This window comes from Pseudoprevotella muciniphila (assembly GCF_003265305.2).
Lineage (GTDB): Bacteria > Bacteroidota > Bacteroidia > Bacteroidales > Bacteroidaceae > Alloprevotella > Alloprevotella muciniphila.
The window spans coordinates 1,499,460-1,614,802 of the sequence record NZ_CP033459.1; the positions used below are offsets into that span (position 1 = coordinate 1,499,460).

Annotated in this window: 93 protein-coding genes, 1 tRNA gene, 1 pseudogene and 2 riboswitches (1 of these 97 only partly in view); of the genes and pseudogenes, 33 read left to right on the plus strand and 62 right to left on the minus strand. The window is 46.7% G+C overall.

Annotated features, from left to right (window positions below):
- The 6 genes from C7Y71_RS06070 to tyrS form a co-directional block, all read right to left on the minus strand.
- Positions 1 to 495: the beginning of a DNA/RNA helicase domain-containing protein gene (locus tag C7Y71_RS06070; protein WP_111899164.1), read on the minus strand. It extends 1,626 nt beyond the left edge of the window; 495 of the gene's 2,121 nt are visible here — the first part of the coding sequence; its start codon is at positions 493 to 495; the stop codon falls past the left edge of the window.
- Between the two features lie 25 nt (positions 496 to 520).
- On the minus strand, positions 521 to 1,504 hold the full coding sequence (locus tag C7Y71_RS06075; RefSeq protein WP_111899163.1) for a DUF362 domain-containing protein: 984 nt from the start codon (positions 1,502 to 1,504) through the stop codon (positions 521 to 523).
- A 474-nt stretch (positions 1,505 to 1,978) separates the two neighbouring features.
- Positions 1,979 to 2,052: transfer RNA gene (locus C7Y71_RS06080), tRNA-Ile, on the minus strand.
- 49 nt (positions 2,053 to 2,101) lie between these two features.
- A complete protein-coding gene (locus C7Y71_RS06085) occupies positions 2,102 to 2,500 on the minus strand; it encodes an HIT family protein (protein WP_111899162.1) in 399 nt (132 codons plus the stop codon).
- Positions 2,501 to 2,516: 16 nt separating this feature from the next.
- On the minus strand, positions 2,517 to 2,981 hold the full coding sequence (gene greA / locus C7Y71_RS06090) for a transcription elongation factor GreA (protein WP_111899161.1): 465 nt from the start codon (positions 2,979 to 2,981) through the stop codon (positions 2,517 to 2,519).
- Positions 2,982 to 3,136: 155 nt separating this feature from the next.
- The gene (gene tyrS / locus C7Y71_RS06095; protein WP_111899160.1) at positions 3,137 to 4,432 is read right to left on the minus strand and encodes a tyrosine--tRNA ligase; all 1,296 of its coding nucleotides are present in this window, start codon (positions 4,430 to 4,432) and stop codon (positions 3,137 to 3,139) included.
- Positions 4,433 to 4,814: 382 nt separating this feature from the next.
- Between tyrS and C7Y71_RS06100 the strand changes: the two genes are divergently transcribed.
- Positions 4,815 to 6,257 (plus strand): amidophosphoribosyltransferase, encoded by a 1,443-nt coding sequence (locus tag C7Y71_RS06100; protein ID WP_111899159.1) that lies wholly within the window; start codon positions 4,815 to 4,817, stop codon positions 6,255 to 6,257.
- 80 nt (positions 6,258 to 6,337) lie between these two features.
- Here the strand turns inward: C7Y71_RS06100 and C7Y71_RS06105 are convergent, their stop codons facing one another.
- The 9 genes from C7Y71_RS06105 to dut form a co-directional block, all read right to left on the minus strand.
- Positions 6,338 to 6,961, minus strand: coding sequence for an O-methyltransferase (locus tag C7Y71_RS06105; RefSeq protein ID WP_111899199.1), 624 nt, complete (start codon positions 6,959 to 6,961; stop codon positions 6,338 to 6,340).
- Between the two features lie 29 nt (positions 6,962 to 6,990).
- Entirely contained in the window at positions 6,991 to 7,425 is a 435-nt protein-coding gene (aroQ, locus tag C7Y71_RS06110; RefSeq protein WP_111899158.1) for a type II 3-dehydroquinate dehydratase, read from the minus strand.
- 75 nt (positions 7,426 to 7,500) lie between these two features.
- Positions 7,501 to 7,968 carry a radical SAM family protein gene (locus C7Y71_RS06115; RefSeq protein WP_111899157.1) on the minus strand — a complete coding sequence of 156 codons (468 nt, stop codon included), beginning with the start codon at positions 7,966 to 7,968 and terminating at the stop codon, positions 7,501 to 7,503.
- Positions 7,969 to 8,102: 134 nt separating this feature from the next.
- A complete protein-coding gene (nrdD, locus tag C7Y71_RS06120; RefSeq protein ID WP_111899156.1) occupies positions 8,103 to 10,256 on the minus strand; it encodes an anaerobic ribonucleoside-triphosphate reductase in 2,154 nt (717 codons plus the stop codon).
- A gap of 383 nt (positions 10,257 to 10,639) precedes the next feature.
- Positions 10,640 to 10,828: riboswitch (cobalamin riboswitch) on the minus strand.
- A gap of 178 nt (positions 10,829 to 11,006) precedes the next feature.
- Positions 11,007 to 11,561 (minus strand): murein hydrolase activator EnvC family protein, encoded by a 555-nt coding sequence (locus C7Y71_RS12165; protein WP_317162432.1) that lies wholly within the window; start codon positions 11,559 to 11,561, stop codon positions 11,007 to 11,009.
- Positions 11,464 to 12,561: a hypothetical protein gene (locus C7Y71_RS12015; protein ID WP_226943404.1), complete on the minus strand. Its 1,098-nt coding sequence runs from the start codon at positions 12,559 to 12,561 to the stop codon at positions 11,464 to 11,466. Before C7Y71_RS12015 ends, C7Y71_RS12165 begins: the two co-directional genes overlap by 98 nt.
- 122 nt (positions 12,562 to 12,683) lie before the next feature.
- Positions 12,684 to 13,532 carry a DUF4292 domain-containing protein gene (locus C7Y71_RS06130; RefSeq protein WP_111899154.1) on the minus strand — a complete coding sequence of 283 codons (849 nt, stop codon included), beginning with the start codon at positions 13,530 to 13,532 and terminating at the stop codon, positions 12,684 to 12,686.
- 15 nt (positions 13,533 to 13,547) lie between these two features.
- On the minus strand, positions 13,548 to 15,473 hold the full coding sequence (locus C7Y71_RS06135; RefSeq protein ID WP_111899153.1) for a tetratricopeptide repeat protein: 1,926 nt from the start codon (positions 15,471 to 15,473) through the stop codon (positions 13,548 to 13,550).
- Between the two features lie 211 nt (positions 15,474 to 15,684).
- Positions 15,685 to 16,119 (minus strand): dUTP diphosphatase, encoded by a 435-nt coding sequence (dut, locus tag C7Y71_RS06140; RefSeq protein ID WP_111899152.1) that lies wholly within the window; start codon positions 16,117 to 16,119, stop codon positions 15,685 to 15,687.
- A gap of 1,092 nt (positions 16,120 to 17,211) precedes the next feature.
- On the opposite strand from dut, the gene C7Y71_RS06145 reads away from it, so the two are divergent.
- Complete coding sequence (locus C7Y71_RS06145) at positions 17,212 to 18,462, plus strand: DNA cytosine methyltransferase (RefSeq protein ID WP_111899151.1); 1,251 nt, start codon at positions 17,212 to 17,214, stop codon at positions 18,460 to 18,462.
- A 21-nt stretch (positions 18,463 to 18,483) separates the two neighbouring features.
- Here C7Y71_RS06145 and C7Y71_RS06150 read toward each other — a convergent pair whose 3' ends face one another.
- Positions 18,484 to 19,431, minus strand: coding sequence for an IS30 family transposase (locus tag C7Y71_RS06150; protein ID WP_151908877.1), 948 nt, complete (start codon positions 19,429 to 19,431; stop codon positions 18,484 to 18,486).
- Between the two features lie 254 nt (positions 19,432 to 19,685).
- On the opposite strand from C7Y71_RS06150, the gene C7Y71_RS06155 reads away from it, so the two are divergent.
- The 5 genes from C7Y71_RS06155 to C7Y71_RS06175 all read left to right on the plus strand — a co-directional run bounded on the left by C7Y71_RS06155 (position 19,686) and on the right by C7Y71_RS06175 (position 26,773).
- Positions 19,686 to 21,464 (plus strand): McrB family protein, encoded by a 1,779-nt coding sequence (locus C7Y71_RS06155; RefSeq protein WP_111899051.1) that lies wholly within the window; start codon positions 19,686 to 19,688, stop codon positions 21,462 to 21,464.
- Complete coding sequence (locus tag C7Y71_RS06160) at positions 21,457 to 23,304, plus strand: McrC family protein (RefSeq protein WP_111899050.1); 1,848 nt, start codon at positions 21,457 to 21,459, stop codon at positions 23,302 to 23,304. Before C7Y71_RS06155 ends, C7Y71_RS06160 begins: the two co-directional genes overlap by 8 nt.
- 379 nt (positions 23,305 to 23,683) lie before the next feature.
- On the plus strand, positions 23,684 to 25,033 hold the full coding sequence (gene dgt / locus C7Y71_RS06165; protein ID WP_111899049.1) for a dGTP triphosphohydrolase: 1,350 nt from the start codon (positions 23,684 to 23,686) through the stop codon (positions 25,031 to 25,033).
- Positions 25,034 to 25,052: 19 nt separating this feature from the next.
- Positions 25,053 to 26,042, plus strand: coding sequence for a glycosyltransferase family 2 protein (locus C7Y71_RS06170; RefSeq protein ID WP_111899048.1), 990 nt, complete (start codon positions 25,053 to 25,055; stop codon positions 26,040 to 26,042).
- A complete protein-coding gene (locus C7Y71_RS06175; protein ID WP_111899047.1) occupies positions 26,039 to 26,773 on the plus strand; it encodes an SDR family NAD(P)-dependent oxidoreductase in 735 nt (244 codons plus the stop codon). The genes C7Y71_RS06170 and C7Y71_RS06175 overlap by 4 nt, the downstream gene beginning before the upstream one ends.
- A gap of 90 nt (positions 26,774 to 26,863) precedes the next feature.
- On the opposite strand, the gene C7Y71_RS06180 is transcribed toward C7Y71_RS06175, so the two are convergent.
- The 8 genes from C7Y71_RS06180 to upp form a co-directional block, all read right to left on the minus strand.
- Positions 26,864 to 27,628: a M48 family metalloprotease gene (locus tag C7Y71_RS06180; protein WP_111899046.1), complete on the minus strand. Its 765-nt coding sequence runs from the start codon at positions 27,626 to 27,628 to the stop codon at positions 26,864 to 26,866.
- 41 nt (positions 27,629 to 27,669) lie between these two features.
- Positions 27,670 to 29,997 (minus strand): type IX secretion system anionic LPS delivery protein PorZ, encoded by a 2,328-nt coding sequence (porZ, locus tag C7Y71_RS06185; RefSeq protein ID WP_111899045.1) that lies wholly within the window; start codon positions 29,995 to 29,997, stop codon positions 27,670 to 27,672.
- Positions 29,998 to 30,049: 52 nt separating this feature from the next.
- Positions 30,050 to 30,649, minus strand: a complete 600-nt coding sequence (locus C7Y71_RS06190; protein ID WP_111899044.1) for a non-canonical purine NTP diphosphatase — start codon at positions 30,647 to 30,649, stop codon at positions 30,050 to 30,052.
- 46 nt (positions 30,650 to 30,695) lie between these two features.
- Positions 30,696 to 31,544 carry an O-fucosyltransferase family protein gene (locus tag C7Y71_RS06195; RefSeq protein ID WP_111899043.1) on the minus strand — a complete coding sequence of 283 codons (849 nt, stop codon included), beginning with the start codon at positions 31,542 to 31,544 and terminating at the stop codon, positions 30,696 to 30,698.
- Between the two features lie 11 nt (positions 31,545 to 31,555).
- The gene (locus C7Y71_RS06200) at positions 31,556 to 32,545 is read right to left on the minus strand and encodes a YitT family protein (RefSeq protein WP_111899042.1); all 990 of its coding nucleotides are present in this window, start codon (positions 32,543 to 32,545) and stop codon (positions 31,556 to 31,558) included.
- A 35-nt stretch (positions 32,546 to 32,580) separates the two neighbouring features.
- Positions 32,581 to 35,421 (minus strand): leucine--tRNA ligase, encoded by a 2,841-nt coding sequence (leuS, locus tag C7Y71_RS06205; protein WP_111899041.1) that lies wholly within the window; start codon positions 35,419 to 35,421, stop codon positions 32,581 to 32,583.
- A gap of 194 nt (positions 35,422 to 35,615) precedes the next feature.
- On the minus strand, positions 35,616 to 36,104 hold the full coding sequence (locus C7Y71_RS06210) for an SH3 domain-containing protein (protein WP_111899040.1): 489 nt from the start codon (positions 36,102 to 36,104) through the stop codon (positions 35,616 to 35,618).
- Positions 36,105 to 36,149: 45 nt separating this feature from the next.
- On the minus strand, positions 36,150 to 36,803 hold the full coding sequence (upp, locus tag C7Y71_RS06215) for a uracil phosphoribosyltransferase (protein WP_111899039.1): 654 nt from the start codon (positions 36,801 to 36,803) through the stop codon (positions 36,150 to 36,152).
- A 236-nt stretch (positions 36,804 to 37,039) separates the two neighbouring features.
- Between upp and C7Y71_RS06220 the strand changes: the two genes are divergently transcribed.
- From C7Y71_RS06220 to metG, 4 genes are all read left to right on the plus strand, one after another.
- Positions 37,040 to 37,771: a tRNA threonylcarbamoyladenosine dehydratase gene (locus C7Y71_RS06220; RefSeq protein WP_111899038.1), complete on the plus strand. Its 732-nt coding sequence runs from the start codon at positions 37,040 to 37,042 to the stop codon at positions 37,769 to 37,771.
- Positions 37,772 to 38,435: 664 nt separating this feature from the next.
- The gene (locus tag C7Y71_RS06225) at positions 38,436 to 41,903 is read left to right on the plus strand and encodes a hypothetical protein (protein WP_111899036.1); all 3,468 of its coding nucleotides are present in this window, start codon (positions 38,436 to 38,438) and stop codon (positions 41,901 to 41,903) included.
- A 108-nt stretch (positions 41,904 to 42,011) separates the two neighbouring features.
- Positions 42,012 to 42,182 carry a hypothetical protein gene (locus C7Y71_RS11820; RefSeq protein ID WP_193215856.1) on the plus strand — a complete coding sequence of 57 codons (171 nt, stop codon included), beginning with the start codon at positions 42,012 to 42,014 and terminating at the stop codon, positions 42,180 to 42,182.
- A 207-nt stretch (positions 42,183 to 42,389) separates the two neighbouring features.
- Complete coding sequence (gene metG, locus C7Y71_RS06230; protein ID WP_111899035.1) at positions 42,390 to 44,429, plus strand: methionine--tRNA ligase; 2,040 nt, start codon at positions 42,390 to 42,392, stop codon at positions 44,427 to 44,429.
- A 431-nt stretch (positions 44,430 to 44,860) separates the two neighbouring features.
- Here metG and C7Y71_RS06235 read toward each other — a convergent pair whose 3' ends face one another.
- The 7 genes and pseudogenes from C7Y71_RS06235 to metK all read right to left on the minus strand — a co-directional run bounded on the left by C7Y71_RS06235 (position 44,861) and on the right by metK (position 49,906).
- On the minus strand, positions 44,861 to 45,451 hold the full coding sequence (locus tag C7Y71_RS06235; RefSeq protein WP_111899034.1) for a TatD family hydrolase: 591 nt from the start codon (positions 45,449 to 45,451) through the stop codon (positions 44,861 to 44,863).
- A complete protein-coding gene (yidD, locus tag C7Y71_RS06240) occupies positions 45,448 to 45,687 on the minus strand; it encodes a membrane protein insertion efficiency factor YidD (protein ID WP_111899033.1) in 240 nt (79 codons plus the stop codon). The genes C7Y71_RS06235 and yidD overlap by 4 nt, the downstream gene beginning before the upstream one ends.
- The gene (locus C7Y71_RS06245) at positions 45,665 to 46,093 is read right to left on the minus strand and encodes a ribonuclease P protein component (protein ID WP_111899032.1); all 429 of its coding nucleotides are present in this window, start codon (positions 46,091 to 46,093) and stop codon (positions 45,665 to 45,667) included. The genes yidD and C7Y71_RS06245 overlap by 23 nt, the downstream gene beginning before the upstream one ends.
- A 296-nt stretch (positions 46,094 to 46,389) precedes the next feature.
- A pseudogene (locus C7Y71_RS06250) lies at positions 46,390 to 47,112 on the minus strand (uroporphyrinogen-III synthase); the annotation flags it as partial.
- A gap of 35 nt (positions 47,113 to 47,147) precedes the next feature.
- Positions 47,148 to 48,020: a DUF4271 domain-containing protein gene (locus C7Y71_RS06255; RefSeq protein WP_111899030.1), complete on the minus strand. Its 873-nt coding sequence runs from the start codon at positions 48,018 to 48,020 to the stop codon at positions 47,148 to 47,150.
- Positions 48,021 to 48,031: 11 nt separating this feature from the next.
- Positions 48,032 to 48,607, minus strand: a complete 576-nt coding sequence (locus tag C7Y71_RS06260) for an LOG family protein (protein WP_111899029.1) — start codon at positions 48,605 to 48,607, stop codon at positions 48,032 to 48,034.
- A 12-nt stretch (positions 48,608 to 48,619) separates the two neighbouring features.
- Entirely contained in the window at positions 48,620 to 49,906 is a 1,287-nt protein-coding gene (metK, locus tag C7Y71_RS06265) for a methionine adenosyltransferase (protein ID WP_111899028.1), read from the minus strand.
- 381 nt (positions 49,907 to 50,287) lie between these two features.
- On the opposite strand from metK, the gene C7Y71_RS06270 reads away from it, so the two are divergent.
- Positions 50,288 to 50,806 (plus strand): SH3 domain-containing protein, encoded by a 519-nt coding sequence (locus C7Y71_RS06270; RefSeq protein ID WP_111899026.1) that lies wholly within the window; start codon positions 50,288 to 50,290, stop codon positions 50,804 to 50,806.
- A gap of 123 nt (positions 50,807 to 50,929) precedes the next feature.
- On the opposite strand, the gene C7Y71_RS06275 is transcribed toward C7Y71_RS06270, so the two are convergent.
- From C7Y71_RS06275 to C7Y71_RS06320, 10 genes are all read right to left on the minus strand, one after another.
- On the minus strand, positions 50,930 to 51,697 hold the full coding sequence (locus tag C7Y71_RS06275) for a hypothetical protein (RefSeq protein WP_146739470.1): 768 nt from the start codon (positions 51,695 to 51,697) through the stop codon (positions 50,930 to 50,932).
- A 175-nt stretch (positions 51,698 to 51,872) separates the two neighbouring features.
- The gene (locus C7Y71_RS06280) at positions 51,873 to 52,946 is read right to left on the minus strand and encodes a hypothetical protein (RefSeq protein WP_111899024.1); all 1,074 of its coding nucleotides are present in this window, start codon (positions 52,944 to 52,946) and stop codon (positions 51,873 to 51,875) included.
- A gap of 130 nt (positions 52,947 to 53,076) precedes the next feature.
- A riboswitch (cobalamin riboswitch) is annotated at positions 53,077 to 53,264 on the minus strand.
- A gap of 30 nt (positions 53,265 to 53,294) precedes the next feature.
- Positions 53,295 to 53,765 (minus strand): regulatory protein RecX, encoded by a 471-nt coding sequence (locus C7Y71_RS06285; protein WP_111899023.1) that lies wholly within the window; start codon positions 53,763 to 53,765, stop codon positions 53,295 to 53,297.
- A gap of 13 nt (positions 53,766 to 53,778) precedes the next feature.
- Complete coding sequence (locus tag C7Y71_RS06290; protein WP_111899022.1) at positions 53,779 to 54,597, minus strand: glycosyltransferase family 2 protein; 819 nt, start codon at positions 54,595 to 54,597, stop codon at positions 53,779 to 53,781.
- A 42-nt stretch (positions 54,598 to 54,639) separates the two neighbouring features.
- Positions 54,640 to 55,899, minus strand: coding sequence for a glycosyltransferase family 4 protein (locus tag C7Y71_RS06295; RefSeq protein ID WP_111899021.1), 1,260 nt, complete (start codon positions 55,897 to 55,899; stop codon positions 54,640 to 54,642).
- Between the two features lie 22 nt (positions 55,900 to 55,921).
- Positions 55,922 to 57,751: a ribonuclease III gene (rnc, locus tag C7Y71_RS12020; protein ID WP_226943406.1), complete on the minus strand. Its 1,830-nt coding sequence runs from the start codon at positions 57,749 to 57,751 to the stop codon at positions 55,922 to 55,924.
- A gap of 240 nt (positions 57,752 to 57,991) precedes the next feature.
- Positions 57,992 to 59,254 (minus strand): beta-ketoacyl-ACP synthase II, encoded by a 1,263-nt coding sequence (gene fabF, locus C7Y71_RS06305; RefSeq protein ID WP_111899020.1) that lies wholly within the window; start codon positions 59,252 to 59,254, stop codon positions 57,992 to 57,994.
- A gap of 168 nt (positions 59,255 to 59,422) precedes the next feature.
- Positions 59,423 to 59,659 carry an acyl carrier protein gene (locus C7Y71_RS06310; RefSeq protein ID WP_111899054.1) on the minus strand — a complete coding sequence of 79 codons (237 nt, stop codon included), beginning with the start codon at positions 59,657 to 59,659 and terminating at the stop codon, positions 59,423 to 59,425.
- Between the two features lie 328 nt (positions 59,660 to 59,987).
- A complete protein-coding gene (gene hisS / locus C7Y71_RS06315) occupies positions 59,988 to 61,355 on the minus strand; it encodes a histidine--tRNA ligase (protein WP_111899019.1) in 1,368 nt (455 codons plus the stop codon).
- Positions 61,356 to 61,401: 46 nt separating this feature from the next.
- A complete protein-coding gene (locus C7Y71_RS06320) occupies positions 61,402 to 62,517 on the minus strand; it encodes an endonuclease/exonuclease/phosphatase family protein (RefSeq protein WP_111899018.1) in 1,116 nt (371 codons plus the stop codon).
- 253 nt (positions 62,518 to 62,770) lie between these two features.
- Here C7Y71_RS06320 and C7Y71_RS06325 point away from each other — a divergent pair, with 253 nt between their 5' ends.
- From C7Y71_RS06325 to C7Y71_RS06345, 5 genes are all read left to right on the plus strand, one after another.
- Entirely contained in the window at positions 62,771 to 65,446 is a 2,676-nt protein-coding gene (locus tag C7Y71_RS06325) for a TonB-dependent receptor (RefSeq protein ID WP_111899017.1), read from the plus strand.
- Between the two features lie 16 nt (positions 65,447 to 65,462).
- Positions 65,463 to 66,461 (plus strand): DUF5689 domain-containing protein, encoded by a 999-nt coding sequence (locus C7Y71_RS06330; RefSeq protein ID WP_146739468.1) that lies wholly within the window; start codon positions 65,463 to 65,465, stop codon positions 66,459 to 66,461.
- A 69-nt stretch (positions 66,462 to 66,530) separates the two neighbouring features.
- A complete protein-coding gene (locus tag C7Y71_RS06335) occupies positions 66,531 to 68,213 on the plus strand; it encodes a choice-of-anchor J domain-containing protein (protein WP_111899015.1) in 1,683 nt (560 codons plus the stop codon).
- A gap of 78 nt (positions 68,214 to 68,291) precedes the next feature.
- Complete coding sequence (locus C7Y71_RS06340; RefSeq protein WP_111899014.1) at positions 68,292 to 69,161, plus strand: DNA/RNA non-specific endonuclease; 870 nt, start codon at positions 68,292 to 68,294, stop codon at positions 69,159 to 69,161.
- Positions 69,162 to 69,249: 88 nt separating this feature from the next.
- On the plus strand, positions 69,250 to 69,834 hold the full coding sequence (locus tag C7Y71_RS06345; protein ID WP_111899013.1) for a hypothetical protein: 585 nt from the start codon (positions 69,250 to 69,252) through the stop codon (positions 69,832 to 69,834).
- 108 nt (positions 69,835 to 69,942) lie between these two features.
- On the opposite strand, the gene queG is transcribed toward C7Y71_RS06345, so the two are convergent.
- The 5 genes from queG to C7Y71_RS06370 all read right to left on the minus strand — a co-directional run bounded on the left by queG (position 69,943) and on the right by C7Y71_RS06370 (position 76,409).
- On the minus strand, positions 69,943 to 70,905 hold the full coding sequence (queG, locus tag C7Y71_RS06350; RefSeq protein ID WP_111899012.1) for a tRNA epoxyqueuosine(34) reductase QueG: 963 nt from the start codon (positions 70,903 to 70,905) through the stop codon (positions 69,943 to 69,945).
- Positions 70,906 to 70,930: 25 nt separating this feature from the next.
- Positions 70,931 to 71,542 carry a polysaccharide deacetylase family protein gene (locus C7Y71_RS06355; RefSeq protein ID WP_111899011.1) on the minus strand — a complete coding sequence of 204 codons (612 nt, stop codon included), beginning with the start codon at positions 71,540 to 71,542 and terminating at the stop codon, positions 70,931 to 70,933.
- 115 nt (positions 71,543 to 71,657) lie between these two features.
- The gene (locus C7Y71_RS06360) at positions 71,658 to 75,059 is read right to left on the minus strand and encodes a DUF2723 domain-containing protein (protein WP_111899010.1); all 3,402 of its coding nucleotides are present in this window, start codon (positions 75,057 to 75,059) and stop codon (positions 71,658 to 71,660) included.
- A 36-nt stretch (positions 75,060 to 75,095) separates the two neighbouring features.
- Positions 75,096 to 75,686 (minus strand): hypothetical protein, encoded by a 591-nt coding sequence (locus tag C7Y71_RS06365; protein WP_146739467.1) that lies wholly within the window; start codon positions 75,684 to 75,686, stop codon positions 75,096 to 75,098.
- Between the two features lie 18 nt (positions 75,687 to 75,704).
- Entirely contained in the window at positions 75,705 to 76,409 is a 705-nt protein-coding gene (locus C7Y71_RS06370) for an SIR2 family NAD-dependent protein deacylase (protein WP_111899008.1), read from the minus strand.
- 121 nt (positions 76,410 to 76,530) lie between these two features.
- Here C7Y71_RS06370 and C7Y71_RS06375 point away from each other — a divergent pair, with 121 nt between their 5' ends.
- The 6 genes from C7Y71_RS06375 to C7Y71_RS06400 all read left to right on the plus strand — a co-directional run bounded on the left by C7Y71_RS06375 (position 76,531) and on the right by C7Y71_RS06400 (position 81,183).
- On the plus strand, positions 76,531 to 77,124 hold the full coding sequence (locus tag C7Y71_RS06375) for an FKBP-type peptidyl-prolyl cis-trans isomerase (RefSeq protein WP_111899007.1): 594 nt from the start codon (positions 76,531 to 76,533) through the stop codon (positions 77,122 to 77,124).
- A gap of 47 nt (positions 77,125 to 77,171) precedes the next feature.
- Positions 77,172 to 78,149: an FKBP-type peptidyl-prolyl cis-trans isomerase gene (locus C7Y71_RS06380; protein WP_111899006.1), complete on the plus strand. Its 978-nt coding sequence runs from the start codon at positions 77,172 to 77,174 to the stop codon at positions 78,147 to 78,149.
- A gap of 85 nt (positions 78,150 to 78,234) precedes the next feature.
- Entirely contained in the window at positions 78,235 to 79,110 is an 876-nt protein-coding gene (locus C7Y71_RS06385; protein ID WP_193215857.1) for an FKBP-type peptidyl-prolyl cis-trans isomerase, read from the plus strand.
- A gap of 20 nt (positions 79,111 to 79,130) precedes the next feature.
- A complete protein-coding gene (locus tag C7Y71_RS06390) occupies positions 79,131 to 80,033 on the plus strand; it encodes an FKBP-type peptidyl-prolyl cis-trans isomerase (protein ID WP_111899004.1) in 903 nt (300 codons plus the stop codon).
- 178 nt (positions 80,034 to 80,211) lie between these two features.
- Entirely contained in the window at positions 80,212 to 80,661 is a 450-nt protein-coding gene (locus C7Y71_RS06395; protein WP_111899003.1) for a PepSY-like domain-containing protein, read from the plus strand.
- Positions 80,662 to 80,739: 78 nt separating this feature from the next.
- Complete coding sequence (locus C7Y71_RS06400; protein ID WP_111899002.1) at positions 80,740 to 81,183, plus strand: PepSY-like domain-containing protein; 444 nt, start codon at positions 80,740 to 80,742, stop codon at positions 81,181 to 81,183.
- Positions 81,184 to 81,303: 120 nt separating this feature from the next.
- Here the strand turns inward: C7Y71_RS06400 and C7Y71_RS06405 are convergent, their stop codons facing one another.
- The 7 genes from C7Y71_RS06405 to rpsO form a co-directional block, all read right to left on the minus strand.
- A complete protein-coding gene (locus tag C7Y71_RS06405) occupies positions 81,304 to 82,266 on the minus strand; it encodes a sensor histidine kinase (RefSeq protein ID WP_193215858.1) in 963 nt (320 codons plus the stop codon).
- A 2-nt stretch (positions 82,267 to 82,268) separates the two neighbouring features.
- Positions 82,269 to 82,994 (minus strand): response regulator, encoded by a 726-nt coding sequence (locus C7Y71_RS06410; RefSeq protein ID WP_111899000.1) that lies wholly within the window; start codon positions 82,992 to 82,994, stop codon positions 82,269 to 82,271.
- Positions 82,995 to 83,048: 54 nt separating this feature from the next.
- Positions 83,049 to 84,779, minus strand: coding sequence for a Na/Pi cotransporter family protein (locus tag C7Y71_RS06415; RefSeq protein WP_111898999.1), 1,731 nt, complete (start codon positions 84,777 to 84,779; stop codon positions 83,049 to 83,051).
- A gap of 226 nt (positions 84,780 to 85,005) precedes the next feature.
- The gene (locus C7Y71_RS06420; protein WP_111898998.1) at positions 85,006 to 85,764 is read right to left on the minus strand and encodes a succinate dehydrogenase/fumarate reductase iron-sulfur subunit; all 759 of its coding nucleotides are present in this window, start codon (positions 85,762 to 85,764) and stop codon (positions 85,006 to 85,008) included.
- Between the two features lie 6 nt (positions 85,765 to 85,770).
- Complete coding sequence (locus C7Y71_RS06425; RefSeq protein ID WP_111898997.1) at positions 85,771 to 87,711, minus strand: fumarate reductase/succinate dehydrogenase flavoprotein subunit; 1,941 nt, start codon at positions 87,709 to 87,711, stop codon at positions 85,771 to 85,773.
- An 86-nt stretch (positions 87,712 to 87,797) separates the two neighbouring features.
- A complete protein-coding gene (locus C7Y71_RS06430; protein ID WP_111898996.1) occupies positions 87,798 to 88,496 on the minus strand; it encodes a succinate dehydrogenase cytochrome b subunit in 699 nt (232 codons plus the stop codon).
- A gap of 257 nt (positions 88,497 to 88,753) precedes the next feature.
- Positions 88,754 to 89,023 carry a 30S ribosomal protein S15 gene (rpsO, locus tag C7Y71_RS06435; RefSeq protein WP_111898995.1) on the minus strand — a complete coding sequence of 90 codons (270 nt, stop codon included), beginning with the start codon at positions 89,021 to 89,023 and terminating at the stop codon, positions 88,754 to 88,756.
- Positions 89,024 to 89,227: 204 nt separating this feature from the next.
- Between rpsO and C7Y71_RS06440 the strand changes: the two genes are divergently transcribed.
- The gene (locus tag C7Y71_RS06440) at positions 89,228 to 89,716 is read left to right on the plus strand and encodes a hypothetical protein (protein WP_111898994.1); all 489 of its coding nucleotides are present in this window, start codon (positions 89,228 to 89,230) and stop codon (positions 89,714 to 89,716) included.
- A gap of 96 nt (positions 89,717 to 89,812) precedes the next feature.
- Here the strand turns inward: C7Y71_RS06440 and C7Y71_RS06445 are convergent, their stop codons facing one another.
- The 3 genes from C7Y71_RS06445 to C7Y71_RS06455 all read right to left on the minus strand — a co-directional run bounded on the left by C7Y71_RS06445 (position 89,813) and on the right by C7Y71_RS06455 (position 92,517).
- Positions 89,813 to 90,697, minus strand: coding sequence for a lysophospholipid acyltransferase family protein (locus C7Y71_RS06445; RefSeq protein WP_111898993.1), 885 nt, complete (start codon positions 90,695 to 90,697; stop codon positions 89,813 to 89,815).
- A 10-nt stretch (positions 90,698 to 90,707) separates the two neighbouring features.
- Positions 90,708 to 92,135 (minus strand): leucine-rich repeat domain-containing protein, encoded by a 1,428-nt coding sequence (locus C7Y71_RS06450; protein WP_111898992.1) that lies wholly within the window; start codon positions 92,133 to 92,135, stop codon positions 90,708 to 90,710.
- Between the two features lie 109 nt (positions 92,136 to 92,244).
- Positions 92,245 to 92,517, minus strand: coding sequence for an HU family DNA-binding protein (locus C7Y71_RS06455; protein WP_111898991.1), 273 nt, complete (start codon positions 92,515 to 92,517; stop codon positions 92,245 to 92,247).
- Positions 92,518 to 92,950: 433 nt separating this feature from the next.
- Between C7Y71_RS06455 and C7Y71_RS06460 the strand changes: the two genes are divergently transcribed.
- The 3 genes from C7Y71_RS06460 (at position 92,951) to C7Y71_RS06470 (ending at position 98,448) form a co-directional block, all read left to right on the plus strand.
- Positions 92,951 to 95,752 carry a M16 family metallopeptidase gene (locus tag C7Y71_RS06460; protein ID WP_111898990.1) on the plus strand — a complete coding sequence of 934 codons (2,802 nt, stop codon included), beginning with the start codon at positions 92,951 to 92,953 and terminating at the stop codon, positions 95,750 to 95,752.
- A 464-nt stretch (positions 95,753 to 96,216) separates the two neighbouring features.
- Positions 96,217 to 97,314 (plus strand): SPFH domain-containing protein, encoded by a 1,098-nt coding sequence (locus C7Y71_RS06465; protein WP_111898989.1) that lies wholly within the window; start codon positions 96,217 to 96,219, stop codon positions 97,312 to 97,314.
- A 24-nt stretch (positions 97,315 to 97,338) separates the two neighbouring features.
- Positions 97,339 to 98,448: a TFIIB-type zinc finger domain-containing protein gene (locus C7Y71_RS06470; protein ID WP_146739466.1), complete on the plus strand. Its 1,110-nt coding sequence runs from the start codon at positions 97,339 to 97,341 to the stop codon at positions 98,446 to 98,448.
- A gap of 80 nt (positions 98,449 to 98,528) precedes the next feature.
- Here C7Y71_RS06470 and C7Y71_RS06475 read toward each other — a convergent pair whose 3' ends face one another.
- The 4 genes from C7Y71_RS06475 to rpoN all read right to left on the minus strand — a co-directional run bounded on the left by C7Y71_RS06475 (position 98,529) and on the right by rpoN (position 103,347).
- Positions 98,529 to 100,406, minus strand: coding sequence for a 4-hydroxy-3-methylbut-2-en-1-yl diphosphate synthase (locus tag C7Y71_RS06475; protein WP_111898987.1), 1,878 nt, complete (start codon positions 100,404 to 100,406; stop codon positions 98,529 to 98,531).
- A gap of 11 nt (positions 100,407 to 100,417) precedes the next feature.
- Complete coding sequence (purE, locus tag C7Y71_RS06480) at positions 100,418 to 100,924, minus strand: 5-(carboxyamino)imidazole ribonucleotide mutase (protein WP_111898986.1); 507 nt, start codon at positions 100,922 to 100,924, stop codon at positions 100,418 to 100,420.
- A 34-nt stretch (positions 100,925 to 100,958) separates the two neighbouring features.
- Positions 100,959 to 101,624 (minus strand): hypothetical protein, encoded by a 666-nt coding sequence (locus tag C7Y71_RS06485; RefSeq protein WP_111898985.1) that lies wholly within the window; start codon positions 101,622 to 101,624, stop codon positions 100,959 to 100,961.
- 169 nt (positions 101,625 to 101,793) lie between these two features.
- The gene (gene rpoN, locus C7Y71_RS06490) at positions 101,794 to 103,347 is read right to left on the minus strand and encodes an RNA polymerase factor sigma-54 (RefSeq protein WP_193215859.1); all 1,554 of its coding nucleotides are present in this window, start codon (positions 103,345 to 103,347) and stop codon (positions 101,794 to 101,796) included.
- A 153-nt stretch (positions 103,348 to 103,500) separates the two neighbouring features.
- Here rpoN and C7Y71_RS06495 point away from each other — a divergent pair, with 153 nt between their 5' ends.
- Both C7Y71_RS06495 and gyrB read left to right on the plus strand, forming a co-directional pair.
- Positions 103,501 to 105,660, plus strand: coding sequence for a protein-disulfide reductase DsbD family protein (locus C7Y71_RS06495; protein ID WP_111898983.1), 2,160 nt, complete (start codon positions 103,501 to 103,503; stop codon positions 105,658 to 105,660).
- Positions 105,661 to 106,016: 356 nt separating this feature from the next.
- The gene (gene gyrB / locus C7Y71_RS06500) at positions 106,017 to 107,975 is read left to right on the plus strand and encodes a DNA topoisomerase (ATP-hydrolyzing) subunit B (protein WP_111898982.1); all 1,959 of its coding nucleotides are present in this window, start codon (positions 106,017 to 106,019) and stop codon (positions 107,973 to 107,975) included.
- Positions 107,976 to 108,404: 429 nt separating this feature from the next.
- Here gyrB and C7Y71_RS06505 read toward each other — a convergent pair whose 3' ends face one another.
- Both C7Y71_RS06505 and C7Y71_RS06510 read right to left on the minus strand, forming a co-directional pair.
- Positions 108,405 to 109,100, minus strand: coding sequence for a porin family protein (locus tag C7Y71_RS06505; protein ID WP_146739465.1), 696 nt, complete (start codon positions 109,098 to 109,100; stop codon positions 108,405 to 108,407).
- A gap of 180 nt (positions 109,101 to 109,280) precedes the next feature.
- Positions 109,281 to 111,056: a DEAD/DEAH box helicase gene (locus tag C7Y71_RS06510; protein WP_111899053.1), complete on the minus strand. Its 1,776-nt coding sequence runs from the start codon at positions 111,054 to 111,056 to the stop codon at positions 109,281 to 109,283.
- Positions 111,057 to 111,233: 177 nt separating this feature from the next.
- Between C7Y71_RS06510 and nadB the strand changes: the two genes are divergently transcribed.
- The 4 genes from nadB to C7Y71_RS06530 all read left to right on the plus strand — a co-directional run bounded on the left by nadB (position 111,234) and on the right by C7Y71_RS06530 (position 115,221).
- Entirely contained in the window at positions 111,234 to 112,823 is a 1,590-nt protein-coding gene (nadB, locus tag C7Y71_RS06515) for an L-aspartate oxidase (RefSeq protein WP_111898980.1), read from the plus strand.
- Between the two features lie 12 nt (positions 112,824 to 112,835).
- Positions 112,836 to 113,333, plus strand: a complete 498-nt coding sequence (gene tpx / locus C7Y71_RS06520; RefSeq protein ID WP_111898979.1) for a thiol peroxidase — start codon at positions 112,836 to 112,838, stop codon at positions 113,331 to 113,333.
- Positions 113,334 to 113,445: 112 nt separating this feature from the next.
- Positions 113,446 to 113,667, plus strand: coding sequence for a DUF4492 domain-containing protein (locus C7Y71_RS06525; protein ID WP_111898978.1), 222 nt, complete (start codon positions 113,446 to 113,448; stop codon positions 113,665 to 113,667).
- Positions 113,668 to 113,715: 48 nt separating this feature from the next.
- A complete protein-coding gene (locus C7Y71_RS06530; protein WP_111898977.1) occupies positions 113,716 to 115,221 on the plus strand; it encodes a cytochrome ubiquinol oxidase subunit I in 1,506 nt (501 codons plus the stop codon).
- The last annotated feature ends 122 nt before the right edge of the window (positions 115,222 to 115,343 follow it).

The following is a 115,343-nucleotide window of genomic DNA, read 5'->3' on the forward strand; positions in this document are numbered from 1 at the left end:
GATTAAGTCTTGAAGATGTTCTGCACCAGAAATTATAGGGTTGTAAATCTTGTCGTCATAAACAGACGGTTGGAATTCTGTAGTAGATGTCTCACGTCGCGTAGGAATCAGGATAGGCACAATAATTTTATCATGACTAAAACGGTGGAAGTTTTTGAGGTCAAGCGCATAGTCCATTACTTGCTCAACATCAGCCTGTAAAGCATCTTTTTGCCCTACCTTAAATTCAAGACAGAAAATAATACCCCGAAGCAATAGAACCACATCAACACGTTTGCCTAACCGAGGAATCTCATATTCAAAGATAACTTGAGCATCTTCCTCTTTCCAAGGAATAAGTGTCTGTTGTAAGATGTCTATTTCGCCCATCCAAGCCTCGTCTGTTGTCGTGAGCGCATCACCATGATAGTTGTTGTGAAGCGATCCCAATACTGACAGGCGTTCCTGCTCCAGAAAATCCTTAATACTGGCTATATATAAACATCTGTTCGCCATGGAATATCTTTTTAGGGATGTTCCGTTATTTATCAATACTGACGAGTTCGTATTCGCGGCTGCCGAGTCCTATTTTCTCTGCCCATTCTATGGTGTGTATGCCGTGTTGTTTGTCGATACGGTTGAGTAGGTCGGTGGGGTCGTTTTTTGCTGTTACTTTCTGCCGGTTGATAATGTCGATGCATGCCTGGTCGAGTGCTACGGGGTCGGTGGATGCGAGTATGCCGTAGTCTTCGAGTTTCACAGGTGCGGGGTGGTCTACACAGTCGCAGTCGATGGACATGTTGTTCATCACGGAGATATAGATGATGCCCTTCTGTCGCTCGAAGTAGTTGACTACAGCCTGTGCGGCTGCTGCCATGGATTCGAGGAAGCCGTCCTGATTGCCGACGTACTCAGGTGTCCAGAGTTTGCCCATGTCGAGTTTTTCCATTTTTCCAGCTGAGTGGATGTATGCCTTTCCGTTCTTTGATGCACAGCCTATGGATAGGTTTTTGAGTGCACCTCCGTATCCGCCCATGGGGTGTCCCTTGAAGTGGCTCAGGAGCACCATGAAGTCGTAGTTTGCTATGTGGCCGCCCACGATGTCGTACTTGATGTTCGTCTGGTCGTTGACGGGTATGCGTATTTCGTCGTATTCGTCCATGATGTCCACGGGGAAGTAATTGAGGAAGCCGTGGCGTTCTATCACTTTCCAGTGGTTGGCGGACGTGTTGCGCTCGTCCTTTTCGTTACCTGCTCCGCTGCCGTAGGCGGTGTTGCACTCGACGATGGTGCCGTCCACTTCAAACACGAGTTCCTTTATGAGTTCAGGCTTGAGGTAGTTGGGGTTGCTGCCTTCGCCCGTTGATATTTTCACTGCCACGCGACCTTCGGCTTTTACGCCCAGTGCCTTGTAGATCTTCACGAGTGCTTCGGGGCTGATGTCGCGGGTAACATATACTTTCGGTTGTGCCGCTGCTGTCATGGTTGCTGCCATCAGGCACAGCGCCGCTAATAGTTTTTTCATGATACTTATGCTTGACTTGTTTGATTTTCTGGTTGATTTTTGGCCTTGCTACTTCGGGTTTTTGCCATAACCTACCTAATTTATGCAAATTTGCATAAAATTATTGGATTATTTTCATTCTCCGGGGTGTTTTCTTGCGAAAGTGCAGGAAATAGTGGTTCCCTGGGCTGGAAGAGCCGTCTGTTATGATAGTTTCATGTCTATTTATGTAAAGTTCTCCATGAATTGCCATGTAATGCCCCATGAATTTTCGTAAATATAAAGTGGCATAATCTCAAATTTTGTTTAGATTATGCCAAAGTATAGTGTTATTATTTTGCGCAATCCGATATTTTTATTGACCTATAGCTCAAAAAATCACATTATATTTCTGAAAGTCACTAAAGGTCACTTTTGCTTCAAAAAGGTCACCTGAAGGTCACCCGCAAAAGAAAAAGCACCTACAAAATCTTTGTAAGTACTTGATTTTCAGAGTGGACCAGGTAGGGCTTGAACCTACGACCTCCAGATTATGAGTCTGTTGCTCTAACCAACTGAGCTACAAGTCCGTCGTTTTCGGCATTTTCCCGAAAACGGTGCAAAGATAATGCTTTATTTTTAAATATTTGTGTATGCAGTGAAGATTTTATTTGCTATCTCCTGCATCTCCTCGGCAGGAAGGGTTAGTTTTTCCTTCCAGAAGTCGAGGTCATCCTCGCTTTTGAGGGGTGCGAGGTGGATGTGTGCGTGGTTCACTTCGAGTCCGAGCACTGTCATACCGACCTTCTTGCATGGGAAAACACTTTTGATTGCTGCTGCCACATCTTTTGCAAAAAGCATGATTTCGGCGAGTTCTTCGTCGGTAAGGTCGAAGAAGTAATCTACTTCGCGCTTAGGAATGACGAGAGTATGTCCGCGTGTGATGGGGTTGATGTCGAGAAATGCGTAGTACTTATCGTTCTCAGCGCATTTGTAGGAGGGTATTTCTCCTTTTACTATTCTACTGAAAAGTGTCATGATTTAGGAGTTTTTTTTAGATACTGATGCTCATGATTTCGAGTTGAACGCTGCCCTGTGGTATTTTTATGTCCACCACTTCGCCCACTTTGTGCCCCAGCAATCCTTGTGCTATAGGTGTTGTAGAACTGATTTTGCCTTCACGTAGGTTGGCTTCGCTTTCACTGACGATGGTGTACTTCATCAGTGTGTTGTTCTTCACGTTCTTGATTTCCACCGTTGAGAGAATCTGCACGATGTCGCCTTTGAGATGCGATGTGTCGAGTATTTTTGCAGATGCAACGGCAGCCTTGAGCTCGTTGATTTTCATTTCGAGCATAGCCTGCGCTTCTTTTGCGGCTTCATATTCACTATTTTCCGAGAGGTCGCCTTTATCGCGGGCTTCTGCTATAGCAGCCGATGCTGCAGGGCGATCCACCAGTTCCATTTGGCGGAGTTGGGCTACCATTTTATCATAGCCCTCTTTTGTCATGTATGCCATGATGTTCTTTTTTAGTATATTTTCGCAGCAGAAAAAAAACCGAAAGAATTCCCGTTCAAGGGAATCCTTTCAATATCCATCTACTTTTTATTATTATGATGCAAAGTTAAGTCCTTTTTTCGACAGGACAAAATTTTTGCAAATTTTTCCTATTTTTACTTCACGGTGATGAGGAAGTAGTTCTTCTTGCCACGTTGCACGAGGAGGTATTTGCCATCGAGGAGGTCTTTCTGCTCAATGACTTGGTCGAATGCAGCAAGTTTTTCTTTGTTTAGACTCACACCACCACCTTGCACGAGTTTGCGCATCTCGCCTTTTGAAGCGAAGCACTTTGTGGTTTCAGCGAAGAGATCTACTGCCTTCACACCGAGTGCTTGATCTTTGCTTACTTCAAATTGTGGCACACCATCGAACACTTGCAATAGTGTTTCCTCGTCCAGTTTCAAGAGATTATCTTTCGTTGCCTTTCCGAAGAGGATATTCGATGCCTCGATTGCCATTTCATAGTCTTCACGGCTATGCACCATGCAGGTTACTTCTTCTCCAAGTCGCTTTTGCAGTGTGCGGCGGCCCGGATCGGCACGATGTTCCTCGATGAGGGCGTTGATTTCTTCCTGTGGTAATGATGTGAAGATCTTGATGTAACGTTCCGCATCGTCATCTGCCACATTGAGCCAGAACTGGTAGAAGCGGTAAGGTGTGGTGTAGCGGCGGTCGAGCCATACATTGCCTTGTTCGGTCTTACCGAACTTCTTGCCGTCGCTCTTCGTGATGAGCGGACAGGTCAGTGCGAATGCCTGCGCTTCGGTGCCGAGGGTGCGACGGATGAGTTCTGTACCCGTCGTGATGTTGCCCCACTGGTCCGAACCGCCCATCTGAAGTTTGCAGTTCTTCGTTTCGTAAAGGTGAAGGAAGTCGTAACCCTGCAAGAGTTGGTAACTGAATTCCGTGAACGACAGGCCATCGCTGGCTTCTCCATTGAGGCGGCGCTTCACGGAGTCCTTCGCCATCATGTAGTTCACCGTGATATGCTTGCCTATTTCGCGCACAAAGTCGAGGAAACCATAGTCCTTCATCCACTCGTAGTTATCCACGAGTTCTGCACCATTAGGCAGGTTGGTGTCAAAATCAAGAAACTTTGCCAACTGCTGCTTAATGCAAGCCTTGTTGTGTTCGAGTATCTCTGGTGTGAGCAGGTTACGTTCCTGACTCTTACCCGATGGGTCGCCTATCATACCTGTGGCACCACCCACGAGCGCAAGGGGCTTGTGGCCACAACGCTGGAAGTGGCGGAGCATCATCACCCCACAGAGGTGACCAATATGCAGTGAATCGGCTGTAGGATCTATGCCCAAATAAGCCGTAGTAAGTTCTTTTGAAAGTTGTTCTTCTGTGCCTGGCATCATCTGGTGAACCATGCCACGCCATTGTAGTTCTTCTACGAAATTCATCGAATTTGTTGTTTTATTATTTTTCGGCTGCAAAGTTAGAGCAAGTCGAGCGAAATGCCAAATTTATTTGAGCATTTCCGAGACGCAGCCTAACTTATGAAAAGTTAGAGCAAGTCGAGCGAAATGCCAAATTTATCTGAGCATTTCCGAGGCGCAGCCTAACTTATGAAAAGTTAGAGCAAGTCGAGCGAAATGCCAAATTTATCTGAGCATTTCCGAGGCGCAGCCTAACTTATGAAAAGTTAGAGCAAGTCGAGCGAAATGCCAAATTTATCTGAGCATTTCCGAGACGTGCAAGAAATACTCAAATAAATTTGGCATTTCATTCGGCTTGCACTAATTTTGCGCTTTCTAAAACCGCTTTTATAAAAGACGAAAAGACATGGGAGGTTTTTTTGGCACTATTTCTAAAAAGGAATGTGCAACCGATTTATTTTATGGCACGGACTATAATAGCCATCTTGGCACTAAACGTGCAGGTATTGTAACTTTCGATAAAGAAAAGGGCTTCACACGAAGCATCCACTCACTTGAGCGCGACTATTTCCGTAGTCGTTTTGAAGGAGAACTTGAGGCTTTCAAGGGGAATTCAGGTTTAGGTATCATCAGCGATACCGATCCACAGCCCATCCTCGTCAACTCACATCTCGGGCGCTATGCCGTCGTAACTGTGGCAAAGGTGAACAACCTGCGCGAAATTGCTGAAGAACTCAAGGAGAAGCGCATGCACCTCTCCGAAATGAGCCAAAACAACATTAACCAAACTGAACTCATCGCTCTGCTTGTTAATATGGGCGACACTTTCGTTGACGGCATCAATCTCATTTTCAAGAAAGTGAAAGGTTCATGCTCACTCCTCGTACTCACTGAAGATGGCATCATTGCAGCTCGCGATGCACTGGGCAGAACTCCTATCATATTGGGGCGAAAAGATGGCGCCTATGCAGCTACAAGTGAATCAACTTCTCTACCTAATTTAGGCTATGACATCGTTCGCAATGTAGGACCAGGAGAAATTGTGAAAATTACAGCAGAAGGCGAGGAAGTGCTGCAAAAACCATTCAGCCGTTGTCAGATTTGTTCTTTTCTGTGGGTATATTATGGTTTCCCCGTGAGCGAATATGAAGGCATCAATGCTGAATATGTTCGCGAAACGGCTGGGCAGAAAATGGGAGAGGAAGACGACCTTGAAGCCGACTGTGTGTGTGGCATACCCGACAGTGGTGTGGGCTTCGCGCTCGGCTATTCCGATGGACATAAAATACCCTATAAGCGCGCGGTACTGAAATACACCCCCACATGGCCCCGATCATTCACACCAAGCAAGCAAAGCCGAAGACAACTCGTAGCAAAAATGAAACTCATACCCAATAGAGCCATTTTGGACAATCAGCGTGTAGTGTTCTGCGACGACTCCATCGTCAGAGGAACCCAACTGCGCGACAATGTCAAAATGTTCTTCGACTATGGCGCACGCGAAGTACACGCACGCATTTCGTGTCCTCCACTCGTTTATGGTTGTCCTTTCGTAGGCTTCACTGCTTCAAAGAGCGAAATGGAACTACTTACACGCCAAATCATTCAAGATTTCGAAGGCGATGCCAACAAAAATCTTGAAAAATATGCCACAACCGACACACCAGAATACACTCGCATGGTCAATGAAATTGGCAAGCGTCTCGGACTCACTTCAGTGAAATTCAACAAGATAGAAACACTCATTGATGCCATCGGTTTACCAAAAGACCGCGTCTGCACCCACTGTTTCGATGGCACTTCATACGAATTCACCGACACACTGACCGAAGAAGAAACGGCAGAATAAGCACATATCTAAACCATATAAAAACTCTCGGAGAGATTGCTTAACTTGCACCTCTCCGAGAGTTTTTCTTTTGTTGGTTTTTATTTCTTTCTTACCAGCGTAAGCCCATCTCGTATGGGGAGGATGATGGTTTCCACTTGTGGGTCGTTTGCCACTCGGTCGTTGAAGTCGCGGATGGCTTGCGTTTGGGCATCGTGGTGCGCAGGGTCGTTGACATTGCCGTTCCAAAGGGTATTGTCGGCAATGAAGAGACCTCCTGAGGTTAAGCGGGGTAGAATGAGGTCATAATAGTCAATATACTGCCGTTTGTTGCCATCAACGTATGCCATGTCGAAGGTATCATTGCGCGTAGGGAGGATGTCGAGAACATCGCCTATAACAAATTCTATGCGGTCTGCGTATGGCGATCCATCAAACCAAGGACGGGTAAATTCCTCCTGCTCATCATTGATTTCAAATGTGGTAATTCGCCCTCCTTCGGGCAGTGCCGCGGCCATGCAGAGTGTGGCATAGCCAGAAAAGGTGCCCACTTCGAGAATATGCTTGGGCTGCGCGATATTCACAAGCATACGGAGAAGCGAACCCTGCAAATGCCCTGATGCCATGCGTGGTCGGAGCAGTTCAAGGTTCGTGGCACGATAGAGGTCATGGAGATAAGGATCCTCTGGCGTGATGTGTTGAAGAATGTAGTCGTCGAGAGACATCATTCCTAAAAAAGATTATTTATGTAGATTTATTTTGCTGCAGCCAATCTGACGAGAGCCTCCACAGCGAGGCGATAACTGTTCATGCCGAAACCAGCCACTATGCCTTTGCATGCTGATGAAATCAGACTCTTATGGCGAAAATCTTCACGAGCATGGACATTGCTCAGATGCACCTCCACTACGGGGATGCTGAGACTACGAATACAGTCGAGCAAAGCCACCGAAGTATGTGTGTATGCACCTGCATTCAGCACTATACCCGCCATGTCGCCATCGCTTGCCTGCTGCATTATATCAATAAGTTCGCCTTCATGGTTGCTCTGCGCATACTCAAGTTCCACATTAGGAAAATCTGTGCGCAACGTAGCCAGACACTCCTCCATCGTTGCCGAACCATAAATATCAGGTTCACGCTTCCCAAGACGATTCAGGTTAGGACCATTGAGAATAAGTATTTTCATATTATAAGCATATATTATTTTGGCAAAAATACTTATTTTTTTCTATAGGGAATATGTGCAGTGAAAAATCTTGGTTTATTTCTTCCAAAATCGAGAAGTAATATCGATGAATTCGCCATTTTCTATGCGATAGAGGCGCTGATTGGTGGTGGGAGCATTAAGTGGTCCGCTTTCCGATTTATAAGGACCGAGTTTCACATAGTCGAAAAGTTCGGGTTTAAAGCCTTCAGGTAAGCGCGCACGACCGCTGTACCAACCCGTTTTGAGCTGATTGCCATAACTCAACCGTATGGTGTCCATCAGTTGCATCACTGCAGCAGGATCATTGTCGCCACCCATCAGCCCCACACAGGTGATTTCATCGCGATAGTCATTGAGCAGACTTAATAGCGACACGGCATCGAGCACTGCGCCTACATCGCCTTGCAAGTAATTGCTGTGGCAACCTGGACAGCCATTTGGACAAAGCGAGAGGTTGATGGCGAGCGTCACTTCATCGGGGAATTCTTGGAACACAATGTCGGTGTTGACGTATTTCAGCACTTTATTTTATCTTTTTCGGTTGGTTAAACCAATGGTTATGTTCTAAAATGACTTGCCTTTCTTGATGCACACACGCACAACGAAGAAAAGCAAGTCTTTTTTCTAAAAAGTTCTCATAAAAAGTGTGGCAGGGATTATCCCTTCATTTCCACATTTTGCACCTTTTCTGTCATCATTGTTTCACCGCTCATGTCGGGACGCAGGTTGCCATAGTAGCGGCGTGATGCCTCTTTCTGGCGTGCTGCAGAGAAATTGCTTACTCGCTTGAGGTAACCAATGACGCGTGTGAGATAGTCAAGGTTCTTGCTCTGACACTTGGGACATTCATGCAGATAGCGCTTGTCGATGTGACCGCAGTCATTGCAAACGGTGTTAGGAATGTTGAATGTGAAGTAGTTGCAACCTTCCTTCGCTGCCACGCGGAGCAACTGGCGATACTGCGCCTTTGAGAGGTGCTCGTCGAGATTCATGTGGAGCGCACTACCTCCTGTGAGGTGCTCGATATACTTGCGACCGTGCAGACGGAACTTCTCGATGACATCGGTATTGGTATCTTCCACCACGTAGAAATAAGAGTTGTAGCAATCGCGTGGTACGAAATAGCCTGCCTCGCGGTCCCAACGTGCGTGCTTCACACCCACATTTTCTGCAGGAATCATCTCGCAATTGAACATCACGTCCTTCGTGCGATATTTCTTGTTGTAAGTTTCTACCAAACCTAAGATATCGCTTACGAATGTGGCGTATTCTTCGTTGTCGCTGATGGTAATGCCAAGACTCTCGGCTGCTTCTACTAAGCCATTCACACCGATGGTGAGATACTGGCGGCCGATGTTGATATAACCAGAGTCGAAGAGTGGGAGCATGCCTTTTTCTTGCAACATCTTCAGGTTTTCGTTGTAAGCCATTTGTACCTTGTGGCAGATGTCGATGATGCGTGAGAGATAGTCTATATATGACTGACCTTCACGTGTGGCTTGCTGCACACAGCGGTTCAGATTGATGGTCAGCACACTCTTTGAACCTGTGGAAACACCTCCTGCACCGAGTGTGTAACTGAAACCATTGTCCTGAATTTCGTTGCGTAAGCGGCAGCATGAAGCGAGACTGTCGGCATTATCGCTCATATAGGTGAAGAAGGAGTGGCCTGCAGCATACATTTCTGCGGTGAAATCGGCATATTCTTGGTCCATCACTTCGCCATCCTTAGAGAGGAGTGCCATTGTCTCAACAGGGAAAGTGAGCACGGTGCGTGTGCGCTCTGCATTGAACCAACGCATAAAGCGCTTTTGTAACCAATTTACAGCGGGCCAACTGGGCTGTGTGCCATCGGGGAAGAAGAAGTCACCGAATATGCTCTTGAAGTAGTTCTCATCGTAGTAACTGATATTCCAGAACACAGCCTGGAAATTGCGTGCACCCGTAGGCTGATTGATGGAATATACTATTTGCTCGAAGCAATCCGTAATTACCTTGTCGAGTGTGCGTTTGCGAGTGGAAAGGTCCACAACCTCGTCTGCGCGCTCGAAATAGTCCTCACCATATTCCTTCTGCAGGAAGTAGGACATATACATCAGGAATTCCGGTGTGGCACATGCACCGCTGAGCATCGAACTGACGATGAACACCATGTTGACGAAGCCTCCGCAGAAACTCTTGAGGTTGGTGGGAGCAGACGAGTTGCCACCGATGCTCTTCGTGCCTTCGAGTAGCCATGGATACATCGTGATGCTGGCGCAGTAATTGGCAAGACTGGTCTCGTCGTTCTTATATATATAGTGGTTGTTGAGCAGGAAAAGATAGCGGTCCGCGGTTTCTTTGCCGTACATCTTCTTGATGCGGTCGGTAAGCATACGGCGGTTCAGGCGGATGAAGTTTTTCTTTGGCAATTCACCAATCAGTGTGGCAATGTTCTTGTTCTCTACATTGGCGTTGGCATCATACTTTGAACCTGTGGCAGGGTTAAGGCTGTCCACATAGTCGAGTACAAAGTTGATGTGGTCAACTATTTCACGATCCTCTGTGTGCTGCTGACGATACAGCATAAAGCGCTTGGCTACCTTGAAGTGGCGCTCTGCCATCAGGGCTACTTCCACCTGATTCTGTATGTCCTCCACACTCATGCCATTGCAGAAGCGAAGATGGCTTATAACTTTTTGCAAACCTTCTGCGTCAATCGGTTCGCCTGAAGAAGTAAAGGCTTTCAAAATAGCCGACTTGATTTTGTCGAGAGAGAAACTCTCTGTTCCGCCGTCACGCTTGGTGATGATAAAATTTTCCGTGCTCATTTTTTATGCTTTTTATTATTGTTATATTCCTTTGTGGACGTTCAGTGAGAGAGCCGTCTTTCCGCTGCAATGCTGTTGAGCCGTTGCGGTCTTTCAGCAGTCTGACTGACAGCCTGCCCTCTCATGCAGCCGCCTACCGACTGCTTTTTTTGATAAAATTCCTTTCCTTTTTTCGTTTGTCCGCGGGTGCCTGTTGATTTGTCCCTTTCAACGAGGGGTAATTCCTTACAATCAATAGCACAAACTCGTCCCTACTTTTTCAACCTGGAAGAATCTTTTTGGAAAACTTCCTTCTGCCTTCGACGGGAAATGTTTCCCGAGAATCAAAGTTTCTTTTCTAATTTCCCTTTCAACCAAAGGCGCTTATTCCCGAGCGCTTTCATTAGTCTTAATGGATGTTGGCAGGTCTTCTGACTCGCCCTCTACCCAAACGTCTTCCCGCTATCGTAAAGCAGTGACAATCAGTTGATTCAGGTAGAAAAACAGGCTTACAGCAGCGGGTACTGTTGCTGATTTTCACAGCATTCCCTCTTCGCCGGAAATAGTCCGGAACCATCATCGAGTGCAAAGATACAACAGATTTTTTTCGTGGCAAGTTTAAAAGCAAAAAAAATTTTTTTGGAAAACTTTTTTTTAAAACGAACAAAAAAGTTTCCCAAAACGGAAAACTTTTCTATAGATTCAAGTTTTGAAAATTTCTAATGATTCTACACTTCAATGCCTACTCATGACCAGCAAAATCTCCATTTTTTATTTACTAATCCACTGCTCGGGGTTGAGTTTTTCTGTTTCTCGGCGGATTTGGAAATGCAGTGTATGCTTTCCGTTGCTGTCTTTGGCAATTTTTCCCAGTTCCTGACGGGTTTTGACACGCTGCCCTTCCTTTACTTTCACGTTGGAAAGGTTGCAATACATGGTCAGGTAATTGCCATGGCGCACAATGACGTTGTAGTAGTTTGATATGGAGAAGATGGTGGACACAGTGCCGTCGTAAACGCACCTTGCATGTCCACCGTCGGTTACGATGTCTATTCCTTTGTTATCGAGTATGATGTTGCTCAGACCGCTTACGTTATAAGAGCCGAAACGCTTCGTTATGGCATATTTTCCTGTTACGGGAACGGGCAGGCGTCCTTTGTTGGCAGCAAAACCTCCACTAAGTTCCTGCTTACTGTCGTCTGCCTGACGATATATAGGTTTGGTGTCCTCAGGTTGACTTTGTACAGGTGTTATAGGTGACTCGATCTGTTTTTTTCTGCGTTGTTGCAGATTTGTTACCTTTCTGCGGTTGCACCTTTTCGTCAGTCTTTGGCTGGGCGGACTTAGACTCTTGTTTTTGCTCCGCAGGTTTTGTGTTCGTAACAGGCTTCTGCTGGGTAGTTGTTTTCTGTTGAGTAGCAGGCTTTGTATCGTTTGTTTGCGGGCTTGAGTTGTCTGTCTTTTGTTGTGTAGTCTGTTTAGGAGTTGTTGCCGGTTTCTGCTGGGCTGCGGACATTGACTGATTTGCAGGCTTCTGCTGGGTAGTTGATTTCTGTTGAGTAGCAGGCTTTGAATCGTTTGTTTGCGGACTTGAGCTGCCTGTCTTTTGTTGTGTAGTCTGTTTAGGAGTTGTTGCCGGTTTCTGCTGGGCTGCTGATTTAGATGCCGTGGTAGGCTTTTGTGGTGCAGTTGATTTTTGCTGTGTTGCTGGTTTAGAAGCCGCGGTTGACTTCTGCTGTATTGCAGGTTTTGGGGTTGCAGCCGTTTTCTGTTGTGTTGCAGGCTTAGAAGTGGATAGTTTTTGCTGAGCAGCAGGTTTGGTAGCGGTAGAGGTCTTCTGCGGGGTTGCTGATTTCTGCTGTGTTGTCGGCTTCTGTTGAGTGGCAGGCTTAGAAGTGGATGGTTTTGGCTGAGTCGTTGACTTCTGCTGAGTGGCAGGTTTGGGTTGAGTAGATGACTTCGCAGTGGTAGAGGTCTTCTGCGGGGTTGCTGACTTTTGCTGGGTTGTAGGCTTGGTTGCCGTAGCAGGCTTAGAAGTGGATGGTTTTGGCTGAGTCGTTGACTTCTGCTGAGTGGCAGGTTTGGAAGTGATAGCCGTTTTCTGCTGGGCTGCGGACTTTGACTGATTTGCAGGCTTTTGCTGAGATATGGTATTTTGCTGCGTCGCCGGCTTAGCGATAGTCTTTGTTGCAGGTTTTGCGACAGGTTTTGAGGTGGATTGTGTCTTTTGTGTCGCTTTTGGTACTACTGCCACCTTCTCTGTCGTAGTCTGTTTTGCCGCTGTAGCGGTCTTTGCCTTTGTGGCTTCATTATTCTTCGCTGACACGTTTTTCCTTGCTTGTGCACTTGCCGACAATGCGAGCACAAGAGATAAGGATAATATGATAAACCTTTTCAAAGTCAAAACCTAACTTATTTTATGGTAAATAATTTATAACTTGCTCTTTCCTAAAACAGACTCTTGAGCAGACTTTCCGCCGAACGCTGCGAATACTTCGAAGATGGTGTCGAGTGGCCTTCCCAGTTGTTGTCGTTCGACAGGCCGCTCAACGACATTTCACACTCCATATCGCTACCCACACCCGTTACCTTCATGGTCATCGACTTAGGGAACTGCTTGCCCGAGAGTTTAGTAAAATCACCGTAGGTCCAGACAAACTGCCCTGTATCGCTACTGTTTTTACCTTCCACATTCAATCGGTCGAACAGCTGCGACTCTGTCAGGGTCATAAACTCGTAGTTCAACTTTGGTGCATCGGCAATCGTAAGGACTGTATGTTCTCCTGCAGATGACATGCTGAAACGCGAGGCAGGAACGTCAGTCTTTTCTCCCGGCACGAATATCTCGTTCCAGAACAGCGCCTGAAGCGCGTAGAAGTCTAACCCTGCGTTCTTCAGGAACGAAACCTCGTCGTATGATGCACGTACATATTGCTTATGGAACTTGTCGATGATGAGCACCTCTTTTGGTGAAAATTCGAAACGCGCCACTTCCATAAACAACACACTCAGCGACAGTTGTATCACATCGTTGCGTCGCATTTTCAACTTTCCGCTACAACTCACACCATTGCCTTTGAGCATGATGTCAAGGCTTATGCTGGCTGTTACGGCTTTTGCCGTCTGGCGGTTTGCCTCCACCTGTTTCAGGTAGTTGGCTACAGCGTTGTTTTTTGGTGCGTGGTTCGACACCTGATTGTTCTTTGGTGTGTTCCCCTTGTCAATATTTTTCGTCGTGGAGCAAGAACAGACTGCTGCTATCAGTGCCACGAACAATAATGCTTTGTATATCTTCATTATTCTGTATAATATTTAATTTTCTTCTATTTTCTTGTTGATCCTTGCTTTCATGCTGTCGTCGTCAGTAACCGCCTCTGCACGTTTCCAAAAATCCTTCGCTTCCTGAATTAAACCTACACTATTGTAGATGTCGCCAGCATATTCAAGTACGATGTCATACACACTGTTTTCTCCATCCTCCGACAGCACTGCATCTATTTGCACTTTCGCCGCCTCTTTTTGACCCGTTAGCATCATTGCCATGGCATAATAGGTCTTCGTCTCCATATCATACGGATCGAGTTCCACGGCTCTCTTGCTGAGTTCTAACAGCCTGTCGCCTCGGCTACCATCCCAATAGTCAATGAGATAATTGCAATAATTTTTCATGCAATCTATGTTTTCTGTATCATACTCCAGCGACTTTTCATAATTCTCAGGAGCATTTGGTGGGTCAACACGATAGCACCCCATGCCATAGAGATTGTACAACCGCGAAAGCACGTCAGCCTCATCCTTTTCATCAGCCAGTTTTATGCCCTTATCGAGTGCCTCGAACATTTCGTCATAATGCTGCAGGCGCAAATAGCACAAACCCTCATAATAGTAGAATATACTTACCGGATCCATATACCTCATTCCGTCTTCACAGAGTTGTATGCACTTGGCAGAGTCGTTTTCCTCGATATAGTAATTTATCAGGAGTTCACGCAGGCGGACATTCTCGGGGTCTCGCATGAGAATATCATAGAATATTTGCTCTGTCGTTTCCGACAGTTCACTTTCATCTTCTGTCAACTTTTCGCAAAGCATCAATATGTCATTGTTAATAGTCTGCTCTGAAAGCACAATGCGCAACACGTCGAGCATTTCAGCGCGATGGGACAGAACGACGTCCTTGTCTTCCTTGTCGGCCCTGTAGCCTTCGAGCATCTCATTCAGTACGTCGTACTTGCTATAATTAGAAATGGTAGGGCTTCTCATCGCGCTCTTTATCGTTTCGTACATCGCGTTGTCATTCCCTGTCATTCGGTAGTAGTAAACCATGAAACAGACGGCACTTTCGTCTTCTGGTGAGTTCTGCAGCACACCCTTTGCGATGTTGTATGCATCCTTCGTCTTACCATTATCCAGCAGTTGACGTGCGTAGAAAATCTTGTTGAAATTCTTCTCAGCATCACTTATCGACTTATCACTCTTAGCCAGACGCTCCAATGCCTCAAGTGCCTTTTTCATGTCGCCACTTTCTTTGTAGAGTTGGAAAATTCTTTTGTTCGTTTCGTACGAAGAGCCAAAATCCTTTTCCATCTTGAGGTATTGCTGCAACTGCTCTTCCTTGGTCTTGCAGAGTTGTATAACCTGTATGTAATTGTCCTCTGTTTTCTCTAAATCGAGAATGGCTTTAGCCACATTCCTTGCCTCAACGGTGTCACCATAAGTATTTAGGAGAAAATCTAAATAGGCTTTCTTGTAGCGCTTTTCGCCTTGTTCCCAATCCACGGCGAGCTTAAGATACTTATTCGCACTGTCGGCACAGTTAGCGTATTCTTCAAACGGATTTTCAAAGTTGAGCGCAAGGTCAATGTCATCGTCCATAAACGACTTCAGGTACAACTGGTATTTTTCGAGAGCACCCTCGGGATTCGCCGCTAACTCGGCATAAATACGGCCGAGATAGTATGCCGAACCGGCGGGGAAATCAGCACCGGCTTCGACAAGTTCCATCGTCTTGTACAGATTTTCTATTGCCAGCTTGTAATTACCGATGAGGTAATTCTTCACCCCGCTTTCGAAGATTTCGTCCATCGCGCGCCGGGTTGTCCTTGCTGATGCACCGTCCTGGGGGCTGAGTGTGTCCACTTCCTCTTTGGGTGCAACTTTACGGGACGACACGGTATCGCCCGTGCTTGCACAGCCGGCAAGCAGTAACACACAGAAAATGAACACGACTATTCTCATCCTTCAGAACATTTACGGTAGAACCTTTTCTCCTTATTATTTATTCATGTTTCGCCAGTTCCACTTGCTTGAAGTTAAAGAAGTTAAAGAAGTTAACGACGTATGTTTTGTACGACAGTTGACCTTTTACATCACGCATGGTGGTATCGTCGATAATTTCGTTAACTCCGATAACTCCGAGCGTAGCGATAACTTCAGAAAGTTGAGTTATTTATTCCTTACCGGTATGTCCGAACCCGCCTGCTCCGCGCTCCGTCTCGTCGAGGGCTTCCACAGGCGTCCATTCCACTGTTTCGTGGCGCGCCACCACCATTTGTGCTATGCGGTCGCCATCGTTGATAACAAACGCCTCATTTGAAAGATTCACGAGAATCACACAAATTTCGCCGCGATAGTCAGCATCTATGGTACCGGGAGAATTGAGCACACCAATGCCTTTCTTTATAGCGAGACCGGAACGCGGACGCACCTGTGCCTCATAACCTGCCGGCAGCGCAATAAACAGACCTGTCGGCACTAACCGCCTCTCCAACGGCTGCAAAGTGACGGGGGCATCCAAGTTCGCCCGCAAATCCATACCTGCGCTCAATGGCGTGGCATACGAAGGTAAAGCATGCTTCGAACGATTTACAATCTTTATTTCCATAGTCATAACCCTTTTCCAAGTTACAAAAATACAACATATTAGCGAATTGGAGCGAGAAATCTGATAAATCTTTTTTTATGCGTTGCTCGGCATTGGGAGGAAGTCGCCCTGTCGGGCGAGAAATTATCCAAAATTATTTTTATTAAGCACGATAACTCTCTAATTCTCCACATTCTTGAGAAAATTATCAATTCTTGGTTATGTTTTAGAAGAAAAAACACCCGTTCTTGGTTATGTTTTAGAAAGATTTTGCCCTTTTTCTGGTTATGTTTTAGAAAGAAAAAAGGCATTTAGCAGTCTATGAGCGCCCGTTGTGACACATCGATCCCCTTTCCAATTACAAAGATGATATTATTTTATTCAAAAGAAAAACGGATAAGTTCACAAAATTCTGTATTTTTGCAAGGACATATTGGCCCAACGCGGTTGTAAAGTCCTTAAAGAAGGTCCGAACCGCGGGGCACTACATATTGAAAAGGCGTTACTGACGCTTTGTTTTTGGACTCTTCGAACTACCACTATCGAAACAGCAAACCAAGACAAAAGCACGAGTAACTCCACGGGGTGTGTTTCATAGCATCTCCGTAGTGTGCTTTGAAGGTACGAGTTGCCTTCACGCACACTTTTACGGTGTAGCTATACATTCCAAACGTGGTTGTTTCTCCGTTTGTTCTTTTGCTGTTGGCTGTGGTAGGCCAGAAGGGTGGAACAGATGGAAGTAAGCACCCACGTTTTTTCGTTTGTAGTCATCACACTATAGAATTAACCCGTTCGCACTGGGTGTTTGCGAACTGCTCTTGGTTGTGATGGCTATTTTAAAAGCCTTAATCTACTCTTCAAAAGATTGCAATCAGAGAAAAACAAAATAATAACGTAAAGGAAAACAAATAGAGACAAATAACGTCCTCGATTGACTGATTAAGCAGAATTACCACTTAAATAGACGCATCAGTCGGACAAAAATATCGGGATGTTTGCGCTCTTCGGGGTGTGGACAGAAAGATAGTTGTCTGATGTGGGCTGTGGTAGGCCTTGCTTAAACACATCATTCTTCCATGCCCCCTTTTCTGAAAACGAAGAGAGGGCTTTTTTATGGCAAAGAAGGAGTTAATCATAAGATTGGGAACCCTTTTTAGTGGAATTGGTGCTTTTGAGCATGCATTAAAACAGCTAAAGATTAAACATGAAATTCTTTTTGCTTGCGATAATGGTGAAAGAGAATTATATTTATCTTATGGAAATATAAAATGTCTCACAAAAAATTTGAGTAAAAATGCTCTTCGTACTTTTTGTGAGGATTATATTAATAAGATAGGAGTAAGAAGAGAATATCGCGAAGTTGAAATAGATTTGTTATTCAAAGCAGTAAAGAATTCTTCTAACAAAAAAGATGATGATAATGTTGTTTTAACTTATTACAAAGAAGGAAGGAAGAGTCCAATTAAGCACAAACTTATTTTAACACAGGACATGATAGCTGCTCTCACACCAAACTCTACAATGAAAGAACGTGAGAGATTTGTGAAATCTTTGTACGACAATTTAGGAGAGCACAATTACGTTAAAGATGCATATTTCGCCAATTATCAAATAGAAGAAGCTAAATGGCATGAAGATATAAGATTTTTAGACGCAAATGATTATCGTAACAAAATAGACATACTTATAGGAGGGAGTCCATGTCAAAGTTTCTCTAATTATGGAAAAAAATTAGGTCTAGAAGATGTTCGAGGAACATTGTTTTATGATTATGCTCGAATAATAAATGAATGTAGGCCTAAAATTTTTATTTATGAAAACGTCGAAAACGTAACAAAAAATGATGGCGGCAAAACATGGAAAGTCATGTTTCAGGTATGGCAGTCTCTCGGCTATCATATAGAATGGTCTATTTTAGATGCAAAAGATTATAACCACCCTCAACTAAGAAGTAGACTATTTCTCATAGGTTTTAGAGAAGATATTTATAAGAAACCTTATAAATTCCCCCAAAAACAGACACTTCATAAAAAAAGTACAGATTTTTTACAATCGAATGTAGAAAATGTTTATTACTTAGGTAAAAAGGGGTTTGAGTGGATTACCTCGCCAGAGAAGAACCTTAGACGTTCTCGAATTAATCAGGATGTTATAGGCTGCCAAACAGCATATCAACAAGATAATTGGATTGGAGATTTTAGAGTAGAACATCCTCAAAAAAGACACTATGATGATCCACGCATTTATATTGGCAAACATGACTTTAATGATGGAAAAGGTCTTGTTGACGCGGTGGGTAGGAAAATGACACCAAGAGAATGCCTAAATCTAATGGGATTTGATGAAACTTTTAATATTGCGTAGATTCAAGTAGCAAGTGCAATATTAGTCTAAAAGTTTGTAAAATTCGTTTTTTGGGTTATTAAAGTTGAGTTTTTTTCTTGGTCTGCTGTTAATTTGCTTTTGTACTTCCATAAGATATTTGTCTGTGTATTGTTCTAAATTCGTTCCCTTAGGTATATATTGTCTGACGAGTTTGTTGTAGTTTTCTACACCTCCCTTTTCCCATGAGCTATAAGGGTGTGCAAAAAAGATTTTCGTGGAGAGTTTCTTTGCCAATTGACTATGCCTGGCGAACTCTGTTCCATTATCTGTAGTAATAGTGAGTACTTGTTTCTTGTAAGGAATCAACATTCTGTATACTGCTTCTTCCACGCCTTTTGCCTCTTTTCCATCAGGCAGCCTTTTGACCATCCCATATCCAGTACGTCTCTCGTAGAGTGTAACTAGCGCTCCTTTCCCATCCTTACCGACTATGGTGTCCATTTCCCAATCTCCGAAACGCGTGCCGTCTGCCTCTTCCGGCCTAAGGTCTATACTCACGCGGTCTTTTATGGGAATCCGTTTTCCCTTGTCTGTCTTCCGTCGCTTCTTCATTGCGTGACGGCAGAGTTTCCAAAGCATCCCTCCGCACTTCCTGTCGGTTCTGATGAATGCGTATATTGTTTCATGGGAGACGCATTCGCGCCCTTGTCTCTTTATATACCCGCATATCTGTTCGGGCGACCATTTCTTTTGCAGCAGACTTATGACTTCCCGCTTAAGGGCGTGTGTGAATCTTCGCGGTTTCTGAAGACGCGTCTTGCGGCGGTCTGCTTCGCGCTGTGCCTTTTCTGCATTATAAACCTTGGCACCGCCATTTCGATGGATTTCCCTGTAAAGGGTGCTTTCGTTCACCTCTATGAGGGCGGCGATCATCTTTTTGGTCAATCCTTGCTTTAATCCGTTCTGGATTGTGTACCTTTGCTGCGAGGTTAGCTGTTTATATTTCATATGCAACACAAAAGTAGTTAATCTCAGGGAGATGAAAATCTCCCTTTTGCTTTTATGTTGCTACTTGATGTCTCTGACTTACCTTTCAATCAGTGAATCCCACAGGACGAGTCTTGCACTTCTTATTTGAATTTAAGTTGTTGTTAAAGATTCAATAGCTTATAGACATTCGGGGAACTCAATTGTTGTTCCAGTTCTTAAAGAAATTATCAAATCCTTGGAATCATATCTATAAATCAACAACTTCTAAAATTATGAAATGGAATGATTTTGATGTAAATAAAAATGCTTATCCCGAATACATAAGAATTATTTCGGATTGGTTATGGTTTATTTCCTCGAGATGGGAAAATATTGAAGACAAAAATAAGTTTATTGAGCAGAATCTTCAACCCTTAATTACTGGAACTTTTCGTGAGCCTAAAATAAAAGATGGGCAGATTAAATATCCAAGTCCTGCTTTAGGCACTTTTATTCGCAATTTAGGTTTTATTGATGATAACTATAACTTAAGTCCTCTATTAACATTAATCGCTACAAATAAACTAACTCTTTCTGAATATGCCCTTATTAATTTATCAAAACATAGGGGATGGTCGAATGATACTCCAGTAGTAAATTTTCTTGCATTACTATGTTTGTATCTTCAAAAAAATGACTATTGTGACATAACTATTGAAATGTTAGAAAACCTATCTAAGGTTGAAGGATATAGTTTGAATAGAACTCCTTCAAATGATAGTAATAGAAATGATTTGCTCTTCAACTACATTAATGGAACTGGATTATTTAAAGAAGTTAATGAAACAGGTAGATCTCGTTTTTTGACACTTAAGGAGGATGCTTCGCCCATTATTGATTTTATTGCCGATAACAAGGATAAAATTGAAGTAGACACAAGAGTTTCCAAAAATGATAGATATATCTATTATGGGGACTTGACGAGTGGGATTTTTATGCTTGATGGAATTAAATTACCTTCAGTCTGGACGCGTTATTATCCCAATTTATTAAATTCAAATAGTCCTTCCTACAAATATATGCATATAGAATCATCCAAATACTTAGATGACATTTCTCCCATTATTTTTTATGGTGCTCCAGGTACAGGAAAAACAAGGTATGCACAAGAAGAAATATTTTCAAAGTATCATAGTGCTAATAGAATTTTTACGACTTTTCACCAATCATACACTTACGAAGAATTCGTAGAAGGATTAAAACCAGAACTAGATAACGATAGTAAAGAGGTAAAGTATTATATTGAAACAGGTGTTTTTTATAATGCTTGTGAGAGAGCTGCAATTCTTGCTGGTTATGATAATCTTGAAGATTGTATTGCAGATTCCTCACAGAATAGAAAAATAAAATTCAAGGAAGCGCAGGATTCCCATAGAACAATGCTTTTATGCATAGACGAAATTAATCGTGGAAATGTAGCTGCTATTTTTGGAGATTTAATTTCATTGATTGAGCCAAGCAAAAGATTAGGCTCTGGAACTTATGAAATGACTGTAGTACTTCCGTATTCAAAGAAAGAATTTGGTGTTCCTGCAAATCTTTTTATTGTTGGAACAATGAACACCGCCGACCGTTCCATCCAATTGCTTGACTCTGCTCTTAGAAGAAGGTTTAGATTCGAGGAACTATTACCTAATTATAAAGCTTTTGATATTAAAGATGGAGATGCTGTCAAGGTACTGAAAAGAATAAATTCAAGAATTAGAAGCCTTCTTAATAAGGATATAATAGAAGCAATAACTACTAAAATTATTCCTTTACTGGAAGAATACTTCTACAATGATATTAACAAGGTTAGGTTTGTGTTGAATGAAGATGATACAACTACAACTAACAATGCTTTCTATGTAGAAGATAAAGATGCCAAAGAGGCTTTCAAAACCTATCTTCAATCTGAAGATATAGATGAAGAAGATAAGTCTTTCTTTACGTTAAATAGAAGTATTGCCAATCTTACCAGTGAAGAAGAATGTAGCAAATATATAAAGCATTTGTTGGGAGAAAGTGAGTAAAAAGAATCCCATAATAACTTATGAGTTTGGCACTTTGTATATAGAAGGTCAAGTCCATAAAGAAGGTGATATCCCTATAGAGGAAACCACCTTCAATAATCTATGGGATTTCATTCTTTCCAATAAAGCCACTGATGATACTGATGTAATAATGTCAGTACATACAAGGGGTGGTCGGAAGTTTATTAAAACTGGTAGATATGTTGGTACTATACAAACCAAGAATGGTCAGGTAATAGAAGTACTTCCTAAAATATTCAAGGCAAGCGGACAGCAAGAAAAGGATAAGGTTGTGTGTAGAAGCGTATTCCTGAATATGCTTAGACACTTCACCGATATAAAGGCGCGTTCTTTCCAGAATGTGACATTAAGCACCAAGAAGGGCTTTCCTATCCTTGAAGTGTATATCAGTAACTACATCAATGCAGTTGAACAATTGGTGTTAGGTGGTCTAAAGAAAAACTATGCCCCAGTAGAGGAAAACCAACGCTTCCTGAAAGGCAAATTAGACATAACAAAGCAAATAACTAAGAATATCACCAACAAGGCAAGGTTTGCCATCAAGTATAATAAATACATTGAAGATATTCCACAAAATAGGATTATTGTTACCACCCTTAGGAAGCTTATAAGTGACAGCCATAGCACCACCAACAAAGCACATATTTCAGTCCTACTTACAATATTAGCTGATATACCTTCAAGCCCCAATATCGAAAATGATTTGAGGATTGCAAGCACCAGTAATAGGTTATTCACATCCTATGATATGCTTATCAAGTGGAGTAAACAGTTCCTACTTAATAGAGGCTTCACCACTTTTGCTGGAAGTTATGTAAACCAATCCCTACTATTTCAAGCTGAAAGGCTATTTGAAGATTTTGTGGCTTATTTGTTCAGGAAATATGCCCCTACATACAATGTGGATGCCCAGAATACAAGGTTCTTCCTTGTGGATAGGCACAATGGGAAAAGAATGTTTCAGTTGCGCCCTGATATACTTGTGGAAACTGACAAGAATAGCCCAAAGTATGAATGTATCATCATAGATACCAAATGGAAGGCAATAGACTCTAGCAGACCAGACCGCCACTATTTGATAGATATGAAGGATATGTACCAATTGTATGCTTATGGGCAAAAGTATAGACAAGGGCAAACTAAAGAAATTGGTTTAGATGTGATACCAAAGTTGGTTTTAGTCTATCCATATTCTGAAAAGTTTACTGAATACCTTCCTGAATTTGTTTATGAAGATATAAAGGATAAGATTGGCTTGAAACTGATGGTAGTGCCATTTGATTTAACCGATCCTTTCACATACGAAAAACAGATACATAACATCATCCATTGCCTTGATGTTAAGCCTGAAATCCAACCAATTTATAGATATGAATATGATTGGAAAGATAACACCATACCACTTGTGGCAGCTGAACCAACACCCCTCTATGTGCAAACAATGCTTGTGGGGTGCTATAGAAGCAAGGAACACTTGGAATGGATAAAACAAAATCGCCTATACAATATCCGACTGGGCGATAGAAATGGCGCAATATCCAAGTCTGGGCTAGTGGTTTCTGCATCAAGGTTGTTATTGTATGATTACAAGAATCCAAAGGAATATCAAATTTTTGAACTTGATTCATCAAATCACATCATAGCTAAAAATGATTTGATGAAATCTAAGGGGTATCCTGATTTGAAGCCTGATAGAGAATATCTGCTTTATGTGATTACTCAAGAAGTTGGGGTAAAACCTTATTTTGATGTTGAATCCCTTAGGCAGACTTATGCCCCTAAACTCAGGAAAGGTTCACCTTTCTTTGTTAATTTATAGAGTATATTTATTTGTTTTTTTTTCACAATTAAATAACAAACTACGCTGTATCGCGATGGGCTGTTAAGTAAAAAATACTCTTAACTATAATTACAATTACTGCCTCCCAAACTTTGAAAATCATAAAATCACCTATCCGCAGTGCCGTCAAACAAGTATTGCGGATTTGTTATGTTCACGCTTGTTCGAGGGTGTTTCAGGGTGTTTCAGGTGTTTCAGTGTTCTCTTTCTCCATAGCGTGAACATTTCGTGGACATCTGCGAACAATTCCGTGTCATCCATGAAATCTGTGGTTTAATTAAATAAAATTCGTGGTTTGATTACATGGGAAACACTCTAAAATTACGTACATTTGCATTCAGATTAAAATTACATTGTTTTGAACTGGATAGACCTCATTTCATCAGAGCGATTCGGCAAGGAGGGCACATCGAAGCCCGATGTGGAGCGCAGGACACAGTTTCAGCGCGACTACGACCGGCTCATCTTCTCTGCCGCGTTCCGCAGGATGCAGAACAAGACGCAGGTGTTTCCGCTGCCGGGAAGCATCTTTGTACATAACCGACTCACACACAGCCTGGAAGTGGCGAGTGTGGGGCGTTCGTTGGGTAACGATGTGGGCGAGAGGCTCGTTGAGAAGTACATCAGACTGCGGCCCGACCTGACGCATCGCCTAAACCCGCGCTTCGAGAGCCTTGGCGACATAGTGAGCGCTGCCTGCCTGGCACACGACATGGGCAACCCGCCCTTCGGACACAGTGGCGAGAATGCCATCCGCACATTCTTCACCGAGACGAAGGCACAAAGTCTGCGCCACCACTTCTCCGACCAGCAATGGAGCGACATGGCGCACTTCGATGGTAACGCCAACACGCTGCGCCTGCTCTCGCATCAGTTTGAGGGACGCCGCCCGGGAGGTTTCGTCATGACCTACCCCACCCTGGCAAGCATCGTGAAATACCCCTACAGTTCCACCCTCGCCACGAAAAGCAAGTTTGGTTTCTTCGCCTCCGAGCAGGAGGGCTACTGCCGCATCGCTAAGAAACTGGGCATCCCCGTGGTGCGACAGACGGACAAAGGCATTGAATTTGCACGCCATCCGCTGGTCTATCTCGTGGAGGCAGCCGACGACATCTGCTACGAAATAATGGACATAGAGGACGCCTTCAAACTGCGCATCCTCTCCTTCGAAGAAACCTGCGACCTGCTACTCGACTTCTTCGACTATGATGCACGCTGCGACATCGCCACCACCTACAGCGAGGACAGCGACCGCAACGACCGCATCGTGTTTTTCAGAGCGTGTGTTATAAATCTGCTTGAGCGCGAGTGTGTGCGCATCTTCATGGAACACGAAGAGGAAATACTCGCGGGCAGTTTTGAAGGCTCACTAATCAGCCATCTGCCCGAACGCCAACTCCATGCCTATAAACACTGCTCGGAAGTGGCAAAACAGCGCATCTACAACTGCAAAGAAGTAACGGACATCGACCTTGCCGGTTTCCATATCATCTACACCTTGCTTAATCTCATGGTGGATGCCGTGATGAGTCCTGAAAAGGCATACAGCAAACTGCTTATCTCACAGGCTTCCAGTCAATATGCTTTACAGAAAGGTCCCATAGCGGAACGTATCATCAGTGTGGTGGACTACCTCACAGGCATGACCGACGTCTTCGCCCTCGACCTTTACCGCAAAATAGAAGGACATTCGCTCCCAGTAGTATAGACGCTTTACAAACGAATCTATGACCCGCTTCTCCATACTCGTGGCTTGCTACAATGCCGAACCATACCTCCGGCAAACACTCGATTCGCTGCTCTCACAGACACTTACCGACATCGAGGTTATCTGCATCGACGACTGCTCCACCGACAGCACACCGCAGATTCTCAATGAATATGCGGCAAAGGACCGTCGGGTCAAAATGCTGAAAACTTCAGAAAACAGCGGACAGGCGGTAGCACGCAACCTCGGACTGAGACATGCCACAGGTGTGCTGACCACGATGGTAGATGCCGACGACTGGCTCGCACCGGACGCTCTCGAAAAAATGTGGCAGACATTCTCCACTCGCGAGGACATTGACAGCCTGGCGTTCCGTCTGCAGATGGTGGAAGAGCGCGGAATTACGCACCCTTTCAAGGAGGACGAGACCATACCGCCACTGATGACAGGCGAAGAGGCATGTCTGCTGGCTATAAACTGGCGCTTGCATGGTTTTGCTGCCGTGCGCACAGAACTCCACAGACGCTATCCATACGATGAAACAACGCGCGTTTATAGCGACGACAACACCTCGCGCATCCACTACCTGAAGAGCCGCTTCGTGGCACAGACCGATGCGGACTACTTCTACCGGCAGCACCCTGCCTCCGTCACTCACCAGCGCGACACGAAACGCCTCGACTTCCTTCGCGCTAACGACTCGCTACGACAGACACTCGAAAGCGAAGGTGCCAATGATCAGATTTTGCAAACTTGCGAGGACTACTGTTGGCGCATCTTTCTCGGCATCTGCAAAGATATGCTGAATCAGCGCGGGAAAATGACTGAAAATGAGTGGAAAACTACTGAAAAACGTCTGCAAGAGGCTTACGATAATATGCAATTAAAACGCCTCGATCCAAAACTCAGAAAAAGCCTCAGAATAGGACCATTATTTGGTTTCGGTTCCTTCATAATGCGCGAAAAATTCATCGCATCGCTCAAAAAGCACAAAACCACCGACGCATGACCACAAAACGAGCCATCATCATAGGTGCCTCCTCAGGCATAGGGCGCGAAGTGGCACGACTCCTGCTCCGCGAGGGCTACGATATCGGCATCGCTGCACGCCGCGAGAATCAACTTATCGCCTTCAAAGAGGAATTTTCGCAAAGTGGGCGCGTGGAAATCATGCCCATCGACGTTACAGCCGACAATGCCGCAGAACGCCTTGAAGCACTCATAGAAAAACTCGGCGGCATGGATCTCTACTTCCACGCAGCAGGCATCGGCAAACAAAACCGTGAATTAGAACCGGACACAGAACTGCAGACCGTCCAGACCAATGCGTTAGGCTTTACAAGAATGATAGGCGCGGCATATCGTTATTTTGCAAAACAAGGAACGGGACACGTCGCAGCCATCACATCCATCGCAGGAACAAAAGGTCTCGGTCCGGCACCGGCATATTCTGCCACAAAAGCCATGCAAGCCACCTATCTCGAAGCCCTCGAACAGCAAGCACGAAACAGGAAACTCAACATCCACTTCACTGATATACGCCCGGGCTTTGTCGATACCGACCTCCTGAGTGGCGACTTCCGTTACCCCATGATGCTGAAGCCCGAAAAAGTGGCTCGTCAAATTGTCAGGGCCATCAAGCACAGACGCCACGTTTGCATTATAGATTGGAAATATCGCCTCCTCACCATGGCATGGCGCTGCATACCACGCTGCATCTGGAGAAACATCAAACTATAATTTCCAATCGCAAAAACAGCGATTTCATCGAAAAAAACGCTTCTGCCGCAGCATGAAGCGTTTTTTATGAAAAAGCCAAATATGTATGCCTTAGTCCATATCTTCGAGGTGCCGGATGCGCTCATCGAAGTCAGGATGAGAGGAAAAGGCATGCAATATCGTAGAGTATTTGCTCGATGAACCTTCCGACATATTCTTCAATTTCTTGAGTGCATCAATCATGGCTGTGGGGTCTTTGTGGCACTTCTTCAGGAATTTATAGGCATATTCATCGGCTTGAGTTTCGTGATAACGGGAATGTTTTGCGGAAAGTGCGGCACTTGTAAGGGAACCCAGGTATGAGTCGGAAAGAGCAGACCAGGTGGAACTTGCCGCGCCCATGAAGTCGGATGCTGCACTGCGAATCAGTGCGCTTCGCCAAGCCTTTTTAGAATGTCGGAGTGCCACGTGTCCTATCTCGTGTCCGATGACACCAAGGAGTTCGTCGTCGGAAAGTTCGTCCATCAGTGCAGAATAAACGCGCACACTGCCGTCTGGACAGGCAAAGGCGTTGATATCCTTAGTGAGATATACCTTGAAGTTTAGTTTTATGCCATCGGCAGAAGTCATGCCTGAAGTGATACGACTGAGGCGGCGTGCATAGTTACTATTTGATGAGCATACCTTGTTCTTGGCATCCATCTTAGCCACTTCCTGTCTTACGGCTTTTGCAAGGTCTGCATCGGAGATGGTGGCTGCTTTACCCGCCTTTACGGTACCCGTCAACACCTTTAGCCAATCCATCTGTGCTGTTGCCGGTGCGTGGCAGACAGCGAGGACGAGCATCAGTGCAGTAAGAATTCTTAAGAATCTCATTTTCTGTAAGTATTATCAAGATGTGTTATAATTTCATTTTTTCAGCGTACGACCACCACTTTTGCTGCGATGTGTTCTTTGCCATCGGCAGTTGCCACAAGAATGTAATACACTCCCGCTGCCACAGGCTCGCCTTTAAAGTTTCGGACGTTCCAAACGAATGTTCCGCCCGTAGATGTTCCTGTTGCCACAGCCTGCCCACCAGTGGTCATGATCTTCACGTCGGCTGCATCGGTAAGACCGGATACTATCACATTACCATTATATCCGGGACGCACAGGGTTGGGATATACTTTCACATTATCCTTGTCGAGTGTCTCCATAGCCTCTGTCGCTTCACTGTGGTAGGAAACGAGGCCCTTGTCTGTTCCGATGAATATCTCGCCAGAAGAAGGATGTACGGCAATGGAAAGGATGTTGTCAGACGGCAGGGGTGAGTTTTCGGTGTTGAACTGCTCAATGATTTCCTGTCCGTTTGGACTGACGAGGTACAAACCATAGCCCGAGGTGCCTATCCACTTCCTGTTAGCGCCATCCACCGCCACTGCTGTGCAGGAGATGCCCGTGAGCAGATAGTCGGCATAATTTGTTCCGTCGTTGCGCGGCACTTTCACTTGCAGCACTTGGAAGTCAGACGATGCATAATCTGCAGGATTTTCCACCACGAAGATACCTGCCGATCCTCCGAACCATATTTGTCCCGTCTTATCTTGCGCCATGCAGAACACACCTCCGCTCAGGTCGATGGTTGCGCCGTCTTCGTTAATCATAGAATAGCGGAAAGTGGCTTTGTCGTCAGACGTGTTGTCGATGGTACCATTATAGTCAATACAGTACAGTCCTCCGCGATGTGTTCCAATGAAACTGCGCGATGCTGCCCACAGCCTGCCATCGCTATCGAACATGATGGGGTTGATGTGTCGCGAGTTGGCAAGTTGCGGACTATAGAGTTTTGTCCACGTTCCGTTAGGTTTGAGAATACGGAAAATGGTGTCCACCTGCTCGTTGGTCATCCAGAGGTAGCCGTTCTTGTCGTAGGCAAGACCGTCCACTCGCACATAGAAAGGCTGATTGCCGGAGAAGGCTTTCAGCGGACTGTTATGGAGGTTGTAATAGTTCACATATTTCCCATTTTTAAACTCGTAAAGACCATAGTCGCCTGTTGCAGCAAAATGATGGTTGGGGTCCTTGGGATCTTGAGCCATGCTCGTCACACTTCGGAAAGGCATGCCTGTTACGGCAGAGATACCTCCTGTCTGCATCGAATTCCATGTGTCGTTTTCGTAATAACTGACTGCCGGGTCGTAGAAGTTTCTCTCGTAATAATCGAATATACCTCCGCTTACCAACAGGCGTTCTCCCTCAAACTTGAGAAACCCGCAATTATCATTCTGCGGACCATAGTTACCTACCGACGTGCCTGTGGTTTTGAAAGAAGTACCATTGAACGAGTAGCCCACGAGTCCATTTCCTCCGTCAGCCACCCAGAAGGTACCGTCAGCCGCTTTGGCTACACTCTGCCATGAATTGGTTAGGGGGATTTCATGCTTGGGATAATTTGGTGATGAACTTTCAAAGATGGTTACACCTCCCGGGTTGAACAGAACACACTGCGTCCTGTTTGCAAACATATTTTTGTTGTAACTTGCACCATTGATTTTTGTAACGCTGTGATTGCCTTCGGCATCTTTCGTTATACGCCAAAGCCCCTCGCTCGCCGTAAGCAGGTAGAGTCCTCCTGCAAAGGGTTTCAGAACTGTTGCGCCATGGCTGTCTATGGTTTTCCACTGCGCATCCTCATTAAGGTTATCCTCCAATCGCCCAGCCAATATTCCCCCGCTTTCGAGAGCGGCATATACTGTGCCGTCATAGAAAGCCGTGGCTGTAACAGCACTTTTCTTGGCATAGAACCCACGCAGTTCCGTGCGCGCCAAATTGATGACAGTTACGCCAGCGGTACTTCCGAGGATGGCATAGTCGCCATTGACACTCAATTCGGTTACTGTTCCCACCGTGGAAGTATTGTTCTTCAGTTGTGCCATGTTCACCACATCATCTGTAGTCACGTCAAGCAGATCAATGTTATTATCATCATAGACGAGTACAAGTGTCTGCTGTGTTGAAGAATAGCCTGTGAGAGTTATGTTCTTACCATTAAGGCCATCGTTTCGGGTATAGAACTTCACCTCGGTATCTTCAGGCGTATAACGCAGAAGGTTTCCACCATATATGCCGAACACATAGTCATCAGCCACAACACTTGCCGTGGCATTATAATAGGACTGATACATTGTCCAATCTCCTATTCTCTGAGCAGGAGACGACAGAGCAATAATGCTGGTTATCAGAAATAATAATAATTTTCTCATGATGGCAGTTTATGATGGTTTATTGGCTTAAAGATTTGGTGTTACGAAGGCTTCACAACTCATTTAGATTAGCGTCCTTGAGGTATTCACAAAGTTTTCTGACGGCACGTGCTCTGTGGCTGATGTTGTTCTTGACTTCAGGCCCCACTTCTGCAAAGGTTTTTCCTATTTCGTATGGTGCAAAGACAGGATCATAGCCGAAACCGTCTGTGCCACGCTTTTCTGTTGTGATTTCTCCGCGTACGATGCCCTCAAACAGATGCTCTCCTTCGCCATTGATAAGTGCTATGACGGTGCGGAATCTTGCGTTGCGGTTGCGCTCGCCTTTAAGTTCGCTAAGCAGTTTTGCGGTGTTTGCCTCGGTGTCGTTGCGGTCAGGATAGGCATATCGCGCAGTATGTACGCCAGGTGCTCCTCCAAGGGCCTCCACTTCCAGGCCTGTGTCGTCAGCAAAACAATCGATGCCGTAATTATCGAAAATATAACGTGCTTTCTGCCGGGCATTTCCTTCGAGGGTATCGCAGGTTTCGGGCAGTTCGCCATGGCAGTCGATGTCGGCTATGCTCAACACATGGAAGTCCTTTCCAAGTATGGCTCTGATTTCGGACAGTTTGTGTGCGTTGTTTGTGGCGAAGAGTATTTGTTTGCGCATTTTGCGGTATGTTTTCTATGTTTCTTTATATTGAGTTGGCACTTTGTTACTCGTCTTCGTCATCATCATATTCGTCTTCCATGTCGTCGGGGTCTATGCCTGTGAAGCCTACCGGTATCATGGGAATATTTCCTATTTCTGCGGCTTCATCGGAAAAACTGGACCAATAACTGCCAAGAATCTTACGCGTACGTGTAAGGCAGTAAAGGTCCACCACGGCATCTTGCAGACTGCGTACGATGTCGCGACGGGCATCAGTCTCCTGTGTGATGGTACGTCCCTTGAAAATCTCACGCATCTTCCACTTCACCTCCTCATCATCAGAAGCGATAAAGAATTTTGCACCTTCTTCCTGTTTCATGGCTTCTATGAATGCATCATCAGTACTCACGATTATAGACTTTTCGTTGTCTGTACGACGAATGTGTACACCAACCGTGTTGTCTGTGTAGCGCTGGCAGAGGAAATCCACCTGATCCTGCAATACCGTCTTGGGGTGAAGCAAAGTGGTGATTTCGTGAGTATAAGGCATTAGTGTATAGCCCGTAGACAGGTATATTTTATTGTACTTTTCAAAAAGTTCTATCAAGTTACCATTACGGTTAGGATGGTAATTGAAGAACTGCTTTCCATAATAAAAACTTCTTGGCAAGGCAGGTGTATAGAGGTTACGATGGTTGGTTACCTTATCGAAAAAGCCACCCTCTACTACCTTAAATCCCTCCTCCTTAATAGGTTTGAAGAGGTGGGAATATTTCGCCTTGCATTGCCAATCCGCCTGCCACACCAGTTTCACCGGTATGCCCGTTTCCCTATGGAAAGTCAAAGCAGAGAAGAGCACCCGCAATCGGTTGCAGAGACCGCCTAAAGCCGTGACTGTCAGTTTTTTACCCATTTTTCTTGTCCTTATGCTTGTGCAGGCGGAGGCAGGCTCTCGCCTTCTTTTTTCTTGGTTTTCTTGGCCTTGGTCTTAATCCTGTCGAAACCTTCGCCAAACACACCGATAACCTTACTCTGCGATACGAATGCAGTGGGGTCAACGGATTGTATGATTCTGAAAATTGTAGTGCTCTCACGCTTACGTGCCAATACGCAGACCACCATGCGGTCCTTCTTGGTGTACCAACCCATACCATTGAGAATGGTCACACTGTGAGAAGTCTCTGTGGTTATGGCTTCTGCTATCTGCTCGTGGAAACGCGAGAAAATCAAGAACTGCACCGACTGACGCCCACGATCATTCACATAGTCAAGCAATACGCTCGCTATGATGAGTGTGGTGTAACCATAAAGCAACTTTTCGAGCGATCCGATAGGTGTGAAGAGTGCAGAAGTGATGATGAAGATATCAATCAGCATGATAATCTGACCCAGCGATACGTTCCTGTACTTATTGACGATGGCTGCAATGATGTCTGTTCCACCAGTTGATCCATTGTGAAGGAATACAAGACCGAGGGCTATACCTTCGATTGCGGATCCTATAACGCATGCCATAAACGACTGAGTGCCAAGCAGTTTAGGCAAATGTTGTGGGGAGATTTCGTACATATTGGCATGTTCTGCTCCATAATTTATCATAACGTCTTGCATCACTGCGAGAATAACCGTGAGCACCACTACACCATATATGGTTTTTACGCAGAATTTCCAGCCAAGCACCTTCACCGCCATGATGAGCAGGATAATGTTCACGGTGAAGAAGGTAATGTACACAGGCAAACTGGTTGTATAGAAAAGGAGTGCACAGATACCCGCAAGACCGCCGCCGGTAATCTGATAGGGCAACTGGAAGCAAGTGTAACCTACGGCGTACATCAATAGTCCGAGCGTGATGAACGAATAGTCGCGCACCTCTTGCAGGACGGTGGGATGAAATAGTCGCGGAGTTGTCATGACAATCTTATTTTGTATGTCGTTATTTGAAGCGCTTATTTTTTGAGTACGATATTGACGATTCTGCCAGGAACTACGATAACCTTCACCACTTGGAAGCCTTCAAGGTATTTCTTACTCTGTTCGGCTTCGAGAGCAGCCTTCTCTATCTCCTCTTTCGACGCATCAGCCGGGAAATCGAGCGTGAAGCGGGTCTTGCCGTTGAAGGAGACAGACAGCGTAACAGTGTCTTCCTTCAGGTAGGCTTCGTCATACGTTGGCCATTGCGCATCGAATGCCACTGTCTCATGTCCGAGGAGTTGCCAGAGTTCGCAAGCCATGAATGGGGCAAACGGTGTAAGCAACACAACGAGTTTCTCGAGTACTTCGCGGCTGCTGCACTTCTGCTGACTCAGTTCGTTTACGGCTATCATAAAGGCTGCCACGCTCGTGTTGTACGACATTTCCTCCATATCGTCGCTCACTTTCTTGATGAGTTTGTGGATGGATTTGAGCGATTCTTTCGAAGCCGACTCGTCAGTAACGCAGAAGTTGTCGTCCTTGTCGAAGAAGAGATTCCAGGCACGGCGCAGGAAGCGGAAGCAACCGTCTATACCGTTCTGGTCCCATGGTTTGCTCTGTGTGATAGGCCCGAGGAACATTTCGTAGAGGCGCAACGTGTCTGCTCCATATTTTTCTACTATCTGATCGGGGTTAGCCACGTTGAACATCGATTTCGACATCTTCTCAATGGCCCAGCCGCAGATGTATTTCCCATCTTCAAGAACGAATTCAGCATCAGCATATTCAGGACGCCAAGCCTTGAAGGCAGCAATGTCGAGTTGGTCGTTCTGCACGATGTTGATATCTACGTGGATGGGTGTTACATCATATTCATCTTTCAAACCTCGGCTTACGAACTTATTGGTGCCCTTGATGCGGTAAACGAAGTTGGAACGTCCTTGAATCATTCCCTGATTAACGAGTTTCTGGAATGGTTCTTCCACACACGAACAGCCATAGTCGTGGAGGAATTTGTTCCAGAAACGGCTGTAGATGAGATGCCCCGTGGCATGTTCGCTGCCACCCACATAGAGATCAACACACTTCCAGTATTCATCCACAGCCTTGTCCACCAGACACCCGTCATTGTGCGGATCCATATAGCGCAGATAGTATGCACTCGATCCTGCGAAACCTGGCATGATGCTCAACTCAAGCGGGAACACGCTCACATTGTCAATACGGCTGTTTTCCACAACAGTGTTGCGGGCTGTGTCCCATGCCCACTTCGTGGCATTGCCGAGAGGCGGTTCGCCAGATTCTGTCGGAAGGAATTTGTCCACTTCGGGGAGTTCGAGCGGCAGACATTCTTCGGGTATCATCTGTGGCATGCCGTCCTTGTAGTAAACGGGGAAAGGCTCACCCCAATAGCGCTGGCGGCTGAAAATGGCATCGCGGAGACGATAGTTCACTTTCACGCGGCCCAACTTGTTCTCTTCTACAAATGTCTTTGTGGCAGCGATGGCTTCCTTCACACTCAGTCCGTTGAGCGAGAAACCGTTCAGTGCCGTCTTGCCCTCTGCCGGGGAATTGGTAACAATGCCTTCCTTGGCATCGAAACTCTCCTCGCTGATGTCGCAACCTTCTACGAGCGGCACTATGGGGAGGTTGAAATGACGCGCAAAGGCATAGTCGCGAGAGTCGTGGGCAGGTACAGCCATGATGGCTCCTGTTCCATAACCGGCGAGCACATAGTCTGCCACCCAGACGGGTATGGCGTCGCCCGTGAAGGGATTGACTGCATACGAACCGGTAAACACGCCACTGACTTTCTTGTTAGCCATGCGGTCCAGTTCGGTGCGGCGCTTCGTTTCCTCCACGTATGCCTCTACAGCGGCTTTCTGCTCTGGTGTGGTGAGGGCTTCTACCAATTCGCTCTCGGGCGCCAACACCATGAACGTTACGCCAAAGACCGTGTCGGCACGTGTGGTAAAGATGGTAAATTCCATGTCGCTGTCCTTCACCTTGAATTGCATCTCTGCACCTTCCGAACGGCCTATCCAGTTGCGCTGCGTCTCCTTGAGGCTGTCGCTCCATTCTATGGTGTCGAGACCATCAAGCAGGCGCTGTGCGTAAGCGGAGATACGCAGACACCACTGCTTCATCTTTTTCTGAACGACAGGATAGCCGCCACGGACACTGAGTCCGTCCACCACCTCGTCGTTGGCGAGCACCGTGCCCAGTTGAGGACACCAGTTCACCATGGTCTCGCCCAGATAGGCTATGCGGTAGTTCATCAGCACTTCCTGCTGCTCCACATCGCTCATGGCGCTCCATTCGTCTGCCGTGAACGATAATTCTTCAGTTCCTACTGCATGGCAGCCCTCCGTGCCTTTCTCTGAGAAGTGGCGGATGAGTTTTTCGATGGGCTGTGCACTCTGACAGACGTCGCAATAGAAAGAATTGAACATCTTTCGGAAAGCCCATTGTGTCCAATGGTAGTACTGTGGGTCGCAGGTGCGCACCTCGCGGTCCCAGTCGAAGGAGAAACCTATGAGGTCGAGTTGCTCGCGGTAACGCTTGATATTCTGTTCTGTGGTAATGGCAGGGTGCTGACCCGTCTGTATGGCATACTGCTCTGCGGGAAGTCCGTAGGCATCGTAACCCATCGGGTGAAGCACGTTGTAGCCCTTTAAACGCTTGTAGCGGGCATAGATATCGCCGGCAATGTAGCCGAGCGGATGACCCACGTGCAGACCAGCTCCGCTGGGATAAGGGAACATCGACAGCACGTAGTACTTCGGCTTCGCACTGTCCTCTTCAACGTGATACACTCGCTCGTCAGCCCATTTCTGACGCCATTTGCTCTCTATTTCAGTGAATTTATACTCCATTGGTATATCTGTTGTTTATATTTTTTTTGTTCAAAAACATATTATCGTGCAAAGTTAGTTGAAGACCGCCGATAGACAAAACTTAAAAACTGAAAAAATATAAAACTGATTTATAATTCTGTTTTAGAACACCCCTAAAGCACAAGAAGGCAGCCGCTACCGACTGCCCTTCTGTTCTCTCTGATTCGGAAATGCTATCTCACACGACCGCCATGCACATAGCCCAGGTATCGCCCGTTCATGTCGTATGCACGCACCCAGTTGCCGCTGGCACGCGTGTACTGAATGCGGTCGCCGTTGTAGAGCCTGCCGCGTATGGCAGAACTGCCGTTTGCTGCACTGCGGATATTCACATAGCCGTCAGGGTCATAAATGCGTCCTACATTCATGCCGGGACCATACGTCCGTGTACCTTTGGCACGCAAGCCGCTGTTGTGAACGTAGCCAAGGAATCCGCCGTAGGCATTTCTATATACGCGGTACCACCTGCCCGAGCCTGCACCATAGTAGAGCGTGGTGCCGTTGCGGTAGGAAGTAACGATGCCATAATTCGTGCCCGGACCGGTGCGTACGTTGACATAGCCATCGGATGCACTTACCACACCGAGGGTGTACTGACGTTGTGCCTGTGCTGCCACAGTAAAGGCGAACACCAAGGCAAAAATGCTGAGAAATCTTTTCATAATGCGTTTTTTAGGGATGGTTAATGAATATGGTTAATAAAGAGACTATAATTTCTCTCCGTAACTGAGGTCGCCGGCATCACCCAAACCGGGCACGATGTAGGCATTCTCATTGAGGTGGTCATCGATGGCTGCCGTCCAGAGTGTAACATCGTCGGAGGGAAAGGCTTTCTGAAGGCGGTCTATGCCTTCCTGTGCGGCTATAACGACGCAGATGTGGAGTTTTGAGGGTTGACCCGCCTGTATAAACGCCTTGTACGCCAGTTCCAGACTGCCACCCGTGGCGAGCATGGGATCAACGAGCAGGAACGTGCTGCCGTCAAGACGAGGTGCAGCGCGGTATTCAAGGTGTATCTTCATGTTTTCCTTGCTCCCCTCTTCGCGATAGGCTGCCACGAAAGCACTGTCCGCATGGTCGAACACATTGAGGAAACCCTGGTGCAGGGCAAGTCCGGCACGCAGCACCGTACCTATGACGATATGGTCTTCGGGCAGGGGTGTGGGCTTGATGCCGAGGGGCGTCCGAATGTTCTTTATAGTGTATGTCAGCGTCTTGCTGAGTTCGTAGGCTATGACTTCGCCTATACGCGTCAGGTTGTTGCGAAAGAGAGGGCGGTTCTGCTGATATTCCACGTCCCTCAACTGTGCCATATACGTATTGATGGCACTGTTCTGCTGTCCGATGTTGATGACTTTCATGTTGTTTCGTCTTTGAGTAACGGTGTATTCCGTACCTGTTTTTGCAAAAATACAATTTATCTTTTGTTCAGTTGCATATATTCTGTGAAAATTGAAAAAAGACTGGACTATCGTGCCTAATCCGCTTTAGTGTTCATGGAACATCCGGTAATGACGGAATATCCGGAATATCTGAAGAACTGCTTAAAAAATCATATCTTTGCAATCGTTATCTGTAAATATCACGCTTCAAGACGATGGAAGATATATTCTCAAGGACACGTATGCTGCTGGGCGATGCGGCTTTGGAAAGATTGCGCAAGAGCAGAGTGGCAGTTTTCGGTGTAGGCGGCGTGGGTGGTTATGTCGTGGAAGTGCTGGCGCGCAGCGGTGTGGGCGCTATAGACGTCTTCGATAACGACAGGGTGAGCCCGTCGAACATCAACCGCCAGATCATTGCCCTCCACAGCACATTGGGACAGTATAAGGTGGATGTGGCTGCCGCGCGCATCCGCGACATCAATCCCGAGTGCATCGTAACCGTCCACCGCATGTTCTACCTGCCTGAAACTGCCGATGAGGTGGACTTGTCGGTGTACGACTATGTGGTGGACTGCATCGATACCGTAACGGCGAAAATAGAACTCATACGCCGTTGCCATCGTCAGGACATCCCTCTGCTCGTCTGCATGGGTGCTGCCAACAAGATGGACCCTACGGCATTCCGGGTGAGCGACCTCGCGAAAACAAAGGTGGACCCATTAGCAAAGGTCATCCGCCGAAAACTCCGCCCGGAAGGTATCAGACACGTAAAGGTGGTATATAGCGAAGAAATCCCGATGAAACCGCAGTTTTTTGAAACTTCAGACTCCAACGAATCTCTCAATTCTCCTAAAAAAAACATCCCTGCCAGCAATGCCTTCGTACCTGCCGCAGAAGGGCTCGTGGCAGGCGGAGAAGTGGTGAAGGAGTTGATGGTGGAGAGTTGACAGTTGATAGTTGATAGTGGAAAGTTGATAGTTTTTCGCTGCAAGGTTTGCGTAGAGAACTCTTCACATAAATTTCCATGAATTTCCATGAATTTTTTTAATACTGTCGCAAGATTCGTGTCATCGCCGAGCGAAGCAATGGCATAATTCAGTAAGCAGCGACAATGTTCGTGTCCCTTCAGCGTCCTTCGCGTTCCAAAACCTAATAGCAAAGAATTTTTCCGTCCATTTTAAAATATATTTCCGATAATTTCTCGTGCACAGCACGACCCTTAACAGTTGACAGTTGACAAGCGAGTGCCCTGACGGGCAGAAATTAAACAGAATTGATTCAAAATTTAAGAAAATTCATGATAATTCATGGAATTTCGTGTAAAAAGATTCACCATCATGGGGAACAGCGAAGCAAAATAATTCGTGTACATTAGAGAAAATCGTGGTTAAAGTTTTAAGGACATTCGTGGAGAAAAAAATGCCAAAAATGCAATTTTCGAGGGCAAAATATGACAAAATGAGAAAATTTTCCTCCTGAAATGCAGTTTTTCCGGTAAAAAGTACTCCTTTATTTAAAAATAAAATCATATTTTTGACCGCTAAACGTATTCAAAACTTCATATAAACCCACAGAACAAATCAAAAAAGAAAAAAACAAAAACAAATAAACATGAAAAAAATTACAAAATTATTTATCCTGCTACTGCTAACAACGGCAGGATTTCCGACCAATTCCCAGGCAGAGACATACCCTGCTACTGCTCCCTATGGTTATGAACTCGTAGAAGATGCGAGCACATTGCAGGCTGGTGATGTAATTATTATCCGCCAAGCCAGCGGTAATAATTATCTCAAGATTAACAACACTCGGACCACTAACGCTTCGATGGCTACGAATTTTGTTCTTGAAGATGCCGGTACCGGTAATTCAAGCGATTTCTATTTGAAGGCAGAAGGTACAGAGAACTACTTAAAAGCTGCTGCCGCCAGCGGAACAATGGCCTCAACTACTAATGTTTCTGAGAAAGGTGTCTTCAATATCAAGATTGCATCTGCATCGGGTTCAAGTCCGGAAACAACTATCGGTTTTGCTAACTTTAAAGGCGGCGATCAAGACCATGTTATACGTTTGATTACCACTTCCACTTCTGATAACACAAGCCGTATTTGGTACAACTCGAATGGTTGGGCATACGGCACAGGAGGTGGTCATTGGACTGGCTTTTACGCTTTTAAGAAACAGGATAATGTTTCTGGACAAGTTGCAACCCTTTCTTATAACGACATCGAAATCTATAAGGATGGGAATAAAGTTACGCCAGGCTCAAACAATTCCTTCAACCATCAGGTAAGGAGTACTTCAAGCCCACTGATTACCGTTACAATCGGTTCTGGTGACGTGGTGTACAACACAAGCATGTTTACTTTCGGTAACGGCAATAAAACTTACACTATTGCCATTGAAGATGGCTACTTCATCACAGGTTTTACCATTAACTACACCACAGGGTCTGGCGTGACATTCTCCAGCAATGGTGTAACGAGTTCAGATAATGGTCAACTCGCTGTAACAGGACTTCTCAACACAACAAGCACTACGTTTTATGTAAGCGGTACTTCTAATGCATGGAAGAGTTATTATGTTATGAGCATCGAAGTGACCTACGAGGCAATACCCCAATCGTTTTACGATGCAATATTCCAATCATCAACTGTAGGCAATCCTAAATGGTATGCCATGTCCATTGCTAACACTTCATCGTGGTGGAAAGTAACGAGTAATACTGCCATAAATAATAGTGATGGAAGTAGTCTGCCTACAGGAATAGCAGATGCTTATGCATGGGCTTTCTATGGTGATGCCGTAAATGGTTATAAGATTCAGAACAAGAGTACTGGTCGCTATTTGGGTGGAAGAACCTCTACTGGAGGAAATTTGACTTTGGTGGATGAAGCAGATGCGGTGCTGTTCGTCCCTGAGTACAACAGCGCAACCAACATAAAATGGAAAAGTAAAGATTACGGCTATTATGTTGACCGTTCAAGTAATTCTCCTTATGCCCACACTTCTGGTCAGGTCATCAATTTCCAAAATCTTTATAATGTCAACTTTACATGCTCTGGTGGTCAACTCTCAACTGTTTACGTTGGAGGAACAGAAGTTTCTCTCAACACACCCGTAGTTCTTGCCTCGGGCGCAATTATTACTTCGGGCGCATTAGTAAATGCGATTGAAACCTACAATGGATTCAATACACTTGCAGAAGCACTTGCAGATGCAGGTTTCAATGGAACGGTGGATGTCACACTTTCAGCAGTGCTTTCCAATATTACTATTAACGTGATGCGTGGCTCAACAGTTGTAAAAACCGTTACCATTGAAAACGTTCCTGAAAACGCGGTTATCACCGTGACTGATGCAGTAGGTACACCCAATTATGTAAGCAATCTTACCCCAGCAACGATTACAGCTACAAGTGCAGATCAATCCGTGGATGTCACCTATACATCGTCGCTCCCATTTACATTGTCAGACGACCCGACAAGCGCGGGTGCAACAGAGTATATCCTCACTCTAAACAGTCAATATTGTTATGGTAATGCCCTCTCATCTTCTTGCGACTTCGGCAACTCTTACTACTGGACATTCGGTGGCGATGAGTACAATGGTATTACCGTGTACAATAAGAATAACGGCTATTTAAGAATCGCTACGACAAACAATACCCCAGCAAGTTTCGACAACTCAACACCGTTCGCCTTCGCCATTTCTCCTAATACGGTTCAGACAGACGCTTTCAACCTTTACGTTCCCGGTAGTAGTTCAAATACATACGTCAATAAACGTACGAGCACTATCGCTACATGGGTAACTTCTGCTTCAAACGCTATTTCCGATGCAGGCTGTTGCCTCAAGATTTACACAGAAAACGATGCTGTGGCAGGCTTCCTTTCCGATCTTCAGCCTTATTTCACCTATGCAGGTTGTGTAAACGCACTTACAGCGTCAGCAGCAGCAGAACTAAATCCTACTTATGAATCATTCACTCAAAATCCTCCCCGAGCTTCTGAGTACCTTGCACTCAAGGCTACCATAGAGGCTAACGTGGTGCAACCCACAGAAGGCTACTACATCGTTTACAGTGCTTTTGAAGAATTTGAAAATCGGCAAGGTGTCAAAAAGGCAATGTACTACAATACCAATAATAGTACGATTGAATGGAATTCTGCAGATGGCAGTGCAGCACAAGTGATGAAGCTTAAAGCTGTTAGCGGTGCATCAACTTACCGTCTTTATGCGCCACTTGCTGATGTATATCTTCAAACAAAACAAGGTGTTACAACCAGTACAGAAAGAGACGGACTTGCTTTTGAAGTATTGGCATCAGGCCCTGCTTCAGTAAATCTTGCATACGATCCCAGTGGCGGTCAAGATGCAGCACTTCATGCAAATGGACATAGTGGTGGTAGCGGTGTATCTGGAACACTAACCAATTGGACGTTAGACAGCGAAGCATCCATGTGGCGTCTCTATCCACTCGATATCCCCGAAATCACACTCATCGAGCCCAATGGTGTTGCTGAAGGCGATGAAGTGTACCAATCGTTTGCATACGGCAGCAACAAGCAGTTGCCGCTCAATGTGGGCGTACACTATATTTCTACCAATAGTGGTAATTTTGCACATATCGAAACGGTTAGTTCGAGTGCAATACGCGCCAACGAAGGCTACATCATCCGCGGTGTGAAAGGTGCTACAGTGCCTCTGCTGCCTATCGGTGAGGTAGATGCACTTTCGTCAACCAACTTGCTCGTAGGAGTCGTAGAACCGACGAAAGTTTATTCAGGCTACATGTTGGCATACAAGGGTAACGATGCGGAACAGAAATTCTACAAGATTAAAAACACCGGCCTGACCATTCCAGCTTATCGCTCCTACCTGCCCGCAGCCGCTGCAGCAAACGTGCGTGGTCTCGAACTCCTCTTCGGCGGTATTGGTGACGATGAAATAACAGGCATCGACGGCATCAACACCGGTGGCACCGAAGGCGCCATCTTCGACCTGCAGGGTCGCCGTGTGACTAAACCCGAAAAGGGAGGTATCTATATCATCAACGGAAAGAAAGTGATGAAATAAAAGCAACGTGACGACAGGGAAGGGAGCATACAAACTCCCAGCCCTGTCATCGCAACTGCGTAAAGCAAAACTTTCATTATCCATAACAAACAGAATTATATACATTTTATGAAGAAAGCATATATCACACCTTCCATCAAAATTTACAGTCTGCTCTCAGAAGGCTTTGTTGCAGACAGCATCAAAGTCTCCGACGAAGAAATCGGCGACGATAATGGCGACGATTTTGTCTTCACACCCAAGCAGGACACCTATTGGGGCGGAACCGACTGGCAATAGGACAACGGCAACGAGTGACGCTCACTGTCATGAGGGCAGTTTTCTGAATATCCGGAGCAATCTGAATACCCAGAATATTCAGAATTATCAAAAGAAACAACCACTGCGGGACACTCGCCCTGCAGAGGTTGTTTCTTCATATTGCTCTTTTCATTGCTGTACGGTGAATTTTACGTAATTTTGCAGTTGGAAAAATAAATGCTATCAATGAAAGACTATAAGAGAACACTTGTTACCGCCGCCTTGCCCTACGCTAACGGCGGTGTGCACATCGGACATCTGGCAGGCGTATATGTGCCTTCCGACATCTATGTGCGCTACCTGCGCCTGAAGAAACGCCCCGTGCTGTTCGTCTGCGGCAGCGACGAGCATGGTGTGCCCATCACCATACGCGCCCGCAAGGAGGGCATCACACCGCAGGAGGTGGTGGACCGCTACCACGGCATCATCAAGCAATCGTTTGCCGACTTTGGCATCTCGTTCGACATCTACAGCCGCACAACGAGCGAGACGCACCATAAGACGGCATCGGAGTTCTTCCGCAAACTCTACGACAAGGGCGAATTTGTGGAGCGCGAGAGCGAGCAACTCTACGATGAGGAGGCGCATCAGTTCCTGGCAGACCGCTACGTTACGGGCGAATGTCCCCACTGCCACAACGAGGGCGCATACGGCGACCAATGCGAGAAATGCGGACGCGACCTCTCCCCCACCGAACTCATCAACCCGAAGAGTGCCATCAGCGGCAGCGTGCCGGTAATGAAGAAGACAAAGCACTGGTATCTCCCCCTCGACCGCCATCAGGGATGGCTGAAGGAGTGGATTCTCGAAGGGCACAAGGAATGGCGCTCGAACGTGTATGGACAGTGTAAGTCGTGGCTTGAGATGGACCTGCAGCCTCGCGCCGTGACGCGCGACTTGGACTGGGGCATTCCCGTACCCGTGGAGGGCGCAGAGGGCAAAGTGCTCTACGTATGGTTCGACGCCCCGATAGGCTACATCTCCAACACACGCGAACTGCTGCCCGACAGTTGGGAAGAATGGTGGAAGGACGAAGACACGCGCATGATCCATTTCATCGGCAAGGACAACATCGTGTTCCACTGCATCATCTTCCCCGCCATGCTCAAAGCCGAGGGTTCGTTCATACTACCTGAAAACGTACCGGCTAACGAGTTCCTCAACCTCGAGGACCGAAAGATCAGCACATCGCGCAACTGGGCAGTGTGGCTCGACGAATATCTCAAGGACCTTCCGGGCAAACAGGACGTGCTGCGCTACGTGCTCACCGCCAATGCACCCGAGACGAAGGACAACAACTTCACCTGGAAGGACTTCCAGGCACGCAACAACAACGAGTTGGTAGCAGTATATGGCAACTTTGTCAACCGCGCCCTGGTGCTGACGCAGAAGTACTTCGACGGCATGGTACCCGCATGTGGCGAACTCACCGCAGAGGACAAAGCCACCATAGCCGAATTTAAGGATGTAAAGGCAGAAGTAGAACGCCTGCTCGAAGGCTTCCGTTTCCGCGATGCCCTGAAAGAGGCTATGAACCTGGCACGCATCGGCAACAAGTATCTTGCCGACAGTGAGCCGTGGAAGGTTATCAAGACCGACCCCGAGCGCGTAAAGACCATCCTCAACCTTTCACTCCAGTTGGTAGCCAACCTCGCCATAGCCTTCGAACCCTTCCTGCCTTTCTCTTCCGCCAAACTGCGCGACATGCTCGGTATGACAGACGTGGAATGGGACCGCCTCGGACAAACCGACCTGCTCGAAGCCGGACGCCAACTGAAGCAGCCGGAACTGCTGTTTGAAAAGATAGAGGACTACGTGGTGGAAGCACAGGTGCAGAAACTGCTCGACATGGAGAAAGCTAACGCAGAAGCCAACTATACGGCAAAACCCATAAAAGACTTCATCCCTTTTGAAGACTTCGAAAAACTCGACATCCGCACGGGCATCGTTACCGCTTGTGAGAAAGTGAAGAAGGCCGACAAACTACTCTGCTTCACCATCGACGACGGCAGCGGCACACCGCGCACCATCGTCAGTGGCATAGCGCAACACTATCAGCCCGAAGCACTTGTAGGCAAAACCGTGTGCTTCATCGCCAACCTTGCTCCGCGCAAACTCAAAGGCATCGAAAGCCAAGGCATGATTCTGAGTGCTGAAAACTTCGACGGCAGCCTCAGCGTTATTACCACCGAGCGCGACGTGAAGCCCGGCAGTACGGTAGGCTAAAAAGAACAAAAAGAATTTAAAAAGGTTGCCAAAATCATGGCAACTTTCCCAAAACGGAAAACTTTTTAAAATAATTTTGAAAAAAGTTTTCCGTTTTTGTATATTTCTTTGTAATTTTGAACCATCAAAATCAACAAAAAAATTTGTCTGGTTATGGTAAGGAAATTTTTTGTTGGACTTTTTGTTTTCGTTGTACTCTTCGCGCTGTTTTTCAACGCATAACTAAGTCCACGAACAAAGGAAGTTAGAAAAAGGGACCTTCTCTCTGTTCACGACATCATTTCTTTAGCCGGGCGTATCCCAAGGTTGTCTTGTCGGACAGACAAGCAGCGCAGGACACGTTCGGGATTGGTGTGTCCGCGTTTTTCAGAAGTTTTTCTATAGATACTATAGATACTATAGATACTATAGGAACTTCTTTCAATGTTGACTCACACTTCGTCTATGTTGCTGAATTTTCCAACGACATCGATTATTTTCACATCGTCATCATCGGTTTCAAACAGGCGGTGTTCTTTCGGCACAAGGCGCACGGCGGCGGGATTAGCTTTTATTCCGAAACTCAGGGCGAATCCGGCACGGATGAGTTGTTCTGCCTGCTGCGGTTTTCCCCGGAAACCATGAATGGTCCATTGCACAGTGGGATTCAGCCGTTTCCTGGCAGCAATAATCTCGTCGAATGCCTTGACACAATGTATGACAAGGGGCTTACCGAGTGTTTCCGCCAGTAGGGCATGTTTTTCAAAAAAGATGATCTGCCGTGCAAAATCTCCCTTGAGGCGGTCGAGTCCACACTCCCCTATCGCTACCACCTGCGGGTGGCTTGCCAACATTTCCACACCTTTCCAAAGACGTTCTTCGTCGTGCGTACCATCTATCCACCATGGATGTACGCCTACGCTGTACAAACCTCCTTCCTCGGGACAGAACTTACCGGGTTCTGACAGCAAATGTGCCGGCAGATTGAAAATGGCTGTTCCGGGCAGTGTATTCGGGCGGTGTGTATGGAAATCGATCATCATGGCACGGGGTCATAGCCACTGCCTCCCCATGGGTGGCAGCGCAGGATGCGACGTATGGCGAGCCACAGTCCTTTGACGGGACCATGCTTCTTTATGGCTTCAAGGGCATACTGCGAGCATGTCGGTGTGAATCGGCAGGCAGGCGGTGTGTGGGGCGAAATGAAACGCTGATAGAAACGTATCGGCGCTATGAGCACAGCCACGAAAAAGTTTCTAATCCACTTCAGCACTGTCATTTATTTTCAGGTTGATAGATTTCAGTAATGCCTTCATCTTCTTATGCACCTGCTCAGACGGCAACGGCATGTCGCTTAACCAGATGAATGCCACATGCAAAGCAAGTCCTTCGGGAGTGCTGAGAATTTGCTTGTTCAGGCGGTAGGCTTCGCGCATCTGTCGCTTGGCGCGGTTTCTGTCCACAGCATGCTTGAAATGGCGTTTCGACACACTGACAAGCACTTTCACCACCGGTCCCGCCTCGTAAGGAAGCATTCGCCATATCGCCCTCAGGGGATAGGCTGTTTTTGCTGCATTCCCTTTATCGAAGAGGGCGTCGATGTCGCGCTTCAGACAGATGTGTTCGGCTTTTCTGAAAGTGTGGACGTGCTGCACGTTGATGTTATTTTCAATTTTTAGCGCCATTTCATCGCGAAGTTACGCATTTTTTGTCGTATCAGTCGCATTTCTGGCTGGCAGAGCGCAAAAAAGGTGCGCCCCTGAATTGGCACACCTTTATCTATATATGTTTGCAACGGTGGTGACGGTTATGCCTTCACCTTCTCGGTTGCTTTCTTTGTCGTTTTCCTTGCGGTGGTGGTCTTTTTTACGGTAGTTGTCATTGTAGGCTCGTCAGCGTTTTTTACAGAAGACTTCCTGGCCGTCGCCTTTTTGGCTGTCGTTTTCTTCGTTGCAGCCTTCTTGCTGCTTTCCTGCTCGGCTTCGAGATACTGCGCTATGGCTGCTGTGATGCTTGGTGCCTTGCTGGTGGGTGCTATGATGTGCGATTTAAGCCCTTCTTTCTCCACGGCTGCCCGTGCGCCTGGCCCGAGCGTGGCAATAGTTACCTTACTTGCGGCCTTTTTCGAGAGCGACTGTGTGAAAGATTCTACGCCCATTGGTGTGAAGAGCACCACCATGTCATAATCGAATTTCTCGTCCTTTTCGAAAGGTTTGCACACAGTGCGGAACATAACGCATTCCTTGAAATCAAGTCCTTTTTCGGCAAGAGAACGTCCTTGGTCGAGACGATGCTGCTCGCTCTGCAGGAGAAGGTATTTCTCAGTCTTGTGCTTCATCATGACAGTTACGAGGTCGTCCCACTTTCCTGTTGCTCCGAAGAACACCTTGCGCTTGCGATACTGTGCATACTTCTGAATGTAGAGGGCTATGGCTTCCGACGTTGCGAAATACTTCATTGTGTCGGGCATGCTGATGCGCATTTCCGCACATAACTCAAAGAAACATCTGATGGCATGTTTCGACGTGAATACTATTGCAGTATAGTCGAGTATGCTCACTCTTTGTTTCCTGAATTCCTGCGGAGTGAGTTTTTCCACATTGATGAGTGATCTGAATGTGACGTTCACTCCATATTTCTCCAATTCGAAATAAGGGGATTTTTCTTTTGGTTGGGGCTGCGAAACAAGAATATTTTTTATCATTTCTTTTCGTTATTTCTCTTGGGAAAACTGTATTCTCAAATTGCCGCCACCTGCAGCATTTTCCATAGAACAAGCAGAGGTGTAATTTCGAGCGTGCAAAAGTACAAAATTAAATGCAAGAAGCCACCTTTGTATGTAAAAAAAGTGGCGTATGCTTTATAACATAGAACGATTCTGCCAACTGCAAGTAGCAAAATGAAGGTTATGCTTATGGGTCTGAATGGTAGGTTGAAGAAGACGTAGAGCAACAGAAGTGCGAGTATGATAAGCGAACCGATGAATGTGGCGAGTGAGAGTGTTCCATTCCATTTTGCCACTTGCCACTTTTCAAAGAACACATTATTGATAAATCCGTATGCCAACCACCTGACGAAATAGAAAGCCAGACACACCATCATAGCAATGATGATGGTCAGATAGGGCAGTTTGTCATTGAAGATGTCAGGATGGATGCGTTGCGTGTAACAGGCAAAGAACATTGCCAGAAGCAGACTGCTGTGTATGGCGAGAATCCAAAAGTTGCTATTGCCGTCTTCATCGCCTGAGAGCATCTGCACGTTTCCTCTCTGCCTGATGTCGTAAAAGAAATCGTTGAATGTCCGCACCAGATAGTTCCACATTCTGGCAACAGCCCATATAGATATGAATGCACTGATAATCAATGTGCCGGTAATGAGTGTGTCCGATCCGAAGTTGTATGGAACAGGTGTCCCGTCAATCGCCATGCTTTGTCTGACTTTGAGCAACGAGTCTTGCCTCGCCGCCTCTGCCCGGGCTGCCACGAGCGAGTCGTTTATTGCAGTTTGGTTGACGCTGTCCGTCTGCTGCAGACTTGCTGCTGCCAGCGAATCGACGGCAGACGTGTCGGCTACACTTAACGCTTGTATTTGCTGAGGGGTTTCCGGCATTTGTTCTTCTTTTATATTGCTGCAAACTTCGTAAGCGAAGGATCCCAAAATGGTGTGGTTTCTGCAAGGTTTACGGCCTCTTCTGCATCCTGCGCCACCTGCCACAGCCCTGTGTGCATAGGGCGCATAAACTGTTCTGTCACAGCACGTTCCAACTGCTTGAGCAGGTTGTTGAAATAGCCGTCAACATTGACGATGACGATAGGCTTAAGGAAAAGGCCCAACTGCTTCCAGGTGATAATTTCCAGAAGTTCTTCGAGCGTTCCCACTCCGCCGGGCAGTGCCATGCATGCATCTGCCATCTCTGCCATTTTTTCCTTTCGCGTGTGCATGTCGGGTGTAATGACAAGTTCGCTCATACCCGAATGGTGCCAGTCATTGTCCACCATGAACTGCGGTATTACCCCCACTGCCCTTCCGCCCACAGAGAGACAGCCTTCCGTAACGGCTCCCATCAGTCCGGTACGCCCCGCACCGTTCACGAGCGTATGCCCGCGAACGGCGAGAAGACGTCCTAAGATTTCTGCAGCGTCAACAAATTGTTGGGGTATTTTCCCGCTCGATGCCGCGTAAACGCAGATGTTCATTGATGCGCTGTGTTATTTGAAGAAGACATCTTTCACCTTGTCCACATAGTCGAGTTTCTCCCATGTGAAGAGTTCTACTTTGAGTTTCTTCTGGTTGCCTTCCGTTCCGAAGGTCTTCTCCACTATCTGCGGCAGACGACCCACATGCCCATAACTTGCCGTTTCAAGATAGATTGGGTTGCGAAGTTTCAGACGTTTCTCAATGGCATAGGGTGTGAGGTCGAAGATGTCTCTGATTTTTTCAGCGATTTCTCCGTCGGAAAGAGGCACGTTCTTGCTCCCATAAGTGTTGACGTAGATGCTGATGGGTTTTGCCACTCCGATAGCATAACTCAACTGTACAAGCATTTCCGATGCCACTCCTGCTGCCACCATGTTTTTTGCAATATGGCGTGCAGCGTATGCCGCTGAGCGGTCCACCTTCGAGGGGTCTTTTCCGCTGAAGGCACCACCACCATGCGCACCGCGTCCGCCGTATGTATCAACGATAATCTTGCGGCCAGTCAAACCGGTGTCGCCAGCAGGTCCTCCGATAACGAATTTGCCGGTTGGATTGACGTAGTATTTGATTTCTCCCTTTTCGAAGAGCGCACGCACCTCGGGAGTGTTCACACGTGTCTCGAGCACACGGGGAATGAGGATATTGATGACGTCTTCACGTATTTTAGCGAGCATCTGCTTGTCAGCCTCTTCCTGACTTCCTGCCTCCTCTGCAGAGATGAAATCATCGTGCTGTGTACTTACCACGATGGTGTCGATACGCGCTGCACGATTGTCGTCGTCGTATTCTATCGTTACCTGGCTCTTGGAGTCAGGACGAAGGTAGGTCATTACCTTTCCTTCGCGACGGATTTCTGCCAACACACCCACGATGTCGTGCGCAAGGGCGAGAGGAAGCGGCATATAGGTATCCGTTTCATTGTTGGCATAACCGAACATCATACCCTGATCGCCTGCACCCTGTTCTTCGGGAGTCTTGCGGTCAACACCACGGTTGATGTCGGGGCTCTGCTCGTGTATGGCATTGAGTACACCACACGAAGCAGCGCTGAAAAGATAAGCGTCCTTATTGTAGCCTATCTTGTCTATTGTTTTTCGCGCAACAGTGGGAATGTCGATGTAAGCCTCTGATTTTACTTCGCCGGCAACAACAACCTGACCTGTTGTTACCAGGGTTTCGCATGCTACTTTCGATTCCGGGTCGTATGCCAGGAATTCGTCAAGTATAGCATCGGAAATCTGATCCGATACTTTGTCGGGGTGCCCTTCGGACACTGATTCTGAAGTGAAAAGATACATAACTTAATATTTGTTTTTTGATTGTTAATTCTTTTTCGTCCGCTGCAGGCTGAAGTGCACAACATTACAGCCCCGCAAATGCTCGAACTTTAGCGGCAGACATGGCTTTATATGCAACTGGGAGAAAAAGACAGTGAAAAGCGATGTACTTTCTCAAGGCTTTTCGACATCGTTTTAGCATTTTTTTCTGTGGTTGCAAGCAGCCAAATCTATCCACATGCGTTTCGGGGTGCAAAGTTAGAAAAAAGTAACAATATATTTCACCTTACACTACTTTTTTTCATCCATTTGCAAAAAAACTTTGTCTTCATGTTCACTTATATAAAAAACATCTATATTTGTATATTGAAAACTATTGTTTCACCCTAAAACCTCAAAACCATGAAAAAAGTATTTCTATTCATCCTTGCGCTCATCTTTACGCTACCTATGGCGGCACAGACCCGAGGCATGGTAAAACGTGAAGGTGGTTACACCAATGTCAGAAGCGGTCCGGGCACTTACTACAGTGTCGTGCGCAAAATCAGAGACGGCAGTACCATTTACTATACGAACTATGGTGGCGGTTGGTGTGCTGTTTATAGCAACTCAAGTCCTCGCTCTTTCATAGGGTACATGGCATCCAGCAAAATCGTTCGTGGCAGTGGTTACGACAGACCATACGATAGGTCATACGACAGGACAAACTATAGCACAAGTGGCCTTGTTTCGGCACAGGTTGTCCGTGAAGGCGGCTACACCAACATTCGCCGTGGTCCCGGCTCCAACTATGGCATAGTAAAGAAAGTGCGCGATGGCAGTTGGATTACCATTCGTCCCAACGGCAGCACCTGGATTCCTGTATATCAAGGCGGGAGACACATTGGCTACATCCATGCCTCAAAGGTTTACAACTACTAAAAAATGACCGACTGAATGAAACAAACCTCGAAAGTTTTTGTCTGACTTTCGAGGTTTTTTAAGGGGTTTCTGTAAAACAGGGATTCAACCCTGACCTACAGGAACTTTTTTTATTTATATGGATTATTTCGTCAAGTCGTATCTCGTTTCGGTTTCGGTATTCAGGTTATAGACATCCATATCCATTTTACTACTGCTGATTTCACCATACACATTGCCTTGGAATGTCTGACCTGCATAGGCACCGGATTTGGCGAAAAGATCCAGGAACTTACCTTTGTCGCCTACTCCGACAGTACCGGTAGTAGTCTGTGTTTGTTCACCGTTTTGAGTGGTCAGGGTGAAAGTATAGTCGCTTTTCACTTGCAGCGTCTTCCAGTTGGCAGATTCACCGCCATAAGTGGGTGTTGCAGTCCATGTACCAAAGAGGTAAGAATAGTCGAAAGTTGCAGGTGTGGTTTTCAGCCACTCTTCCATTTTGGCCGTCTTGGTCTCGTAGAGCGTGTAGTCGATGCCATTAAAGGTAAACGAAATATCACTATAATGCACATTAGTTAGGTTGATAATGTGAGTTTCTCCTTTACGGTCACCATCATTGCAAACTATCTTAATAGTTTCTTGTTTGTCCAGTTTTACCCATTTACCATTAGTGATGAAGCGTTTGCCATTCAGAGTCTCAACAAGTGTCATGTCGCCGTTTGACTTAAGGTTAAACCAACGAATGGTGCGAACGTTGTCATAGACGCGCCCTGTGTTCTGATAGACACCTTTGATAGTAGAAGATTCTATAGAATTCTCAATAGAATTCTTAACGTCATCACAACTCACGAATAAAGCCCCACAGCCTAAAAAAAGGCTAAGTGAAAGCATGATGCATTTGATAGATTTCATTTTGTGAAAGAATTTGAGTTACTTGTTTATTGATTGATTTGCAAATGTGCTAATAAATTCCGAAACAATGGTTTCTTTCTCTGTTTTTTTGAAAAATCAATCCAAATCATAACCCGCTGGACGAATGAAGCAAATGCGCTTAATTTGTCCAGCGGGTAAATTGACGTTATAATTATTAGTCTACAAAGAGTGCATAATAAGGATTGGGACCAGTGGTGTATTTGTTGGCAAATTTGCCGTCAGAATAATACCAATAGAGCAGTCCGTTACCTTGATAGTCCACACTACCATCATCTTTCAGGTTGTTGCTACCGATAAGAATGTTGCCATATTTTTTATCAACAGAAATAAAAGTGGGATTGATGGGTTTTTCGGTTGCTTCTTTCAGGAAGTCTTCGTCCAGGAGAGCATTCGTTGTGGTAGAATACTTCTTATAGGTAGTTATCCCATCATAAGAAGATGAAATGGCATAAAGCACATTCTTGCTGATGGTTATCATGTCTGCCTCGCCTATATTTGTTGCTACATCGGCAGGAGTTACCTTGTAGAGAGCCTTGCCCACATCTGCATAGTTGCCGTTGCATACCACGAAAATGTTGTCGTTGTTGTCAACGGCTATTTGGTTGTAGGCATTCATGCCTATTGCTATTTCTTTCACAGCACCTTTGCTGATGTTGTTGATGTCGAATTTAGCAAGGCGCATACCATCAATGTAGTTCTCCGGGTTACCCCATTCATGATAGGTTCCGGCAATAGGAACATATACGTAGTGGTCGGTGGCTGCTACGCAATAAAGACCAGGACCTACTTTAACTTTCTGGTCAACTGCCTTTGTCTTTGTATTGATACGGAAGAGAGAGTCGCTACCCACAGCAAAAACGAAGTCGTTTTCTTCGCAGATATTCTGCACGAAAGGTATGGCTATGGAAGTAACGAGGGAGCCTGTTCTGGCATCATACACCTTTACAACGCTTTCTGCATTGACAGGTACGAAGATGTAACCATCCTCTTCAACGACATTCTGGGGAGAGTCGCCAAGGTCGGCGATGAGTGTGCTGAAAGACCTGTCCGATGGCATGAAGAGGCCGAGCGAACCAGGTGTGCCGCCCCATGAGCCTTGACTGACTACGAGGGCATTGCCGTCAACTTCTACAGGATCGATGATAGGTCTTGGATCGTCATCGTCACCACATGCTGTGAACGTAAGTGCTGCAATAAGAGCAATTGCAAAAATTTTTAATTGTTTCATAATGTTTGTATGTTTAAAATGATTACTCTTTCTAAACACACGATCACTGGGAGTGCAGTCAGGGGTATGCCTATAGAAAGGCGGACAAGAAGAATCCTTTCCACTGCTTGTTCTATCTCCCGAGAACGTGCGTGAATGCAAAAAAGTGGCAGGTCTTCTGACTTTGTCCGCTTGACAAACGCCTTCCCACGCAACAGGAGCGCAGTGGCGGTGATGTTTGCAAGCATAAATGGACTTACAGCAGCGGGAACTGTTGCCGAATTTCACGGCATTCCCTCTTGGCCGAACGTGTTCGGAACCACTATGCAGGTGCAAAGGTATGAAAAATGTTGGGAAGATTAGAATTTTCTATTCTTCTAATTCATCTAATTCAAGAAGCGGGAATACAAGGTGCGGCTCATAGCCTCGCGACGTGGCAAATCGGAGCAGTTTTTGCGACAGGGCGAACGACGTGTCTGCTTTAGTCGTGCGGCGCTTATTGTCAATAATGGACTTTAGGTTATCGTGGTAAATATCTTCATCTATCTGCTGCAGTGCATCGCTGATATCGGTCTGACTGATATCTTTGAGCCGTAGGCTGTTGCGAATCTTGAGCCGCCCCCATTTGTCAAAGAGGTACTTGTCGTGCGCAAAAGCCCGTGCATACCGGTTTTCATCGATGAAACCACCCTTTTCGAGACGAGTCAGAATGTCTTCTATAGTCTTTACATCAGCACCTCGTCGCTCTAACTTGGTCTGAACATCTTTCCTGCACGTTTCGCGAAGCGAGCAAGTGTATGACATTTTTCTGTACTCCTCTTCAGGGTTTATCTCTTTCATCGCAATACAAATGTTATTTTTTGATAAACGTACGCAATGCAAACCAACTGTGGAGTGCAGATGTAGCCACTAAACCATAGTGTTTTTGCATGATGCGGAACCGCTCCTTGAGCGAGGCCTTGTGATTTACTTTTGTGGCGCCTTCGTTTAGGAAATTAGCAATAACAAGCCTTGTATTGAAGAGTTTTTCGCGGCGTTTCTGCCCTTCTTTCATGATGCGGATACACCAATCGAAATCTGCAGAAAAACGATATTTCAAGTTGTATATATTTGCTTTCGCCAGGTCGGTACGAGCCAGAAATGCCTGATGGCAGACCAGCATACCGTATCTGAAACTGCGCCAAGTAAGAATCTCGGGCGGTTGCAGCCGGCGATGTCGGATGAAATTGCCGTCTCTGTCCACTATGTCCGTGTTGCCATAAAGCACGGCAGGCAGTGATTCCTCGTCTGCAATGCTACGTTGTATGTCGGAGAGCGTAGTGTCGGAGATGAGGGTGTCGCCCGCATTGAGGAAAAGGATGTAGTCGCCCGTAGCCAGGTCTATCGCCTTATTCATGGCATCATAGATACCCTCATCGGGCTCACTGAGACAGTTGACTTCATGTTTCACATCAGCAATGGAGTTGCGCTCCTGATAGTGGTGTACTTGCTCAAGTGTGTTGTCAGAAGAATTGCCATCAATGATAAGGTGTTCCACGTGTGGATAATCCTGCCGCTCAATGCTTTCTATGGTCTTGGCAATGAGAGCGCCAGCGTTGTAGGTGACGGTGGCAATGGTGAATTTAACTGTGTTTTTTTGACTGGCAGAGTCCGACGGAGGTTGTGTGTCCATTTTTATAGAATTCTGAGTTATTTTGTAAGTAATATCAATATCTTAATCATGTGGAAGGAGAGATTCGTAGAGTGCTGCGTGCCGTTGAGCAACGATGGGTTGCGAGAAGTTTGCAAGTGCTTTTTCTCTCGATGAAATCGCCATTTTTTCAGCCATTCCTTCTTTCAGGCAATACTTTATACCTTCTGCAAAGTCTGCTGCATCTTTGTATTGTGCAAGGTAGCCTGTCTGATGGTGCGTTATGAGTTGTGGCAGACCACCCACATTGAAACCTACACAAGGCAGCCCACATGCCATCGCCTCAACGATGGTGTTGGGCAGGTTGTCCTGCAAGGTGGGCATCATGAGCAACGTGGCAGCATTATACAGTTGCTGCATGGTTTCTGTATCGCTGATGTACTCGTATGTGGTGGCGCGTATGGGAACGGCTTCTTTCAGTGTTGATGCTTCAAGCCCCACAATGACGAGTTGCATGCTGTCCTTGACAGAGGGGTCTGCCTCGCAAATTCGCTCCAGAGCCTTTTTAAGGTAGTCGATACCTTTGATAGGATTTGTGGCTTTCTGAGCCACGAAGAGCAGGATGTGCTTATTGTCAGGCAGTTGCAGTGCCTCTCTTGCCTGTGCCTTCGATGATGGCTGATAATAGTCAGTATCGATGGCATTGGGTATGCTTTCTATGCGATAGCCGCTAAGTAGCGGGGCTTGTCTGGCAAGGTCGGCAAGCCAGTCGCTACATCCTATGAAAGTTATTTTTCCCTTGGCATAGACCTGTGCTTTTTTCAGGAAACGTCGATGAGAGAGGTCGTTGACGTTTCCCTTACGAAGGATTGGGCAGTTACCGCATTGTTCCTGCCATGCCGTGCATTCTCGCGAGTAATGGCAAATACCTGTAAATGGCCACATGTCATGCATTGTCCAGACGATGGGTTTGCCACTCGCGAGGATCTTGCCGATGCCACCAAGCGAGAGCATGCCTTGATTGATCCAATGCAGGTGGATGATGTCTGCCTCCTGAAAGGCTTTGTCGAGGGTGATGTCCGTACCTCGGGTGGCAGTGTCCACTTCGAATAAGCGGTGTTTCCTGCAACCATTTTCAAAGAAGATGCCTAATCGTTCCAGGATGAAGTCGCACCTTTGCTTTGCACCATTCGGTATAGTGCTGACCAGACTACTCTCCGTATTGCGGTCGCGCACGAGCATTCTTGCCTCATGACCCTCAGTATTAAGAGCATTCATCAGGCGGTTGGCTGCTATAGCAGCACCACCTGTCAGTTCGGATGTATTGACCATCAGTATGCGCATGAGGGAATGCTGTTGGAGAGGGTTATTTCACTTCTTTCGGCTCTGCGGCAGACTGCGCTGCGATAGACTTTTTTGTCGAAGTTGTCTTCTTCGTTGAGGTTTTCTTTTCAGCAGATTTCTTCACAGTAGCACTCTTCCGGGTGGATTTGGTTTTTTTCTCTGCAGGTTTATCTTCTTTTTGTTCTACAGGAGCGGCTTCTCCCTTTTCTGCTGTTTCTTTTGCTTTTGAGTTGGTCGCAGTTTTTTTCGTTGTTGAGCGTTTTCTTGCAGGTTGCTTCGCCTTTTCTTCTGCTGCCTTTTCGGAAATCTCGGTAGTCGTTGTTTCAGCAATGTCTGCTACCTCCTCGCCTTTCGAGGCTTCGTTCTTGACAGGAGCCGGTTTCTTGGTTGCCGTTTTTTTGGTTGCCGTCTTTTTTGCAGTCTGTCTGGCTTGTGCTTTCTGTGCTGTTTTTTCTACTGATTCAGGTTCTTCTTTCGGCTTTTCTTCTGCTGCTTCAGGAGATTTTGTGCCTTCTTCAGTATTTATAATTTGTTCGGGCTGTGGAGTCTCCTTTTTAGTTGATCGCCGGTTTGTTTTTCTGCCGCTCTTTTTGGCAGGTTCTTCTTCTTTTTTCTCTCGCAAGGATTGTTCAGTAGCGACCATAGGCTCTGATTTCACAGGCAAGGAGGGATTTTCGGATAGCGCAATGGTTTGTTCAGGTGTTACGGAAACTTTCTCCGAATCGACAGTTCGTTTCTGTTCCTGAGGTTCTTCTGTATATTTTGTTTCAGGCTTGTTTCTTGCAGTCTGTTCCTTGGAGGGTTTCTGCTGATTTTGAACTATCTTTTCTTCGGTAGTCTTCTGCTCTTTTTTCTCTTTTTGGGCTTCATTTTTTTTCGTGTCTTCCTTTACGGTAACATCAGGCGCCTTCGGTATCTGTTTCTGTTGATAGGTTTTGCTGTTACTATTGTCGTTAGATTCCTTTTTCTCATTTTGGGCCTTTTGGTTTTGAGTTTCCGGTTGCTCTTTCGCCTCTTTGGAAAAACTGTTCTCTATTTCTAAAATTTTGGGCACAGCAGCATATTCAGGTGCTTCCATAGCAGTACGTTTCTCTTTCGAACCGAAAATCTGGTTTTTGAGTTTGTCATTTCGCGAGAGGCGTGTAAGAGCATCTTTAGAAGCCTCTTGTTCGCTTTCTTTTTTGGAGAACCCTTTGCCTTCGCCAGACATCACCTCCTCAATTTGCACTATAGTGCGGAATACAGGGGTGTTGGCATCGGTGTTGTCAACATTCTTGAGCGTAAATTCGCATCTGAAACGGTTCTTCTGACAGTATTCGAGAAGTTTGCTCTTGAAGTTGACTTCCGTATTTGCCACAATGTCCACATTGACAAATTTCTTAAGGATTTGTCTTTCTACGAATGCCTTACAAGCAGGATAGCCGCGATCGAGGTAGATAGCACCGATAAGTGCTTCGAATGCGTTGCCGGCGATGTAACTGTTGTGACTCGTCTTTTTGGTTTTAGAGCGTATAAGTTTTTCCACACCCATCTCGGCAGAGAGTTCGTTGAGTGTGTTGCGTTGCACTATTTTGCTGCGCGTATTGGTAAGGAATCCTTCTCTTTTGTTTTCAAAACGATGGTAAAGGATGTCGCTGACAACAGCGCCGAAGATGGCATCGCCAAGAAATTCAAGGCGTTCGTTGTTGAATTTTCTCCCATCTTTCCTGTTGTATGTGTTTGAACTGTGGGAAAGGGCTATTTGATAGAGTTCAATGTTGCGAGGAAAGAAACCGAGAATCTTGTATAAATCGTTGTGAAGATGCTTGTCTTTCTGAAACAGCAATTTCACTTTTCCTAATAAATCTCCCATTGTTGTTTGGAATGTATTTCAACTCTGGATAATCTGCCAACACCGTTATTCTTTATTTTCCTTTAGCAGGGTATTCAGACTTGTTTTCGAAACTGTGGGAATAGCCATTCTGTGTTTCGGCATAGCCGTTTGATGGACTATTTTTGTTGTTTCGGTTTTTGTTAATAATAGTCGAAGGTTGGCACTGAAAGAAACCATTAGCCACTTTCAGCCCCAACCTTTATGGATTTTTACTTTGTATCAGTCTTCGTATTTTTTTACGATGCAGCAAGCATTGTGTCCGCCGAAGCCGAATGTGTTGCTGAGTGCTGCGCGCACTGTGCGCTGCTGAGCCTTGTTGAAAGTGAAGTTCAAATTGTAATCGATGTTTTCATCTTCATCGCCTTCTTCGTGGTTGATGGTAGGTGGCACGATGTCATTCTTCACTGAGAGACAGCAGATGATGCTTTCTACTGCTCCTGCCGCTCCGAGAAGATGGCCCGTCATCGATTTTGTAGAACTGATGTTTAGTTCGTATGCGTGCTGACCGAACACATCAAGTATGGCTTTCACTTCCGAAATATCGCCCACAGGAGTGGATGTGCCGTGCACGTTGACATAGTCGATGTCCTCCGGCTTCAGTCCCGAGTTTGTCAATGCATTCAGCATCACGAGTTTTGCGCCGAGGCCTTCCGGATGAGATGCCGTAATGTGATGTGCGTCGGCACTCTCACCACAGCCTGCTATCTCGCAATAAATCTTTGCTCCACGCGCTTTGGCATGTTCCAAATCTTCAAGGATGAGGCAACCTGCTCCTTCAGCCATTACGAAGCCGTCACGGCTGGCACTGAATGGACGCGATGCATGCTGTGGGTCGTCATTCCTTGTAGAAAGGGCATGCATGGCATTAAAACCACCCACAGCAGAGTCGCAAATGGCCGCTTCTGCACCTATTGCCAACATAACGTTAGCCTGACCGAGACACACTCTGTTGAACGCATCAATCAGGGCGCTCGTAGAACTGGCGCAGGCTGCAGTGGTGTTGAAGTTAGGACCATGGAAACCATAGTTGATGGCTACTTGCCCTGCGGCAATGTCACTGATCATCTTAGGAATGAAGAAAGGATTGAAACGAGGTGCACCTTCCTTATGGCAGGCACGATATCCCACTTCGCTTTCAAAAGTCTGAATACCACCAATACCTACACCAGTGATGACACCTATCCTGTTCTTATCTTCCTTATCAAGATCTAATCCGCTGTCTTCGAGCGCCTCAGCCGCCACTTTAAGGCAATAGTGCTCATACGGATCCATCTTGCGGGCTTCTTTGCGGTCAATATAATCAGTTGCATTGAAATTCTTTATCTCGCAAGCAAATTGCGTCTTGAAATCCGACGCGTCAAATTTTGTAATGGGCGCTGCGCCACTCACACCATTCTTGATGTTTTCCCACATCTCAGGAATAGAGTTTCCTACTGGGGTGAGAGCACCGAGTCCGGTTACAACTACTCTTTTTAATTCCATGTTTCTTTTTAAAATATAAAAAAGAAGTTATCCCTCGTAAGTAGTTAGCGGCTATTGGAATTATAGTAGTTACGAACTTTTGGAGGGTACGTAACTGCTATAACTTCTCAACTGCTTTGACTTCTTAAGAAGAAAAACTTCTCGGAAAGTTTCTAAAGGATGCGGAAATTATGCTTTCGTGTGCTCCTCGATGTATGCAATAGCATCGCCAACTGTAGAAATCTTTTCAGCCTGATCATCGGGGATGGTAATTTCGAATTCCTTTTCGAATTCCATGATGAGCTCTACGGTATCGAGAGAGTCTGCGCCAAGGTCGTTAGCGAAACTTGCTTCGTCCTTTACGTCAGCGTCGTCAACGCTCAATTTGTCCTTGATGATTTCTTTCACTTTAGCTGCAATTTCCATGTCTGCCATAGTTGTGTAAATTAATTGTTTTGTTTGTTAATAATTGATTTCTGATTTTCTACACCCTCATAGAAGAAGGTTGCTGTCCGTTCTTTTTATTTTGGACGTGCAAAAGTATAGTGAAAACTTTATATGACCAAACCGATTATGAAAAAAAGTAAAAAATCTTGCGCAAAAAGACTCTGTTTTGTGCAATTTATATAGCAAAATAGCACTAAAATAAGCATTTCAAGGAGAATGGTTGCATTTGAAACAAAATAGTTGCAAAACAAAAAAATGCCGTCTCTTTTGGGGAAACGGCACAAAAAATTGTTATGAACAAGTAATGTCAACTCTTATTCAGCAATTCGACAACTTCTTCTATGCTGACAAGTTGTTGGTTGCCTGAAACCATGTCTTTCAGCATCAATTTGCCTTCCTTGATTTCGTTTTCACCAACGAGTGCCACGTATGGAACACCATGTGCATTGGCATAACTCATTTGCTTTTTCATCTTGACGCTATCTGGATATACTTCTGCGGAAATGCCTTCCGTGCGCAATTTTCTTGCATAAGCCATACATTGTTTCGCCTCGCGAAGACCGAAATTGATAAATAAAATACGGCATCCACCCACAGCATCCTCCGGATAGAGTTCGAGTTGGTTGAGCACGTCGTAGATGCGGTCGGCCCCGAAGGAAATGCCCACACCGCTAAGCCCGGGCATGCCGAAGATGCCCGTGAGGTTGTCGTAACGCCCGCCACCGGTGATACTGCCAATCTGTACGTCGAGCGCCTTCACTTCGAAAATGCACCCCGTATAATAGTTTAAGCCACGAGCCAGAGTTAGATCCAGTTCCACCTCATTGTGGGGTCTGGCATCTGCTACCTCACCAAGTACGAATTTCACTTCTTCCACACCCTTCAACCCTGTTTCGCTGTCAGCGAGCACATGGGCTATGCTTTCTAATTTCTCCTCATTGCTACCACTTAAGGTGAGAATTGGTTGCAGTTTCTCAACAGACTCTTGAGACAATCCGCCCGCCAGCAATTCTGCATTCACGTTGTCAAGACCGATTTTGTCTAATTTGTCAATGGCAACAGTGATATCAACAATCTTGTCGGGTGCTCCGATGATTTCAGCAATACCTGCTAAAATCTTGCGGTTGTTGATTTTTATACACACGCGAATTCCGAAACGGGAGAATACCTCATCGATGATTTGTACGAGTTCTACTTCGTTGAGCAGAGAATCGGAGCCCACCACGTCAGCATCACACTGATAGAACTCCCTATAGCGCCCTTTCTGCGGTCGGTCTGCACGCCAAACGGGCTGTATCTGGTAACGTTTGAACGGAAGTTGCAATTCTTCGCGGTGTTGTACGACATAGCGTGCAAAAGGCACCGTCAGGTCATAGCGCAACCCCTTTTCACAGAATTTATTAGTCAGGCGGATACTATTCCTTCCGAGAAGTTCCTCGTCGGTAGTTTTTGCCACGAAATCACCGCTGTTAAGTATCTTGAAGAGAAGTTTGTCGCCTTCTTCGCCGTATTTGCCCATCAGTGTCGAAAGGTTCTCCATTGCAGGAGTTTCAATCTGACGGTAGCCATAGAGTGCATATACGTCGCGGATGGTGTTGAATATATAGTTACGCTTCGCCATTTCTACAGGCGAAAAGTCACGAGTTCCTTTGGGAATAGATGGTTTCTGTGCCATTTATATTTAAATAGGTATAATAAGATATGTCTGTCTTTAAAATTTCTTATTTCACTTCTTTGACGAGATAAATATACGTAGGAAGGTGGTCGCTGTAGCCATTGAGCCACACGCCGCCGGCATGGGTGCGGAACGGACTGCCTTTATAGCGTCCTTCACGTTGGAAGAGATATTCGCGCAGGAACACCTCATTACGTAAGAACTTCAGTGTGGACCGGTCGTCGCCTATCAAGTCGCCACTGAACACTATCTGATCAAAGAGGTTCCACGAACCTTGATATGACAATGTGCCCTGCCCTTTCTTGTAGAGCATGTCCCACCAAGGGTTGTAGAGGTCATGGGCAGACTTTACGTCTTTAATGTCGTGCTTACATTTCAGTTGCTCCGACATACTCTTGTTCTTCGGATCATCGTTCATGTCGCCCATTATAATAATGTGTGCACCCGGGTCTTGTTCGAGCAGTGCCTCCTTGAGGTGGTACACCTGATATCCCGCACGTTCGCGAGCTTCGCTGCCGGCAAATCGCGATGGCCAGTGATTCACGATAAAGTGCGTTTTCTCGCCCACGAGTTTTCCCGAAACAACAAGGAAACCACGCGTGACGTGTGACGTATCGCCACGCAATTCCTGATAGGGCACCACCCGCTTGTTCTCGTCCACATAGAAACTCAGATCAACTTCCGGCTGGTTCGGGTCAAGGTAATAGTAATACACCAACATGCAGGTGTCGAGTTCGAAATATTTCGGATTATAGATGGCAGCACAGTCCACACCTCTTCGGTCGGGTCCCTCAATATGCACCACTCGGTAGTTCCTTCCAGCAAGGGCAGGCTGTTTGAGGAGATCCTCCACCACCGAGCGGTTCTCCACCTCACTCAGCCCGATGAATGCAGGACCATTCTTCAGTTTGTCTGTGCACATCTCACCAAGGACAGTGGACATGTTCTTGAGTTTGGCGCGATACTTCATCCCGCTCCAGGCATTTGCACCATCCGGGAGGTACTCAAAATCGTTTTTACCGGCATCGTGCAACGTATCGAAAAGATTTTCCAAGTTGTAGAAACCTACACCATACATTGCATAACGCTTTTCGCCATTATTCTGTGCAAAGCCTATCAAGGCTGCATACAGAAGCACTACACTTAAAAGAAACTTTCTCATGTTATTAGTATTGGTATGCAAACCGGTAATTATAAGGCGCGCGCTGGCAATACTGCACAAAAGCAAGCACCTCTGACGACCAATCTGCCATTCATTTGCAAAATTAAGAAAAAGAATAGAAAAGTAATAACGTATTTCATTTTAATAAACATTTTTTTACAAACAGACCACAATAAGAAAAAAAATAATTAGTTTTGCAGAACAAACCTTGTGTTAAACCCAATACGCAACAAAAATATATAATCAACATATCATGAAAAAAGGAATAATTCTAACACTCGCTGCTCTATGGCTGTCAGCAGGGGCTTTTGCCCAAACGCCAAGCGACTCTTTGTCGATGGCGGATGACAATTCCGACGAGACGTTCACTGAGACGCAACTCGATGAGGATAACAGCGATGCCACACAGGCTGCGAGTGCCATCATGAACGCAAAGAACGACCCGTTCATGTCGGCAGTTGGTTTCCGCTTCAGTGCCATGCGATTCAGGGTAAGAGGCTATGACAACAATAGCAGCCAAACCTATATGAATGGCTTGTTGCTCAACGACATGGAAAGCGGAAGATTCAACTACAGTTCTGTAGGAGGATTGAACGATGCTGTGAGAAACAGGGAATCTGTCAGTCCTTTCGAATTCAACATCTTCGGTATGGCAAATGAAGGTGGGGCGCAAAACATGCTCACAAGGGCGAGCCAGTTCTCAAAAGGGAACAAACTGACGCTATCGGGCACCAACCGCAACTACCTGCTCCGAGGCATGTACACCTTTGCCACAGGCATGCAGCCCAATGGATGGGCTTTTGCGGGATCTGTGGGCTACAGATGGGCAAACGAAGGTGTTATTGAGGGAACTTTCTACAACTCCTTCAGTTACTTCCTCGCAGCAGAAAAGCGCATCAACGACCGACACACATTATCGCTCGTCACATTCGGAGCACCTACCGAACGTGCACAGCAAGCGGCTGCCACAGAAGAGGTCTATTGGCTGGCTAACTCACACTACTATAATCCTAACTGGGGCTACCAGAACGGCTCTAAGCGAAATGCTCGCGTAGTACACAGTTTTGAACCTACAGCCATCCTGACGTGGGACTGTCGCTTCGACCGCGACCGAAAACTCACCACCTCGGCAGGATTTAAATACAATATGTATTCCAGTACGGCGCTCGGATGGAATGGCGATGCATACGACCCACGACCAGACTATTACAAAAATCTGCCTTCGAGCATATTCGATGTTTATGACCCTCAGCAGAACAACCCAACTTATCTGGGCGAACACCCCTTCTTGCTTGAGCAGTGGAACACGCTCTACGATTTCTGGACATCCAGCAAAGCCAACCGGCAAATCAACTGGGACCGCATGTACTTCGTGAACCGGCAGAACGAACAACTCGGCGGAGAAGCACTCTACTATCAGGAACGCCGCCACAACAACCAGTTGGTATTCGCACTAAGTCCAACATTCTCACACTATATCAACACCAACAACAAATATGCCATCGGAGCCGTGCTTAACCACACCAAAGGTATGCATTACAAGACGATGGATGACCTGCTCGGAGGTACTAACTACACCGATGTGGACAAGTTCGCTGCAAACGATTACGGCCCCAACAGCACAGAAGCACAGAACGACCTTCGACACCCCAACCGACAAATCAGGAAAGATGACAAGTTTGGATACGACTACAATATCATCGTGAACTATGCCAAACTCTGGGGTGCTTATGAACATGCTTACAGAAACTTTGGCGTTACTGTTGGTGCTCACATCGACGGAACCACCATCGAGCGCGACGGAAAGATGCAAAACGGACGTGCACCGGAAAACTCATACGGCAAGAGCGGTGCAGCCAAATTCCTTGCAGGAGGTGGAAAAGTGCTCTTCGCTTATCAACCCATACCAAACAACACTGTCAAACTCGGATTGTCTGCCATCACGAAGGCTCCGCTTGCACGCAACGCATTTGTTGCAGCGAGAATGCAAAACAACTTCGTGGACAACCTGAAAGTGGAAGACATCTTCAATGCCAACCTTTCTTACGACTTCCGTTTCGGCGACTTCAGCGGAAAGATAAGCGGCTACTGGACAAGAATGATGAACATGGTAGAACAGACCGCTTTCTACAACGACCAGGAACAGCGTTTCACCTATCTCACCATGAGCAACATCGACAAGGCTTACTATGGTGTGGAAATGGCTCTGAGATATGCCGTAACATCAAGTCTTTCGTTCAACTTCATCGGAAGCATGGGAGAGGCTAAATATACCAACAACCCATTGGCTCAGGTGAACTACGAAGGCATGAACAGTGCCACCATTGCTTCGCTCAATAAGGCTGTCAACCCCGTGACAGGAAAAGCAGAAACACTGAGAGTAATTGCAGACGGTATGCATGCCAACGGAACACCTCTCACAGCACTGAGTTTAGGAGCAAACTATAACATAAAAGGATGGTTCTTCGAAGCCGACCTGAACTATTACAACCGTGTATATGTAAGTTATTCACAATATCGCCGCTTGAGCAATGTCGTGCCAAACTACGTATCCAACATCACCTACGAAGGCAATTACGTGTTTGAGGTAACAAGAAGCGACATCAGCGAAAACGGAGGTATGCTGTATGATGCAGATGGCAACCTGCTCAAGGCTGTCAGCCCTGCTCAGGAAAAATTCGACGGAGGATTTATGCTCAATGCTTCAATAGGACGATATATCCGCCTGAAGCGAGGTAAAAGCATCAGCATCAACCTCTCCTTTAACAACATCACCAACAACCGCAACCTGAGAACGGGCGGCTACGAACAAAACCGCGACGACTTCTATTCCACAGGTGTGGCACGCTCTTACAAGTTCTCGAGAAACTCGAAGTACTACTACGCTAACGCATTCAATTTCTTCCTGAACGTCGGTTTCAGATTCTAAAAAAACGAAAACAGCAATGAAAAAGAGTATATTTTCAATTCTAATGTTCGCAGCACTGTCTGCATTCTGCCTGACGGGGTGCATGGACAACAATGACGATCCCGACCTCAGCAAATTTTCTATCACCAGCCAGACAAGTGTGGGAGAAGTCAATACCACCATCGCTGATATCAAGAAAAAATATTGCGCAGGCAGAAATGGGGCGGACTTCAGCAGAAATGCTTCTAATTTCTATACGCAAGTGAAGGACTCGCAGGTGATTGAAGGCGTCATCGTAGCCAACGACATCAGCGGAAATCTCTACCAGACACTCATGCTCAGAAGTTTCAGCAGCGAAACAGACACCATTGGCGACTGCATACTGTTGAGCATTAAGAACACCTGCCTTTACCCCTACTTCCAACTCGGACAAAAGGTTAAGGTAAACCTTAAGGGACTTTACGTGGGCTGCTACAGTAAGACACCAAAAATCGGACAGCCTTACTACACCAGTTATGGCAACCTCAACCTGGGTCCCATGCTCCTCGACCTTTGCAAGACTAACATCGAACTTGTAGGCGCACCCGACCCCAATGCACGTGAACTCAAGCCATGGGTACCCACCGATGCCTGGCTCAGAGCAACAGCAAACCGCACTTACCAGAATAGTCCCACGCTTGCCACAGTGAGGGGATATATCACAGAAGTGCAGGGCGACAACGTAAACATTCCTGCCGTAGGTGAAGTAACAGGCGAGAAAGAGCCCATCTATATGGATGCTGACAGTGTGAAATACAAAATTTTTGCACCGGAAGTGCTTCACGACGACGGCTACGGTGTTGACCGCACCATCCAACTGCTGACCAACACCTCGAAAGTGACTCTCAGAACCTCTACAGAAAACGAGATAGCCTTTACGAGAATACCGGTTACGACTTGCACCTTCACAGGTATCCTGACCTATTATGATGGATGGCAGGTGCAACTGCGCGCACTCGACGACCTGAATATTCTTCCCACAGAACAAGAACAATAAGCAAGTCGGCATAATACCATCACAAAGCAACCAAACAAATTTGAAATATAAATAAAAACAAGATACACCATGAAGAAATATCTTTCTTTACTTTTTGCAGTAGCCCTCACATTGGGCTTTGCAGCCTGCTCGGACGTTCCGGCACCATACGGTATCAATGATATCGAAGATAATAATGGGGGTGAAGAAAATGAGTCATCTGTCAGGACCTTACCATTCACAGCCACGTTTGCCCAATCGCTCGAAGGATTTACAGCCATCGACAAGATAGGTAACTACCTTTGGAAAATCGACTACGGAAGCGCTGCTATAACAGCCTATGTAAATGGAGAGAACAACAGATCTGACTCTTGGCTCATATCGCCTCAACTCGATTTGAGAAACATTCAGCATGCTAAAATAGCATTCGAATTTATCTTGCGTTATGCCCTTAATAAAGAAGAACTGAAAACCAATTACAAACTGCTCATCAGCAAAACTTTTGAAAGCGGCACACCACAAGAGGATGACTGGACTGAACTGGAATGGAATGTGGTAGAAGGAAGTAACTGGAACGATTGGTATAACAGCGGAAACATCAACGTACCAGAAGAATTCTGCGGACAGGAAAACGTACACGTAGCACTGAGGTATATCGCTAATTCCAAAGCTGCTACATGGGAAGTGAGAAACTTCTCCGTAACAGAGGGCGAAGGCGATTATTCTCCCAACCCTGTTGTACCGGCTGACAATGACCAAGTGCAACAACTCGACTACACAGAAACATTCGAAACATCGCTCGGTAATTACGTTAATGTGAACGCAAGTGGTGCAACAGGCTGGAAGAACGATTACAGCACAGCAGCCATCTCACTCTACGACAATAGTTCCAAGACCAACAAGGCAGGAGTGAACTACCTCGTGAGCCCACCTATTGCCCTTGGATCAGCCAATGCCGTACACATCAGTTACGACTATATCCTACGTTACAACCGTGGAGATGAAAACCAGAAACTGCTCGTTATCGATAATAGCAACTACGATGCAGAAACAATTGAACAGAACAACTGGACTACCCTCGTTTCGAAGCACACAGAAGGCAGCAATTACACCGACTTCTCGAAGGCGGATGTCAACGTACCTTCAGAACTGATGGGCAAGACCATCCGCGTGGCATTGCGCCATAGTGCCACAGACACGGAATCTTCCACATGGGAAGTAAAGAACCTGACGGTGGCTGCCGGCACAGCAAGCGGAGGAACCACTCCTGACCCGGGTACAGACCCATCAGTAGGCGATGGTATAACAAATGCCGGTTACAACACTGACCTCGGTGTAGGACTCGTCTCTGAGCAACTCGGTCTGGCAAATGCCGCAGAAGTAACGAATATCACCCTTGTAGATGGTACCACCCTCGTCTTCGGCAAGAACGGAGGAACCAATTCACCCAAATACTACACCATAGACAAGAGTCTGCGCCTCTATGCTAATAACAAACTGACCGTAACTTCCAGCCGTCCTATCAAGAGCATCGTCTTCCATTGTGTGGCAACGAGTTCAAGCGGTGTTTCGTATATGGGTAACGAGACATTGACAGCGACAGACGCAGCAGGCTCAACAGTAAGTCCTGCAAAGGATGAAACCAACTATGTCGTAACATTCACACCTGCAGTTGGCACTATAACCAACACGCTCGACATCACAAACAGCCACTCTTCAAACTCGGGCGGTAGCCAAATGCGCATTGTGAGCCTCGAAGTGATTTACAACTGATAAGCAATAACTAAACGGGGCAAGAGGTGCTACCTCTTGCAGCAAGCACCTCATGCCCCATTTCATTGAATAATCGAAATGAAAAAGATATTTTATTACCTGTTTTTCATACCAGCCATCTGCATGACATTCATGGCTTGCGGTGATGACGATGATAATATTATCCTCGGCGACGAATGGGCAGATTTTGTTGCGCAGTATCCCAACGACGGACCGCTCGAAATACCCGCTCTCAAAGAAGGTAATATCTTCATCAGTCATTCTACCAAACTGACAGATGGCAGTGATTTTGAGACTTACTGTCTGGAATACGACCCATCAATGAACCATTCGCGCTGGGTGGCTTTCCGTTTCGACAACAGGACGAGCAGTGGCGATGCCGGTTATCACGGCGTATGGTACGACGACCCATCGTTACCGGAAACCAACCAAGTGGGTAGCGGATACTTCATGGGTTATTCGCGAGGACACCTTTGTGCATCTGCCGACCGACAGTACAGCAAAGAGGCTAACATGCAAACGTTCTACATGACAAACATGTCGCCCATGCTCAGTTCATTCAACGAAGGCATCTGGGTGAAACTCGAAGGAAAAGTGAGAAGTTATCTCAACAACACCTCGTTCCTTGACACGCTCTATGTGGTGAAAGGCGGTATCATCAACCCTGACCAAATCACGGAATACACATACAGTTCTAAAGGTTACGCCGTCGCCGTTCCACAGAAATTCTTTATGGCGCTCCTTAGGGTCAAGGGTGGTGTGTATAAGTCCATCGGATTCTTGCTTGAGCACCGCTACTATACTGACGACGAGTACGACCTGAAGAATTATGCTGTCAGCATCGACCAACTCGAAGCAGAAACAGGCATCGACTTCTTCCACAACCTCAACGATGTCTTTGAAGGAGACACGGAGAAAAGTTTCACGCTTTCCGATTGGGGTCTGTAGCAACATAAGTTCCTGAAAAGTTTTTCCGGCGGCAAACATCCTATATTCGGAGAATTGCCGCCGTTTTATATAAAACAAGAATCATAGTATGCAGAAGTTGCTATTTATCGCTGTGGCTTTGGTTATCATCACACTGACATCCTGCCGGAACAACTCCCCCTCGCCCGAAGAACGCGCAGAAGCCAAGCGGGCAGGAGCCATACAGATAACGGAAGATACTGCAAGCAAGAAAACTGACATAAGCGACACCGCGCAGACTGAAAGCAAACCAAGGACAATGGACATGCGCTCCGAAACAGCACTCAAATCGCGTATAGAAGCCATTTATCGGGAAGTACTGACCAACCAGAGCCGCAGTTATATGGTGCAAAAACCATCGGTTAACCATATATCGCCGGCACCGAAAAATGTGGAGTATTTCACGAGCCGCTTTGCACGGGAAGCAGAAAAACTCCCCTGCACCACCTGCGACGAGTATTCCGTATGGGAAGGCGAATTCCAAGGCTCCGGCACAGGCACGACGCGCCTTTCTGCCATCGACTCCACACGCATCAGCGGCGACAGCGCACTCGTCTTCATCACACTCAACACCGCTCAGCAGTCAGTCACTCAAACACGCACCTTACGACTACTCTTCCAAAGAGAAAACTGGTTCGTCGACGGATTTAGATAACCTTGCACAAATACGTCAAAAATTTCTACCCCCCCTATATACTGCGCCACACCGCCTGAGAAGATAGTGTGGCGCAATTTGATTGACAGAACACCTCCATAGAACTCCCTAAAGTTCCTTTCTCTTCTTTGCGGCAAGGCGTATGTTTCGTGTGAGGCCTTCGTATTTGGCGCGTTTCACGGCACTCCCCTTGAATATCTTCCGATATTGCTCAATGGTGAGGTTATTCCAGTCATCTTGCGTCATGCTGAGGAATTCCTCGGAGGGTTGGAGGTCGGTTTCTGTGTTTGGCAGCGCGAGGTTGTTCCACGGACAGGCTTCGCTGCATCGGTCGCAGCCATAAATGCAATCTTTGAGAAGATCGCCGATTTCATCGGACAATTCGCCCCGATATTCAATGGTAAGATACGACAGGCACCGGCGTGCGTCAAGTCCACCTTCAGTCAGCGCTTTGGTGGGACAGGCATCAAGGCAGGCTCTGCAATTTCCGCATCGTGACGCTATGGGAGAATCATATTGGTCCACTTCGCGCGTAGTGATGATTTCCCCAAGGAAGAAGTACGACCCCGCTGGCTGCAGTTTGTTGCCATGCTTTCTGGGTACGATGAGTTGGGTGTTGCGCCCTATCCATCCCAGTCCGCAACGCCAAGCCCAATAGCGTTCGTCCACGGGGGCTGTGTCGCAGAACGGTCTTGCGTCCTCATACTCCTTCAATCCAAGTTGTTGCATGAGTTCCCGCAATTTGCGCCGCATAACGTCGTGATAGTCCTTTCCGTAGGCGTAGCGTGCGAAATGGTAGCCTTCTTCTGCCATCTCCTCGCTCGGATAATAATTGAGTGCCAGACTGACTACAGTTTTTGCTTCCGGTACAAGCAACCGGGGGTCGAGCCGCATCTCTACATTGTTCTCGAGATATGCCATTTCTCCGTTTTTCCCCTCTTCAAGCCATTCCCTGACGCGTGCTTCCTGCCATGGCGCCACACGCTCTGCCGGAGCCATGCCGCAAGCCGTGAAACCTAAGCGCTCTGCAGCCTGTTTGATGATTTTTGCTGAAAGAGTGTTGCTTTCCATGTTAAAGAAGGGACAGAAAAATAGTTCAAGGAAAGACCTTGAACTCATATCCCTGACTCTTGAGCCATTCTATTGCTCTTGGCAGGGCATAAATCAGTTTGTCTTGGCTTTTAAGGGAGTCGTGGAAGGTGATGATGCTCCCGTTTCGTGTAAAACGTCGCACGTTGAGCAACACATCGCGACCATTGAGACGTGTGGAATAGTCGCGCGTAACGAGGTCCCACATCACAACCTTGTATTTGCGCGACACCCGTGCATACTGCGGTGTGGTCATCCAACCGTGTGGCGGACGGAACAGGTCGGTCTGAATCAGTTTGTTCGCTTCTTCCACGTCTGCCATATACGTCTTGTAGTTGCGACGCAGTCCTCCGATGTGATGGAATGTGTGGTTTCCGAGCCTGTGTCCTGCATTTTTCACCATTTCGAACACTTCCGGGTGCTTACGCACGTTGTCGCCCACCATGAAGAATGTGGCATGTATCTCATAGAAGTCGAGCACCTCAAGCACCCACGGAGTAACTTCGGGTATAGGTCCGTCGTCGAACGTCAGGTATATTGCGCGTTCGTGCTTATCCATACGCCAGAGGGCGTGCGGATAGAGCCATCTCAGGAATTTAGCGGGTTGCTCAATAAACATGACCTATAGGTATTGTTTTTTCTGCCCTTCTGGCTTAACGGAAACCTTCGTCGAAATAAAATGTCGCAGGCTCCGCACTGCAATGATGGCGGAGCCTGCGTTTTATCAAGGGTTGTTACAGACCAAGTTGCAGACCACCGGATCCACCCAGTATGCCACCGGCAGCACCACCGTTCTGCTGTTGCATTTGCTGTTGCATCTGCATTTGTTGCTGCATCATCATTTGGCTATTGATGAAACCACCAATACCTGTAGAAGAGATGGCTTCGAATTCTTTTTCCGCACTGTCTGCTCCCGGTATTTTGTATTCCTTCATTTGTGACATCATTTGGTAGAGTACTTGAATACTTCGTTCTGCTTCGTCTGCGTTCGATTCGTAAGAATCCTCTCCTAAGGAGTTAATCCACTTCAGATTGTCGATGGCTTGCTTTTTCACACCTTTGAAGATGGCTTCAGCCTCCTTCTTGTTTCCTGCTTTCACCCATAGTTCAGCCAAAGCATAGTCGCTGGCATCGACTGGTATGGTAGTGAACGGAAGTTCTTTCTTGCACTTTTCGAGGGCCTTGCGCGCCATGTCGAGGTGCTTCTTGGAATTGGCCTCATCGCCGTTCGCCTTCTCCTGCTCGCTGAGTGCTACCAGATTACCCACCAACTGACTGAACATGTGGCGGTGTGTGCGACACATGCGCATGTTAGTCTCGTCGAGGTAGATGCCCGGTGTGTTGACTGCGCCATACTTGAAGCGCGTCATCATGTTGTTGTACATCTTTTCAACATCCACACTTCTTTTCTGCTTGAACGGTGTGATGCGATAAGCAAGGCCTTCGAGCACGAGATAGTCGTCCAGACGTGCGTAATTCTCCTGTCCGAGTGTTACGGACATGAAGAGCGGCCGCTTCCAGTCGCTGCTGGCAAGCATTTCGTAAATCATCATCTCGCTCTTCGTAATCATACTCTTTCCAGCCCATGAGATGGTGATGTAATCGGGTATGCTGTCGGGGCCGTTGGGCAGTGTCATACCGCTCTTGATGACATTCTGCTTGTTCACGCTGACAATGACAGAGTCGGTAGGTATGGGTTTCTGCTTGCGGGCATAGTTGTCAATGATGTATTTCAGTTCGTATGGGTTTACACTTGGGTCTTTCGCCTTGATTTCGTCCAGTTCCGACTTATTGGGCTGAATATAGAACACATCGTAACCTGTGTTATCCACATACTGCACGCGGTCCCACGTGATGGGCAGCGCCTTCGAGTCGTATGCCGGACGTACCATCTGGTCGGTGTACCAGTCGGTCTGCAGGTAACTCAGGTTGCACACACGCGCATCAGTGCGCAAGCCTTCCACCTCCTGATTGTACCAAAGCGGGAAGGTGTCGTTGTCGCCATTGGTGAAGATAACCGGACAATCGTTGTCAGGGAGTGTATTCAGATAGTTGGCACCGAAGTCGCGGCAGGCATAGCGTCCGCTGCGATCGTGGTCGTCCCACGTCTGCGATACCATCTGCAAGGGGATGAGCAGACCTATCACGCTGGCGATGCAGGCTGTAATCGTCTTGTTCTTGATCAGTCTGTCTGCCCACGTTGCGATGGCAGCCACACCAAGTCCTATCCAGATGGCGAAGGCATAGAACGATCCTGCGTATGCATAGTCACGCTCACGCGGTTGCGACGGTGTCTGGTTCAGGTAGAGCACAATCGCCAGACCTGTCATAAAGAATAGGAAGAACACCACCCAGAACTGCTGTATGCCGCGCTTGCCGTTGAACGCCTGCCAGAACAGTCCGAGCAAACCGAGAATGAGCGGCAGACAATAGAACACGTTATGTCCCTTGTTGTTCTTCAAGTCGTCGGGCAACAGGCTCTGGTCGCCGTACATCATGTTGTCGATGAACGAGATACCTGTTATCCAGTTGCCGTGATTCTTCTCGCCGAAGCCCTGTATGTCGTTCTGTCGTCCGGCGAAGTTCCACATGAAGTAGCGCCAATACATGTAGTTCACCTGATAAATCATGAAGAACTTCAGGTTGGACCATTGCGTAGGCATTTCTATGGTTTCACTACCTATAATGTTCCCATTGTCATCGCGATAGTCCACATTGGCTGTGCGCATACCAACATCACCACCGAGCCAGGAATTGTAGGAAGCAGCATGTGCTGATGAGTACATTCGCGGGAAGAGCATCTTTGCGCCTGACGGATAGCGATAGTTGCCGGAAATTTCCACTTCATCGTACTTATCCGGTTCGTTGGCATCCTCTTTTTCGTGTTTCTGTATGTGGTCTTTCTTGTTCACGCCTTCAGGACGGGAAGTATAGGCTTCGCCGAAGAAGAGCGGACGTGTGCCGTACTGCTCACGACCAAGGTATTCGCCAAGGGTGAACACGTCTTCGGGCGAGTTCTGGTCCATCGGGGTGTTTGCCGCACTGCGAATAACGATGACGGCATACGTGGAATAGCCAATCATCAGCATGAGCATACTAAGCAATGAGGTGTTGAGCACGCGCTTGCGGACGAGGTACCCCCCACCACGCTTGAGGAAAAGCAACCATCCCAAAACTGCGAGTACTATAAGACCAAGCAGAATAGATCCGAATCCTTCGCCATAGAAAGGAATACCGAGCATGGCTACCGTAAGCAGGAAGAGCACATTGATAAGCGTGCGGTTTTTCTGTGTGGTCGCCCAAATGGCAGCGAGGACGATGGCTACAAGCACAATCATATAGATAATCATACCCGAGTTGAAACCCATGCCAATGGTGTTGACGAAGAAGAGTTCAAACCAGCCGCCGACCTTCACGATGCCAGGCACCACACCATAGAGCACCGCGCCAATGAGCACTGCGCTGACGAGTACGGCAAGGAGCGAACCTTTTGCATTGACGTTCTTACTCTTCTTGAAGTAGTAAACCAACGTAATGGCTGGCAGGCAGAGCAAGTTGAGCAAGTGGACACCGATGCTCAGACCTGTGAGGTAGAAAATCAGTACGAGCCACTTGTCCGACCCGGGGTTGTCTGCATTGTCCTCCCACTTGAGTATGAGCCAGAACACAAGTGCGGTAAACATGGATGAATAGGCATAAACCTCACCTTCAACTGCCGAGAACCAGAACGTGTCGCTCCAGGTGTACGCCAGTGCTCCTGCCACACCGCTGCCCATGATGACAATGGTCTGCCAAGTGGCACCCACTATGCCGTCTGTGCAAATCAGTTTGCGTGCCAAGTGGGTGATGCTCCAGAAGAGGAACAGGATACACAAAGCCGAGAGCAACGCTGACATGATGTTGACCATCAATGCCACTTCAGAAGGGTCGCTGCTGAAGAGCGAGAAGAAATTACCCGTCAGCATGAAGAAAGGTGCACCGGGCGGGTGCCCTACTTCCATTTTATAGGCTGTAGTGATAAACTCCGGGCAGTCCCAGAAACTTGCTGACGGCTCCACGGTGGAGCAGTAAGTAAAGGCTGCAATGGCAAAGACTATCCATCCCAGCACATTGTTTACCAATTTGTATTGTTTCATCGAATTTTGGATATAATGATTTTTTGCGGCGCAAAGTTACCGCTTTTCCGTAGGAAATTCGGCATCTTCTGCAGTTTTGTTTGCGTCTTCGTGTTGTTTTTCTTCTGTTTTGTCGGATTTTTCTTTCTCTTTTTCCTTCTGAGCAACTTTCTTTCGCTTTTCTACGATGGCTCTGATTTTTTTCTCCGTCATGTCAACAAAGAGGGCGCGTTCGAGGTAAAGCAAGAAGAAATTAACTATGAGTAAGACTAAAAAAATCCCGATGAAAAGGAGCAAAACGGTTTTTATGTACCCCAAACCTGTCGTTTCTGCAGCATGGTTCAAATCCTCATAGGCAAGTACGAAATTGTCGTGCAGCGACAGGTTGTAGTGCGTCCACAATTTGCGACAGGCTATGATGAACGGCGTTACATAGGCGAGCGAAAGAACGAATACAATTATTCGCCAAACTGTAGCCTTTTTCCATACCTTGTAAGCCATGTATATGGGCAACAGCAGTGCCGTAAAGAGCAACACGGCAGGTTCGGCATAGATAAAGAGCACCGTGTTGAGTTCCTCGTAAGTCATCCCCAACAGGTGCGCCATTACCCACACTATGGCGCTGCATATCTTGAAAAGCAGGTTCATCTTGTCCGAAACTCGCCGTTACAGCATTCTTTTTAATAGTTCTGCCGCTTTTGCTACGCCTTTCGACGCTACATCCTGAATAACCTCAACATGTCTGCTTGAATTCACCTGCACAGGCTTGGGATCGACCAAAAGCACAGGCGCATCGGACTTGACATAATGAATGAGACTTGCTGCAGGATAAACCACCAGTGATGTACCCACTATGAGGAGCGCATCGGCTTCTGACACCTCACGTGCTGCTGCATCGAGGTTAGGCACAGGTTCGCCGAAGAACACAATCCATGGGCGGAGCAATGAACCGTCCTCACACATCGTTCCGCGAGGCACTTCCCACTCTTCCGGCTGTAGCGTGCGAATATAACGAGGGTCGTTGGGGTTGCGGGTGGAACACATTTTCATCAGTTCGCCATGCAGGTGGATGACATTCGTGCTGCCTGCACGCTCGTGGAGGTCGTCCACATTCTGAGTAACCACCACCACTTCATAGTCATTCTCGAGAGCCGCCACATCATAATGTCCCTGATTGGGCTTGCCCGTGATGAGGTCGTGACGCAGGCTGTTGTAGAAATCCGTAACCATATCCGGATTGCGTTCCCACCCTTCGGGCGTTGCAACGTCTTCCACAGAATGTTTCTCCCAAAGTCCCTGAGAGTCTCTGAAAGTACTGAAACCACTTTCTGCGCTCATTCCGGCTCCGGTGAGCAAAACCAGTTTTTTCATCTTTCTCTTAATTTTGGTCTTACAAAGATATGCATAAAATGAAAAACGGCAAAGAGACGCCATTATTCCGAATAAATATGTAATTTTGCGCGCAAATTATATAAATAAGGACTTTTATTCTATGAACAAATTAAGTTATGCACTCGGCATGAACATCGGCAGACAGTTCAGCGAGATGGGTGTTGAGAACTTTTCTGCCACAGACTTTGCACAGGCGGTGGCAGATGTGCTCGAAGGCAAGACGCCTGCTTTGACGCCTGCTGAGGCGCAGCAGCAACTGGAACTCTTCATTAAGGAACAAGAGGCTCGCGAAGCCAAGAAGGGCGAGGCAGCACGTAAGGTAGGCGAAGATTTCCTGGCAGAGAATGCCAAGCGCGAAGGCGTGAAAGTTACAGAAAGCGGACTGCAGTATATGGTACTTGAAGCCGGTCTCGGCAAGCACCCAAGTGCTACAGACAACGTGAAGTGCCATTATGAAGGACGGCTCATCGACGGCACGGTGTTCGACTCCAGTTATCGTCGCGGCGAACCTGCCACATTCCCACTCAATGGTGTCATCAGCGGTTGGACAGAAGGTCTGCAACTGATGGGCGAGGGTGCAAAGTTTCGCTTCTTCATTCCCTACAACCTGGCATACGGCTCACGCGGTGCAGGTGCCTCAATACCACCCTACGCGGCACTCATATTCGATGTGGAACTCATCCAAGTGCTCTGAATCGTCAAAAAGAACTGAAAAGAACTAAAAGATTAATAATTAGCATAATGAAAAAGTTTATCATTCTCGCCATGACCGCAGTGTTTTCAGTAGGTTTCATGACCTCATGCGGCGGCGACAAAAAAGAAGGCAGTGTGCCTAAAGAAGAAATCGACACCATCAGTTATTTGCTCGGTATGTCGCAAGCCATGCCCGAACAGATGAAGATGTACCTCAATCAGGTAGGCAGCGACTCTACACACATTGATGACTTCATCAAGGGTATCAAGGACGGTATGAAGGAATTCGATGCTGAAGACAAGAAGGCGGTTGCCTATTGCCTCGGTCTCCAGGCAGGTATTCAGTTCAAGCAACAGGCCTTCCCTGCTACAGAAGCACAGATTTTTGCTGCAGACACTACACAACACATCAACGAGCGTCTGTTTATCAATGGTCTCAAGGACGGTGCGGTGAAGAAGACCACGAAATATGTCATCAACGGCAAGAAGATGGATGCAACCGCTGCTCAGGAATACCTTAGCGAAAAGTTCAAGGTATTGGGCGAAAAGGCCAACGAGACTAAATTTGGCGACAACAAGAAAAAGAACGCAGAATACATGCAGAAGATAGCCAAGAAGGGCGGCATCAAGTCGTTGGGCTCGGGTGTGTACTATGAAGTAGTAAAGGAAGGCACAGGTGCCAAGATACAGACAGGCAAGTATGCGAAAGTAAAGTACAAGGGCGAACTCATCGATGGTAAGGTGTTCGACCAAAATATGGATGCCAACGAGCCCGCTCCAATGCCGGTAGGCAAGAACCAACTCGTGAAAGGCTTCGAACTCGCACTCAAGAGCATGCCTATAGGTTCTACATGGAAGGTTTACATACCATCCGAAATGGCTTACGGCAGCAAGGGTGCAGGCGAAGTGATTCCGCCTTTCTCAGCCCTGATTTTCACTATCGAACTGGTGGGCGAGGCTGATGGACCGAAAGCACCACAGACACAACAGCCGATAGATATGCAACCCGTACAAAAAGCCAAATAAAGTTGATTCAAAATCGCTGAACATATTTTACAATAGAAAGGTCTGCTGCATTAGTGCTATGCAGACCTTTTTAAAACCACTTACAATGAAACGTTTTGTATCTGTATTGCTTATTGGCATCGCATTGTGTTTCGCTTCGTGCAAGCACGAACTGAACATTCCTGAGGCGCAACTGAAGAGCAATCTCGACACACTGAGTTACTGTCTGGGCGTGTTCGAAGCCATCAGCAGCGAATCATTTAACAATCATCTCTCCTACAACCAAATCAGTGAAGACAACGCTTACGACGTTCTCAATGGGCTGTATGCAGGCATAAGCAACAAGGAAAAGGAAGACCAGGGAAGCCCTGAGGCAGATGAAGCCTACGGACTGGGATTTCAGATGGGCGAACAACTTCAGAAGTCGCGCATCTACAGCACAGAGAAAATGATAGGCCTTGGCGAGAAAGAACACCTCAGCGCTGACATCATGGCACGTGGCTTTGCAGACAATGCCCTTGGAAAAGTTACGTTGCAAATAGACGGCAAGGTACTCGACAGAGATGGCGCGGAGAAAACAGGCGACCGCATCATACAAAGTATTTCAGCAAGAATAAACAGCGAGAAATACAGTAACAAAGAAGGTGTGAAGCCACTTTCTGACGGCATCTACTATCGCGTCATCAAGGAAGGCAATGGTCCTAAACCGAAGGCAGACAGCAACGTGGAAATCATCTACGAAGGGCGACTATACGATGGATCTGAATTCGATGCCACATCGCGCCACGATACGCCCACATCTACGCTCAACCTCGGGAAAGTCATCCCGGGCTGGCGTAAAGCCATGATGGCTATGCCTGTCGGCTCGAAGTGGGAAATATACATCCCCTCCAAAGAAGCCTACGGAGAAAAAGGAATTCCCGGCAGCATACCTCCTTACGCTTCGCTCATCTTTACCATAGATTTCATTTCTATAAAATAATATTCACATAATAAAAAACAATGAAAATCAAAACATTAGCCATCGTTGCACTCGCACTGCTGTGCACCGGCACTGTATCGGCACAAAAGAAAAAAAACTCCAAAAAGGCAGAAGCCGTGGTCAAGGCGGAAACGCTCACACCGGCTACACCCGTCATTAGCGTTCAGCCCGTTCCGGCAGACTCCTTCAGTTATGCTGTAGGTGTGGCACAGAGCACCGGGTTGAAAACCTACATCAAGAATTCCTTAGGTGTGGAGGATGCCTACATGGGCGACTTCCTCCGCGGTTTGCAAGAGCCCTACAACGAGGAACACATCAACAAATACAAAGCGTATGCAGCAGGCCTTGAAATTGCCAGACAGAACGAGGAAATCGTTTACAAGGCGATGAACAAACAGGCTACAGGCAGCGAGACTTCCGACTATCTGATTAAGGATCTCTACAACAAAGGTCTCGTAGAAGGTCTGCAAGGCACTGCTACATTGAAGGAAGACAGCGCAGTAGCCATTGCAGAGCGCCAGTTCAAATATCAACAGGAGGTTTACAAAAACCTCAACTTGCAATGGCTGGAAGAAAACAGCAAGAAAGAAGGTGTCAACACCTTCCCCAACGGCCTGCAATACAAGATTCTGACCAAAGGCGCGGGAGTAGTAGCCACCGACACAAACACTGTGGAAGTGAACTATGAGGGCCAACTCATCGACGGCACGGTGTTCGACTCCAGTTACAAACGCGGCAAGTCGGCAAGTTTCAAGCCCACACAAGTCATTAAGGGCTGGTCGCAAGCACTCACCATGATGCCCGAAGGCAGTGTGTGGGAACTCTACATCCCCTACGACCTTGCATACGGAGAGCGTGGTAATCAGAACATCCCCGGATACAGCACACTCATCTTCAAGGTGGAAATCATCAAGGTGAAATAAATATTCTTTTTAACAAATCGAAACAAGCGCATGGCAGAACTGCCATGCGCTTTAATTTTGCCTATTGATATTTGTAATCTTTTTGTAACAAAGTATGACCTTAAATTGAATACCAAAGTATTTATATTTGCAGCGATAAAAGGAATATTTAGTATTAACATCAAAAACATATTGGATTATGAAACTAAACTTATTAAGATTTGCTATCGTAGCCATCTTGTTGGCTGTTGTGAACACTGCACCGTGTTCGTCGCAAAATTCCAATCAGTTTCCTACTAAATTACCTGCAACAGCTCAGGCCATAGTGGATAAACACTTTGCCGGAAAGAGTGTCGTTCTCGTAACTCAGGAAATGGAGTTTGTTCGCCGCTATTATGTGGTGGTATTCTCAGATGGAACCAAGATAAAGTTTGATTCCCGAGGTATTTGGGACGAGATAGACTGCCATCGTAGCCCTGTCCCTGAAGCACTCATCCCTCGTCCTATCCTCGATTTCGTAAAAAAACACTATCCAGGGGTCTTCGTCACAGAAATAGATCGAGAAACACGTGGCTATGATGTAGAACTCTCTAACGGCATTGACATTGAGTTCAATAAAAACTTCCAAGTACGTGAAATTGATACTTAGTAATAATCCTTCTCTTCAAGAGACTCATAAAAATAAACAAATCCTAATAACTAATAAACATTCAAAACAATAATCAAGATGAAAAAGATATTTTCCCTTATGGCTTTCTGCCTCTGCTTATCAACATTCTCCTTCTATTCGTGCAACGATGATAACGACGATATGGTAGGACCAGAAGTAGATGCAGCAGTTGCTACATTCCAAGCTAAATATCCAACTTGCAAAGTAGCAAAATGGGAATGGGAGAGCGGCTATCTGAAAGCCGAATTTATAAAAGACAGCCGTGAGGCAGAGGCTTATTTCAACACCGATGGGACATGGGTTAGGACTGTTACAGAACTCCTTCCTATTGACCTTCCCCAAGCGGCTATTGACTACATCAATACGAACTATCCTGACCGCCGCACGAGGGATGTAGATTTGGTGGAGACACCTGAAAACTCAATGTACTTAGTTGAACTCGAAAAGAGCAAAACTGCCGACATATACCTACGCTTTGCCACTGACGGCACACTGCTCTGATCAGACGCAGGAAAGAGGCGATTCCTCTCTGCTTCTTAGGATAATTTTTTTAGGAGTTGATAGTTGCACCAACCAAGGCGTAACTTCAGCTCCTAAATTATGACTGACTGACGATAGATTTCAAGACGGTATCGGCAAGGAGAAACTGATATGTAGCCCTCCTCCAGACGATTGAGAGGCGGAGATTGTTCCGCCATGAAGGAGCACAGCATTCTTGACTATGGCAAGCCCAAGCCCTGTACCTCCCATAGATCTGCTGCGCCCTTTGTCAATGCGATAAAAGCGATCAAAGATGTGGTCCAAGTGTGCTTCGGGCACTCCCACACCATTATCTCTGAAAGAGAAGTGCCAGGATTGTCCATCTGTAACTCCATTGGAAGACTGAGAAGGAAACTTGGTAGCACTTATCTCTATGGTAGTGCCATTTCCTGCATAGTTTATGGCGTTCTCAAACAGATTGCGAAAAATGCTATAGAGGAGTTCAGGATTGCCCATGACTATAATGTCCGATGGCAGACAATCGCGTAAATTCATCTGTCGCTCATGAAGCCTGAATGCCACTTCCGTGCCTATATCTGCTACTAAAGCGGAAATATCCACTCGCTCTCGCCTAAGTTGATCTGAGGCATAGTCCATACGATTAAGCGTACTCAGGTCGGTAAGCAAGGCTGAAAGTCGCTGGGCCTGAAAATTCGTGCGTGCTATGAATTGACGTTGTTGCTCTTCACTTATGTTAGGATTTGTCATCAATGTTTCAGTAAAGCCAAGTATGCTTGCCACAGGAGTTTTTAGTTCGTGCGAGATGTTTTGTGTCATCTGACGTCGCGTTTCTGCTACTTGCTCATCTTGTTGCTGGCGAATGCGCCAATCCATTCTTTGTGCATAATAATGGAGCAGCCATCCGAGTCCAAACAGCATCAACACTGCCACTAACATCAGGTGCCACTCTATGGGTTCATCGAGAGGTTGGAAGTTGTGGCGACCGTAATCATCGAATAGTATGAAAATGGCGATGAAAACGATAAAAATAGTCATCACACTCCAAAACATCTTCCTTCCTTCGGTCAGATTCTTTTTCTTCATTTTCATTCTTTTGTGGGTTGAAAACAATATCCAAAGCCCGACTTGGTAATGATGCAATCACCATAACGTTCTATTTTCTTACGTAGTCTGGCAATCGCTACATCAACCGAACGATTGGTAACAACAACATCTCTTGGCCAGACAGACTCCAATATCTGTTGACGAGAATACACCTTACTTTGATGACTGAGAAGAAGCAGGAGCAAGTCCCATTCTGTCCGGGTCAACCCCACAATCTTTCCATCAACAGTTAATGTTTTTGTGTCCAGATGCATTTCCAAAGTATCGTATGCTATCAGATTAGAAACATCATGGCTTTCCTTTGTCTTTCGTGTCTGAACTCTATTGAGAACAGCCTTTACCCTTGCCAACACTTCTCGCACAGAAAAAGGTTTTGCCACGTAGTCGTCAGCCCCCAAACTAAAACCGCGCAGGGTGTCTTCCTCTGTATCCTTGGCTGTAATGAAGATGATGGGGATTTGCTTTGTTTGTTCATCGGCTCTCAGTTGCTCAGCTAATTCAAAACCCGATTTACCGGTCAGCATCACATCTAAAAGCAGTAGGTGGAATCCTTTTTCCTGATACTCGGCATCTTGCAAAATTTCCTTTGCCTGTTCTGCCGACATTGCAGTAACGGTGTCATATCCTGCGGCAGCAAGATTGAATGAGAGTATCTCACACAAATCTGGCTCGTCGTCCACCACCAAAATTTTTTTCTTTTCTGTCATAGTTGCAAAAATGCGAAAAACATTTCACATTTTCATATTTCAAACGCTTTTAAATTATTTCTTTACCAAGCGCGCCTGTACCACATTGACCACATAGTCGCCAAGCTTTTCGCATTCCATAATAATGTCAATATAAATAGTACCTAAAGTATAATCATATTCATGATGATTGAAGGCTGCAATGTTTTCGGATTTCAGCCGATTGCGCAGAGCATTTATATCGTTCTCTATACAATAGGTGTTTTTAAGGTCTTTCCGGTTCCTTCGATCACTGGCAATTTCCTCCCGAGAATTAGGCGACGAGGCATATCCTTTTACTACCTTTTGCATCTGAAGAAGAGCCGTCGTTGTAAGTTGCATCATCTTATGTACATTCTGTAAAAGTGGCTCTGTCAGATGCAGATGAGAGTCGTGAAGGCGACGGATGTTGCGCGCCAACTTGTAGCAAGAGTCGCTTATACTCTCCAGTTCGCTTATCTCTCTGAGTATGCTGCGTATCTTTTGTTTTGTCTCGTCTGAAAGATGATCTTGCGAGAGCTGACCAAGAAAGTTGGCTATCTCCAATTCCGTACGGTCGGAGATGTCCTCTTCATGGGATATTTGCTCATACAGATTGTCAAAATCCTTTTCGTCTGTCTGCAAGAGATTTTCTACCTTTCCAAACATCTCCACAACACGGCTTGCAAAATAATGGGTTTCTTTCTGTGCCGCAAGCAGAGAAAGTTCCGGTGTTTGCATCAGGCCACTACCAATGTAGCGCATACGGAAACCCTCCTTTTGATTTTCTGACTTCATTGGCAGCATCCATCGCACAAGTCTTTCCAGTTGAGAAATAAAACCAATGAGCAACAAGGTGTTGCAGACATTGAAACATGTGTGGAACATTGCCAACACTATGGGCAATCGTTCCACCTGACCACCAATAGTCGGGTCGTAACCAGATAGACTGCAAACCATATCAACGAAAGGATAGAACACGATTAACACCCAAATGACACCTGTTACATTAAACAACAAATGTGCCAAGGCTGCTCTTCTCGCTTCTGTGTTAGCACCCAATGCTGCTAGATTTGCAGTAGCAGTAGTGCCGATATTCTCTCCCATGACAAGGGCTATGCCAAGATGTATCGGCAAAACTCCTGTGGAGCAAAGCATGATGGTAATAGCCATTACTGCGGCAGACGACTGAACAACGCAAGTGATAAAAGTACCAATGGTGAGGAATATAATAATTGTCAGATAACTGTCCGTATCAAACGATGCAAAAAAACGTACCACACTCTCGTTGTGTTCCAAGTCTAACTCGCGCCCTTGCGCCGACAGCATCACCAATGAGAGAAACAGAAAGGCTATTCCGAAGATAAAATTGCCCAGGTTACGATAACGCTTGCGATAGATAAATACCATACCTACGAAAAAGGCTGGGAAAACCACATTTGTCAAATCCACATTATAGCCTAACGACATAATCCATGCGGTAAGCGTGGTTCCGATATTCGCGCCCATAATAACAGAGATGGCCTGCGACAGACTAAGCAGTCCTGCAGAAACGAACGAAACGGTCATCACTGTAGTGGCAGAAGACGATTGCACAGCACAAGTGACCAACATACCCGTAAACATACCCGTCACTCTGTTCGTGGTCATCCGCCCTAAAATATGTCGCAACTGTGGACCAGTCATCTTTTGCAGGGCGTCGCTCATCATCTTCATACCATAAATGAGCAGACCTAATGTTCCAAAAATTTTTATAAATACAATCAAATAATCTTCAGTTGTTTCCATAAAAACAAATTTTATCTAACACTTTCTTTACAAAATTAACTCGCATTTGTCAAAATGAAAGGCAACTACCGATTACAATACTGTTACATTTTTTTGATTCGTATGAATTATCCCGAGAACATTTATAAAAAACAAGTAAAACCCACAAAATCAGAAAGTAAAGCAAAAAAAACGCTCCCTGAAAATCAGGAAGCGCTTTTACGTATCTGTTTCAAAAAAGATTATGTCAATCCTTCATTTTTGCCTTGAGGAATTCGCGGTTCAGGCGTGCGATGTTTGCGATGCTTTCGTTCTTGGGGCAAACAGCCTCGCAGGCACGTGTGTTTGTGCAGTTGCCGAAACCGAGTTCGTCCATCATAGCTACCATAGCCTTGGCACGCTTTGCGGCTTCGGGACGGCCCTGAGGCAATAGTGCGTACTGGCTGACCTTCGAGGAGACGAAGAGCATGGCAGAACCATTCTTACATGCAGCCACGCAGGCACCGCAACCGATACATGTGGCGCAGTCCATTGCCTCATCGGCATTCTGCTTGGGAATGAGAATGGCATTGGCATCTTGCGGTGCACCCGTACGCACACTGATGTAGCCGCCGGCAGACTGTATCTTGTCGAACGCAGAGCGGTCAACCATGCAGTCCTTGATTACGGGGAAGGCTGCCGAACGCCAGGGCTCAACCGTGATAACATCGCCGTCGTTGAAGCGACGCATGTAAAGTTGGCAGGTTGTAGCACCGGTTTCTGTCTTACCATGGGGTGTACCGTTGATGTAGAGTGAACACATGCCACAGATGCCTTCGCGGCAGTCGTGGTCGAATACGAAAGGTTCGCTGCCTTCCTCAATGAGTTGTTCGTTGAGGATATCGAGCATTTCGAGGAAACTTGTATCATCGGGGATATCGGTCATCTGACGCTCGTCAAAATGCCCCTGGTCCTGCGGACCGTTCTGTTTCCAATATCTGATTGTAAATGAAATATTCTTTGCCATGTCTGTTTAACTCTTATAGTTACGTGTTTTAACCTCAATAGCCTCGTATTTGAGAGGTTCAGTGTATTTCTGAGGAGCTTTGCCTTCGCCCTGATATTCCCAGCAGCCTACGTAGAAGCAGTTTGCATCGTCGCGCTTGGCTTCGCCTTCTTCCGTCTGGTGTTCCTCGCGGAAGTGTCCGCCGCAGCTTTCCTCGCGGTTGAGGGCATCGTAAGCGATGAGTTTACCCATAGTGAGGAAGTCGTTCAGGCGGAGAGCCTTGTCGAGTTCCACATTCACACCTTCGATGTGAGGTACGAAGAGGTTGGTTTCGAATTCCTTCCTGAGACCGTCAATGAGCTCGATAGCCTTTTCGAGACCGGCCTTGTTGCGAGCCATGCCTACATAGTCCCACATCACGCGGCCCAGTTCCTTATGGATGGAATCTACAGAGCGCTTGCCGTTGATGTTGAGCAGGTGGTCGATGCGTGCCTGTACTTCCTTCTCTGCTTCATCGAACTCGGGAGCATCGGTCTTGAAGCGAGGCACGGTAATCTGGTCGCTCAGATAGTTCTGAATGGTGTAAGGCAACACGTAGTAACCGTCTGCCAAGCCCTGCATGAGTGCTGATGCACCGAGACGGTTGGCGCCGTGGTCGCTGAAGTTGCACTCGCCAGCGGCAAACAGACCTGGTATAGTGGTTTGGAGTTCGTAGTCCACCCAAAGTCCACCCATGGTGTAGTGGATGGCAGGATAGATCATCATCGGCTCTTCGTAAGGCGATACGTCCGTGATTTCCTCGTACATGTCGAAGAGGTTGCCGTAGCGCTGTTCCACTGCATCGCGGCCCAGGCGGTTGATGGCTTCGGAGAAGTCGAGGAACACTGCCAGTCCGGTGTTGTTAACACCATATCCGGCATCGGTACGTTCTTTGGCTGCACGGCTGGCAACGTCGCGCGGCACGAGGTTACCGAATGCGGGATAGCGGCGTTCGAGATAGTAGTCGCGTCGCTCTTCAGGTATTTCGCTACCCTTAATGCGACCCTCACGGAGTGCTTTAACGTCTTCCATGTTATTGGGCACCCAAATGCGGCCGTCGTTACGCAGTGATTCCGACATCAGCGTGAGTTTCGACTGCTTGTCGCCATGCACGGGGATACACGTGGGGTGAATCTGCACGAAGGCAGGATTTGCGAAATAAGCACCCTTCTTGTATGCTGCGATGGCTGCCGAGCAGTTGCAACCCATGGCGTTGGTGGAGAGGAAGTAAGTGTTGCCGTAACCACCAGTTGCGAGAATGACGCAGTGCGCAGCGAAACGCTTCAGTTCGCCTGTAACGAGGTTGCGGGCGATGATACCGCGTGCGCGACCGTCTATCATCACTACGTCGAGCATCTCGTAGCGCGTATAGAGTTCTACCGTGCCTTCATGCACCTGACGCATCAGTGCTGAATATGCACCCAGCAAAAGTTGCTGTCCGGTCTGACCTTTTGCATAGAAAGTGCGGCTCACCTGCACACCACCGAAAGAACGGTTGGCGAGCAAACCACCATATTCGCGCGCAAAGGGCACACCTTGTGCCACGCATTGGTCAATGATGCTTGCACTCACTTCTGCCAAACGATATACGTTGGCTTCACGAGCACGATAGTCGCCACCTTTCACAGTGTCGTAGAACAGACGATACGTGGAGTCGCCGTCGTTCTGATAGTTCTTTGCTGCATTGATACCTCCCTGTGCAGCGATGGAGTGTGCGCGACGGGGAGAGTCCTGAATACACAGGTTAATCACATGAAATCCCATCTCGCCGAGAGAGGCGGCTGCAGAGGCACCTGCCAAGCCGGTACCAACGACTATAACGTCAAGTTTACGCTTGTTGGCGGGATTTACCAGCAACTGGTGTGCTTTGTAATTGGTCCATTTCTCAGAAATAGGACCTTCAGGTATTTTGGAATCTAATTTTGCCATAATTCAGTTATTTAAAAGATGGAGAATTTGTTGAAGAATTAGTCTGCCACCATCGGTGGAGACTGTTTTCTTCATTAGTCACACTATTAGCCGATAAGTGCCGTTCCGCCGAATGCAAAGTAAAGTGCTACAACAAGGAACAACAATATCACGATTGAAGCATACCAGAAACCGATAGTCTTCAAACGGCAGAACCAAACTTTGTTGTTTGCACCGAGTGTCTGCATACCGCTCCAGATACCATGAGTGAGGTGGAACCAAAGTGCGCAAAGCCACACCACATAGAGGGCTACATAGATGTACGACGTTACACCTGCGCCATGGAAGGTGTAAACAATCATCTCATAACCATTGGCAGGATCAATGCCGTTTACAGGAGTTGTGCCTGCCAATTCTGCGAACATCATGTTGAACCAGAAATTGAACAAGTGTAGCAAGAGTCCGAGACAAACGATGAGACCGAGCACGAACATGTTCTGCGATGCCCATTCCACTTTTGCAGGCTTGTCTGTCACTGCATAGCGATTGCTGCCACGTGCCTTGCGATTCTGCAAAGTAAGCATTATTGCATAGACAAAGTGGATGACAACCAATGCCGCAAGACCAGCCGTTGCAGCAACTGCATACCAGTTGGCTCCAAGGAATTCGCATATCATGTTGTATCCATCTTCAGAGAAGATAGCCACAACATTCATGCAGGCATGGAACGTCAAGAACAGGACGAGGGCGAGACCGGTTACGGACATAACCACCTTTCGTCCGATAGATGAATTACATAACCACATAAATTGATTTGAATTAAGTTTATTGATTTTAAATTGTTGTCACAATGAACCATCCTCATTTATTAGGAGGACGCATTTCTGTGCAAAAATAAGTTAATTTTAACATAAATAGAAATTTTCAATCATAAAAATTGCCATTTTTCGTTTTCTGGAGCAGCACTTTATTGCGATTCAGCAGAAGTGCTGCAAAGAAAAACACAAAACACTCCGAAATCTTTAACGACTTCGGAGTGTTTCTTTTGTTTTTTCAAGCGAAATTATTTACGCAGACCGAGTGCCTTAACGATGGCACGGTAGCGGTTGATGTCTTTCGCTTTGAGGTAGTTGAGCAACGCACGGCGCTTACCTACCAACATGACGAGGGCCCTTTCAGTTGTATGATCTTTACGGTTGGCCTTCACGTGTTCCGTCAAATGGGAAATACGGTAAGAAAACAAGGCTATCTGACTCTCTGCAGAACCAGTATCCGAATTAGACTGTCCGTACTTTCCAAAGATCTCCTTTTTCTTAGCAGAATCTAAGTACATTGTGAATTGAATTAATTGGTTTTGTGCTAAAAGCGGGTGCAAAGATACAACCTTTTTTTAAAGTGCAAAATCTTTTTAAAATCTTTTTGATTTAACGAAATTTGAAAAACATTTTTCATCTGAAAGAATATATTTTCGGAACTTTTATATATCTTTGCGTTTGATTGTAATATTTATTATTTAAACTATTTAACTCAAATCAACATGAAGAAAACCATTCTTTCAATTATTGCTGTGGCATTTGCTGCCACCATCAGTTTCTCTACATCAAGTTGTGGCGGTGGTTCCGCTGAGAATATTCCTGACTCTCTCCTCGCAGGCGAATGGGAAGCAGAAGACGAATCTGTGGAACTCGAATTGGATACTGCAAAGCATGAAGGTAAACTGAACTTTGTTGACAGAAAGTCTGTAGAAGGTGCTGTTTGCAACTCTTGGGCGAGATTTACTTGGGAAGTTGCTGGCGATAACATTAACTTGAAGTTCGGTGACAGTAAATTCTGCGATGGCAATATGTCTTATTCTAACGATGATGCTAAAGCAAAGATTGAACCCGTTGCAAAGGCATTGGCTGAAAAACTGAACGAGACTTATACAAAGGATTCAGTGTTCACTTACACTGGTGTTGTGGCTACTGACAGCACACTCACGCTTAACAATGGCAATGAGAAATTGGTTTTGAAGAAAGACAAATAAACCATCGTTTTAAGTATTAAAATCAACCGACGGGTTTGAACTGAATGGTTCGTTCCCGTCGGTTTTGTTGTTTGATAGTGGCTGTTTTTCTGCGCTTCACGCTTTTTCTTCTTCACCGCTATTCCTCTGGCGCTTCCACCGGTTGTGCGACCAGAGCCAATACTGCGGTTCACGGCGAATCATCTTTTCCATTTCCTTCATATACATTTCCGTAAGGGCATATTCCGGCAGGGCTTTCACGTCGGTACACATCTTGCGCAAGGTGCACTTGTAATAGCCCCGTTTCACGCGCTCTACATCGCCGAACACGATTGCCGCATCTACCTTGCGCGCCAAGCGCTCCGTACCGGTAAAGACGGGGGTGTCCTGATGCAGGAAATCCACCCAGTCGTGAATGCTGTCCCACTTAGGAGTCTGGTCGCTAATAAAACCGATGATGGTAGGCTTTTTCTCACTTTTGAGTTGCATCACAATACGCAGGATCTTGTTCTTATCCATGCAGTTGCCGCCAAAACGGGAGCGCATCTTCAGGAAGAGTTCGTCCATCCATTTGTCCCGAAGCGGCTTGTAAACCTGTCCGGGATAACAGCGGTCTGACCACATCGGCATTGAAGCAAACCACTCCCAATTACAATAGTGCCCCAGATAGATAAAAACGAAAGGATGGTCGTCGAGCAGGTCTTCCATTTCTTTTACACCCTCAAACACCATGCGCCGCTTCATTTCCTCCTTACTTATAGACATCATTTTCAGCGTTTCTGCTATCACGTCGCATAAATGATGGTAGAACTGCCGCACAATCTTCTTTCGCTCTGCTTCGGTCTTCTCAGGGAAGGCGTTATCGATGTTCTTCTTCACAATTTTCCTCCTATATCCTGACACAAAGGGGCGAATGATGTCAGCAAAGACATATAGCACCCTTAATGGTAGGTGCGACACACCGAGGGCAATATAGTATAGTATTTTCTTTAATATCTGCATTTAGCAATTTTTATCGTTCCGACTGAAGGAGTGTCTGAAAATTTTTCCATCCTGGTGCTGCCTTGTAGGCTGTGGCAGCGTTTTGGGGCACATGGAGGGTGATTTCGTAGCCTTCCTTTATGCCGAAATAGGCATTCGTTGCAAAGTTATTCTGTTCTATCATGGGGGGAGTGGTGGCGAGCATGTGTATATCGAGCAAGCGTGAGCAACCGGCAAAGGCATCCTCACCGATATACATCAACTTGGCAGGCAGTTCCAGTTGCACTACGGGTGCGTCCTGAAAAGCCCTCGGACCGATGGAAACCAGGCCGTTGCCGAAACTGATGGCATACAGCGGACAGTTTTCAAAGGCACCCATACCTATGTCGGACAGTGCATCAGGAAAACCCACCGATTTGAGAAAAGTTTTCCTGAAAGCATGCTCTCCTATTCGCAAGAGACTGTTCGGCAGACTGATGCTGCCTATCGTACTGCCCTCAAAGGCTGATTGTTCTATTTCCACAATGCCCATCGGCAGGACAAGACCGGACAGACGGGTGTTGGCAAAAGTGTATGGCGCAACAGTCGTCAATCCGCGCGGCAGAGATATGTTCCGCAAACCGCTGTTACGGAAAGCCCCTTCACCTATTTCCTTCACACTTTGAGGCAGGGCAACGCTTTGTAGGGCTGCACAACCGGCAAATGCACCTTCACCTATTTTCTCCACATCGCCTGGCACTGCCACCGTACCTTTCGCTGCAGGCGATGACAGAAGTACACGCAGAGAGGCATCGTATATGGCACCGCCTTTCACTGCAAAATGCGTGTTGCCTTTCTCTATGCTTAGTTTCTGTAACTTCGCACAGCCGGCGAAAGCATACCTGCCTATATGTTCTACACCTTTCGGAAAACGTATTGCCGCCAATGACGAGCAGTTGGCAAAAGCGCTGTCGCCTATAGCCTGAAGTTTATCAGGCAAACTCACCTTGACGAGGCTGTGGCATCCGGCAAAGGCTTCGCTGCCGATGGTCAGCACCGACGGCGGCAGTTCCACATCTGTCAATGCCAATCCGGCAAAAGCACCCTGGTCCACAGCCACCACCTTGTAGATTGTATCGGCATGTGCCACCGTGCCAGGCACTGTGAGTTGTTGCTGCAACAGGACATTATAGTAGGTGCGGAGCCCCTTTTCGTCTTTTGTTATCCGCTCTGCTGTAACTGCCACGCACTGGTCGTTCAGCACACGAAAATAGAAACCATCCGACTCAAAATCGTAGCAGTAGGTGGTATTTTCGTGAGAAGGCCTTTCCGCCTGAGCACAGACTCTGTTACTGCCGCAAAAGATAAGGCTGCAGACCATAAACACTAAGCATGCCAATGCCCGCATGACCCCGGTCGCTATGTTATGCACATTCATATACTTTGTATAATATTCTGCAAAGATGCAAAAATTCTTCATATAGACAAAACTTGCCCCACCATCCCTTACGACCAAGCCACTACTTTCATGCACCAAAAAACCGCACTCCCGAAGGAATGCGGTGCTTGTAATAGTCTGATTAAGCCAATTACTTAACAGCAGCAGCGAGTTCTGCACCAGCCTTGAATTTCACAGCCTTGCGAGCGGGGATGGTGATGGCTTGCTTTGTTGCTGGGTTGATACCCTTACGTGCGGGACGCTCTACAACTGCGAGAGTACCGAAACCGATGAGAGATACCTTACCACCTTTTGCCAAAGTTTCTTTTACAGCGCCAAGAGTTGCATCCAATGCCTTCTTTGCGTCAGCCTTGCTCAGACCTGCTGCTGCAGCGATTTGAGCCACGAGTTCAGTTTTGTTCATGATTAAAATTGATTAAAAATAAAGTTGTACAAATAGTTATTTGCTGAATTTGTGGCAAATATAAGCTATGTTTGATTTTTATACAAACTTTTTTCGATTTTTTTGCAAAAAAACCGACATTTCTCCCCAAAAAAGCCTCCAACAAGCCTGTTTTAGTGCATTTTTGAGTGTTTTTCAAGAAAAAATGCATAGTTAAACATTCCTGTTTTTGTGTGTGTTCATTTTCGCTTTCTTGCCTTGCAAGCGAACAAGTTCGGTTACGCGTTTAAATCTAAAATTTTTGAAAACAAATCTATCGCATAGTGATACTTGAATAAATCAAAACACAAAAACGCCTTTGATTTAAACTAAAATATCTAACTTTGCGTTCTATTTAACGAAACTGATTCGTCTGAATAAACAAAACATTTTAAATAAAATACATACATTTTTCATGAAAAAATTATTTATCCTTCTGCTTATGCTGCCTTTCATGGCGGTGCAAGCACAGCAACTTCCAGAAGTTCCCAACGATCCGGAAGTGCGCATCGGCAAGTTGGAGAACGGACTGACTTACTACATCCGTCACAACAACCTGCCCGAAAATCAGGCTTGTTTCTACATCGCACAACGTGTGGGATCTGTTCAGGAAGAAGAGAGTCAGCGCGGTCTGGCACATTTCCTTGAGCACATGGCATTCAACGGCACCACATCGTTCCCGGGGAACAACATGATTAACTATCTGGAAAGCATCGGTATCAACTTCGGTGGTGAACTCAATGCCTATACCGGAGCCGACGAGACCGTGTACAATATTGATGCTGTTCCCGTAACGCCAGGACACATAGACTCTTGTCTGCTCATCCTCCACGACTGGTCGAACTCACTCCTTCTCGAAGATGCAGAAATAGACAAAGAGCGCGGCGTAATCCACGAAGAATGGCGTCTGCGCTCAAGCGCTATGATGCGTATGTTGGAGCGCAACCTTGAGACAATTTACCCCAACTCACGCTATGGCCGCCGCTTCCCCATCGGTCTGATGGAAGTTATTGACAACTTTGCTCCCGACACGCTCCGCGCCTACTACCACCGCTGGTACCGCCCGGAATTGCAGGGTATCGTTGTGGTAGGCGACATAGATGTAGCGGAAGTAGAACAGAAAGTAAAGAATCTCTTCAGCGACATCAAGAACCCGGAGAATCCCTCGCCATACCTTGAATACGAAGTGCCCGACAACGAAACGCCCATCTACGTCATCGACAAGGACAAGGAGCAGACCATAGAAATGATTATGGTGTCTTTCAAGCAAGACCCTATGCCCCGGGAGTTACGCAAAACGATGGCAAAGCCCCTTCAGGACTTCATCGTCAATGTCATAACCATGGCGCTCAATAAGCGCTTCGACGAACTCTCACAACAGGAAGACTGCCCGTTCAACGAAGCAGGTTGCGACTACGGCACATACATCATGAGCAAGACGAAGGATGCCTTCAATGTGAACATCATGCCTAAGCCCGGAAAGAGTGCTGAGGCACTCAAGGTGGTGATGCAGGAATTAGAACGTGCACACCGATTCGGACTCACAGGCTCTGAAGTTATTCGCGCGCGCGAGGAAATAATGAGTGCCAAGGAAGCACAATACAACAACCGCGAAAAACAGTACAACAACCACTATGTGCAGAAGTTCGTACGTTCTTACCTCGATGGCACACCAGCCTCGAACATAGAGACAGAATACCAAATCCTGCAAATGGTGGCTCCACAACTGCCGGCAGAGACCTATTCTGAATTGGTTAAGGAAATGGTGGCAAGCACCGATACCAACTTCGTTGTCCTGGCATTCTATCCTGAAAAGGAAGGTGTCGTGATGCCAACACAAGAAGAACTCCGAAATGCTGTCAGCGAAGCCAAGGCAGCACAACTCGAAGCATACGTGGACAACGTGAAGAACGAACCGCTCATCGCTACCCTGCCCGCTCCAGGAAGCATCACGAAAGAAGAACCTTCAAAGTTCGGATACACCAAGTGGACACTCTCGAATGGTGCTAACGTCTATTTCAAGCACACCGACCACAATCTGAGTAGCGTAAGCCTCAGTGCAAGAAGTGAAGGCGGTCTGCGTCGCGTAAAACAGGAAGACCTCCTGAATGCCAAAAACACGGCTACATTCATGAACTCAAGCGGTCTGGGCAACTTCAAGAATCTCGAACTGGAGAAGGCGCTCGCAGGAAAGCAAGTAAGCCTGAGCAGCAATATAGCCGAAAATACGGAAGTCCTCATCGGTTCTTCTACACCGAAAGATCTGCGCACCCTCTTCGAAATGGTTTACCTCACCTTCACACAGCCCGGCTACGATGCCGACAACTACAAGAAGATGCTGGGAAGCATGCGCACACAACTCGAAAACGCAGACAAAGTGCCTGAATCCGCACTCTCCGACTCACTCATCTCCACCCTCTTCAAGAACAACGCCTATGTAAAACCCACCAAGTTGGCTGACCTCGACAACCTCGACTATGATGCCATGCAGCGCATCTTCCGCGAGCGTTTCAACAGTGCAGGCGACTTCGACTTCTATGTAACTGGTAACTTCGATGCCGATTCGCTCCGCCTCTTCACCGAGCAATACATCGCATCGCTCCCCGGTGTGAACCAGCGCGAAGCAAGAGGAAATGAGAAAGTTGATATGGTGAAAGGTACCGTGATGAACCGCTTCACTCGCAAAATGGAAACACCGAAGTCCTATATCTTCCAGATTTGGAATGGAGAAGAACCTTACTCCATGAAAGAGGCTGCCATCGTCGATGCACTCGGACAAATCCTCAGCCAGCGCTATCTGAAGTCCATACGCGAAGAAGGTAGCATGGCATACAGCGTACAGGCTTCAGGTTCGGCTGACTTTGGCATCAAGGACGAGTATTCGCTGAGCATCATCTGCCCCGTGAAGCCCGAGAAGGCTGACAGTGCGCTCATTCTCATCCGTCAGGGCATCGAAGAAATAGCCAAGGACGGCGTAACGAAAGAGGAACTCGACAAGGTGATTACGTACAATGTCAAGTCATATCAGGACAACCAAAAGAACAATGGTTACTGGGCAGGACTCATCTCTTCATACGTCAACTGGAACAAAGACACACAGACAGGCTATATTGAAACCCAACAAGCCCTCACATCGAAAGATATTCAGGATTTCGTGAAGAAAGTACTACTCAAGCAAAACAACTGCGCCACAGTGCTTATGCTACCAGAGGAATAACCCTTCCAACAGCAAGGCTATAAATATTGCAGCCGCCACGCATCGACGTGACGGCTGCAAATGTTTTTAGTCTTAAAGCGTTCTTTGCTTTAGTCGCTTGCGAGAAATGTTTAGTTATTCAGAATATATATGATTAAATGTTTTTATGCAAATGCCAAATTATTATCCTACGATAAAAAAGTTTGACTAATTAAAGATTTATATGTAGTTTTGTAGAGCTTTTATGGCAAAAGCCATTTTAGCGCGACATATTGGTTAATGTAGCGTTCAGCTATCAATCTTGGTTTCGAGAATGTAGGAGTTTGAGAAACATGTCATAAAGATGGATAGAGTGAATGCTCACGTGTTAAGCGTGAGCTTTACTTATCTAATGACATGGGCATCTCCTACAGCCTTCGAACCAGATTAAGTAAGTTCACGCTTTTTCTTATGTATGTAGGAGAAATCTTAAAAACATTATTGTTATGGCAATTATAGACGTTGTTAAGTACGAACAACAAGAAGGTGTTATCGTACAAAAATTTCCTTCTTGTGACCTAAGGTGGGGTTCACAACTTGTAGTTTATCCTGGACAGGTTGCATTTTTTGTTAAAGGTGGTACTGTTTGTGATAAATTTACTGATGGCACTTATACTCTTCATTCCAAGAATATACCTCTGCTAAACAAGATAATTAATTTGCCATTTGGCGGTGATTCTCCATTCCAAGCAGATGTTTGGTTCGTTAATCTATTACAACGACTTAGCCTCAAGTGGGGTACAGAAACTCCAATACAACTTGAAGATCCCAAATACAATATTATTGTGCCAGTACGCGCGCATGGTCAATATGGTTTCAAAATTAGTGATGCTGAAAAGTTTGTATATACACTTGTTGGCAATATGCCACAATTCAGTGAGTCTCAACTTCAAGCTTATTTCCGTGGATTACTTTTGACTAAATTGACAAGTATCGTAGCTCAAAAGATTGTAGAAGATAAAATATCCGTTCTTGATATTCCTACACGTTTGAATGACATTTCAGTTTATTGTCAAAATGAGCTGCAACCATTCTTTGCAGATTATGGTGTTGAAATATTGTTATTTAATATTATTTCTATTAACATTCCTGAAGATGATGAAAGTCTCAGGGAAATTAAGAAAGCTAAAAATTTGTCAGCGAGATTGCATATTGCTGGGCGCGAGAACTACAAGATGGAACGTTCATTTGATGTAATGGATAAAGCGGCAGAAAATGAAAGCGGCACTGGGGCAGCTTTTATAAATGCAGGTCTTGGCTTGGGTGCTTCTGTAAATATGGGCAAACAAATGGCAGAGAGTTTAGCTCCTAATAATGGTGAAGCACCTCCCCCTATACCCATTAATGTTTCATATTATCTTGCAATCAATGGCCAACAACAAGGACCATATACTGCTCAACAAATAAACGAAGCTATTGCACAAGATAGTTCCGTTTTGGAATTGAATGCATGGAAGAAAGGCATGACAGGATGGCAACCTCTTAAAACATTTAGTGAGTTTTCTGCACTTGAAAACGGAGAATTGCCTCCACCAATTATATAACTAACTATAATATAACATACAATTATGAAAGCATTACAATGTGAAATGTGTGGTAGCCAAGATTTGGTAAAAAATGAAGGTGTTTTTGTATGCCAATCTTGTGGTACAAAGTATTCTGTAGAAGAAGCCAAGAAAATGATGGTCGAAGGTACTGTAGATGTTAAAGGTACGGTAAAGGTTGACAAATCCAATGAAGTTGAAAAACTTCTAAAGTTAGCTAAAACATCAGTTGAGAGTCTAAATGGAGAAGAAGGGTACAATTATGCAAATAGAGTTCTAGAGATTGATCCTGAGAATTCACAAGCTTGGTATCTTAGGATGAAAGCTGTTGGGCAAACGGCTATTCTAAAGGATTTAAAAGTTTTAGAAGTTGTAAAAGCTGGAACAAATGCAATAAAATACTCTAACAATGAATTAAGCAAAGATGTATACACATATTTTTTAATTAAATGTTTAAATGATTTAAAGTTTTTAATGAAGCATATTTCTGATACTGATGCCATTAAAAGACTTTATGAGGCAAATATTCGCGTAAACGCTTTTAAGGCTACTGAAAAGACTTTAGCAGCAGACAAAATATCAAATATAATCATGGAGCAAGCAAGCCTTGTCCTTCATCTCCGTAAAATTGTACCAAATAAATTAGTATCAGAAAATCCAGACATTTCAAAGATAGTAGGTGAAGTTGCAAAACAATGGGTATATTATACGAACGCATTAAATGCGCGTTTTAATGTTATGGGAACTAAACTTAATGATGCAACCGTTGAGAAATATAGAAAAATTCTTGCTGAAATTAAACAAGGACTCCCCGAAGATGCACAGGATGTTATATCTAATGAAGAAATATCTAATCCATCTTCTGGCCCTTGTTATGTCGCAACTGCAGTTTATGGATCTTATGATTGCCCACAAGTATGGACACTGCGCAGATTTAGAGATTATACTCTTGCTGAAAGTTGGCTTGGTTCGTTATTTATAAAAATTTATTATTCGATAAGTCCTACATTGGTTCATTGGTTTGGAAATACATCTTGGTTCAAGACCATTTGGCGTAGTCTTTTAGACAAACTAGTAAATACTTTAAATGAAAGAGGTGTAGAAAACACCCCGTATCAAGATAGGAAGTTCTAACTATACAAAACTAATAAATCGAGAAGAAACTTATTATATGTAAATTTCTTCTCGATTTTTAATTTTAGCGAACAATAGAACTAATAGTTTTGTTTCCTATCGCTCTCAATCAGTTCAAGTAGTCGTTCCACAGCCTCTTCGCTTGGAATGTTTTTCTCGATGCACTGTTTGCCACGATAGAGGCTCACTTTTCCGCGGGCAGCACCCACATAGCCATAGTCAGCATCAGCCATTTCGCCCGGTCCGTTCACAATGCAGCCCATGATACCTATTTTCAGCCCGGTAAGGTGAGCGGTAGCCGCCTTGATGCGCTGGATGGTGTCGCGCAGGTCGTAGAGCGTGCGGCCGCAGCCAGGACAACTGATGTACTCCGTTTTCGTGGTGCGTGCGCGTGTGGCTTGCAGTATGCCGAAGGCAGTGTCGTCCTGCACGGTGATGGGCAGTGGCTGGGCATTGCAGAGCATCACACCGTCGCATAGCCCGTCGAAGATGAGGTTACCCATTTCGGCGGCGCTGTAGAGTTGGAATTCCTCCTTCTGGTCAGGCGCGCAGTCGAAGTGCTGGAAGAATACCACAGGATTGACAAGCCCTGCATTCCACATTTCATGCACGAGGGCGCGCAAGTCGCCGAGACGGTTCGGATGGTTACTTTGTGCGATGACCACCATTTCCGGGTGTGCCTTGAGGCATGCCTTCACTTCCTCGTTCATGCCGATATAGGTGCAGAAGAGGAATTTGATCGGACTGGGATTGCTCGCCACCATCATCAGCATATTTGTTGGGAAAGCGGGATAAGTATTTGCTTCGCCGCGCCATGCTGAAGCATCAACGATATAACCAATACCTTTTTCACGTATTTCAGGTTCAGGCAGTTCCGTTCCGCAGTAGATATAATCTGGAAGGGTCTGTCCCCATCCTTTTTCGCCATTCAAGCGTGTTGATATGACCACCGGTACGTTTCTGCCACCGATATTGCCTACCGGCGATGTAGGGCGTCGCTCGGGATGGAGATAATCAAAAGCAGGGCATGCTTCACTGGGAATCATGAGGTGTCCGGCGCGATGGAACACGTACTCTGCCAGTTTGTAAGCCACGGGTATTTCCGCCTCGGGTGGTTCGCTGAGGGACACACGGATGGTGTTGCCTATACCATCTGCCAGTAGTGCTCCGATACCGGCAGCACTCTTGATGCGTCCGTCCTCGCCCTCGCCTGCCTCTGTCACACCGAGGTGGAGCGGAAAGTCCATGCCTTCTTCTGCCATGACAGCACATAGCAGCCGCACGGAGCGCACCATCACCACCGTGTTGCTCGCCTTGATGGAGATAACCACGTTCTTGAAGTCTTCGCGCACACAGATGCGCAGAAACTCCATGCAACTCTCCACGATGCCTTCGGGTGTGTCACCATACCGCGACATAATACGGTCGGACAGCGACCCATGGTTCACACCGATGCGCAGCGCAGTGCCGTTGGCTTTGCAGATGTCCAGCAACTTCACGAAGCGCGCGTCGAGACGCCTGAGTTCTTCTGCATATTCTTCGTCTGTGTATTCTATGTGGCGGAACACACGCGCTGGGTCAACATAGTTGCCCGGATTGATGCGCACCTTTTCCACTATCGCTGCTGCCACATCAGCCACATTGGGATTGAAATGCACATCGGCAACGAGCGGAAAATCAGAAAAGCCCATTTCATCGAGCATTTTTCTTATATTCTCGAGGTTTTTGGCCTCGCGCGTGCCTTGTGTGGTCAGCCGCACATAGTCGCCTCCGGCTTCGATGATTTTCCGGCATTGTTCCACACAGCCCTCGGTGTCGTTCGTGTCGCAGGTGGTCATGCTCTGAAGGCGCAGGGGCAGGTCGCCGCCGAGTGGGCGGTTGCCCACATTCACTTCATGGGTCGTGCGCGGCGTATAATTGAACAATTCCTGTCCGCAATGGAAATAACGCAGTGGCATAATACGTTGATTTAGTTGGTTTTATGGGTATATTTCACGTCGGCGAGTTCGGCATTTGCCTTCACGATTTTCTGCTTCAGCCCTGTCTTGTAGGCTTGTAGTTTCGAGGCTATACCGTCATCCGCCAGTGCCAGCATTTCTGATGCAAGTATGGCAGCGTTGAGTGCGCCGTTCACACCCATTGTCGCCACAGGTATGCCCGGGGGCATCTGCACGATGCTCAGCAAGGCATCAAGACCGTCGAGCATGCCTTTTATGGGTACACCTATTACGGGGACGGTGGTGTTTGCCGCAATGACGCCCGGCAATGCAGCCGCCATGCCTGCACCGGCTATGATGACCTTGATGCCGCGCTCGGAGGCTCGCAAGGCAAACTCTTCAACCTCACCTGGTGTGCGATGGGCGGAAAGTGCGTTCATCTCGAAAGAAATGCCCATTTCATCGAGAAATTTGGCAGCCTTTTCCATAACCGGAAGGTCGGAAGTGCTACCCATAATGATACTGACCAAAGGATTCATTTTTATGCTTTTTTATTGTTTTTTTTGTTAAAAATCAAAGATAAAGGACTGTAACCATGCCGTAGCAAAAGCCGAAAAATGCGCTGAAACCGATTTCTGTGAGTGTGTGTTGCCGGAGGATGTTCCGCGCCGTACCCACTATGCCGCAGATGATAATCACAAGGCATACCCAGAGCGTAAGATTGATACCGTTGAGCAGGGAGAATGCCGTCAGGCCGCCGGCAAAACCGCTCCAACCTATGATGTGTGTACTCGCCTTGATAAAGATGTTCATCAGGATAGTCAGCAAAAGCAGGTTGATGGCTGCTGACAGGACACTGTTCATATACCAAGGCGTACCAAAAATGTTGAACACAATCCGGAGTGCCACGTACGACATAAGGACTATGATGTAGGGCACGAAGCGGTTCTTACGTTCACCAAGCATACGGGTATCCCATTTTCTAAGCATCCTGTATGCAGCAATGACAAACCTCGGCAGCAATACAGTAAACACCCATATCAGTGCTATGAGATACAACTGAAGTTGTATGGGCAGCCGACTGAGATATGTAAAGATGAAAAGCGCAACGAAAGCCACCAAAGGCAGATAAAGGGGATGAAAGACCTGCGAAACAATCTGCGCAGCCCTTACCAGCCGATTTTTCTTTTTGATATTTCCTTTTGTCTCTGCCACGTCAATGGTCTTTTCTGATTTCACCCAACTTTTGCAAGTGACTCTTTCTCAAGAATTTAAGAATTTGAGAATTATTATTCTCTGTACAATCAACTTCTTCTATTCATGATGTTTCATATAATCATGTAGTGAAATAAATTCTTTAATTCACAAAATTCTTAAAGATAAAAAATATCTGACAACTTGCGAAACTCTATTTTTTTCCTTTCCTCAACCGTGCGGGAGGTATGCCCATCTGTTCACGATATTTTGCTATCGTTCTCCGCGCTATGGCAAAGGACCTTTCCTCCATGGCTTTCTTCAGTGCTTCGTCGCTCAGAGGCTTGTCCTTGTTCTCTGAATCGATGATTTCCTTGAGCGCTACTTTCAGTTTCCTCGTGGAGACATCGTCCTCGCCGTCAGTACCCTTAATGGCATTGGAGAAGAAGAAACGGAGCGGATAATTGGCATAATACGCCTGCACGTATTTGTTTGCCGTTACCCTCGACACAGTGGAGATGTCCACACCAACCTCCTCTGCCACGTCCTTCAGCGTCATGGGGTGGAGGAAGTTTTCGTCTTCGTCGTTTATGAAAAAGTCGCGTTGCCGCCGTGCTATGCTCCTCATCACGAGCAGAAGGGTTTCGTTCCTGCGCTTGAGGATATTAAGGAAACTGTTGGCGGAATCCACCTTGTCCTTGACGTAGGTGTAGAAGCCGCGCTGTTCTTCCGTGAGGTCATACTTTCGCCCCTTGTAGAGTTTCACCGTTTCGAGGAAAGAACTTGCCACCCTCAGTTCGGGAATGTCGCCGTCGTTCAATGTTACCGTAAGGTTGCCATAATCGTCCACATGTACATAGAAATCCGGTACGATGGCTGGGGCAGAACTCCCCACAGAATCGTTGAAGGCACTGCCGGGCTTCGGATTGAGGCGCGTCAGGAGTGTCATCACACCATTGAACGTATTATCGTCCACTTTCAGACGCTGCTGAATCTTGTCCCAATGCATATTCATGAAGTCGTCAAAGTAGCGCTCCACCACCTTTATCGCCTTTTCTTTATAAGGCGATTTTTTCTCCTCATCGCGAAGTTGCAATAGGAGGCATTCTTGCAGATTTTCTGCGCCCACACCGCGTGGCTCGAACTGCTTGAGAATGCCGACAAGCCGGGCCACTTCCTCATCGCTCGTTTCGATGCCGTGCTTGAAATCGAGTTCCTCAGCAACCAGGTAAATCTTGTTCTTCGACAGAAAACCGCTGTCGTCGAGCGAACCGATGATGTACACCATTATGCTCTTCTCGTGGTCGGTGAGGTTGAACTCATTCACCTGCTCCATCAAGGTTTCATAGAACGATTTTCCATAGGTAACTGTCGGCTCACGGTGCTCTTCGTTAGGGTCGGTCTGCCTGGGAAAATAGGGTTCGTCGTAGTCTTCACCATAATCGTCAGAACTGCTTTCACCATCCGGGTCGGGGGCATAAGTGTCCACTTCATAGTCATCAGTATCAGTGTCGGAATCCTGTCTTTCGTCCTCGCCCCAGTCTTCATCACTGACATCTGTATCCAATGCCTTGTCGTCGCCAGCCAGGACATCTTCCTTCAGTTCAAGTGCCTCGTTCTCCTCCACGGTCTTTTCCACTTCTTGGCGCAATTCCTCTATAGGCTTCTGGATATAGACAGACATCATCACCTGATCCTGCCTGTTCTTCTGACGAATGGTGCTCCTTTGCCGTTCTGTCTGATCTGCCCTGTTTGTTTGTCGCTGCATGATGACGATATGATTGCGGTTATTTTCATGCAAATATAGAAAATACATACCACCCCTCAAAATCTTTGCAAAACTTATACCTTTCTATTTTGCACTTAAAGATAAATTCCGTAACTTTGCATTTCAAACTGAAAATAGTTATTCACTTAAAGCATGAGAAGATACATACTTTCGGCTTTATTCACAATTCTGGCTTTTGCAACGGCATCAGCCCAGGTCAGCAGCAAAGTTGATTACAAACGTGTAAGTCCCACCGAAATAGATGTCATCTACACCTTGACTCCGCAGCCGGGATGGCACATCTACAGCACTAATATACCCGCCGGCGGTCCCACTTCTGCAACTTTCGAAGTGGATAGTAAGAGCGGTGTGGAACTCGTAGGCGGACTCAAGGCTGGCCCCGGTGCAAAAACAGTGAACGACCCTATCTTCGAAATGCAGGTGTCTTGGTTTGAACACCCGTGCACTTTCACACAACGCCTCAAACTTACCGCAAAAGACTACAACCTAAAAGGCTATCTTCGCTATGGTGCATGCAACGACGAGAGTTGTCTGCCGCCGCAGAGTGTGAACTGCAGTGTGAGCGGAAGCGACGGACCTTCTGCTGCAGCATCTGACGCTAACGCAAAAGAGGCGGATAAAAAAAAAGCAGAAGCCGAAAACGCAAAAACTGACCCGAAAAACGCCCTGATGCCTGCTGATGCAGCAAATGCAGCACAGCAAGCCACCAACAACGACATTCCCGTAGAGACAATGGACGCCGAGGCGGCGGCTGCCCTTATCGGTATGCAACTGGCAGGCGACAGCCTGGCAGCAGACAGTCTCGCAGGCGACAGCCTCACTGTCAATGCAACAGCCACTGACGGCAACGACCATGCCAAGTGGTGGAAACCTGTCATAAACGACCTCAAAGCGCTCGATGGAGAAAACGACTATGGAAAAATGTCGCTGTGGTACATCTTCCTGCTCGGATTGCTCGGCGGACTCGTGGCACTCTTCACACCATGCGTATGGCCCATCATACCGATGACGGTGAGCTTCTTCCTCAAGCGGACCAGCGACAGGAAGAAAGGCATTAAGGATGCTGTTATCTACGGCATATCCATCGTCGTGATCTACGTTACTCTGGGCCTCGTCATCACGGCACTCTTCGGAGCAAGTGCACTGAACGACCTGTCAACGAATGCTGTCTTCAACATCATTTTCTTCCTGATGCTTGTTGTCTTTGCAGCAAGTTTCTTCGGAGGATTTGAAATCACACTGCCTTCGTCGTGGACGAACAAGGTGAACGACAAATCGGAAAAGGTAACGGGACTGCTCAGCATCTTCCTCATGGCGTTCACGCTTTCGCTTGTGTCATTCTCATGCACAGGTCCCATCATCGGATTTCTGCTTGTAGAAGTAGGCACGGCAGGCAGTTCAATACTCGCACCGACAATAGGCATGCTCGGCTTCGCCATAGCGCTCGCACTGCCTTTCACGCTCTTTGCCCTCTTCCCGTCGTGGCTCAAGAGTGCACCCAAGAGCGGAGGATGGATGAACACGGTCAAGGTAACGCTCGGCTTCCTTGAACTCGCCTTCGCACTGAAATTCCTCAGCGTGGCAGACCTCGCCTATGGGTGGCACATACTCGACCGCGAAACATTCCTCGCACTGTGGATAGTCATCTTCGGACTACTCGGCGTATATCTCCTTGGCAGACTGAAATTCCCGCACGACGACGATAACCAGCACACAAGTGTGCCGAGATTCTTCCTGGCGCTCTGCTCACTGGCTTTCGCCGTATATATGGTGCCGGGACTCTGGGGCGCACCATGTAAGGCTATCAGTGCTTTCGCACCGCCCATGTCCACACAGGACTTCGTCCTCGACAAGACACAGGTGGAAGCCAAATTCAAAAACTACGACCAGGGCATGCAATACGCCAAACAGGCAGGAAAGCCCGTGATGGTGGACTTCACAGGATTCGGCTGCGTGAACTGCCGCAAAATGGAAATGGCAGTATGGCAAGACCCGAAAGTCGTCAAACTGCTCAATGAGGACTATGTGCTCATATCGCTCTACGTGGACGACAAAACCAAACTGCCCGAGCCGCAGACACGCATGGAGAACGGACAGGAAGTAACACTGCGAACCATAGGCGACTATTGGAGTTACCTGCAGCGCACGAAGTTCGGAGCCAATGCACAACCCTTCTACGTACTGCTCGACAACGAGGGCAACCCGCTCAACGCATCGTATGCCTACGACGAAGACGTGGACAAATACGTGGAATGGCTCAACAAAGGACTGCAAAAGTATAGAAGCAAATAATAAAAACTCATAACAGAAACAAAATAACACATTTTCATATCCCCAAAACTTCTGGCAGGATTCATGCTGTGAAGCACCGGTCCCGCCGCATTCGTAAACTAACCCGCATCACAAAGGGTGAACGGCTCCTGTCAGTCTGAGAAAACTCGCAGCAGTCGGGTTACGGATGTTTTTCAAAATAACTTTGCATACAAGCCGCCGGCAATTCGTGAGAATCCCGGCGGTTTTTTCATTTTTTGAGCAAAAATAATGCAAAATACTCCTTATAAAACGCGCGCGTGCGAGAAAAAAGTTGTATCTTTGCTTGATTTTTTGACACACAGGTGTCTGTAGGAACGAAACACATATATTAACGAATGGATAATCTACAAGAGAAAGGCGGTACACAATATTCCGCATCGAACATCACAGTGCTCGAAGGACTTGAGGCTGTAAGGAAAAGACCGGCGATGTACATCGGCGACATCAGCGAAAAAGGTTTGCACCATCTGGTTTACGAGACTGTTGACAACTGTATCGACGAAGCACTTGCAGGATACTGCAAGAACATCAAGGTCGTCATCTGCAAAGACAACAGCATCATCGTGGAGGACGACGGACGTGGCATACCGGTGGACGAACACCCAAAAGAGCACCGCTCTGCACTCGAAGTGGTCATGACAGTGCTCCACGCCGGTGGTAAATTCGACAAGAATTCCTACAAGGTGAGCGGTGGTCTGCACGGTGTGGGTGTGAGTTGTGTGAACGCGCTGTCAAAGCACATGAAGTCGCAAGTGTTCCGCGACGGGAAAATATACCAGCAGGAATATGAAATAGGACGTCCGCTCTACCCCGTCAAAGTGGTGGGTGAAACAGAACAAAGAGGTACGCGACAGCATTTCTGGCCGGATGACACCATCTTCACGGTTACCACATACAAATACGACATCATAGCCAACCGTATGCGCGAACTGGCATTCCTCAATGCCGGTGTAAATATCCAACTCATTGACGAGCGTGCCGACGAGGAAGGCAACATCCGTGAAGAAACGTTCTACAGCGAGAAAGGTCTGCGTGAATTCGTGCGCTATATCGACTCCAGCCGCACACACCTCTTCAACGATGTTATCTATCTCAACACGGAAAAGAACGATATACCCATCGAAGTGGCGATTATGTACAACACGTCGTACAACGAGAATGTGCATAGTTACGTGAACGACATCAACACCATCGAGGGCGGTACACACCTCGTCGGTTTCCGTCAAGCACTCACCCGTGTGCTCAAGAAATATGCCGAAGAAACCGCGCAAAAACAGATAGAAAAAGCAAAAATAGAAATTGCTGGTGAAGACTTCCGCGAAGGTCTTACAGCCGTCATCTCCGTGAAAGTGGCAGAACCTCAGTTTGAAGGTCAGACCAAGACAAAACTCGGTAACTCTGAGGTGACAGGTGCTGTGAACCAGGCTGTGGGCGAAGCACTGACCAACTATCTGGAAGAGCACCCGAAGGAGGCAAAAATGATTGTGGACAAAGTCATCCTTGCCGCAACGGCACGCATAGCCGCCCGTAAAGCCCGCGAAAGCGTGCAGCGTAAGAGCCCGCTGGCAGGTGGCGGTATGCCGGGAAAACTCGCCGACTGTGCGTCTAAAAACCCCGAAGAATGCGAACTGTTCCTCGTGGAGGGCGATTCTGCAGGTGGTAGCGCCAAGCAAGGACGCAGCCGCCGCACACAGGCCATACTGCCCCTTCGAGGTAAGATTCTGAACGTGGAGCGCGTGATGTGGCACAAGGCTTTTGAAAGCGAAGAAGTGAACAACATCATTCAGGCACTCGGCGTGCGCTTCGGAGTGGACGAAGACTCCAAGGAAGCCAACATCGAAAAACTGCGTTACGACAAGGTAATCATCATGACCGATGCCGATGTCGATGGCGCACACATCGACACACTCATCATGACGCTCTTCTACCGCTATTTCCCGCAAATCATCGAACAAGGGCATCTCTACATAGCCAACCCGCCCCTCTATCGCTGCAAGAAGGGAAAAATTGAGGAGTATTGCTACGATGAAGCCGCAAGAATTCGTTTCATACAGGAACACGGCGACGGCACAGAATCAAGCATCGAGACACAGCGATACAAAGGTCTTGGCGAGATGAATGCAGAGCAACTCTGGGACACCACGATGAACCCCGACACACGTCTGCTCAAGCAAGTAACCATCGACAATGCAGCAGAAGCAGACTATATCTTCTCCATGCTGATGGGCGAGGATGTAGGACCGAGAAGGGAATTCATAGAAAAGAATGCCACATACGCCAATATCGACGCATAGGATTCCCCGACAAACATCATATTATACCGGTCTGATGGCCGGTATTTTTTATATTGGTGCCAGGGACTGAAAGTCTCAAAAGCGCATAGCCCAGCAGCCCTGGGTGAACATGGTCAAAAGCACTGAAGCGCAAAAGCAGATATACAAACAAAAACGATTACCCAAAATGGCTATTCGGCTCCTAATCATCGAAAAAGGCCACTTCTCTGCGAAGTGACCTTTCCACGAACATAGACATAACAATTTAATTTTCACTTAATTCTGTTTTAGAAATACCTCCCGCTGTTTCGCAACGCTGGTCTTTTCCACTCGCGCATTACTCAATGTATGGGCGGAGTGCTGTATTTCGTATGCAAAAGTACGGCGCAACTCCCTGATATGCAATACCTAAAAATAGGTATTTTATAACAGAAAGATGGATGGATTTGGTTATTTTCCAAGTTTGTAAGTCAGTGAGACAAGGGCACTTACGTTTTTCGAGCCACCGCTCTTGACATTGAGGAGTCCGAAGTCTGCCTCTGCACCAAGCGTCAAGCCATTAGCGAACTGGAAGCCTGCACCAACTTGCAGTCCTGCGTCGAAACGGTGTGCGCCTTCTATGTCAAACGTCTTTTCGGTGTAATAGAGTCGCCGTGCACCTGTGGCATCAGAGTCGCCTTTGGTCTTTTGCTTACCACCGACACCTATTGCTGCATAGGGACCTGCGCTGAGCACAATGTATTGCGAAGGAGCCGTACGGATATAATAATTCACCAGCAGAGGTATCTCAAGATAGTAGGCTGTTGACGAAACGCTTTTCACTGTTGTGTATTGCTCGCCTGTCTCAACGTTCATCATAGGTGTACCGTCTTCATTGAAGACGAGCATCGTTTCGTCCGGTTTCTTCCATCCTTTGCCGTAAAAGGAGATTTGCGGATTAAACGTCCATTTCTGATTAAATTCATACTCATACCCTACTCCTATCTTATAAGAGCCTACAACTTTACTGGGACCGTAGTGTTTTGCCAATCCGCCACCGACTTCGAATTGAAAATACTGTGCCTTGGCGGATGCTGTGGCAAGGATGATGGAAAGAAGTATGATTTTGCTGCGCATGAGTTTGTATGTATTTCTTATCTTATTCAAGTTTAGCAAGTTCCACTTGCTTGAAGTTAACGAAGTTATTGAAATTATCGCTTCGCTCGAAGTTAACGACGTTACCTTATGCTGATGCCTTTATTTATTATTTATTTATCGGTCTAAAGTATCGTCGTTAACTTCGATAACTTCAGAACTTGGATTATCTTAAAAGAATATCCTGATTAACTATTTGAAAAACTGACGCCAATCGTCCTTCTTCTCTTGCTTATTTGGCGTGGAGTCCGTATAGCCGCGTTTTTTGTTTTTTCTTTCAACCATTCCTTTACGCCTTTCGCGACGGTTACGGGGCTTCACGTCATTCTCTGCATCGGCAGGATCTGCCCAGTCCACAACCACCCGGCGGTCACCCACCTTGGCGCGTTTCATCTTCTGCATGACCAGTTCGACATCGTTTTCGGGCACTTCAAAGAAACTGCAATTCTGTGTAAGGTCTATACGTCCTACTTCTATTTTTCCTTTTACATATCGGTTGATGAGGTTGATAATCTCCCGTGCATAGAAGTTGTCGCGTTTGCCGAAATTTATAAAGAGACGCTTATAGCCTTCTTCTGCAGTATGCGATTTGCGCCTGTTTCGTTGCTCGCGGTTTTTCTGTTTGTCGCCTGTGCGTTCCGAAGGCTGTTCTATCTGCGGTGCATTGGCATAATAGGTCAGAAAACGTCCGAAAGCATTGCTGACCACCCTCTTCACGATATCTTCTTTCGAGAGCCATTCCAATTTGCGGAAGATTTCCGGTAGGAAAGGCGCTATTTCATTCTCGTTGACTTCCATCCGCTCCAACTTGTCGATGGCGTTATAGAGTTGCTTCGTACAGATTTCCTTGGGCTCCGGTAAAGTCGCTGCTTCAAACGCCTTACCTATAGTGCGCTCAATCTGCCTCACCTTCGATTTCTCGCGGGTATGAATGATACATAGGCTGGTGCCGCGCTTGCCGGCACGTCCTGTTCGTCCACTGCGATGAGTGTAGAGTTCCACATCGTCGGGCAGACCGTAGTTGATGACATGAGTAAGGTCATCCACATCGAGCCCACGCGCTGCAACGTCGGTGGCAACAAGCAACTGTGTGTTGTGCTGTCTGAATTTCTGCATCGTCAGGTCGCGCTGCTGCTGCGAGAGGTCGCCATGCAGGGATTCTGCATTATAGCCGTCGCGGATAAGCAAGTCTGCCACCTCCTGTGTTTCTAAACGCGTGCGACAGAACACAATGGCATAGATACGCGGGAAGTAATCGACGATGCGTTTCAAGGCGAGATATTTGTCCTTGGCATGCACCATGTAATAGATGTGGTTCACACTCTCTGCGCCCTCATTGCGCGACCCTACTACAATTTCCTTGTAATCGTGCAGATAATTCCTGGCTATGGCCTCTATTTCCTTACTCATCGTGGCAGAGAAGAGCAACGTGTTGCGCTCCTGGGGCACACCTTCGAGTATCTCGTCAATGTCCTCCGAGAAACCCATGTTCAGCATTTCGTCCGCTTCGTCGAGAATAACGTTTTCTACATGGCCGAGTTGAGCCACACCGCGATGCATCAGGTCGATGAGGCGACCCGGTGTAGCAACGATGACCTGCGCACCTTTTTTAAGCGAACGTATCTGTGTTTCTATATTTGCACCGCCATAGACCGCCATCACATGCAGTCCGTCTATGTAGCGCGAAAAGTCTTTCAGGTCGTTGGTAATCTGCAGGCACAGTTCGCGTGTGGGACTGAGCACTATGGCTTGTGTGTGGCGTTTTTCTGTATCTATTTTTTGCAAAATCGGCAAACCATAAGCCGCGGTCTTGCCCGTTCCCGTCTGAGCCAGGGCAATTACATCATTACCTACCCCAAGCAGATAAGGAATCACTTCTTCCTGAATGGGCATGGGCATTTCAAAACCCAACGCTTCTATGGCATGCCGAATTTCGGGACATACCCCGAGTTCTTTAAATGTCTTCATGTTGACTGCAAAGGTAAGGATTTCCTGCCGCATGGATGGGATTGATGTTTTGAAAGTTTGGCAAGAAAAGCCCGAAACGTACTTCCCTTGCATGCATAAACAGAAATTCCTGATTTATAGAGCACCGCTTTATCCGTTTTTTTGTAAGTTTGCAGGTTAGAAAGAAATATCAAGAACATGATTCGGAAATTCGATTTTTTGGTAATAGGTTCCGGTGTGGCTGGCATGAGTTATGCGCTTCAGTGCGCCGAATCAGGTAAAGGGCGGGTGGCGCTGATTTGCAAGACCACGCTCGACGAGGCGAATACCGCGAAGGCACAGGGCGGAGTGGCAAGTGTAACAAACATGGAAGTGGACGACTTCGAGAAACACATCCACGACACCATGGTGGCAGGCGACTATATCAGCGACCCTGCTGCCGTGCGGCAAGTGGTGGAGAATGCACCTGCCGGCATACAGCGACTGGTGAAATGGGGTGTGAACTTCGACCGTAATGAAGACGGCACATTCGACCTGCACCGCGAGGGCGGACACTCCGAGTTCCGGATACTCCATCATGCCGACGACACAGGATTCGAAATCCAGCGAGGACTGATGGCTGCAGTGCGCAAGCATCCGAAAATCACGGTACTGGAGCACCATTTTGCAGTGGAAATTATTACGCAGCACCATCTGGGAGTAGAAGTTACACGCCGCACGACGGACATCGAGTGTTTCGGGGCATACGTCATCGACCCGGACACAAAGAAAATCGACACCTTCCTCTCCAAGGTAACTGTGCTTGCCACAGGCGGCGTGGGTGCCGTCTATGCCTCCACCACCAATCCCAATATAGCCACGGGCGACGGCATAGCCATGGCTTATCGTGCCAAGGCGACAGTGGCTGATATGGAGTTCGTGCAGTTCCACCCCACAGCGCTTTATCATCAGGGAGAATCCCACCCCGCCTACCTCATCACCGAAGCCATGCGCGGGTATGGCGGCATACTCCGCCTGCCCAATGGCGAGGAATTCATGCAGAAATACGACAAACGCCTCTCGCTCGCTCCGCGCGACATCGTGGCACGCGCCATCGACAAGGAGATGAAGCGGCACGGTCTGGACCACGTCTGCCTCGATGTAACACATAAAGACCCTGAAGAAACAAAACACCATTTCCCAAACATCTACAAGAAGTGCCTGAGCATAGGTATCGACATCACCAAGGATTACATTCCTGTTACGCCCTGTCAGCACTATATGTGCGGCGGCATCAAGGTGGATCTCGACGGGTGCAGCAGCATCAAGCGCCTTTATGCACTCGGAGAATGTTCGTGCACAGGTCTGCACGGCGGCAACCGTCTGGCATCGAACTCGCTCATCGAAGCAGTGGTATATGCCGACAAGGCCGCTGCACACAGCATTGCCCACATCAATGAATACACCTACAACGACGAGATACCGGAATGGGACGATGCCGGCACGATGACCAACGAAGAAAAAGTACTCATTGCCCAGGACGCAAAGGAAGTGGGACAAATCATGCTTTCATACGTAGGCATCGTACGCAGCAACCTGCGTCTGCACCGAGCCTGGACACGCCTCGACTTGCTCTACGAAGAGACAGAGGAACTCTTCAAGCGCGTAAAGGCAACACGCGACATCTGCGAACTGCGCAACATGATTAACGTGGGCTACCTCATCACCCGATGGGCGCTCGAAAGGCACGAAAGCAGGGGACTGCACTACACCCTCGACTATCCCAAACACGCACTCGACCATCAATAAAACATAAAAAATATGAAAACAGCATTTTTAGGAAATCCCGTAGCCCTCAACGGCACTATGCCCGCTGCAGGCACCACAGCACCCGATTTTGAAGGTGTACGTGGCGATCTCTCAACAATAAAACTTAGCGATTACAAGGGGAAGAAAGTGGTGCTCAACATCTTCCCAAGCATGGACACAGAGGTTTGTGCTGCAAGTGTGCGTCGGTTCAACAAAGAGGCGTCGTCGCTCAACAACACGGTAGTGCTCTGCATCTCCAAGGACCTGCCCTTCGCACAAAGCCGCTTCTGCACCACGGAAGGACTGGAAAACGTGATACCGGTAAGCGCCTTCCGCAGCACCGATTTCGATGCTGCATACGGACTTTTAATCCAAAGTGCCCCGATGACAGGACTCTTGGCGCGCGCCGTGGTAGTAGTGGATGAACAAGGCACCATCGTTTACAAAGAACTCGTGCCCGAAATCACACACGAACCCGATTACGAAAAGGCTCTGGAAGCATTGAAATAAAAAAACTATTAAATAAGCCGTCAAGTATGTTGCAACTGAGTCGCAACCACCAACGACTCACTTTTTTCATCGAAAATCCGTTTTTTCGACAATTTCTTCGTATGTTTGCCACATGGGCAGAAAACCGAACGTGTTCGTCAGGATATGGAACTTCTATCTGGAGGGATTTCGTAACATGACCTGGGGCCGCACATTGTGGTTGATTATCATCATCAAGTTGTGCGTACTGTTCTTGGTTTTGCGCGTGTTCTTTTTCCAGCCGGTCCTCTCTGGTCAGAATGATGAACAGAAGGCAGAAACAGTGAGTGGAAACCTTATAGAGAAGGGAGATTAAAGTAAAAAAATAGAATAAATTCACTAACCTAAAAAACTATAAACAATTATGTTAAGCATTCTTTCAGTGGATACAACGGCGCTTATCGACTGGTCGCGGGCGCAGTTTGCCTTGACAGCAATGTATCATTGGCTCTTTGTGCCGCTCACGCTCGGACTCGCCGTGGTGATGGCTGTAATGGAGACGATGTACGTTGTGAAAAAGGATGAATTCTGGAAACGCACGGCAAAGTTCTGGATGAAAATTTTCGGAATAAACTTTGCCATCGGCGTGGCTACGGGTATCATCCTCGAATTTGAATTCGGCACGAACTGGAGCAACTATTCATGGTTCGTGGGCGACATTTTCGGTGCACCGCTTGCCATAGAAGGCATTTTGGCGTTCTTTATGGAGGCCACGTTCATTGCCGTGATGTTCTTCGGCTGGAACAAGGTGGGCAAGAAATTCCATTTGGCTTCCACCTGGCTCACAGGTATCGGTGCCACACTCTCTGCCTGGTGGATTCTCGTTGCTAACAGTTGGATGCAGCATCCCGTTGGCATGGAATTCAATCCTGCCACAGCGCGCAACGAAATGATGGACTTCTTCGCAGTGGCTTTTCAAGGTATGGCGGTAACAAAGTTCTTCCATAGCGTCCTCAGCGGTTGGATGACAGGCGGCATTGTCGTCATAGGAATCAGTTGCTGGTACCTGCTCCGCAAGCGTGAAACGCGTTTCGCACTGAAGAGCATCAAGGTGGGCGCCATCGTTACGATCATCGGTACGTTTGGCGTGATGGCTACGGGAGACCGCAGTGGTGTGGAAGCCGCAAAATACCAACCTATGAAGTTGGCTGCCGCAGAAGGCCTGGAACATGGGGGTAACGGAGCACCATTCAGTATTGTGCCCGGCGTGGAAGTACCGAAAGTGCTCTCTTTCTTAGCCACACACGATTTTGACGGCTATGTGCCTGGTATAGAAGACATTAAGAATGGCTATACAAAACCTGACGGCACAACGGAACTCCCCGTGGCAGAAAAAATCACCAAAGGAAAAGAAGCGCTTGCTGCATTTAAGGAGTATAGACAGATGATGAAGACCGACACGGCTGCCGCAGCCGCAGCAAAGGCAAAACTCGATGCCAACGTGAAATACTTCGGATATGGTTATCTCGACACACCGGAAGATGTGGTTCCACCTATCGGCATAGTATATTGGTCTTTCCGACTGATGGTGGGCCTTGGGGGCATATTGTTGCTCATCGTAGCGCTGTTTATATGGTATGGCAAGAAGAATACAATAGAAAAGAAACGCTGGCTGTTGCACCTCGGTCTGTGGTCCATACCCATGGTCTATATTGCAGGACAGGCTGGCTGGATTGTGGCTGAAGTGGGCAGACAACCTTGGGCAATACAGGATTTGCTGCCTTTGAATGCAGGAGTGAGCAGCCTCAGCGTGTCGTCTGTCGTAATAACATTCTTCCTTTTCCTCATACTCTTTACGGTTATGCTTGCTGTGGAATTGCGCATCTTGTGCAATGCCATCAGGAAAGGTCCTGAAGGAGAAGAACTATAATGATTACCGAAGTTCAAACCCTTAAAGGTATGTTCTGTTAATTATGTTGAGACGTTTTATAGATTTGTTTTCAATAGATTGCTTTTTTGAATGAGGGAGCGTAGCGGGCTACGTGACCGAGT

Bases quoted from the DNA above. Each gene is read 5' to 3' on its own strand.
- C7Y71_RS06075 (WP_111899163.1), bottom strand. From the start codon at position 1,504: ATGAAAAAACTATTAGCGGCGCTGTGCCTGATGGCAGCAACCATGACA.
- C7Y71_RS06085 (WP_111899162.1), bottom strand. From the start codon at position 2,500: ATGACACTTTTCAGTAGAATAGTAAAAGGAGAAATACCCTCCTACAAA.
- greA (WP_111899161.1), bottom strand. From the start codon at position 2,981: ATGGCATACATGACAAAAGAGGGCTATGATAAAATGGTAGCCCAACTC.
- tyrS (WP_111899160.1), bottom strand. From the start codon at position 4,432: ATGAATTTCGTAGAAGAACTACAATGGCGTGGCATGGTTCACCAGATG.
- C7Y71_RS06100 (WP_111899159.1), top strand. From the start codon at position 4,815: ATGGGAGGTTTTTTTGGCACTATTTCTAAAAAGGAATGTGCAACCGAT.
- C7Y71_RS06105 (WP_111899199.1), bottom strand. From the start codon at position 6,961: ATGTCTCTCGACGACTACATTCTTCAACACATCACGCCAGAGGATCCT.
- aroQ (WP_111899158.1), bottom strand. From the start codon at position 7,425: ATGAAAATACTTATTCTCAATGGTCCTAACCTGAATCGTCTTGGGAAG.
- nrdD (WP_111899156.1), bottom strand. From the start codon at position 10,256: ATGAGCACGGAAAATTTTATCATCACCAAGCGTGACGGCGGAACAGAG.
- C7Y71_RS06130 (WP_111899154.1), bottom strand. From the start codon at position 13,532: ATGAAGATATACAAAGCATTATTGTTCGTGGCACTGATAGCAGCAGTC.
- C7Y71_RS06135 (WP_111899153.1), bottom strand. From the start codon at position 15,473: ATGAGAATAGTCGTGTTCATTTTCTGTGTGTTACTGCTTGCCGGCTGT.
- dut (WP_111899152.1), bottom strand. From the start codon at position 16,119: ATGGAAATAAAGATTGTAAATCGTTCGAAGCATGCTTTACCTTCGTAT.
- C7Y71_RS06145 (WP_111899151.1), top strand. From the start codon at position 17,212: ATGGCAAAGAAGGAGTTAATCATAAGATTGGGAACCCTTTTTAGTGGA.
- C7Y71_RS06150 (WP_151908877.1), bottom strand. From the start codon at position 19,431: ATGAAATATAAACAGCTAACCTCGCAGCAAAGGTACACAATCCAGAAC.
- C7Y71_RS06155 (WP_111899051.1), top strand. From the start codon at position 19,686: ATGAAATGGAATGATTTTGATGTAAATAAAAATGCTTATCCCGAATAC.
- C7Y71_RS06170 (WP_111899048.1), top strand. From the start codon at position 25,053: ATGACCCGCTTCTCCATACTCGTGGCTTGCTACAATGCCGAACCATAC.
- C7Y71_RS06175 (WP_111899047.1), top strand. From the start codon at position 26,039: ATGACCACAAAACGAGCCATCATCATAGGTGCCTCCTCAGGCATAGGG.
- C7Y71_RS06180 (WP_111899046.1), bottom strand. From the start codon at position 27,628: ATGAGATTCTTAAGAATTCTTACTGCACTGATGCTCGTCCTCGCTGTC.
- porZ (WP_111899045.1), bottom strand. From the start codon at position 29,997: ATGAGAAAATTATTATTATTTCTGATAACCAGCATTATTGCTCTGTCG.
- C7Y71_RS06190 (WP_111899044.1), bottom strand. From the start codon at position 30,649: ATGCGCAAACAAATACTCTTCGCCACAAACAACGCACACAAACTGTCC.
- C7Y71_RS06195 (WP_111899043.1), bottom strand. From the start codon at position 31,544: ATGGGTAAAAAACTGACAGTCACGGCTTTAGGCGGTCTCTGCAACCGA.
- C7Y71_RS06200 (WP_111899042.1), bottom strand. From the start codon at position 32,545: ATGACAACTCCGCGACTATTTCATCCCACCGTCCTGCAAGAGGTGCGC.
- leuS (WP_111899041.1), bottom strand. From the start codon at position 35,421: ATGGAGTATAAATTCACTGAAATAGAGAGCAAATGGCGTCAGAAATGG.
- C7Y71_RS06210 (WP_111899040.1), bottom strand. From the start codon at position 36,104: ATGAAAAGATTTCTCAGCATTTTTGCCTTGGTGTTCGCCTTTACTGTG.
- upp (WP_111899039.1), bottom strand. From the start codon at position 36,803: ATGAAAGTCATCAACATCGGACAGCAGAACAGTGCCATCAATACGTAT.
- C7Y71_RS06220 (WP_111899038.1), top strand. From the start codon at position 37,040: ATGGAAGATATATTCTCAAGGACACGTATGCTGCTGGGCGATGCGGCT.
- C7Y71_RS06225 (WP_111899036.1), top strand. From the start codon at position 38,436: ATGAAAAAAATTACAAAATTATTTATCCTGCTACTGCTAACAACGGCA.
- C7Y71_RS11820 (WP_193215856.1), top strand. From the start codon at position 42,012: ATGAAGAAAGCATATATCACACCTTCCATCAAAATTTACAGTCTGCTC.
- metG (WP_111899035.1), top strand. From the start codon at position 42,390: ATGAAAGACTATAAGAGAACACTTGTTACCGCCGCCTTGCCCTACGCT.
- C7Y71_RS06235 (WP_111899034.1), bottom strand. From the start codon at position 45,451: ATGATGATCGATTTCCATACACACCGCCCGAATACACTGCCCGGAACA.
- yidD (WP_111899033.1), bottom strand. From the start codon at position 45,687: ATGACAGTGCTGAAGTGGATTAGAAACTTTTTCGTGGCTGTGCTCATA.
- C7Y71_RS06245 (WP_111899032.1), bottom strand. From the start codon at position 46,093: ATGGCGCTAAAAATTGAAAATAACATCAACGTGCAGCACGTCCACACT.
- C7Y71_RS06255 (WP_111899030.1), bottom strand. From the start codon at position 48,020: ATGCCGGAAACCCCTCAGCAAATACAAGCGTTAAGTGTAGCCGACACG.
- C7Y71_RS06260 (WP_111899029.1), bottom strand. From the start codon at position 48,607: ATGAACATCTGCGTTTACGCGGCATCGAGCGGGAAAATACCCCAACAA.
- metK (WP_111899028.1), bottom strand. From the start codon at position 49,906: ATGTATCTTTTCACTTCAGAATCAGTGTCCGAAGGGCACCCCGACAAA.
- C7Y71_RS06270 (WP_111899026.1), top strand. From the start codon at position 50,288: ATGAAAAAAGTATTTCTATTCATCCTTGCGCTCATCTTTACGCTACCT.
- C7Y71_RS06275 (WP_146739470.1), bottom strand. From the start codon at position 51,697: ATGAAATCTATCAAATGCATCATGCTTTCACTTAGCCTTTTTTTAGGC.
- C7Y71_RS06280 (WP_111899024.1), bottom strand. From the start codon at position 52,946: ATGAAACAATTAAAAATTTTTGCAATTGCTCTTATTGCAGCACTTACG.
- C7Y71_RS06285 (WP_111899023.1), bottom strand. From the start codon at position 53,765: ATGAAAGAGATAAACCCTGAAGAGGAGTACAGAAAAATGTCATACACT.
- C7Y71_RS06290 (WP_111899022.1), bottom strand. From the start codon at position 54,597: ATGGACACACAACCTCCGTCGGACTCTGCCAGTCAAAAAAACACAGTT.
- C7Y71_RS06295 (WP_111899021.1), bottom strand. From the start codon at position 55,899: ATGCGCATACTGATGGTCAATACATCCGAACTGACAGGTGGTGCTGCT.
- rnc (WP_226943406.1), bottom strand. From the start codon at position 57,751: ATGGGAGATTTATTAGGAAAAGTGAAATTGCTGTTTCAGAAAGACAAG.
- fabF (WP_111899020.1), bottom strand. From the start codon at position 59,254: ATGGAATTAAAAAGAGTAGTTGTAACCGGACTCGGTGCTCTCACCCCA.
- C7Y71_RS06310 (WP_111899054.1), bottom strand. From the start codon at position 59,659: ATGGAAATTGCAGCTAAAGTGAAAGAAATCATCAAGGACAAATTGAGC.
- hisS (WP_111899019.1), bottom strand. From the start codon at position 61,355: ATGGCACAGAAACCATCTATTCCCAAAGGAACTCGTGACTTTTCGCCT.
- C7Y71_RS06320 (WP_111899018.1), bottom strand. From the start codon at position 62,517: ATGAGAAAGTTTCTTTTAAGTGTAGTGCTTCTGTATGCAGCCTTGATA.
- C7Y71_RS06325 (WP_111899017.1), top strand. From the start codon at position 62,771: ATGAAAAAAGGAATAATTCTAACACTCGCTGCTCTATGGCTGTCAGCA.
- C7Y71_RS06330 (WP_146739468.1), top strand. From the start codon at position 65,463: ATGAAAAAGAGTATATTTTCAATTCTAATGTTCGCAGCACTGTCTGCA.
- C7Y71_RS06335 (WP_111899015.1), top strand. From the start codon at position 66,531: ATGAAGAAATATCTTTCTTTACTTTTTGCAGTAGCCCTCACATTGGGC.
- C7Y71_RS06340 (WP_111899014.1), top strand. From the start codon at position 68,292: ATGAAAAAGATATTTTATTACCTGTTTTTCATACCAGCCATCTGCATG.
- C7Y71_RS06345 (WP_111899013.1), top strand. From the start codon at position 69,250: ATGCAGAAGTTGCTATTTATCGCTGTGGCTTTGGTTATCATCACACTG.
- queG (WP_111899012.1), bottom strand. From the start codon at position 70,905: ATGGAAAGCAACACTCTTTCAGCAAAAATCATCAAACAGGCTGCAGAG.
- C7Y71_RS06355 (WP_111899011.1), bottom strand. From the start codon at position 71,542: ATGTTTATTGAGCAACCCGCTAAATTCCTGAGATGGCTCTATCCGCAC.
- C7Y71_RS06360 (WP_111899010.1), bottom strand. From the start codon at position 75,059: ATGAAACAATACAAATTGGTAAACAATGTGCTGGGATGGATAGTCTTT.
- C7Y71_RS06365 (WP_146739467.1), bottom strand. From the start codon at position 75,686: ATGAACCTGCTTTTCAAGATATGCAGCGCCATAGTGTGGGTAATGGCG.
- C7Y71_RS06370 (WP_111899008.1), bottom strand. From the start codon at position 76,409: ATGAAAAAACTGGTTTTGCTCACCGGAGCCGGAATGAGCGCAGAAAGT.
- C7Y71_RS06375 (WP_111899007.1), top strand. From the start codon at position 76,531: ATGAACAAATTAAGTTATGCACTCGGCATGAACATCGGCAGACAGTTC.
- C7Y71_RS06380 (WP_111899006.1), top strand. From the start codon at position 77,172: ATGAAAAAGTTTATCATTCTCGCCATGACCGCAGTGTTTTCAGTAGGT.
- C7Y71_RS06385 (WP_193215857.1), top strand. From the start codon at position 78,235: ATGAAACGTTTTGTATCTGTATTGCTTATTGGCATCGCATTGTGTTTC.
- C7Y71_RS06390 (WP_111899004.1), top strand. From the start codon at position 79,131: ATGAAAATCAAAACATTAGCCATCGTTGCACTCGCACTGCTGTGCACC.
- C7Y71_RS06395 (WP_111899003.1), top strand. From the start codon at position 80,212: ATGAAACTAAACTTATTAAGATTTGCTATCGTAGCCATCTTGTTGGCT.
- C7Y71_RS06400 (WP_111899002.1), top strand. From the start codon at position 80,740: ATGAAAAAGATATTTTCCCTTATGGCTTTCTGCCTCTGCTTATCAACA.
- C7Y71_RS06405 (WP_193215858.1), bottom strand. From the start codon at position 82,266: ATGAAGAAAAAGAATCTGACCGAAGGAAGGAAGATGTTTTGGAGTGTG.
- C7Y71_RS06410 (WP_111899000.1), bottom strand. From the start codon at position 82,994: ATGACAGAAAAGAAAAAAATTTTGGTGGTGGACGACGAGCCAGATTTG.
- C7Y71_RS06415 (WP_111898999.1), bottom strand. From the start codon at position 84,779: ATGGAAACAACTGAAGATTATTTGATTGTATTTATAAAAATTTTTGGA.
- C7Y71_RS06420 (WP_111898998.1), bottom strand. From the start codon at position 85,764: ATGGCAAAGAATATTTCATTTACAATCAGATATTGGAAACAGAACGGT.
- C7Y71_RS06425 (WP_111898997.1), bottom strand. From the start codon at position 87,711: ATGGCAAAATTAGATTCCAAAATACCTGAAGGTCCTATTTCTGAGAAA.
- C7Y71_RS06430 (WP_111898996.1), bottom strand. From the start codon at position 88,496: ATGTGGTTATGTAATTCATCTATCGGACGAAAGGTGGTTATGTCCGTA.
- rpsO (WP_111898995.1), bottom strand. From the start codon at position 89,023: ATGTACTTAGATTCTGCTAAGAAAAAGGAGATCTTTGGAAAGTACGGA.
- C7Y71_RS06440 (WP_111898994.1), top strand. From the start codon at position 89,228: ATGAAGAAAACCATTCTTTCAATTATTGCTGTGGCATTTGCTGCCACC.
- C7Y71_RS06445 (WP_111898993.1), bottom strand. From the start codon at position 90,697: ATGCAGATATTAAAGAAAATACTATACTATATTGCCCTCGGTGTGTCG.
- C7Y71_RS06450 (WP_111898992.1), bottom strand. From the start codon at position 92,135: ATGAAGAATTTTTGCATCTTTGCAGAATATTATACAAAGTATATGAAT.
- C7Y71_RS06455 (WP_111898991.1), bottom strand. From the start codon at position 92,517: ATGAACAAAACTGAACTCGTGGCTCAAATCGCTGCAGCAGCAGGTCTG.
- C7Y71_RS06460 (WP_111898990.1), top strand. From the start codon at position 92,951: ATGAAAAAATTATTTATCCTTCTGCTTATGCTGCCTTTCATGGCGGTG.
- C7Y71_RS06465 (WP_111898989.1), top strand. From the start codon at position 96,217: ATGGCAATTATAGACGTTGTTAAGTACGAACAACAAGAAGGTGTTATC.
- C7Y71_RS06470 (WP_146739466.1), top strand. From the start codon at position 97,339: ATGAAAGCATTACAATGTGAAATGTGTGGTAGCCAAGATTTGGTAAAA.
- C7Y71_RS06475 (WP_111898987.1), bottom strand. From the start codon at position 100,406: ATGCCACTGCGTTATTTCCATTGCGGACAGGAATTGTTCAATTATACG.
- purE (WP_111898986.1), bottom strand. From the start codon at position 100,924: ATGAATCCTTTGGTCAGTATCATTATGGGTAGCACTTCCGACCTTCCG.
- rpoN (WP_193215859.1), bottom strand. From the start codon at position 103,347: ATGCAGCGACAAACAAACAGGGCAGATCAGACAGAACGGCAAAGGAGC.
- C7Y71_RS06495 (WP_111898983.1), top strand. From the start codon at position 103,501: ATGAGAAGATACATACTTTCGGCTTTATTCACAATTCTGGCTTTTGCA.
- gyrB (WP_111898982.1), top strand. From the start codon at position 106,017: ATGGATAATCTACAAGAGAAAGGCGGTACACAATATTCCGCATCGAAC.
- C7Y71_RS06510 (WP_111899053.1), bottom strand. From the start codon at position 111,056: ATGAAGACATTTAAAGAACTCGGGGTATGTCCCGAAATTCGGCATGCC.
- nadB (WP_111898980.1), top strand. From the start codon at position 111,234: ATGATTCGGAAATTCGATTTTTTGGTAATAGGTTCCGGTGTGGCTGGC.
- tpx (WP_111898979.1), top strand. From the start codon at position 112,836: ATGAAAACAGCATTTTTAGGAAATCCCGTAGCCCTCAACGGCACTATG.
- C7Y71_RS06525 (WP_111898978.1), top strand. From the start codon at position 113,446: ATGGGCAGAAAACCGAACGTGTTCGTCAGGATATGGAACTTCTATCTG.
- C7Y71_RS06530 (WP_111898977.1), top strand. From the start codon at position 113,716: ATGTTAAGCATTCTTTCAGTGGATACAACGGCGCTTATCGACTGGTCG.